The organism is Methylomonas defluvii (assembly GCF_033949435.1).
Lineage (GTDB): Bacteria > Pseudomonadota > Gammaproteobacteria > Methylococcales > Methylomonadaceae > Methylomonas > Methylomonas defluvii.
In genome coordinates, this window is the sequence record NZ_JAXARY010000001.1 from 345,273 (window position 1) to 460,615 (window position 115,343).

Annotated in this window: 96 protein-coding genes and 1 other RNA gene (2 of these 97 cut by a window edge); 68 read left to right on the plus strand and 29 right to left on the minus strand. The window is 53.9% G+C overall.

What is annotated here, in order from left to right; genetic code table 11:
- The 6 genes from QLH52_RS01585 to lhgO all read left to right on the plus strand — a co-directional run.
- Positions 1–241 carry the end of an MBOAT family O-acyltransferase gene (locus QLH52_RS01585; RefSeq protein WP_319960335.1) on the plus strand. 1,157 nt of this gene lie to the left of the window's left edge, so 241 of the gene's 1,398 nt are visible here — the last part of the coding sequence; its start codon lies beyond the left edge, outside the window; its stop codon occupies positions 239–241.
- Between the two features lie 173 nt (positions 242–414).
- On the plus strand, positions 415–1,539 hold the full coding sequence (locus tag QLH52_RS01590; RefSeq protein WP_033155996.1) for a hypothetical protein: 1,125 nt from the start codon (positions 415–417) through the stop codon (positions 1,537–1,539).
- Positions 1,540–1,545: 6 nt separating this feature from the next.
- Entirely contained in the window at positions 1,546–3,909 is a 2,364-nt protein-coding gene (locus QLH52_RS01595) for a hypothetical protein (RefSeq protein ID WP_319960336.1), read from the plus strand.
- 451 nt (positions 3,910–4,360) lie between these two features.
- Positions 4,361–5,242 (plus strand): glycosyltransferase family 2 protein, encoded by an 882-nt coding sequence (locus QLH52_RS01600; protein WP_319960337.1) that lies wholly within the window; start codon positions 4,361–4,363, stop codon positions 5,240–5,242.
- A 15-nt stretch (positions 5,243–5,257) separates the two neighbouring features.
- Positions 5,258–5,839: a D-glycero-alpha-D-manno-heptose-1,7-bisphosphate 7-phosphatase gene (locus tag QLH52_RS01605; protein ID WP_101052035.1), complete on the plus strand. Its 582-nt coding sequence runs from the start codon at positions 5,258–5,260 to the stop codon at positions 5,837–5,839.
- Complete coding sequence (gene lhgO, locus QLH52_RS01610; RefSeq protein WP_319960338.1) at positions 5,823–7,019, plus strand: L-2-hydroxyglutarate oxidase; 1,197 nt, start codon at positions 5,823–5,825, stop codon at positions 7,017–7,019. Before QLH52_RS01605 ends, lhgO begins: the two co-directional genes overlap by 17 nt.
- Positions 7,020–7,080: 61 nt before the next feature.
- On the opposite strand, the gene QLH52_RS01615 is transcribed toward lhgO, so the two are convergent.
- Positions 7,081–7,644 carry a methylated-DNA--[protein]-cysteine S-methyltransferase gene (locus QLH52_RS01615; RefSeq protein WP_319960339.1) on the minus strand — a complete coding sequence of 188 codons (564 nt, stop codon included), beginning with the start codon at positions 7,642–7,644 and terminating at the stop codon, positions 7,081–7,083.
- A 77-nt stretch (positions 7,645–7,721) separates the two neighbouring features.
- On the opposite strand from QLH52_RS01615, the gene QLH52_RS01620 reads away from it, so the two are divergent.
- From QLH52_RS01620 to QLH52_RS01635, 4 genes are all read left to right on the plus strand, one after another.
- Complete coding sequence (locus QLH52_RS01620) at positions 7,722–8,444, plus strand: DUF445 domain-containing protein (RefSeq protein WP_171696617.1); 723 nt, start codon at positions 7,722–7,724, stop codon at positions 8,442–8,444.
- Between the two features lie 11 nt (positions 8,445–8,455).
- Positions 8,456–9,229, plus strand: a complete 774-nt coding sequence (locus QLH52_RS01625) for an alpha/beta fold hydrolase (RefSeq protein WP_319960340.1) — start codon at positions 8,456–8,458, stop codon at positions 9,227–9,229.
- A 112-nt stretch (positions 9,230–9,341) separates the two neighbouring features.
- Positions 9,342–9,716, plus strand: a complete 375-nt coding sequence (locus tag QLH52_RS01630) for a hypothetical protein (RefSeq protein ID WP_101052039.1) — start codon at positions 9,342–9,344, stop codon at positions 9,714–9,716.
- A 70-nt stretch (positions 9,717–9,786) separates the two neighbouring features.
- Positions 9,787–11,016, plus strand: a complete 1,230-nt coding sequence (locus tag QLH52_RS01635) for a pyrophosphate--fructose-6-phosphate 1-phosphotransferase (RefSeq protein WP_319960341.1) — start codon at positions 9,787–9,789, stop codon at positions 11,014–11,016.
- Positions 11,017–11,102: 86 nt separating this feature from the next.
- On the opposite strand, the gene QLH52_RS01640 is transcribed toward QLH52_RS01635, so the two are convergent.
- On the minus strand, positions 11,103–11,570 hold the full coding sequence (locus QLH52_RS01640) for a nuclear transport factor 2 family protein (protein WP_319960342.1): 468 nt from the start codon (positions 11,568–11,570) through the stop codon (positions 11,103–11,105).
- Between the two features lie 96 nt (positions 11,571–11,666).
- Between QLH52_RS01640 and QLH52_RS01645 the strand changes: the two genes are divergently transcribed.
- Entirely contained in the window at positions 11,667–12,290 is a 624-nt protein-coding gene (locus QLH52_RS01645; RefSeq protein ID WP_319960343.1) for a TetR/AcrR family transcriptional regulator, read from the plus strand.
- Here the strand turns inward: QLH52_RS01645 and QLH52_RS01650 are convergent.
- A complete protein-coding gene (locus QLH52_RS01650) occupies positions 12,258–14,951 on the minus strand; it encodes a cation-transporting P-type ATPase (protein WP_319960344.1) in 2,694 nt (897 codons plus the stop codon). The two genes, QLH52_RS01645 and QLH52_RS01650, sit on opposite strands and share 33 nt — an antisense overlap.
- A 190-nt stretch (positions 14,952–15,141) precedes the next feature.
- Here QLH52_RS01650 and QLH52_RS01655 point away from each other — a divergent pair, with 190 nt between their 5' ends.
- Positions 15,142–15,348 carry a hypothetical protein gene (locus QLH52_RS01655; RefSeq protein ID WP_033156006.1) on the plus strand — a complete coding sequence of 69 codons (207 nt, stop codon included), beginning with the start codon at positions 15,142–15,144 and terminating at the stop codon, positions 15,346–15,348.
- A 62-nt stretch (positions 15,349–15,410) separates the two neighbouring features.
- Here the strand turns inward: QLH52_RS01655 and QLH52_RS01660 are convergent, their stop codons facing one another.
- Entirely contained in the window at positions 15,411–16,157 is a 747-nt protein-coding gene (locus QLH52_RS01660) for a HesA/MoeB/ThiF family protein (RefSeq protein WP_319960345.1), read from the minus strand.
- Between the two features lie 207 nt (positions 16,158–16,364).
- On the opposite strand from QLH52_RS01660, the gene groES reads away from it, so the two are divergent.
- The 4 genes from groES (at position 16,365) to zwf (ending at position 20,890) form a co-directional block, all read left to right on the plus strand.
- Positions 16,365–16,652, plus strand: a complete 288-nt coding sequence (gene groES / locus QLH52_RS01665; RefSeq protein WP_020484651.1) for a co-chaperone GroES — start codon at positions 16,365–16,367, stop codon at positions 16,650–16,652.
- Positions 16,653–16,708: 56 nt separating this feature from the next.
- A complete protein-coding gene (groL, locus tag QLH52_RS01670) occupies positions 16,709–18,349 on the plus strand; it encodes a chaperonin GroEL (RefSeq protein ID WP_319960346.1) in 1,641 nt (546 codons plus the stop codon).
- 176 nt (positions 18,350–18,525) lie between these two features.
- Complete coding sequence (locus QLH52_RS01675) at positions 18,526–19,272, plus strand: response regulator (RefSeq protein WP_205453151.1); 747 nt, start codon at positions 18,526–18,528, stop codon at positions 19,270–19,272.
- 127 nt (positions 19,273–19,399) lie between these two features.
- Positions 19,400–20,890, plus strand: coding sequence for a glucose-6-phosphate dehydrogenase (gene zwf / locus QLH52_RS01680; protein WP_205453153.1), 1,491 nt, complete (start codon positions 19,400–19,402; stop codon positions 20,888–20,890).
- Positions 20,891–21,018: 128 nt separating this feature from the next.
- On the opposite strand, the gene QLH52_RS01685 is transcribed toward zwf, so the two are convergent.
- The 6 genes from QLH52_RS01685 to QLH52_RS01710 are packed head-to-tail and all read right to left on the minus strand — an operon-like array spanning position 21,019 to position 29,066.
- Positions 21,019–21,909: a DUF6671 family protein gene (locus tag QLH52_RS01685; protein WP_205453155.1), complete on the minus strand. Its 891-nt coding sequence runs from the start codon at positions 21,907–21,909 to the stop codon at positions 21,019–21,021.
- A 58-nt stretch (positions 21,910–21,967) separates the two neighbouring features.
- Positions 21,968–22,603 carry a MarC family protein gene (locus QLH52_RS01690; RefSeq protein ID WP_205453156.1) on the minus strand — a complete coding sequence of 212 codons (636 nt, stop codon included), beginning with the start codon at positions 22,601–22,603 and terminating at the stop codon, positions 21,968–21,970.
- A 32-nt stretch (positions 22,604–22,635) separates the two neighbouring features.
- On the minus strand, positions 22,636–23,958 hold the full coding sequence (locus tag QLH52_RS01695) for a sulfate adenylyltransferase subunit 1 (RefSeq protein WP_205453157.1): 1,323 nt from the start codon (positions 23,956–23,958) through the stop codon (positions 22,636–22,638).
- Positions 23,958–24,893 carry a sulfate adenylyltransferase subunit CysD gene (cysD, locus tag QLH52_RS01700; protein WP_205453158.1) on the minus strand — a complete coding sequence of 312 codons (936 nt, stop codon included), beginning with the start codon at positions 24,891–24,893 and terminating at the stop codon, positions 23,958–23,960. Before cysD (QLH52_RS01700) ends, QLH52_RS01695 begins: the two co-directional genes overlap by 1 nt.
- A 1-nt stretch (position 24,894) precedes the next feature.
- The gene (locus tag QLH52_RS01705) at positions 24,895–27,477 is read right to left on the minus strand and encodes a YbcC family protein (protein WP_205453159.1); all 2,583 of its coding nucleotides are present in this window, start codon (positions 27,475–27,477) and stop codon (positions 24,895–24,897) included.
- Positions 27,474–29,066, minus strand: a complete 1,593-nt coding sequence (locus tag QLH52_RS01710; protein ID WP_205453160.1) for a proton-conducting transporter transmembrane domain-containing protein — start codon at positions 29,064–29,066, stop codon at positions 27,474–27,476. The genes QLH52_RS01705 and QLH52_RS01710 overlap by 4 nt, the downstream gene beginning before the upstream one ends.
- Before the next feature lie 188 nt (positions 29,067–29,254).
- Here QLH52_RS01710 and QLH52_RS01715 point away from each other — a divergent pair, with 188 nt between their 5' ends.
- The 9 genes from QLH52_RS01715 to QLH52_RS01755 all read left to right on the plus strand — a co-directional run bounded on the left by QLH52_RS01715 (position 29,255) and on the right by QLH52_RS01755 (position 41,309).
- Positions 29,255–30,184 (plus strand): LysR family transcriptional regulator, encoded by a 930-nt coding sequence (locus QLH52_RS01715; RefSeq protein ID WP_205453161.1) that lies wholly within the window; start codon positions 29,255–29,257, stop codon positions 30,182–30,184.
- Positions 30,185–30,584: 400 nt separating this feature from the next.
- Positions 30,585–30,899 carry a hypothetical protein gene (locus QLH52_RS01720; RefSeq protein ID WP_205453163.1) on the plus strand — a complete coding sequence of 105 codons (315 nt, stop codon included), beginning with the start codon at positions 30,585–30,587 and terminating at the stop codon, positions 30,897–30,899.
- A gap of 339 nt (positions 30,900–31,238) precedes the next feature.
- Positions 31,239–31,925 carry a molybdate ABC transporter permease subunit gene (modB, locus tag QLH52_RS01725; protein WP_319960347.1) on the plus strand — a complete coding sequence of 229 codons (687 nt, stop codon included), beginning with the start codon at positions 31,239–31,241 and terminating at the stop codon, positions 31,923–31,925.
- A gap of 11 nt (positions 31,926–31,936) precedes the next feature.
- Complete coding sequence (gene modC, locus QLH52_RS01730; protein ID WP_425256937.1) at positions 31,937–33,013, plus strand: molybdenum ABC transporter ATP-binding protein; 1,077 nt, start codon at positions 31,937–31,939, stop codon at positions 33,011–33,013.
- 361 nt (positions 33,014–33,374) lie between these two features.
- Positions 33,375–35,411 (plus strand): TonB-dependent receptor plug domain-containing protein, encoded by a 2,037-nt coding sequence (locus QLH52_RS01735; RefSeq protein WP_319960349.1) that lies wholly within the window; start codon positions 33,375–33,377, stop codon positions 35,409–35,411.
- A gap of 27 nt (positions 35,412–35,438) precedes the next feature.
- Entirely contained in the window at positions 35,439–36,527 is a 1,089-nt protein-coding gene (locus tag QLH52_RS01740) for a lipocalin family protein (RefSeq protein ID WP_319960350.1), read from the plus strand.
- Positions 36,528–36,680: 153 nt separating this feature from the next.
- Positions 36,681–37,346, plus strand: coding sequence for a YfiR family protein (locus QLH52_RS01745; RefSeq protein WP_319960351.1), 666 nt, complete (start codon positions 36,681–36,683; stop codon positions 37,344–37,346).
- A 4-nt stretch (positions 37,347–37,350) separates the two neighbouring features.
- On the plus strand, positions 37,351–40,383 hold the full coding sequence (locus tag QLH52_RS01750) for a hybrid sensor histidine kinase/response regulator (protein WP_319960352.1): 3,033 nt from the start codon (positions 37,351–37,353) through the stop codon (positions 40,381–40,383).
- 2 nt (positions 40,384–40,385) lie between these two features.
- Positions 40,386–41,309 carry a diguanylate cyclase domain-containing protein gene (locus tag QLH52_RS01755; protein WP_319960353.1) on the plus strand — a complete coding sequence of 308 codons (924 nt, stop codon included), beginning with the start codon at positions 40,386–40,388 and terminating at the stop codon, positions 41,307–41,309.
- Between the two features lie 39 nt (positions 41,310–41,348).
- Here the strand turns inward: QLH52_RS01755 and QLH52_RS01760 are convergent, their stop codons facing one another.
- Together QLH52_RS01760 and QLH52_RS01765 are read right to left on the minus strand one after the other, a co-directional pair.
- The gene (locus QLH52_RS01760; protein ID WP_033156019.1) at positions 41,349–42,203 is read right to left on the minus strand and encodes an SIR2 family protein; all 855 of its coding nucleotides are present in this window, start codon (positions 42,201–42,203) and stop codon (positions 41,349–41,351) included.
- Between the two features lie 196 nt (positions 42,204–42,399).
- Positions 42,400–42,942: a hypothetical protein gene (locus tag QLH52_RS01765; RefSeq protein WP_319960354.1), complete on the minus strand. Its 543-nt coding sequence runs from the start codon at positions 42,940–42,942 to the stop codon at positions 42,400–42,402.
- A 159-nt stretch (positions 42,943–43,101) separates the two neighbouring features.
- Here QLH52_RS01765 and QLH52_RS01770 point away from each other — a divergent pair, with 159 nt between their 5' ends.
- On the plus strand, positions 43,102–43,584 hold the full coding sequence (locus QLH52_RS01770) for a YajQ family cyclic di-GMP-binding protein (RefSeq protein ID WP_319960355.1): 483 nt from the start codon (positions 43,102–43,104) through the stop codon (positions 43,582–43,584).
- Between the two features lie 192 nt (positions 43,585–43,776).
- Positions 43,777–44,433, plus strand: a complete 657-nt coding sequence (locus QLH52_RS01775; RefSeq protein ID WP_319960356.1) for a thioredoxin domain-containing protein — start codon at positions 43,777–43,779, stop codon at positions 44,431–44,433.
- Between the two features lie 201 nt (positions 44,434–44,634).
- Here QLH52_RS01775 and QLH52_RS01780 read toward each other — a convergent pair whose 3' ends face one another.
- Positions 44,635–45,375, minus strand: coding sequence for a hypothetical protein (locus QLH52_RS01780; RefSeq protein WP_319960357.1), 741 nt, complete (start codon positions 45,373–45,375; stop codon positions 44,635–44,637).
- Positions 45,376–45,862: 487 nt separating this feature from the next.
- On the opposite strand from QLH52_RS01780, the gene QLH52_RS01785 reads away from it, so the two are divergent.
- The 7 genes from QLH52_RS01785 (at position 45,863) to QLH52_RS01815 (ending at position 52,487) form a co-directional block, all read left to right on the plus strand.
- Positions 45,863–47,368, plus strand: coding sequence for a helicase HerA-like domain-containing protein (locus tag QLH52_RS01785; RefSeq protein ID WP_319960358.1), 1,506 nt, complete (start codon positions 45,863–45,865; stop codon positions 47,366–47,368).
- An 83-nt stretch (positions 47,369–47,451) separates the two neighbouring features.
- On the plus strand, positions 47,452–47,826 hold the full coding sequence (locus QLH52_RS01790) for a VOC family protein (protein WP_319960359.1): 375 nt from the start codon (positions 47,452–47,454) through the stop codon (positions 47,824–47,826).
- Positions 47,827–47,870: 44 nt separating this feature from the next.
- Positions 47,871–48,557: a helix-turn-helix transcriptional regulator gene (locus QLH52_RS01795; RefSeq protein WP_319960360.1), complete on the plus strand. Its 687-nt coding sequence runs from the start codon at positions 47,871–47,873 to the stop codon at positions 48,555–48,557.
- A 115-nt stretch (positions 48,558–48,672) separates the two neighbouring features.
- Positions 48,673–49,920: an AAA family ATPase gene (locus tag QLH52_RS01800; RefSeq protein WP_319960361.1), complete on the plus strand. Its 1,248-nt coding sequence runs from the start codon at positions 48,673–48,675 to the stop codon at positions 49,918–49,920.
- 1 nt (position 49,921) lies between these two features.
- The gene (locus QLH52_RS01805) at positions 49,922–50,527 is read left to right on the plus strand and encodes an RloB family protein (RefSeq protein WP_319960362.1); all 606 of its coding nucleotides are present in this window, start codon (positions 49,922–49,924) and stop codon (positions 50,525–50,527) included.
- Between the two features lie 22 nt (positions 50,528–50,549).
- Positions 50,550–51,968 (plus strand): phosphomannomutase, encoded by a 1,419-nt coding sequence (locus QLH52_RS01810; RefSeq protein WP_319960363.1) that lies wholly within the window; start codon positions 50,550–50,552, stop codon positions 51,966–51,968.
- Positions 51,969–52,040: 72 nt separating this feature from the next.
- The gene (locus QLH52_RS01815; protein WP_033156030.1) at positions 52,041–52,487 is read left to right on the plus strand and encodes a hypothetical protein; all 447 of its coding nucleotides are present in this window, start codon (positions 52,041–52,043) and stop codon (positions 52,485–52,487) included.
- Between the two features lie 75 nt (positions 52,488–52,562).
- On the opposite strand, the gene cysN is transcribed toward QLH52_RS01815, so the two are convergent.
- Genes cysN through cysD (QLH52_RS01840) form a run of 5 tightly spaced genes read right to left on the minus strand, consistent with a single transcriptional unit; the run spans position 52,563 to position 56,210 of the window.
- Positions 52,563–54,188 (minus strand): sulfate adenylyltransferase subunit CysN, encoded by a 1,626-nt coding sequence (cysN, locus tag QLH52_RS01820; RefSeq protein WP_319960364.1) that lies wholly within the window; start codon positions 54,186–54,188, stop codon positions 52,563–52,565.
- 52 nt (positions 54,189–54,240) lie between these two features.
- Complete coding sequence (locus QLH52_RS01825) at positions 54,241–54,618, minus strand: type II toxin-antitoxin system death-on-curing family toxin (RefSeq protein WP_319960365.1); 378 nt, start codon at positions 54,616–54,618, stop codon at positions 54,241–54,243.
- Between the two features lie 4 nt (positions 54,619–54,622).
- Entirely contained in the window at positions 54,623–54,826 is a 204-nt protein-coding gene (locus tag QLH52_RS01830) for a hypothetical protein (RefSeq protein ID WP_319960366.1), read from the minus strand.
- 19 nt (positions 54,827–54,845) lie between these two features.
- The gene (locus QLH52_RS01835) at positions 54,846–55,265 is read right to left on the minus strand and encodes a DUF4124 domain-containing protein (protein WP_165786272.1); all 420 of its coding nucleotides are present in this window, start codon (positions 55,263–55,265) and stop codon (positions 54,846–54,848) included.
- A 36-nt stretch (positions 55,266–55,301) separates the two neighbouring features.
- Positions 55,302–56,210 (minus strand): sulfate adenylyltransferase subunit CysD, encoded by a 909-nt coding sequence (gene cysD / locus QLH52_RS01840; RefSeq protein ID WP_319960367.1) that lies wholly within the window; start codon positions 56,208–56,210, stop codon positions 55,302–55,304.
- 90 nt (positions 56,211–56,300) lie between these two features.
- Here cysD (QLH52_RS01840) and QLH52_RS01845 point away from each other — a divergent pair, with 90 nt between their 5' ends.
- Positions 56,301–56,723, plus strand: a complete 423-nt coding sequence (locus tag QLH52_RS01845; protein WP_319960368.1) for a hypothetical protein — start codon at positions 56,301–56,303, stop codon at positions 56,721–56,723.
- Positions 56,724–56,764: 41 nt separating this feature from the next.
- Here QLH52_RS01845 and trxC read toward each other — a convergent pair whose 3' ends face one another.
- The 4 genes from trxC to QLH52_RS01865 are packed head-to-tail and all read right to left on the minus strand — an operon-like array spanning position 56,765 to position 59,468.
- Positions 56,765–57,199 carry a thioredoxin TrxC gene (trxC, locus tag QLH52_RS01850; protein WP_319960369.1) on the minus strand — a complete coding sequence of 145 codons (435 nt, stop codon included), beginning with the start codon at positions 57,197–57,199 and terminating at the stop codon, positions 56,765–56,767.
- Positions 57,200–57,255: 56 nt separating this feature from the next.
- Positions 57,256–58,209 carry a zinc metalloprotease HtpX gene (locus QLH52_RS01855; RefSeq protein WP_319960370.1) on the minus strand — a complete coding sequence of 318 codons (954 nt, stop codon included), beginning with the start codon at positions 58,207–58,209 and terminating at the stop codon, positions 57,256–57,258.
- Positions 58,210–58,211: 2 nt separating this feature from the next.
- Positions 58,212–58,520, minus strand: a complete 309-nt coding sequence (locus tag QLH52_RS01860; protein ID WP_319960371.1) for a chaperone modulator CbpM — start codon at positions 58,518–58,520, stop codon at positions 58,212–58,214.
- A gap of 3 nt (positions 58,521–58,523) precedes the next feature.
- On the minus strand, positions 58,524–59,468 hold the full coding sequence (locus tag QLH52_RS01865; RefSeq protein WP_319960372.1) for a DnaJ C-terminal domain-containing protein: 945 nt from the start codon (positions 59,466–59,468) through the stop codon (positions 58,524–58,526).
- 359 nt (positions 59,469–59,827) lie between these two features.
- On the opposite strand from QLH52_RS01865, the gene ssrA reads away from it, so the two are divergent.
- The 12 genes from ssrA (at position 59,828) to QLH52_RS01925 (ending at position 78,414) form a co-directional block, all read left to right on the plus strand.
- Positions 59,828–60,208, plus strand: a transfer-messenger RNA (tmRNA) gene (gene ssrA, locus QLH52_RS01870).
- Positions 60,209–60,434: 226 nt separating this feature from the next.
- Positions 60,435–62,984, plus strand: a complete 2,550-nt coding sequence (locus QLH52_RS01875; protein WP_319960373.1) for a type I restriction-modification system subunit M — start codon at positions 60,435–60,437, stop codon at positions 62,982–62,984.
- Positions 62,985–63,045: 61 nt separating this feature from the next.
- Positions 63,046–63,564 carry an REP-associated tyrosine transposase gene (locus tag QLH52_RS01880; protein WP_033156042.1) on the plus strand — a complete coding sequence of 173 codons (519 nt, stop codon included), beginning with the start codon at positions 63,046–63,048 and terminating at the stop codon, positions 63,562–63,564.
- Between the two features lie 147 nt (positions 63,565–63,711).
- The gene (locus QLH52_RS01885) at positions 63,712–63,918 is read left to right on the plus strand and encodes a hypothetical protein (RefSeq protein ID WP_033156043.1); all 207 of its coding nucleotides are present in this window, start codon (positions 63,712–63,714) and stop codon (positions 63,916–63,918) included.
- Complete coding sequence (locus QLH52_RS01890) at positions 63,915–65,249, plus strand: restriction endonuclease subunit S (protein WP_319960374.1); 1,335 nt, start codon at positions 63,915–63,917, stop codon at positions 65,247–65,249. The genes QLH52_RS01885 and QLH52_RS01890 overlap by 4 nt, the downstream gene beginning before the upstream one ends.
- 39 nt (positions 65,250–65,288) lie before the next feature.
- On the plus strand, positions 65,289–65,525 hold the full coding sequence (locus tag QLH52_RS01895) for a hypothetical protein (RefSeq protein WP_033156044.1): 237 nt from the start codon (positions 65,289–65,291) through the stop codon (positions 65,523–65,525).
- A gap of 117 nt (positions 65,526–65,642) precedes the next feature.
- Entirely contained in the window at positions 65,643–66,584 is a 942-nt protein-coding gene (locus tag QLH52_RS01900; protein ID WP_319960375.1) for a Fic family protein, read from the plus strand.
- Positions 66,584–69,709 (plus strand): type I restriction endonuclease subunit R, encoded by a 3,126-nt coding sequence (locus QLH52_RS01905; protein WP_319960376.1) that lies wholly within the window; start codon positions 66,584–66,586, stop codon positions 69,707–69,709. Before QLH52_RS01900 ends, QLH52_RS01905 begins: the two co-directional genes overlap by 1 nt.
- Entirely contained in the window at positions 69,709–70,425 is a 717-nt protein-coding gene (locus QLH52_RS01910) for a M48 family metallopeptidase (protein WP_033156047.1), read from the plus strand. The genes QLH52_RS01905 and QLH52_RS01910 overlap by 1 nt, the downstream gene beginning before the upstream one ends.
- A 339-nt stretch (positions 70,426–70,764) precedes the next feature.
- Positions 70,765–71,937: a methyl-accepting chemotaxis protein gene (locus QLH52_RS01915; protein ID WP_033156048.1), complete on the plus strand. Its 1,173-nt coding sequence runs from the start codon at positions 70,765–70,767 to the stop codon at positions 71,935–71,937.
- Positions 71,938–71,958: 21 nt separating this feature from the next.
- On the plus strand, positions 71,959–72,939 hold the full coding sequence (locus QLH52_RS01920) for a nitrate- and nitrite sensing domain-containing protein (RefSeq protein ID WP_033156049.1): 981 nt from the start codon (positions 71,959–71,961) through the stop codon (positions 72,937–72,939).
- Positions 72,940–73,251: 312 nt separating this feature from the next.
- Positions 73,252–78,414 carry a RecQ family ATP-dependent DNA helicase gene (locus QLH52_RS01925; RefSeq protein WP_319960377.1) on the plus strand — a complete coding sequence of 1,721 codons (5,163 nt, stop codon included), beginning with the start codon at positions 73,252–73,254 and terminating at the stop codon, positions 78,412–78,414.
- Between the two features lie 148 nt (positions 78,415–78,562).
- Here the strand turns inward: QLH52_RS01925 and gatB are convergent, their stop codons facing one another.
- From gatB to gatC, 4 genes are read right to left on the minus strand one after another with little or no spacing between them, the layout of a single operon-like run.
- Positions 78,563–80,002 (minus strand): Asp-tRNA(Asn)/Glu-tRNA(Gln) amidotransferase subunit GatB, encoded by a 1,440-nt coding sequence (gene gatB / locus QLH52_RS01930; RefSeq protein ID WP_205453279.1) that lies wholly within the window; start codon positions 80,000–80,002, stop codon positions 78,563–78,565.
- An 18-nt stretch (positions 80,003–80,020) separates the two neighbouring features.
- A complete protein-coding gene (locus QLH52_RS01935) occupies positions 80,021–80,623 on the minus strand; it encodes a Uma2 family endonuclease (protein ID WP_033156052.1) in 603 nt (200 codons plus the stop codon).
- Between the two features lie 12 nt (positions 80,624–80,635).
- Positions 80,636–82,087 (minus strand): Asp-tRNA(Asn)/Glu-tRNA(Gln) amidotransferase subunit GatA, encoded by a 1,452-nt coding sequence (gatA, locus tag QLH52_RS01940; protein WP_033156053.1) that lies wholly within the window; start codon positions 82,085–82,087, stop codon positions 80,636–80,638.
- Positions 82,088–82,095: 8 nt separating this feature from the next.
- The gene (gatC, locus tag QLH52_RS01945) at positions 82,096–82,383 is read right to left on the minus strand and encodes an Asp-tRNA(Asn)/Glu-tRNA(Gln) amidotransferase subunit GatC (protein WP_319960378.1); all 288 of its coding nucleotides are present in this window, start codon (positions 82,381–82,383) and stop codon (positions 82,096–82,098) included.
- A 114-nt stretch (positions 82,384–82,497) separates the two neighbouring features.
- On the opposite strand from gatC, the gene QLH52_RS01950 reads away from it, so the two are divergent.
- The 16 genes from QLH52_RS01950 (at position 82,498) to QLH52_RS02025 (ending at position 106,366) form a co-directional block, all read left to right on the plus strand.
- A complete protein-coding gene (locus QLH52_RS01950) occupies positions 82,498–83,541 on the plus strand; it encodes a rod shape-determining protein (RefSeq protein ID WP_020484718.1) in 1,044 nt (347 codons plus the stop codon).
- Positions 83,542–83,721: 180 nt separating this feature from the next.
- Positions 83,722–84,618 (plus strand): rod shape-determining protein MreC, encoded by an 897-nt coding sequence (mreC, locus tag QLH52_RS01955; RefSeq protein WP_319960505.1) that lies wholly within the window; start codon positions 83,722–83,724, stop codon positions 84,616–84,618.
- On the plus strand, positions 84,605–85,093 hold the full coding sequence (gene mreD / locus QLH52_RS01960; RefSeq protein WP_033156055.1) for a rod shape-determining protein MreD: 489 nt from the start codon (positions 84,605–84,607) through the stop codon (positions 85,091–85,093). Before mreC ends, mreD begins: the two co-directional genes overlap by 14 nt.
- 6 nt (positions 85,094–85,099) lie before the next feature.
- Positions 85,100–86,950, plus strand: coding sequence for a penicillin-binding protein 2 (gene mrdA / locus QLH52_RS01965; RefSeq protein ID WP_101052073.1), 1,851 nt, complete (start codon positions 85,100–85,102; stop codon positions 86,948–86,950).
- Positions 86,947–88,077, plus strand: coding sequence for a rod shape-determining protein RodA (rodA, locus tag QLH52_RS01970; RefSeq protein WP_033156057.1), 1,131 nt, complete (start codon positions 86,947–86,949; stop codon positions 88,075–88,077). Before mrdA ends, rodA begins: the two co-directional genes overlap by 4 nt.
- 13 nt (positions 88,078–88,090) lie before the next feature.
- Positions 88,091–89,071, plus strand: coding sequence for a lytic murein transglycosylase B (gene mltB, locus QLH52_RS01975; protein WP_319960379.1), 981 nt, complete (start codon positions 88,091–88,093; stop codon positions 89,069–89,071).
- 119 nt (positions 89,072–89,190) lie between these two features.
- Positions 89,191–90,603: an MBOAT family O-acyltransferase gene (locus QLH52_RS01980; RefSeq protein ID WP_319960380.1), complete on the plus strand. Its 1,413-nt coding sequence runs from the start codon at positions 89,191–89,193 to the stop codon at positions 90,601–90,603.
- Positions 90,578–91,651, plus strand: coding sequence for a hypothetical protein (locus tag QLH52_RS01985; RefSeq protein ID WP_319960381.1), 1,074 nt, complete (start codon positions 90,578–90,580; stop codon positions 91,649–91,651). Before QLH52_RS01980 ends, QLH52_RS01985 begins: the two co-directional genes overlap by 26 nt.
- Positions 91,652–91,823: 172 nt before the next feature.
- Positions 91,824–93,518: an FHA domain-containing protein gene (locus QLH52_RS01990; RefSeq protein WP_319960382.1), complete on the plus strand. Its 1,695-nt coding sequence runs from the start codon at positions 91,824–91,826 to the stop codon at positions 93,516–93,518.
- Between the two features lie 159 nt (positions 93,519–93,677).
- The gene (locus tag QLH52_RS01995; RefSeq protein WP_319960383.1) at positions 93,678–97,361 is read left to right on the plus strand and encodes a hypothetical protein; all 3,684 of its coding nucleotides are present in this window, start codon (positions 93,678–93,680) and stop codon (positions 97,359–97,361) included.
- A gap of 152 nt (positions 97,362–97,513) precedes the next feature.
- Positions 97,514–98,602, plus strand: a complete 1,089-nt coding sequence (gene gcvT, locus QLH52_RS02000) for a glycine cleavage system aminomethyltransferase GcvT (RefSeq protein WP_319960384.1) — start codon at positions 97,514–97,516, stop codon at positions 98,600–98,602.
- Between the two features lie 4 nt (positions 98,603–98,606).
- Positions 98,607–101,528 (plus strand): aminomethyl-transferring glycine dehydrogenase, encoded by a 2,922-nt coding sequence (gcvP, locus tag QLH52_RS02005; protein ID WP_319960385.1) that lies wholly within the window; start codon positions 98,607–98,609, stop codon positions 101,526–101,528.
- Positions 101,512–102,909, plus strand: a complete 1,398-nt coding sequence (locus QLH52_RS02010; protein ID WP_319960386.1) for a 3'-5' exonuclease family protein — start codon at positions 101,512–101,514, stop codon at positions 102,907–102,909. The genes gcvP and QLH52_RS02010 overlap by 17 nt, the downstream gene beginning before the upstream one ends.
- A 109-nt stretch (positions 102,910–103,018) precedes the next feature.
- Positions 103,019–103,369, plus strand: coding sequence for a hypothetical protein (locus QLH52_RS02015; protein WP_319960387.1), 351 nt, complete (start codon positions 103,019–103,021; stop codon positions 103,367–103,369).
- Between the two features lie 168 nt (positions 103,370–103,537).
- Positions 103,538–103,918, plus strand: coding sequence for a DUF2195 family protein (locus QLH52_RS02020; protein ID WP_033156071.1), 381 nt, complete (start codon positions 103,538–103,540; stop codon positions 103,916–103,918).
- Between the two features lie 555 nt (positions 103,919–104,473).
- The gene (locus QLH52_RS02025; RefSeq protein ID WP_319960388.1) at positions 104,474–106,366 is read left to right on the plus strand and encodes a diguanylate cyclase; all 1,893 of its coding nucleotides are present in this window, start codon (positions 104,474–104,476) and stop codon (positions 106,364–106,366) included.
- Between the two features lie 25 nt (positions 106,367–106,391).
- Here the strand turns inward: QLH52_RS02025 and QLH52_RS02030 are convergent, their stop codons facing one another.
- From QLH52_RS02030 to QLH52_RS02040, 3 genes are all read right to left on the minus strand, one after another.
- On the minus strand, positions 106,392–106,640 hold the full coding sequence (locus QLH52_RS02030; RefSeq protein WP_432205845.1) for a phosphopantetheine-binding protein: 249 nt from the start codon (positions 106,638–106,640) through the stop codon (positions 106,392–106,394).
- Positions 106,630–107,424, minus strand: coding sequence for a lysophospholipid acyltransferase family protein (locus tag QLH52_RS02035; RefSeq protein WP_101052081.1), 795 nt, complete (start codon positions 107,422–107,424; stop codon positions 106,630–106,632). The genes QLH52_RS02030 and QLH52_RS02035 overlap by 11 nt, the downstream gene beginning before the upstream one ends.
- Positions 107,425–107,732: 308 nt before the next feature.
- Positions 107,733–108,485, minus strand: a complete 753-nt coding sequence (locus QLH52_RS02040; RefSeq protein WP_033156074.1) for a proteasome-type protease — start codon at positions 108,483–108,485, stop codon at positions 107,733–107,735.
- Positions 108,486–108,651: 166 nt separating this feature from the next.
- On the opposite strand from QLH52_RS02040, the gene QLH52_RS02045 reads away from it, so the two are divergent.
- The 5 genes from QLH52_RS02045 to nifB all read left to right on the plus strand — a co-directional run.
- A complete protein-coding gene (locus QLH52_RS02045) occupies positions 108,652–109,680 on the plus strand; it encodes an HlyD family secretion protein (protein ID WP_319960389.1) in 1,029 nt (342 codons plus the stop codon).
- The gene (locus QLH52_RS02050) at positions 109,677–111,458 is read left to right on the plus strand and encodes an ATP-binding cassette domain-containing protein (RefSeq protein ID WP_319960390.1); all 1,782 of its coding nucleotides are present in this window, start codon (positions 109,677–109,679) and stop codon (positions 111,456–111,458) included. The genes QLH52_RS02045 and QLH52_RS02050 overlap by 4 nt, the downstream gene beginning before the upstream one ends.
- On the plus strand, positions 111,455–112,576 hold the full coding sequence (locus QLH52_RS02055) for an ABC transporter permease (protein WP_319960391.1): 1,122 nt from the start codon (positions 111,455–111,457) through the stop codon (positions 112,574–112,576). The genes QLH52_RS02050 and QLH52_RS02055 overlap by 4 nt, the downstream gene beginning before the upstream one ends.
- Positions 112,577–112,581: 5 nt before the next feature.
- On the plus strand, positions 112,582–113,694 hold the full coding sequence (locus tag QLH52_RS02060) for an ABC transporter permease (protein ID WP_319960392.1): 1,113 nt from the start codon (positions 112,582–112,584) through the stop codon (positions 113,692–113,694).
- Positions 113,695–113,934: 240 nt separating this feature from the next.
- Positions 113,935–115,343: the 5' portion of a nitrogenase cofactor biosynthesis protein NifB gene (gene nifB / locus QLH52_RS02065; RefSeq protein WP_171696544.1), read on the plus strand. The gene runs 88 nt beyond the window's last position; 1,409 of the gene's 1,497 nt are visible here — the first part of the coding sequence; the start codon lies at positions 113,935–113,937; its stop codon lies off the right edge, out of view.

The window sequence follows — 115,343 nt, forward strand, 5'->3', positions numbered from 1 at the left end:
GGCGGCCCCCTTTATCGGTGGTTGGGGCGGGATTGATTCGTTCGCCAACAATAATGTTTTTCCGTTGTTGTTGATCTTAGTGTTCTTCGCGCTACACCGGTTTGACGACATCAGGCGGATCAAAATTGTGGTTCATTACGCTCAGTCTGAATTTATATGGATTGCGCTGGCTTTCTGTTGGCTTGTGGCGATCACAATAAGTCAAGGAAATACTGCGGCTTTTATCTATTTCGATTTCTGACGAATTGCACGAAACAAGGCTTACCCATAAGCCGCCTACGACCCAAAACCGGGTATTCAGCACAGAGACTGGAAACTCCGAATCAACCGATAAGTTTGAGGATGTTGCTTATAGGCATGATTGGAGTCAAGCCCTTTAAAGAACGATAACAAACCTTACAAGAGAACGTGTTGATGGCGGTGAAATTCGACAGAATATCCAATTTGATCATTGTCCTTGTGACTCTTATAGTTACGAGTTATTTAATAGAAATATGTAGTCAGCTCATCATAAAAAAACTACCGGCATATGATTCCCGGTGGGTTTTCAGGGCAAAAAAACCACCGGCATATTCTGATTCGCCTTACTTTAGCGCGGAATTCATGCATGAATCCTCTAACGGAGAAAAAGGAAAATTTGATGATAAAGTCCGTAGATTAGTAAATTTTGAAGGTAAGTATATCAATGTGATTGACGGGCATCGCCGGACGGCGTTTGTCCCGGAAGACGCGAAAAATACTGTATACATTTATGGCGCGTCCACAATATATTCTCAGGAAGTACCGGACGAATACACTATCCCGAGCATAGTGCAGCGCAAGATCAACGAAATTACGACTCAATATAAAGTCGTGAATTACGGTGTCTCATCCATGAACTCCGAGCAGCAACTTTTTTTCTTACACGAAACAACGCTAAAAGAAGGTGATATTGTAATATTTTTCGATGGTGGCTGCGATATTATATATAAAGTATACAACGATTATGAATATGGTCTCAATATAAACACTCTACGGAATTCAGAAAAACCCGGTGTCCTTGAATCACGAATATTGCCGGTTTTAGAGAAATTAAAATTAATACACTTTGCCGAACTTCTCAAATATATCAAACAGCAGTCACCCCCTCTACATACGCGCAATGCCGAAGAGGTAAACGCAAGGGCGATTAAGGCGAGCGAGAATTTTGCCAATAATATTCGCTTAGCGCATCAATACAGCAAAGCGTCGGGCGCTGATTTTTATCATTTTCTTCAACCGTCCATCTTTTCTCTTAAATCTCGCACTAAACACGAGCAATTGCTTATTGATAACTTCTTGTTGACCCCTCCAGGAATGGAGTTTGTGTATACGCATAGCATTGACAAGTTTGCTAACCAGAATGACGCATTGAATGCCGACGGAATTATATCGGTAGATTTGAGAAGTGTTCTTGATAATAAACAAGGCGAGGTGTTTCTGGATTTCGCCCATACGACCGAACGCGCAAATGAAATTATTGCTACAGCTATTTTTTCAATGGTCAGGTGGAAACGGTAGTAAGGCATGACTGAAACTGCTCCTAAATATGTTACAGGCAACTACTTCCCTTCTGACCTAGTCATCATTCTGAGTCTGCATGCCTGTCTATTCTGGACTCTTGCAGCAGCCAATCTGCCATTGGCCCACGACACGATGATTAACTTCCAGATGTTTGGCACGGTCTATCGCGAATTTTTACTCTCGGATGAGTTTCCACTTTGGTTACCATTTACCAGTCAGGGTGTCACGGCGGATTTTGCCTATGCATTCACGTTCACGCCGGCCTTTTATGCTGCCGTTTTTTTGGGAAAACTCTTTTCCGTCACTGACACGCTATTACTGTTTCGGTTCGGACTTTATCTCGAAGAAACTTTGCTGATCTATGGCCTCTACCAGCTGTCCTCACTTTTCCATAGGCACCGCATCAGCCCTATCATCATTGGCATCACTGGTGTGCTGTCGGTTTCTTGGGGGACGCAGATTCATTGGAACTTCCACCTGATTTATCTGTATCCATTGTTGTTGTATCACACCGCCCGGTATCTACGTGGTGAAGGCTTGGAACATTTAGCGTTCGCGCTGATTGTGATGACTCTAGGCGGGCTTTTTTATACGCAGATATTCATTGCGGCCACGCTGGGCGCATTCGTCTGTATCTGGCTGCTTCTATTCCGGCCTCAAATGCCGTCACTTCTACGCTTCGCGATTCCGAATCCAGGAGGGCAGGTAATCGTCTGCGTAGCGCTGGTCATCGCTTTTATGAACGTTCAATTTGCCCGGCATGTAATCGACGGCATGCAAAGCTTCACTTCCCTGCGGCAGGCCAACGGGTCTGTCGGGCTGGATATCTTCTTGACTTATGGGGGATATGTATCACCCGTGAAATTTATGGAGTTCATCTATGCGGCACCGGTTCGTTTTGCTTTTGTTGCCTACAGCGGTCTCTTCACCATACTGTTCGTGACGTTTGCCCTGATACACGCAAGGACAAAGGCCTTTGGGGTGTTCGTGCTTTTAGTGGGGTTGGTGCTGCTATTTTCTCTGGGGGCTTCTGGGGGGGTGGCGGAAATTGCCTATAGGTTTTTCCCCACGATGGATAAATTTCGCCACATCGGATTTGTCACGCCGGTCGCGAAGATTCTGCTTATCGTTGCTTCGGGATTTGGTATTGATCATTATCTGGAAAATAGGTCCGCACGTGGCCGTAACACATTGTTCCTTACCTCGCTCACTATTGCATTGGGTGCGGTTTTTGTCATGGTCGATGCTGAGCATGGATGGCAGTATGCCTACGCAAGCGATTCCAGCCTGGATATACCTTTCGCCTTTCATTATTGGCAGTGGGCTATCGTTGTATTATTTGTCCTGGTGGCATTTGGGCTTGGGACTAAGCTAGTTACGCGCGACATACTGGGTCCCGGTCTTCTGGTTTGCGTTTTGCTGGAAATGATGAGTTATAAGTTCATGCTGGAGTGGCGCGCCCCGGCCATGACGCTAAATTGGTTCAGGCACTGGCAGTCTCTCCGTCACGCCTACGATGTGCGTCCCTTGCTTTATAGCTCGATGCGCCGAAGAGAAATCGAGCAGGACATCATTCACCAGTTATCCCTGATGGAGGTATGGGGGGCCCGCAACAGCTTGGGATACGGAAGCTTGTCGCTCGATCTGTGTTTTCCGGTTCACCGCGTGGATATGATAAGTACGCCATTTGATTCGCTTATTCGGACACGTCTTGCCGTAACGGACGGGCAGTCTCCGCAGGAATATTTCACACTTGGAAGCGTCGTTAACGATACTGCGCTAATGGCTGCAATTGGCTGTGAAACGCCAAAACTCTATTTAGCTCGTACGCCGGTTCTCACAGATAACGACGCCCAGGTGAGACATATCATCAATACTGCGGCGACTCTGTACGAAACGCCGGTCGTTCAGACTAGTCATCCAGGTTGGTCCGACGCGATGCCAACTTCATCATCGGCCATTTCTGCGGACGTAATTACAATTCGCCGTTTCAGTGCCAACCAACTGATAGCCAATATTGAGATACCTGTTGGTTCAAACAGATTCCTGATTTATTTGGATAGCCTACATCCAGGCTGGCAAGCCCAGATCGATGGTCATCCCGCGCCAATTCTTCCGGCCAATATTGCCTTTAAGGCCTTAGAATTGACTCCCGGGTACCATGAGGTGACATTCCGCTTTACCGGAGGCTCCCGATGGACCGCTGCGACGATTTGGATCAATTATCTTTTAACGATTGTTCTACTCTTGACGATTGTAGGCGTCTACGGAAGGTATATGTTGTCAAGGATATCCTCGCTTTTCTTGCGGCCTAATTCAGTCCGTAGCCACAATCCCGAGGGTGCCTCGAAAAAGCCTTCGCAATAAGAGTATCGAAACTGTCGAAACCGATTGCAATCCAACAGGTTGCGTTCCATCAACGGCTTCGCAAAGGCAGGTAGAGTTTTTACAATCTCTCGGTTTTTGATTTGTCCATATTTGACGTTGGGGGATCGATCTGGTTGTTTTTATTGAGTATTGGCTATAAAAAGTGCGATCTGTCTTCAAGTCTGGTCGTGTACAGGATCCAGTTACAATTCGAAATTCCAACTCGTGTTGTCTAACTAAGGCTGTTATGATTCAGTATATGTTGCCGAAGGGCAAATTTTTTTGGTGCCAATATTGTTGCGTGCTAAAACTACCTTAGTTTATGGAAAAGCGGAATATCAAATCTCTAATTCGAGAGCGAGGAATATCTGATCGTCAACTTTAAATTTTGTTTAATGGCTTATTCAAGATCGGCTGGATTTCTTGGAAGTTTAGATGGTATCGAGGCGTTATGAAAAATGCGCTGATTTCCCTCCTATTACCTAGCCGCGGCCGCTTGCAACGCGCCAACGACTTTTTAAAAAGCGTTCTCGAGAATAGCGAGTATCCGGAATATGTGGAAGTTATTGTTTACCTGGACGAGGATGATTTTGCTAGCCACTCGATGGAATGCCCAGGGTTAAGCATTAAACGTATTATAGGGCCTCGGGCAACCATGGGCGCATACAATACCGCCTGTTATGAAATGGCGCGTGGAGATATTATCGTTCTTGCCAACGACGATATGATTATTCGCACTCGTGGTTGGGACAGCATAATACGCCAATTACATGACAGTATTCCGGATCGTATCTATCTGGCCTATGGAAACGATTTATTTAAGAAAGGAAATCTTTGCACATTCCCTATCCTTTCCCGAAAAACTTGCGAGATTTTAAGAGAGCCTTTTCCAATGATTTATAAAGGTGCCTTCATCGATTATCACCTTATGGACATTTTTAAGCGTTTGGAGAAACTGGGCCTAAAACGTATTCGCTATTTACCTGAGCTTATATTCGAGCATATGCATTATCGGGCAGGAAAGGCGCCCATGGATGATACCTACCGGCAGCGAGGAAGGTTTGCAGATGATGGCGATTTCTTGTCGCTAATCACCATGCGGGCAAATCGTGCCAGGGCATTATCTGAAGTGAGTCAGAAGGAAACGGTGCCGGCCGCTTTGGATGATTGTGTTCCGAGTTCAGTGCCTCATGGAATGCTGGGTGTCGCAAGCTATATCACACGTTTTATTTTTTTGGATAAAGGTTTGCCGTTGCGTTGGCGCTTATCGTTATGGATATGGTTTTTGGGCAGGCAACTGGCCGCTCACGGTTTGCTGAAACCGTTTGTTTGACGGGTTAGCCGTTCTATGACGAAAACTTACGCAAAACCTGCATTGTTCCTGGATCGCGACGGCGTTATCAACGTCGAAAAGAATTACGTCCACCGTATCGAAGATTTTGAATTCGTTGACGGCATTTTCGACCTATGCCGTCTGGCAACCCGCTTGGGCTTGGTGTTGGTGGTGGTGACCAATCAGGCCGGCATCGGACGGGGCTTTTATACGGAAGCGCAATTTCACGCGCTTACGGCCTGGATGAGTGAGCGCTTCGCGGCGGAAGGTGCGCCGTTGGCAGCGGTGTATTTTTGTCCGTTTCATCCCGAGCACGGTGTTGGCGACTACAAACGTGAGTCTTTCGAACGCAAACCCAATCCAGGGATGATGTTGCGGGCTCGCGACGAACTTGGTTTGGATCTGTCCCGTTCCCTGCTTTTGGGAGACAAACATTCCGATATCGTTGCCGCAAAAGCGGCGGGGGTTGGCGTGACGCTGTTGCTGGGAGAGGATGCCAACGACGCCCGACCGACTGTGGCTATATATTCGCTTGCCGAGGCTTGCTCAGTTCTCGATCAGCATTATTTGAAGGGGCAACATGACGACGTTTTCTGATTTTTGCATTATCGGCGGGGGTATCGTCGGTTTCGCAACTGCACTGACGCTGCAGGAACGCCATCCAGACGCTCGCATTGTGTTGTTGGAAAAAGAGGAGATTCCCGGTCGACATCAGACCGGTCACAACAGCGGCGTCATACATGCAGGTATTTATTATGAGCCGGGGAGCCTGAAGGCGCGTCTGTGTAGGGAGGGGTTGGTGGCGACCAAGGATTTTTGCCGCGCGCATGGGATTCCCTACGACGAATGCGGCAAGCTTATCGTAGCGACTGACAGCGTGGAGCACGAACGGATCAATACACTGTACGACCGCGCGATTGCTAACGGATTGCAATTGGAACGCCTCGACGGAGCTGAGCTTGCACGCAGTGAGCCAAATATTCATGGAATTGCTGCCTTGTATAGCCGGGAAACGGCGATTGTCGATTACGGCTTGGTATGCCGTAAAATGGCCGAACAAGTGGTGCAAGGCGGTGCGGTGGTGCGTTACGGTTTGCAGGTGGATCGTATTGAGGAGAGTACCCACTACGTTGAGGTCGGGGGCGGCGGAGAGCTCTTTCGCGCAGGCCAATTGATCGTCTGCGGCGGTTTGCAAGCCGACCGGTTGGCCCGCTTGGCAGGCCTGGATGTTGATTTTCGTATCGTGCCCTTCCGCGGCGAATATTTTCAATTGCCGCAAGCCAAAAATGCGGTCGTCAACCACCTCATTTATCCGGCGCCCGACCCGGCGCTGCCGTTCCTGGGTATTCACTTGACCCGTATGATAGACGGGAGCGTGACTGTGGGGCCAAACGCGGTGATTGGTTTCGCCCGCGAAGGCTATCCCAAGTTATCGTTTTCCCGGCGAGATTGCGCAGATTTTTTAGGATTTCCTGGGTTCTGGAAATTGATTTATCGCTACCGCCACCACGCGCGGCAAGAGTTGGTGACGTCGTTGAGCAAACGGGCTTACCTTCGGAAATGCCGCAAATATTGCCCGTCGTTAAGCGTTGAAGATTTATTGCCGTTCCGGGCGGGTATCCGTGCTCAGGTTGTTACCAATGAAGGCCAGGCCGTCCACGATTTTCTGTTTAAGCAGACCGAGCGCATGCTGCACGTCTGCAATGCGCCTTCGCCGGCCGCGACTTCAGCACTTCCCATCGGCAGAATGATTGCGGAACGTTGCCAAGCCATTTAGCGGGCCTTGAATAAATGGGTTTTCATCGGCGCGGGCTGCCAATTTGCGGATTATGGTTTTATCATCCGATTTCGATTATTTGCTTTTTGTAAAGCAACTCCCGGCGTAATAACGCCGCTTTGCGTTCCAGGCCCCAGCGATAACCCGATAATTTTCCGTCAATCCTTAATACCCGGTGGCATGGTATGGCTATGGCCAAAGGATTGGCGGCGCAAGCGCTTGCCACCGCACGCGCCGAATTCGGCGAACCTATGCGCCGAGCAATCTCGCTGTAACTAGCGGTGGCACCGACAGGGATTTCCCGTAATGCCTGCCAAACGCGCTGTTGGAACGGCGTTCCGCCTGTATCCAATGTCAGCGCCAGTCCTTGCTCCGGTATGTCGATAAATTGTCGCAATGCGGCGAAAATGCGTTCGAATTCGAGTGAGCCGTCTATAAACTCCGCTTCAGGATATTTATCCTGGAAGGCTGTGGTTAAATCCTCCGGAGCATCGCCCAAGGCTATTGCGCAAACGCCGGTTGGTTTAACCGCCACTAGCAGCCAGCCCAACGGACACATCCCGGTTGCAAATCGAATTTGGTTGCCGGGTTCACCGTTATGGTTCGGAGAAATAGTATTGTTCATATTTAGTCCCAATTTATGCTGGCCTACGGCAACAGTGTTTGGCAAAATTTGCTGTTAGCATGTTACTTAACAAAATAATGAAAAAATTACTGAATCAAAGCTTTTTAACCAACTTTATCTCCCTGCTGATTATCGCTGTCGGCTATGTCAGCCCGTTTTATCCGGAAACGCTGAAAGCAATTGGTTTTTTTGCATTTTCCGGGGCAATTACCAATTGGTTGGCTATTCATATGCTGTTCGAAAAGGTGCCGTTTTTGTATGGCTCGGGGATTATCCCGGCGCGTTTCGAAGAGTTTAAAGCATCGATCAAGGCCTTGATGATGCAGCAATTTTTCACGGTGGAAAATATCGAACAGTTCATCGAAACGGAAGAGCAGCAGGGCGGCAAGGTGTTGAATTTGCAACCTTTGCTAAATGCTGTCGATTACGACAAGGTTTACGAAGGCTTGGTATCTTCCATTATGGCTTCTTCGTTTGGTGGCATGTTGTTGATGATGGGCGGCGAAGAGGCGTTATTGCCGCTAAAACAACCTTTTACCGAAAAAATGCAGCATACCCTCTCGGAAATGGTGGAGTCAGAACGGTTTAAACACGCTTTACAGCAAGGATTGAATGCGCACAAGATTGGCGAGGATTTGACCGGCAAAATCGAAATGGTGATCGACAGGCGTTTGAGCGAATTAACGCCGCAATTGGTCAAGGAAATGGTGCAATCCATCATCAAGCAACATTTGGGTTGGCTGGTGGTGTGGGGCGGCGTATTCGGTGGGATATTGGGCGCAATCTTCGGTTTTGCTTGAGCGCAGTGACGATGACGACCATCGAACTGGCTTACGATAGTTTCGGCGAACCCGGCGACACGCCATTACTGATTGTGCATGGTTTTCTGGCCGCCTCGCGTAACTGGCGTTCGGTGGCCAAACGCCTAGCGGAGCAGCGGCATGTTTATGTGTTGGATATGCGCAACCACGGCAGTTCGCCGCATGCCGAGGTGTTGGATTACCCCAGCATGGCCGCCGACTTGTTGGCTTTTATGGATAGCCACGCTATTCCCAGCGCGCATCTGCTCGGGCACAGCATGGGTGGCAAGGCGGTGATGTGGTTTGCCTTGCATCATCCGCAGCGGGTGGCTGGTTTAATCGTTGCGGACATCGCGCCGGTCAGTTATCAGCATAGCTTCGACGATCTGGTCGACGCTCTTAGTCGTTTGCCGGTGGATAGCATTGGCAACCGAAAGCAAGCGGAAGAGGCGCTAGCCGAGGCGGTTCCGGATCTGGCCTACCGGCAGTTTTTGCTGCAAAATCTGCTGCTGAAAGACGGCAATTACTACTGGCGGATCAATCTGGATATTATTCAAAAAAATGCCCATCACATAGTCGGCTTTCCAGAAGTCGGCGAACGCCGGTTCGTCCGGTCGGTGTTATTCATCGGTGGCGGCAATTCCAAATATCTGGATGAAGAAGCGATTTATGCAGTGTTTCCGCAAGCAAAGATCGCGAAAATTCCAGATACCGGCCATTGGTTATACGTTGAGGCGCCGGATGCGTTTTGTCGCTTGGTGGAAGATTGGTTGCTGGCCGCTTAGCGCTTAAGTGCTTGATCTAGGCTGGTTTAGAACCTTGGTACACTGGCGATAAATCGCAAGGACGATAAGCTTGCTACTGCAATTTAGCTAGTTCAGTGCGGAGCGGTAACAGATGACAGATAATTCATATCAACACATTCAAGGTATCAAACGAGGCAAACTTGCGGTGCCGCTTGAGGATTTGTTGCTCACACAGGCCGAACACGGGCTCAGCGATTATTTGTCGCTTTCGCTAAGCGATTGCGGTGAATTAACCAAAGTTAGTATCACTACGACCGATGTCGAGCCGCTAACCTACTCCGCTTTTATTCGGGCCTCCGCGCCACTGGATTTTGCTGCGGTAGTGTTTGTGGCGCAGCCGGTTAAGCTGGGTGAGCTGAGCGATCATCGAACGTTGCCTGATAAAAGAAAAGCTTGTGTTAGAATCGCGCGGCTTGCACCGTTTTGGCGAGTGTTGCGGCAAAAAGGATCGCAACGCCGGCGCTGAGACGCGGCGATAGCTGATGGTTGGTACGCCGAGCCATCACTTTTTTCTTAACTTTTTATTTGAAACGCCCATGAACAAACCCAAAAAAGTTGCAATCCTCACGGCCGGCGGTTTGGCGCCTTGCCTGAACTCCGCTATCGGCAGCCTGATTGAACGCTACACAGAAATTGATCCTAGCATCGAAATTATTTGCTACCGTGGCGGCTACAAAGGTCTGCTGCTGGGTGACTCCTATGTTGTGACCGATGAAGTCCGCAAAAAAGCCGGCTTGCTGCAACGTTTCGGCGGTTCAGTGATCGGCAACAGCCGCGTCAAGCTGACCAATATCAAAGACTGCGTGAAACGCGGTTTGGTGAAAGAAGGCGAAGACCCGCAAAAAGTCGCTGCCGACCAGTTAATTAAAGACGGCGTCGATATTCTGCACACTATCGGCGGTGACGATACCAATACTGCGGCGGCCGATTTGGCCGCATTTCTGGCGAAAAACAACTACGGTCTGACCGTGATCGGTTTGCCAAAAACCGTCGATAACGACGTATTCCCGATCAAACAATCCCTGGGTGCCTGGACTGCCGCCGAACAAGGCGCACGTTACTTCATGAACGTGGTGGCCGAGAACAATTCCAACCCACGCATGCTGATCGTCCACGAAGTGATGGGCCGTAACTGTGGCTGGCTGACCGCCGCGACCGCGCAGGAATATCGCAAATTGCTGGATCGCGCCGAGTGGCTGCCTGAGCTGGGCTTGTCTCGTGAATCGTATGAAGTGCATGCGGTATTCGTTCCGGAAATGGCTATCGATCTGGAAGCCGAAGCGGCGCGTTTACGCGCGGTGATGGACAAAGTCGATTGCGTGAATATCTTCGTGTCCGAAGGCGCCGGTGTGGAAGCTATCGTGGCCGAACTGCAAGCTAAAGGCCAAGAAGTGCCGCGTGATGCGTTCGGCCACATCAAGCTGGATGCAGTCAATCCGGGCAAATGGTTTGGCGAGCAATTCGCGCAAATGATCGGTGCGGAAAAAACCCTGGTGCAGAAATCCGGTTATTTCGCCCGCGCCGCAGCAGCCAATGTTGATGATATGCGTCTGATCAAATCTTGCGCTGACCTGGCCGTGGAATGCGCGTTCCGCCGCGAATCCGGCGTGATGGGCCACGACGAAGATAACGGCAACATATTGCGCGCTATCGAGTTTCCACGCATCAAAGGCGGCAAGCCGTTCAATATCGATACCGACTGGTTCACCCAAACGCTGGCGGAAATTGGTCAGAAAAAGGGCGGCAAAGTCGAAGTCAGCCATTAATAAAGTTTTGGCTTGATCATAGGGGCGGATTTATCCGCCCTTTTTTATTTACTGGAAGCGAATAAATTCGCCTCCACCGCCAAGTTTCACAAGCCCAATTCGCTTAAGCCGGCATGATCGTCGGGTCGCCGGCCCAGCGGCCAATGGAATAAACGATCATCGGCCTTAATCAGCAAATCGTTGATGCTGGCAAAGCGACGCTGCATTAATCCGTATTCGTTAAACTCCCAATTTTCGTTGCCGTAGCTGCGAAACCAGTTGCCGGCATCGTCATGCCACTCGTAAGCGAAGCGCACCGCGATACGGTTGTCGGCAAAAGCCCATAATTCTTTGATTAGTCGATAATCCAATTCCTTGGTCCATTTGCGCTGTAAAAACTCACGAATTTGCCCGCGACCTACCGGAAACTCGGCGCGATTGCGCCAGCGGCTGTCTTCGGTATACACCTGCACGACGCGATCCGGATCGCGGCTATTCCAGGCATCTTCTGCCATGCGGACTTTTTGCGTGGCAGTGTCGGCGGTAAAGGGCGGTAAAGGCGGTTTGCTGTCCATCGTTAAGCTCCTGACTAGGGTGAGAAAGTAAGTAGACAGGTTTGTCTACTTGTGGCGATGGTAGCAATTGTAGACAGACTTGTCTACAATCGAAACATGATCTCTGATTCCGCCACCATTCTGTCGGACCGCCCGCCTCGCGAGCGGATATTACTGGCCGCGCATGATTTGTTTTATCGCGACGGCATCCGCGCCACCGGCATCGACAAAGTAATTGCCGAGTCCGGCGTGACGAAGGTGACGTTTTACCGGTATTTCCCCAGCAAGAATGATTTGATTCGGGCGTTTTTGGCTTACCGGCACGACCTGTGGATGGCCTGGTTTAACGATGCCTTACAGCGTCACGGCGGGCAAGCGGGTGCGGGATTGATGCCGCTGGTGGCGACTATGGCAGAATGGTTTCGCAAGCCTATTTATCGCGGCTGCGCGTTTATCAATACCGTCGCCGAATTGGGCGGCGTGTTGCCCGATGTGCTGGAAATTTGCTACCAGCATAAACAAGATATGGTGCGGGTAATTGCCGAACTGTTGCCGGATGGCCCAAACCGGCAGCAGCTGGCGAATGCGGCTGCGGTGGCGATAGACGGCGCGATTGTTAAAGCGCAGCTGGAAGCGCCAGAGGTCGCGGAAAAGCAGTCCCTGAAAAGCTTGGAGACGCTATTAGTTGCACTGAATGCCTTCGCGCAATCAACGCCGGCGGTTAAAGCGCCGGACGACTAGTTTTTCCAGGCCTATCGCTACGTAAATAACTGAGCTAACCCCCAAAATCAACAGCCACTCCTCCCGACCGATTGCCTCGCTGCCGAATAAGGCCTGCATCGTTGGCCAATAGGTAAACAGCAGTTGCAGCAAAATCATGCTGACGACACCAAAAATCAGCCATAAATTGGAAAAAACGCCGACTCGGAACATCGAGTAATTTAGCGAGCGACAGTTGAATAGGTAAAACAATTCGCCAAACACAAACACATTGACGGCGACTGTGCGGGCCTTAGCTAGGGTTGCGTTTTGCGATAGTTCCCATTCAAACAAGCCGAACGCGCCGGCCAGCAACAACAGGCCGACCAGACAGATACGAAACATTAGGCGTTTGGTCAGGATAGCTTGCTTGGGATTGCGTGGCTTATGGAGCATCAGACCCGGTTCCTTGGGTTCGAAAGCCAACATTAAACCCAGCAGTACTGCGGTGGTCATATTGATCCAGAGAATTTGCAGGGGGGTAATCGGCAACGCCACATTGGCGAACACCGCGGCGGTAATCACCAGGCCCTCACCGAGATTGGTCGGTAAGGTCCAGGCGATGAATTTGACCAGATTGTCGAACACGCCGCGGCCTTCTTCGACGGCGGCTTCGATGGTGGCGAAATGATCGTCAGTCAGCACCATGGCCGCCGCTTCTTTGGCGACTTCGGTGCCGCCCATGCCCATCGCCACGCCGATGTTGGCTTGCCGTAGTGCCGGGGCATCGTTGACGCCGTCGCCGGTCATGGCTACCACGTGACCGTTGGCCTGCAAGGCTTGCACCAATTGCAACTTTTGCTCCGGCGCGATGCGGGCAAAGACATCGCAGTCTTTGACGTGTTTGCGATAGTCAGCTTCGCTGTAGTGTTGCAAGTCGGCGCCGCTGATCACACGTTCGGTATGGCGCATGTTGAGCTGCTTAGCGATGGCCAGCGCGGTGACGGGATGGTCGCCAGTGATCATCTTCACCGAGATGCCGGCCTTATAACAGGCGGCAATGGCTCGGGCAGCTTCGGGGCGGGGTGGATCGATCATGGCTTGCAAGCCCAAAAAGGTCAGGCCGCCACCCACTTCGCGATGTTCAACCGCATCGTCATCATGCTCAGCGCGCGCAAAAGCCAGGACTCTCAAGCCTTGTGCGGCAAAGGCTTCGGCTTGTTGGTTAAGCCCGTTTTTATCCAGCGGAACCAATCGCATATCGGCGGAAAAGGCCTTGTCGCAGCGCTGTAACAGGCTTTCCAGCGAGCCTTTTAAATAAATATGCCGGGCGTCTTCGGCCAGGTTGTGATGCAGAGTGGCCATGAATTGGTACGCGGATTCGAACGGAATGGCGTCCAGGCGCGGATGGTCGCCGCTGACGCTGGCTTGATGCAGACCGGCTTTGTGGGCGGCTACCAGCAAGGCGGCCTCGGTAGGGTCGCCTTCGATACGCCAGTTGTCGGTGTCGGCGATTAATCGGGCGTCGTTGCACAGCAGGCCGGCTTTTAAACATTCCAATAGTGCTGGTTTAAGGGACGGGTCGACCGCTTGGTTATGGTTTGTAAATTCACCGTCCGGCGTGTAGCCGCTGCCGCTGACCTCGAATATTTCACTGCCTGCCTGCACGAATTGCACGGTCATTTGGTTTTGCGTCAAGGTGCCGGTCTTGTCGGAGCAAATCACCGTGGTGCTGCCCAGGGTTTCCACCGCCGGCAGTTTGCGGATGATGGCGTTGCGTTTGGCCATACGCGAGACGCCGATAGCCAGCGTAATCGTCAGCGCCGCGGGCAGACCTTCCGGGATGGCGCCGACAGCCAGTGCCACCGAGGCCATGAACATGTCCAACATGGTTTCACCGCGCCAGACGCCGACCGCAAAGGTAATGGCCGCACAGCCGATGATGACCCAGAGCAACAATTGACTGAATTGGCTCATTTTTAGCGTTAGCGGCGTTTCCAGCGGTTCGGCGCTGCCGATCAGCTTGTTGATGCGGCCAATCTCGGTGTTATCGCCGGTACTGACCACCACGGCCAGTGCACTGCCGTAACTGACCAGCGTCGAGGAATACGCCATATTGGCGCGATCAGCCAATAAGGTGGCCGAGGGTAGAGTCTGTGCCTGCTTTTCCACCGGTACCGATTCACCGGTTAGCGCGGATTCGTCGATTTTCAACTCGCGGCTTTGCAAGAGGCGCAGATCGGCAGGCACCTTGTCGCCGGATTGCAGGAATACCAAATCGCCGGGAACTAACTCGGCAGCAGCAATACTTCGGCGCTGGCCGTCACGCAGGACGTTGCTGCTGATATTCAAGGTCTGAGCCAGGGCGTTAATCGCTTTCAGGGCGTTGGCTTCCTGAACGAAGCCGATCACCGCATTGATAATGACCACACCAAAAATTACGCTACTGTCGGTCCATTCCTCCAGGAAAGCGGTGGTGGCCGCGGAAAACAGCAGGATGTAGATCAGGGGCTGATGAAATTGCGCCAATAGCAAAAGCAAAGGGCCTTTGCCGCGGCGAGCGGTCAGGCGGTTGGCGCCGCTAGTCGCTAGACGTTTTTGCGCTTCCTCGCTGCTCAGGCCTTGACCCAGCTCTACGCCGAAATGCGTTAATACGGTTTCCGGCGTTTGGCTGTGCCAGTTGGCTTTAAGGTAATGGTCCATATGCTCAGATTGATAGTTGAAAATGGCGTTGGCGTAGTTGCCCCCAAGGCTAAATTAGCCTGAGGTTAAAACCCTGAGTTGACAAAGAATACTTTGTGCTTGTTCCCTAAAAGGGATGGGGTTATAGTCCATGCCCGAGGTCTATGGCCTCATTCTAAATTAAAATAAAAACAAATAGTTGGAGGTATATATGGGCGGAGTTATCGAATTAGTGGTGTTGATGTTGATTATTGCCATCTTCGCTTTCGCACCGTTGGGGTATTTCATTTACATGTACACCATGAAGAATGGCGAACCGTTCGGCGACATCGAGCCGCACGGCGATAGCGATTCGGCGCTATTGAGAAATGTCAGCAAAGCCATTCTGATGGTTAAAGGCAAACTGGGAAAAAATTAATTACGTCTTATTTGCCAGCAATAGAAAGCCGGGTTTAGCTCGGCTTTTTTATGTGGATTGGCTTATTTCGCGCCGCAGCTTGGGCAGTGTGGGTTTTTCTTCAAGCGCATGCTGTGCCATTCCATACTCAGGCCGTCCAGCAACAGTAAGCGGCCCGTTAATGTGCTGCCGGTGTTGACTATCAGCTTTATCGTCTCCAAGGCCTGTATGCTGCCGACAATGCCGGTGATCGGCGCAATCACGCCGTTGCGGGCGCAATTTTGCAATTCCTCGCCATCGCTTTGATAAAGACAGTTATAGCACGGGCTATCGTTTAACCCAGGGGTAAATACGCTGACTTGACCCTCAAAGCGGATCGCCGCGCCGGATACCAATGGGGTTTGTTGGTCTACGCAAGCCTTATTGATGGCAAAGCGGGTGGTGAAATTATCGCTACAGTCCAGCACTACGTCGGCGTCAGCCACTTCTGCACGTAGCTGTTCGCCGGCTAGTCGCTGTTTGCGAGCCAATACTTTTACGCCCGGATTAATTTTTTCCAAAGTCTGTTGGGTTGAAATAACTTTATCCAACCCTATATCGCTGGTGTAGTGAGCAATCTGGCGTTGCAAATTGGTCAAATCGACTTGGTCGTCGTCGTAGACGGTGATCTGGCCGACGCCCGCTGCAGCCAGGTACATTGAGGCAGGCGAGCCCAAACCGCCGGCACCGACGATTAATACTTTGGCATCGAGCAATTTTTGCTGACCGGCAATATCGATTTGCGGCAGCATGATTTGCCGGCTGTAACGGAGTAATTGTTCGTCGTTCATAGTGTGTATGGCTTGGGTAAGGCGCAGATGATGCCAAAGAGCTTGACAGAGTGCAAAAGCCGGATATTATTAGCACTCGTTGCTAGAGAGTGCTAATAAAACTGAGGCCGCTTAAAAGCTCGCTTCCTCCGTAAGGGGGGTAGCTGTTTTTTAAATTGCTTTACACAGTTTTTAACCTTTAACTTTATCTACATTGAGGAGACATTGATGAAAATTCGTCCGTTACATGACCGTATCGTCGTAAAACGTGTTGAGGAAGAAACCAAAACCGCAGGCGGCATCGTGTTGCCGGGTTCAGCTGCTGAAAAACCTAGCGAAGGCGAAGTGTTGGCAGTAGGTTCAGGTAAACCGTTAGACAACGGCCAAGTACGTGCCCTGGAAGTTAAAGTTGGCGACCGCGTGTTGTTCGGCAAATATTCCGGCACCGAAGTTAAAGTCGATGGCGAGCAATACATCGTCATGCGCGAAGAAGACATCATGGGTGTTTTGGGTTAATCCCAACTCGTTCGACACACTCTTTTTCAATTTAACCAATATCTCAGGAATAAGAAATGGCAGCAAAAGACGTAAAATTTGGTGGCGACGCGCGTGCACTGATGGTGGCAGGCGTTAACGTTCTGGCAAATGCAGTAAAAGTGACTTTGGGTCCTAAAGGCCGCAACGCTGTATTGGATAAAAGCTTCGGCGCACCAACCATTACCAAAGACGGTGTATCGGTAGCCAAAGAAATCGAATTGAAAGACAAATTCGAAAACATGGGCGCGCAAATGGTGAAGGAAGTTGCCTCTAAAACTTCCGACGTAGCCGGCGACGGTACTACCACTGCGACTGTTTTGGCTCAAGCAATCGTTAACGAAGGCTTGAAGTCAGTTGCAGCGGGCATGAACCCAATGGACCTGAAACGCGGTATCGATCTGGCAGTCACTACAGCGGTTGCAGCGATTGAAAAAGCCGCTACACCTTGCAGCGATAGCAAAGCGATCGCGCAAGTAGGTACCATCTCTGCTAACTCCGACGAATCAGTGGGTGCGATCATTGCCGAAGCGATGGAAAAAGTCGGTAAAGAAGGCGTGATTACTGTTGAAGAAGGCACTGGTCTGAACAACGAACTGGACGTTGTCGAAGGTATGCAGTTCGACCGTGGCTACTTGTCGCCGTACTTCATCAACAAACAAGAAAGCATGAGCGTCGAATTGGACGATCCTTTCGTCCTGTTGTACGACAAAAAAATCTCCAACATTCGCGAAATGTTGCCGATTCTGGAAGGCGTGGCTAAATCCGGCCGCTCTTTATTGATCATCGCGGAAGACGTAGAAGGCGAAGCCTTGGCAACTTTGGTTGTCAACAACATGCGCGGTATCGTTAAAGTGGCTGCGGTTAAAGCACCTGGTTTCGGTGACCGTCGTAAAGCCATGCTGGAAGACATCGCAGTTCTGACTGGCGGCGTGGTGATTTCTGAAGAAGTAGGTCTGTCTTTGGAAAAAGCTGACATCAGCCAATTGGGTACTGCAAAACGTGTCCAAATCAACAAAGAAAACACCACTATCATCGATGGTGCTGGCAACGAAGATCAAATCAAAGGCCGCGTCGCGCAAATCCGCGCTCAAGCCGACGAAGCGACCTCCGATTACGATCGTGAAAAATTACAAGAGCGTCTGGCCAAATTGGCTGGCGGTGTAGCGGTCATCAAAGTCGGCGCTGCGACCGAAGTAGAAATGAAAGAGAAGAAAGCTCGCGTTGAAGACGCGCTGCATTCAACTCGCGCCGCGGTTGAAGAAGGCGTAGTTGCCGGCGGCGGGACTGCGCTGATCCGCGCATTGTCTGCTCTGGACGGCCTGAAAGGTATCAACCACGACCAAGACGTAGGTATCAGCATCCTGCGTCGTGCTATGGAAGAGCCTTTGCGTCAAATCGTCAGCAACGCCGGCGATGAAGCGTCTGTAGTTCTGAATGAAGTTAAAAAAGGCACCGGTAACTTCGGTTACAACGCGGCAACCGGCGAATACGGCGACATGATCGCGATGGGTATTCTGGACCCAGCGAAAGTGACCCGTTCCGCGCTGCAAAACGCGGCTTCAGTGGCAGGCTTGATGATCACCACGGAAGTGATGATTGCTGATGCGCCATCCGACAATAAAGCCCCTGCAATGCCTGATATGGGCGGCATGGGTGGCATGGGCGGCATGATGTAATCGCCTTCGGCCTCGGCCTGAAAACCCCGGTTGCCGCAAGGTGCCGGGGTTTTTTATTGTCTGGCGCTTTGGGTGTGGAACGGTTTACGATGGTGTGCAGCACTATAGATTGATTTTTGCCGCGAAACATTCGATAACGGCATCAGCAAATTATTCACAGCTCGAAGCCATTAACTATGACCAACGATTTTTCGATTCTGATCGCTGACGACAATGAAATCAATCTATGGCTGTTACGCGAACAGTTGGAATACTGGACGACCAATATCACCTCGGCAAAAGACGGGCGGGAGGCCTGGCAATTGTTGCAAGAACGCCGCTACGACTTCATCTTTCTGGATGTGAACATGCCGTTTTTGAGTGGTTTCGATGTCGCCGCCAATTTGCGCGGCACCGAAAACTACAATCGGCAAACGCCGGCAGTCGCCGTCACGGCTCACGCGCAAAATCAGCAGCAGGAACGGGCAATCGCCGCCGGGTTCAACGAATGTTTGGTCAAGCCGGTTCGCCTTTACCAGTTGGAGCAATTGCTGGTGCGTTGGCGGCAACATGAGCCGGTGAACGCCGAGTATTATGCCGGGCAACTTTTGCGCAAAGCCCAGCATAACCGGCAGTTGAGCCAAGTCTTGATGGGCAAATTATTTGAGCAGTTGCCGGGATTAATACTCGACATCGAGCGGGCCTTGGACAATCGATTGCTGCAACAGGCGTGGGATTTGAACCATAAACTGCATGGCACCTTTTGTTTTTACGATTTTGCCGATTGCCTGGCGGTCGTCGAGAACTTGCAAAAAGCGTTGGTACAAGCCGACGCAGAGTTGGCGCAACAGCGCTTTAATACAATGAAAATTAAGCTGATTCGGCTGTTGGATAACCAGGATCAAGTTCTGAAGTGTCTCGGTGACGATGACCCCATATTATGATCAAGGTGACACTGGCGTGGCTCTAATTTGGCTGCTTTTATCGGCTGCGGCGCTTTGGCGTTCGACGCGCCCGCGCAAATGATGCAAACTGCACCCTACATTCCAAAGTAAAGACAAGGTGGCTTTTATGAATACAGACCCCTGCACTTACGTCATTTTCGGTGCTACCGGCAATTTGGCGCGCTTGAAGCTGATGCCGGGCTTCTATCATCTGGAATTGGAAAAAAAACTGCCGGAAGGCACACGTATCCTGGCGGTGGGCCGCCGTCCCTGGGATAGAGCAACCTGGCTGGCCGAAGTGAAGGCCTTGCTGCTAGAGCAGGCCAATACGCCGATGGACGAGGCCGTATTCAACCGTTTTGCCGAACGGCTGGATTATCATCGCGGCGATCTCGACCAGCCGGAATGCTATAAATCCCTGGCGGAAACGCTAAATGCTCAACCGCGATTTTCCCGCAATATGGCCTTCTATCTGGCCATAGGTCCCAGTGATTTCGGCAATGTCATCGAGTCCTTGAGCCAGGTGGAGTTGCTGAACGAAGAATACGGCTGGCGACGAGTAGTGATCGAAAAGCCATTTGGTTACGATCTGGAGAGTGCACAGGCCTTGCAAAAACGTCTGAGCCGCTATTTAAGCGAAGACCAGATTTACCGCATCGACCATTATCTGGGTAAGGGCATGGTGCAGAACGTCTTGGTGTTTCGTTTCGCCAACGTGATGCTGGAACCCTTGTGGAATCGCAATTACATCGACCATGTGCAGATCACGCATTCCGAAGAACTGGGCATAGGTAGCCGCGGCGAGTATTACGATAGCGCCGGGGCGATGCGCGACATGCTGCAAAGCCATCTGTTACAGCTGTTAACCTTGGTGGCGATGGAGCCGCCGGTGTCCATGGACGCCGAATCGCTGCGCGACGAAAAAGTCAAAGTGCTGAAGTCCATTCGGCCGATCCCGAAATCGGCTGTGCATGCACATGCCTTTCGCGGCCAATATGCCCGCGGCAATATCGAAGGTCAAAAAGTGGGCGGTTACCTGGAGGAAGCCAATATTCCCGCTGACAGCAGTACCGAAACTTATGCGGCCATGAAATTGTTGATCGACAACTGGCGCTGGCGTGGCGTGCCGTTTTACTTGCGCACCGGCAAGCGCATGGCCAAGGGCCAATCCTCGATTTCGATCTGCTTTCGCCACCCGCCGTTTCAGTTTTTCCGCGATACCCATGTGCAGTGCATGACGCCGAACTGGATATTGCTGGGGATTCAGCCGGAAGAATGCATCCGCATCGAAATGACCGTTAAAGAGCCGGGTCTGGAAATGCGTACCCGCACTACCAGCCTGGATGCCAGCTTCCGCAATCCCGACGAACGCCGCGTGGATGCCTACGAAGATTTGTTATTGGATGTGATGAAGGGCGACCGTTCGCTATTTTTGCGTTTCGACGAAGTGGAATACGCCTGGCGCATCGTCGATCCCATTCTGCAAAATTGGGTGACCGAGCGGGACTATATCGCCACCTATCCGGCTGGTTCCTGGGGGCCGGAAGAAAGCCGCCGCTTGTTCGAGAAGGAAGACCAGTACTGGCGCAGTTCCTTGATGCCGGAGTGTCAGCCGTAATCGGTTTTTGGTTGCGTAACGCTGTTGCCTAGCCGCGTTTCATATATTAAGTACTGATTTGTTTGGAGAAATTGGTGCTTAATATGGATTAGCTTCTCAGGTTTTATTGAGCGGATTGATGATGTGCGTTATGGATTGCAGTAGTCGCAATTGCCCGCCGCAGCAAATTGTTCCTCTCGATCAATCAAAATTTGCTGCGTGCATCGCACACAAGCAATGATATCCGCCTTGGCTTGCTCAGTGGCTTGTCCGCAATCCTCGCAAGGTAAGCCGCGGACTACGCCAGATTTGGCAAAGCCGGGCGCGCCACAAGCGGGACAGAGCGAACTTAATTTTTCCACCAAAGCTGCGGCTGCGCGGCGAATGTTGAGCATACGTGTCGGATTGGCGAATGCGCGCATATCGGTTTCGATGAAAACTTTCCCGGTTAGGGATAAAGATAAAGCCCAATCCACGGCCTCCTGAAAAGCGTCCCAAGTCGACAAGTCCTTACGAAACTGCGGGTGATGTTCATCATCCGGTCGCACGATCAAATGGTGTTCGGGAAACCCCGCAGATTCGGCGAAGTGTTTCGCCTCTTTAAAGTCGGGGACGGTTTTGTGGGAAAAGTTGGTATGCCCGGATGCGGTCGCGATCACTTCTATACCCAAACCGTCGTCAATCCACAGCAACAACTCCAGATTATGCGGCAGCATGAACGAGACCGGGTCCGGCCCAAACGCCCCTTCACTCGCCAAACCTATCGACAGGCGGGAGAGTTGCATACCCATTCTTGCTTTGGCGCGCGCGGCGTCAAGCTGACTGCCAATGCGGGCGATGTCTCGGGTAAAGGTGCCAAACTGGTCAGTATCATAGTCACTGACATGCTGAATCCGGCAGCCCAAACCGGCACCTAGCACTTCGCGCAATGGCGCTTCTTTGCCATGTTGGGTCAGTAAGGCCACGCTTTGCCCCCGATACACCGAAACATTAGCGCTTACTGTTCGGCTTAAATCCTCGTAAAGCTTGGTTGTCGTCATAGGCTTGTGGGGGTAGGTTAGACCAACGCGCTGTAATCGGATTTTCTGTCGGGCTCATTCATCCGCCTGCCAAAATAGGAAATAGCTCAGTCAAGCCGCCGGCGATAAATTCGACGGCGGTCGAGGTCAATAACAAGCCCATGACCCGCGTCACCACGTTCATGCCGGTTTGGCCCATCAAGGCGATGATGCGCGGTGCTAGCAGCAGGATGAGCAGCACGATGACACTGACGGATACGATCACGCCGCTGAACAACAAATAATGCGCCAAGGACAAATCGCGATGGGCGTAGACGATGGTGGTGCTGATGGCGCCAGGCCCCGCCAACAACGGAATCGCCAAGGGCACCACCGCGACCGAGGCCTTTTCGTGCGACTCGGCGTCTTCTTCCGGTGTGTGCCGAGAACGATCATCGCTGACTCGCAGCATCGATATGCCCATCAACAGCAACAACAGACCACCGGCCACCCGAAACGCAGGCAGGCCGATGCCGAAGAAATTCAGGATAGGCTCTCCGGCCAGCAGCGAGGTGAACAACACCATCGCCACCGCAAATGCGGTGGTCATTGCTGTCTGCAGACGTTGCCCAGGTGATTTTGTCGAAGTCAACGACAGAAAAATCGGCATGGCACTGATCGGATTGACTACGGAAATCAAGCCGGCGAGCAATTGCACATATTCGTTCCAATTCATTTGGGGGATTCCTGTTTGTAGACCCTATAGCGTTAGATAATCACGCCGGCCGCTACCGTGTGCAACGATACCGGATCGATGATAATGAAACTGCCGGTGGTGCGGTTATCGACATACGCATCGACTAACAGTGGCTGTTGCAATTTCAGTTTGACCCGCAGGATGTCGTTCATGACCGCCGTTTCCGGGGTGGCCTGGTGGTCCAGCGTATTGACGTCAACCCGGTAACTTAACTCTTCGAAGAAAGCATTAACGGTGCGGGTGGTATGTTTAACCAGGTACTTACCCCGCGCTTGCAGTGGCTGCTCGGACAACCAGCACATATCGGCGGTGAGTGTCTTGACGACCCGCGGAGGCTGAACGGGGCTGGATAGCATATCGCCGCGCGAAATGTCGATTTCACTATCCAGCGCCACTACCACCGCGCGATCTACGCTTGCCACGGCCAATGACTGTTCGGCCACATGCAAGCCCTTGATAAGCGCCCGCTGGCCGGTCGGCCACACCGCTACTTCATCGCCAATGTGCAGCTGTCCCGAAGCCAGTGCGCCTTGATAACCGCGAAATTCCGTATCGCTTGCTCCGTTGGCGGCATTGCCCAGCATCACCCGCACCACACGCTGCACCGGTAGCCTTAGCGGGGCCCGCTCGGCATCGCGCCGGGCCGGGACGGCTTCCAAGTATTCGAGCAAACTGGGACCGTGATACCAAGGAATCGCCTCCGCGCGCGTTGTCACGTTGGTACCGTTTAAAGCCGATAGCGGAATGGCTTGCACGTGATGACGACCCAAGGCGCTGACAAAGGTGTTGAACGCATCCACAATGCCTTGATATACCGCAGGTTGCCAATCCACCAAATCCATTTTGTTCACTGCCAGCACTAACTCGCGGATACCGAGTAAATGTGCCAGATAGGCGTGGCGGCGGGTCTGGGTGGTGACGCCTTTCCTGGCGTCGACCAACAAAATCGCCGAGTCGGCGCTGGAGGCGGCGGTGACCATGTTGCGGGTATATTGCTCGTGGCCGGGCGCATCACCGATGATGAATTTACGCCGCGATGTGGCGAAATAGCGGTAGGCCACATCAATCGTAATGCCTTGTTCCCGCTCAGCGATCAAACCATCGGTCAACAGCGACCAATCGATAGCCGCCAGCCCGCGCTTTTGCGAAGTGGCTTGAATCGCCGCCAATTGATCCGCGGCGACGTTGCCGGTGTCGTACAACAAGCGACCGATCAGCGTGCTCTTGCCGTCATCGACGCTGCCGGCGGTGATAAACCGCAGCAGGCCGGAATTAGCGGGTTGCACGGTCTCGTCAAATTGGCTTTCAAGTGTCACATAGCTAGGTGCGTTCATCAGAAATACCCCTCTTTTTTACGTTGTTCCATCGCCGCATCGGAGGCGCGGTCGTCCAGGCGGGTCGCGCCACGTTCGGTCAGCAGGCATTGGGCGGTTTCGGCGATGATGTCGGCAACGTTACCGGCTGACGATGCCACCGGCGCGGTGCAGGAAATATCGCCGACGGTGCGGAAACGGCAGCTGATGGTTTCCACGGTGTCGCCGGCCTGGGCCGGTGTCAGATGCGTTACCGGCACCAGAATGTCGCCGCGCCGCACCACTTCACGCGGATGGGCGAAGTAAAGCGCCGGCAGTTCGATGTCTTCGCGCTGGATGTATTGCCAGACATCGAGTTCGGTCCAGTTTGAAATCGGGAATACCCGTAGATGGTCGCCCAGTGCCACGCGGGTGTTGTACAAAGACCAGAGCTCAGGGCGCTGATTTTTGGGTTCCCATTGACCGAACTCGTCGCGCACGCTGACGATACGCTCCTTGGCCCGAGCTTTCTCTTCGTCGCGTCGGGCGCCACCCAAACAGGCATCGAAACCAAATTCGGCGATTGCTTCCATCAAAGTCACCGATTGATAGGCATTGCGCGATTCCAACGCATGCCGTAAGCGTACCGAGCCTTTGCGGATCGAGTCTTCGACGCTGCGCACGTGCAACTGGCAAGCGTAGCGTTCCGCCATCCGGTCGCGATAGGCAATTACTTCATCATAGTTATGACCGGTATCGATGTGCAACAGCGCGCAGCCAATGCGCTCGGGATGAAACGCCTTGTAGGCCAGATGTAACAACACCGCCGAATCCTTGCCGCCGGAAAACAACAACACCGGATGGCGACATTCAGCAATCACCTCGCGCAGGATGAACAGCGCCTCGGCTTCCAGTAAGTCCAGGTGGTCCGCCGCTACGTGTGTCTGGTTGACGGGTGTGTTTACTTGCTCGTTCATATTAGCTCTCCTTGCCAGAATCGGTGACGGCTTGCCAGTGCTGCGGCTGTAGATAGCGATAGCAGTGGTTGTCCAACGGATCGATGCGCGTCAGGTGTAACCAGTGGTTGTCTACCAATTGCCGAACCTCGGCGTGGTTTGCCAATACTTGCTCGATCATCTCGGCGGGTGCCTCGATGACCACGGTCAAACGCACCGGCTCGTGGCGCAGGGTTTTGCCGTCATGTAGCGATTGCCAAGGCAAGCCGGTGCGCAAATCGCCGCCGTTGCCTTCGAGAATGCCGATGGTGCCGACCACATTGTGTAACGCTTTGTTACCGCTGCCGAAGCGGCGGTTATCCACGGTCGAGGCGTAGTACTGCAGATTAATCCAGCTGGCCACCACCATTGGCGCGCTCATGATCAGACTCAAAATCGCAGTATCCGAGTCTTGCCGGTAATCGTAGTTGTGTAGAAATACCCGACCGTCGAATTCAAAGTGATACGTACGTTGTCTGGGCGCGGCAATAAAAGCCGTATTCCCCGCCAGACCCCATTCCGGACGAATCTGCGACCAATCGCGGCTGCGTTGAGTAACGGCTTTCATTAGCGCAGCGGCATCGTGGCGGGGTAATCCCAAACCCGGCGCGCGCTCCTGGCGAGTGAGTTGTGAAGCCTGATTCAGCCAGCGCTGTAATAGCAACAGGTCTTCGCCGAAGCAATGCGGGATTTGCTCAAGGTCGAACAGCCGCACCTCGTCCGTGGTCGTATCGTGCAAACCGGCGACAAACCAGGTGTCTTTCGGGATAGTCAGTCCCTGCGCTGCCAGGCCGGCGCGGACCTCGCGATCATTCAACACCGCCGCCGCCACCCTGGCGTTGGCTTCGCCGCTGTGTCCTCCGCATGCGCCGCAATCCAGGCCGGCAGCGTAAGGATTGTTGACGGCGGTGCTGCCGTGGCCGCATAACAACACCAGCCGGGCAAAGCCGTCTGTCAGGCTCATGCCCTGCAGCGCTTTGCGCGCCAGTTCGATGCGATCGCCAAGGGCGATACCGGTTTCGACTACTGGCCCCTTGGCAATCAGACGGCCGCGCTGGCGGGTAATGACCGGTCCGATGCGGTGGACGATGGCTTTGTCCAGACCGGCGATACCCGGTTTCACTACCGGCCGGGTCAAACCCAGGCTGTCGCTTAGCAATTTGCCGGCGAAGCTCAGACCGGAAATTTCCACGTAAGAGAAACACGACACCGCGGAATTTTTAAAGCCCTTCCAAAGTCTATTCAAGCGCTTGCGCAGCCAGCGCTTTTCCAGGATGCCGCGCAGTTCGCCGACATCGGCATCGGTTACACTTTCCCGAATCCGGAATCTAGGCTTCAGCAAAACCGGACATTGCGGCTGACCATGATGGTGCCCAAGAGCGATGTATTCGATGGGGAAACCGAAGAAACCGGCAAAACCAAGGGTTTCGATAGTATGAGATTGCATTTCCAGAGCGCGCCGATAAATTTCGGAACGCACGTCGATACAAAACACTGCCTGCAGGTTTTTACGCTGGGCTTGCCAAGGGCCTGTTGAGGCCAGCGCCGACGCGAGTTTTTCGAACAAGGGGCGTTGCGTTGCCAATTCGTAGGCCGACTGCATAATATGCCGTACTTCAAGCGCTACGCCGGTATCGGTATCTGTCAACGGCGCGTCTTGCCAATGGCCTCGCCATGTCTCGACATCTTGCCGGCTTGCCACCGCCGAAATGAGCGCATAGTCATAGCTGAGCCGTATGGCCAGTAGTTGCCGCAAGGCATCCTGGTTTTTCTCGGGGCTGGTTTGCCAATGTTTGTAACACACCCAAGAACTCCAGCCGGCCACCGTCAGCAACTGCCGATGACAGGCATCATCGAGTCGGGCGCTGGGCAAACCCATTTCAGTGAGTATCTGCGTAATCGCCTCAATGGGCTCTTCAGGCAAGGCGTTTATCGTCTGACGAAACGCCGACAGGCCGGCTAATTCCGGCGTGCGATCAAAGGCCGCAGCGCGGCGCCAGGCCGCATACAGCGGCAGCCCCCGCCAGGGCATGCGCCATGCGGATTGTCCTTGATCGAAGTAGGCCGCGCACCATTTGGATATTTCCTCGGTAATCAATACCGACCACTGGCTGCCACGCATGGCGTCCAGATGCTCCGCCAAGGTCTGCCAGCGCTTGCCGGTCAACCCGAAATCCTGGCCCGACGCTTCATGCAATAGGGACAGGCATTGTTCTAGCGACATACTGCTGCCGGCAAGTTGTAGTGCCTGCCTGACATCGGACTCTTCAATGCGGCCCGAACGATAGTGTTCGGCATAGAAACTCGCCGGCATCAGCATCTCGCCTTGACCCATCCGCGCGCTAAAGGTGCAAGCGTCGCCAAAAGACCGCTCGCTCAGGCCAAGAAAGGGGTTGACCGCCACGAATTGTTGCAACGGCCATACCGGAGCGATGCGGTCGCAGGCACGCTCTATGGCTGCCAGTATGCCTGGGGTCTGCCAGGTATCCCGGCTATCAGCGCGGACGCCTGTCTCGGTGCCGTCGAATGGGTGGGTGGTTTTAAATGACAATACAGCTGAGTTCATTGCGGCATTCCTCCAGAGTGACGATGGCTAAGACTGACGGGCTTGGACCCATACCGATGAATCATGCGGTTGGCCAGAGTACTGATGTAAAAGCCGTTGTAGATATGCACGTAGGCTGCTTGCCAAACCTGGGCAGCCGCCGGGCCGGGGTACTGAATCTGTAACATCAAAATCGTGAAAAAGCCCGCCAGTACGATGATGAGCAATACACTATCGAACAGGCTGTCTATCGGCATCTGGCCAGCAATGTCAGCGCGGAGCACATGCAGGAATCCGGTTTGCAGGGCGAAATATAAAAGGCTAACCCCGGCGGCAATCAGCAGGGCTTTGCCGATTTGCGCTGGACCGGTTTGATGGGCCACGGCATTCCACAACAAATAGGTCAAGGCCATTTGCAAGATGGCACCCAACAGTACAATGCCCGGCTCTTCCCTAAATGTCAGATCGAACAAGCCGGCACTGCCAACGGTCAAGCCCAAGGCGGCAATGAACGCCAGCAACAGTTCGCCTGGATGGCGATTGTCACGAGGCGCCGGCGCCCAGGCAGCCCTGGCAATGTCCACCACACTGCCGCTGGATAAAAAGGCGTGTGCTTTGTACAAGGCGTGGGCGACGATATGCAGCATCGCAGAAGAAAATGCGCCGAGCCCACATTGCAACATCATGAAACCCATCTGGCCGACGGTGGAAAAGGCCAGCGATTTTTTGATACTGGTTTGAGTCAGCATCACCAATGAGCCGAAAAGAGCGGTAATGGTGCCGATGACTGCCACCACGTGCAGTGCGGCGGGCGCCTGCACCAGTATGCGGCTCATGCGTAGCACCAGAAATCCGCCGGCGTTGATGATGCCGGCGTGCATCAGCGCCGATACGGGCGTTGGGGTTTCCATCACCTCCGGCAGCCAACTGTGAAATGGAAACTGCGCCGATTTGATCACAGCCCCAATCACCAGGGCAAAGGCTGCGGCGTTCAACAAGCCGGTGTCCGCAACCGGTTTGTCTGCAAGTGCGAACAATTCCCTGAATTCAAGGGTGCCGAAGACTTGATAAAGCCAAACCCCTGCCAAAATCAGCGCGCAATCGCCTAAGCGGCTGAAGACAAACTTCTTGCGCGCGGCGATGCGAGCCCCCTGGCGTTCCGGATAAAACAACAATAATCTGTGCAAACACAGACTGGTGAGAATCCAGGCCAGCACGAATAATATGAAATGGCCGGCGATGACCAGGGTCATGACTGCCGCGATAGTCCATGCCAGCCACTTAAAAAATCGGCCCTGACCGGGATCGCCATCCAGATAATGACGCGAATAGCGGATGACCACGGCACCTATGAACGCCACCAGCATCAGCATGATGACCGAGAGTCTGTCGATGTATAAGCCGTTATCTGCGACACTAACAGGCGATGAATCCTGGTAGAAAATGCCGATGCCGGAAAGCCCGGCTGTGAGTACCGCCATGATGGATAAAGTGCCGCACAGTTTGCCCATTTGCTGCAGGTGGCGTGTCGCCCAGGCGGAGGACGGAGTGCCGGATAGAAACAACAGCAGCGGAGTCGAAACAGCCAAGTAACTGATCAAGGATGTCATGGCAGCAACTCCTGTTTGATTAACAATGCAGCGTTGCTGTCAGATTGTTCGATGCATAAGATTGCCCAGCGGATAGTGCGGTTCATGAGAATCTCCGAAGTGTTGAGAGTAGGGTCATGCTAGCAACCGGCTATTGATTCATCCAATATATGTATTTAATCTAAACGTTCTTTTTTGTTAATGTGTAAATGGCCTCTCTGAACTATCACCATCTGCGTTATTTCTGGATGATCGCCAACGAAAACAATTTGACGCGGGCTGCTGAACGCTTACATGTGTCACAGTCGGCGCTGAGTATTCAATTGCGTCAGCTAGAAGAATCGTTTGGGCAAAAGTTGTTTGAACGCGAAGGCAAACGCCTGCAATTAACGGAAGCCGGACGAATTGCCTTGGATTATGCCAACGCCATTTTTCGCGCCGGGGATGAATTGATCAGCTTGATGCATGGCCGTTCGGCGGGCGAGCGGCAGTTATTGCGGATTGGTGCAGTCTCGACCCTGTCGCGTAATTTTCAGCTGGAGTTGGTCCGCTCCTTAGTCCTGCGCAGCGATGTCGAACTGGTGTTGCATTCCGGCAGCCTGCGCGAATTGCTGGCGCAAATGCATACACACACCATCGATCTGGTGCTGTCCAACCGGCCGGTTCCGCGAGATGCGCAAACCAATTGGCATTGCCATCTGTTGGACGAACAGCCGGTGAGCTTGGTGGGTAAACCCTGCGCCGACAATCTGCCGTTTCAATTCCCGCAGGATCTGCATGGCAGACCCCTGCTGTTACCGAGCATTGAAAGCGAAATTAGGGCCGCGTTCGACTTCTTGCTGGAACAAGCCGGCGTGAGGCCGTTGGTGGTGGCCGAAGTCGATGACATGGCGATGCTGCGCTTGCTGGCGCGCGAGTCCGGCCATTTGACCCTCGTACCGCCGGTGGTTGTGCTGGATGAATTACGCCAAGGTCTGTTGGTGGAGCGCTACCGTATCGCGGATATTCGCGAGCGCTTTTATGCCATCACGCCGAGCCGGCGTTTCCCGAATGCTTTAGTCAAAGATTTGCTGGCCAGCTCGTCTGAATCAAGGGTTTCTGACGGTGATCATGTTTCAACAGCTGGCAGCAAGGCTTAAGTCAGAATGGGCGTGCGTAGTGGGTTTGCATGCCAATTTGCCGAGGCGGCTTGGCAAGGCCTGAAGTGCGGGAGTAAACCATCAATGCAATAGCGGAATGTGTTGCCTGGGTGCTAAGTCTAGTGACTGGCAAAGGCATCGCTCCCATGAAGACGTCTGCATTTGTATCACTGACAATTTTTCTGAATGTTGCGGTCTTGTCGCATTCCTGTCTCAAAACAATACACTCAAACTGTGACACATCCCTGAAAGTCCTTGTGTTCCGCGGCTTGCGGGCGCTGAGTTCCATGGCATTGATATTGCTGTGGGTCAATTGAAAATCACTGGGATTTTCAAGAGGGCGGCAGGCGCGTGCCAAAGCCGGTCGCCGATTTTTTGGCAATGTCATTAAGGTGATGAGATGAGTGAAGTGATATGGGTCGGTTTGATTATGTTGATTGTGGCTGCCTGTGCATTCGCGCCCTTGGGTTGCATGCTGTCGGCTTACGCAAAGTCCAATAAATCCAGCGGCACTAGTAAAGCAGTAGGCGATGTCGGTGGGTCGGCAGAGGGACTGCCCGAGGATTCGGTCCTCAAACGGCATTTTTTGACGCAATTGCAAAGCGAGATTGAGGCAACCTTGTTTCCGCGGCCAACCGATTCGATGCTGCAACGGCATTACGATGCCTTGGTGGCGGCCAAGCTGGAAAACCGCTTGCAGATTATCGGAAAATAAGCCCTTGTTGTTGATTTAACTGCAATAACTTTAAATCTTTAAGATATACCCTCTTTGAAAAAGAGGGGGAAGCAGCAAGTCGAAGACTACTCCGGCCCTTAAAATCGGCGCTTCCGCCTTTGCAGGCACGACGACGCCTGGGAATTTAAGGGCCGGGCGAATAACTTAATCGGGATAGGCGCTGATAATGTCGCGCCTATTGTGCCGATACTCGTCGTAGCTGCGGGTTTTCTATACGCCATTGCGTATTTTGCTGGCGTTCTACCAGCCCGATTAGCGAAAATAGACCGCAGATGTGTCGCCTTGTCGCGATTCCCCGTCACTTAGACCAAGCCTTGCATGCTAAACGCCGCCGATCTCGACACCTTGTTTTTGACCTTTCGCGTCGCCAGTCTGGCTACCTTACTGTTGCTATTGTTGGGCACGCCGCTGGCCTGGAGGTTGGCGCGCAGCCGCTCGCGCTGGAAAGGCGTCATCAATAGCGTGGTGGCATTGCCGCTGGTATTGCCGCCGACGGTATTGGGCTTTTACTTATTGGTGTTGATGGGGCCGGCTGGGGTGGTAGGGAAATTCACCCAGTGGTTGGGTATCGGCACTTTGCCGTTCAGCTTTGGTGGTTTGGTGGTGGCGTCGGTGTTGTATTCGCTACCGTTCGTGGTGCAGCCTTTGCAGAACGCCTTCGTGGCGATGGGTGATGCGCCGCTGGAAGCGGCCGCGACCTTGGGAGCCGGACCGCTGGATCGGTTTTTCAGCGTGGCGCTGCCTTTGGCGAAGCCGGGATTTTTAACCGCCGGCGTGCTGGGGTTTACCCATACCGTCGGTGAATTCGGCGTGGTATTGATGGTGGGCGGCAATATTCCCGACAAAACCCGCGTGGTATCCGTGCAAATTTACAATCATGTCGAAGCCTTGGAATATGGGCAGGCGCATTGGCTGGCCGGCGGCTTGCTGATCTTCTCTTTCTTGGTGTTACTGCTGCTGTACAACAGCCAACAAACCCAAACCCTGACGCAATCCTTGAAATGACTATGTCCCAAGTGCCAAGCATTCAGGCCCGCTTGCGCCTGGCTTACGACCAATTTGATTTGGATGTGGATTTGCAATTGCCTGCCAGCGGTGTGACGGTGCTGTTCGGTCACTCAGGTTCCGGTAAGACCACCTTGCTGCGTTGTATTGCCGGCTTGGAACGGCCAACGCGGGGCTTTTTGAAAATCGGCGACACCCTTTGGCAAGATAGCGAGCAAGACTTTTTTCTGCCCACCCATAAACGTAATCTGGCGTATGTGTTTCAAGAGGCCAATCTGTTCCCGCATCTGTCGGTGCGCGGCAATCTGGATTATGCAGTGCGACGCTTACGAACCAAGGACCGGGCATTTTCCTTAGAGCAGGCCATTGACTTGCTGGCGATAGGGCCCTTGCTGGACCGCTTGCCTGCCCGGCTATCCGGCGGCGAGCGGCAGCGTGTAGCCATTGCCAGGGCCTTGGCCGCCAGCCCGGATGTGTTGTTGATGGACGAGCCGCTGGCCTCGCTGGACGAGCAACGCAAGCAGGACATCCTGCCTTATTTGACCGGCTTGCATCAGAATCTGCAAATCCCGATTCTGTACGTCACCCACTCCTTGCAGGAGGTCAATCAACTCGCGGACCACCTGCTGGTGATGAAGGCCGGTAAAGCCTTAGCCTGCGGGCCGCTGGCGGAAACCCTGACTCGGCTGGATGGGCCTATGGCTTTGGATCGGCAAGCGGCCAGCGTCTGGCAGGGTAAGTTGATCAGCCACGAAGCCGAGTATCATCTCAGCCATGCCGAATTCGCCGGTGGCAGCCTGAGTTTGCCGTATTTGGATATGCCGGTCGGCAGTCCGGTCCGGATCAGAATTTACGCCCGCGACGTCAGTATTACCCTGCAACCGCCGGAAGCGTCCAGCATCCTGAATATTCTGCCGGCCAGGGTGCTGGCGCTGAGTGCAATGGGCCAGGGCCAAACGGTGGTGCAACTGGCAGTCGGCGACGAGGTGCTACTGGCGCATATCACCCAAAAATCGGCGATGTTGTTAAACGTGCAGCCCGGCATGGCCGTTTATGTGCAAATCAAGGGTACTTCCATCGTTCGGTAGGCATTTCCGCTCACTTTTACGGTTCGGCGTTTCGCAGCGCTGATTTGTTCATCACCGTCGTTCCCGTCCGAACCGGAACCCGGAACATTCAAAGCTCAGGATCTTCGCTTTCGCAGCAATGACGCCGCAATCAGCGCAGCCTTAGCGCGGAGCCGATTACTTGTCGCTGGCGCGCAATTTTGCCGCATGAAATGTGATAGCCCTCAAAAAACGCAATGAATTTTTCGATGTTGGCGCATTGCAGACCCTTTATCGGCATTTAGCGACTATCTTGTAAACTGTTTGCCGGAGAGGGTATCGCTGGATGGATAGCCGACGGCCCCCCGCGTCAAAATAGTTGTCACCTCAAAATAATAAAAAAATGAAAGCAAAGATATGGCTTGATGGCCGGTATCAAATACAAGCGACGAATCGATTAAACCTGTTTCTGTTCGGTATGGCGCTTAACGTCAATCTTCTCGGTAGTGCGGTAGCCGACAACGCGCCGGATATCGAAGCTTTTTCCATCAACGAACTGATGCAAATGGAAGTGTCGTCGGCGTCCAGAAAGTCGCAGACCGTATCCGATACCGCGGCGGCGGCGTTCGTGATCAGTCAGGAAGACATTCGCCGTTCCGGTGCCACCAGTATTCCCGACGCACTTCGCCTGGCGCCCGGCCTTGAGGTAGCGCAAATCAACGCCAGTGTCTGGGCGGTTACCGCGCGCGGCTTCAATAGCCGTTATGCCAATAAATTGCTGGTACTGATGGATGGTCGCAGCGTTTATACGCCGCTGTTTTCCGGGGTATTCTGGGATTTACAGGATACGCTGATGGAAGACATCGAGCGTATCGAAGTAATCCGTGGGCCGGGTGCGGTGATGTGGGGCGCCAACGCGGTAAACGGCGTGATCAATATCATTACGAAGAAGGCCAAGGACACCCAAGGCAATCTGTTTGTGGCGGGCGGCGGCAACCAGGAACGCGGGTTCGCCGGTTACCGGCACGGTGGTCGGATCGGCGACGACGGCAGTTATCGGGTGTATGCCAAAACCTTTGAGCGCGATACCTTTGTTAACGCAAGCGGAGAAAGGTTGCACGACGACTGGCGCTCGGTGCAGGGCGGTTTTCGTATCGACGACCGGATATCCAATGACAGCCGCTACACCGTGCAAGGCGATGTTTACCGCAAGACCATAGGTAATACCGTGGTACCGCAAACCGTGTTGCCGCCGTTTAACCGCGAGTTCAATTTCGACGACCATGCCGATGGCGCCAACCTGCTGGCGCGTTGGGAAGGCAATTTCAGCGACGGTTCTGAATTCATGCTGCAAGGCTATTATGACCGGGTCGCTTTCAGCGCTGCAGCGCTGTCCGACAGTCAAGATATGTTGGATATCGATTTTCAGCATCGCCTGCATCCCAATGCCGACCACGATTTGATGTGGGGCGCCAGTTACCGGTTTATTCACAGTACCACGGTCAATACCTCGGCCATCGCCTTTACGCCCAACAGCTTGGGTTACCACAACGGCAGCGTCTTCGTGCAGGACGACATCACGTTGATAGACAACACCCTGCGCTTGACGCTGGGTACCAAGTTGGAAGAAAGCCACTTTGGTAATACTCAAGTGCAGCCCAACGCCCGTTTAATGTGGACGCCGGACCAAGTGCATTCGGTATGGGCTTCGGTTTCTAGGGCGTCGCGGACACCGGCGCGCGGCGAAGCCCAGGCCAATGTGGGGCTGGGCGGCGTGCCGACCGGTTTGCCGGCGCCTTTCGATCAGATTCAAGTCATCGCTCAGCCCAACCCCAATTTGCGCGCCGAAAAAATCTTCGCCGCCGAAATCGGTTACCGCACTCAGTGGACCGAAAAATTCTCCACCGATATTACCGCCTTCAGCAACCATTACAGCGATTTGGTGCTATTCCGCCGTGGGGAGTTGGTAGGGCTCACCCAGTCCTTGATCTGGAGTAACGCCCAGCAAGATTTCACCACGCGCGGCATCGAGATCGCCAGCGAATGGCATGTGTTGGATTGGATGCGCTTCAGCGGCAATTACAGCCATCTGAAAATGGAAATTCCCCAGGACCCGCTCAATCCGGATATTGCCGGATTGAGCCCACGCCATCGCGGCTCCTTACGCTGGCAGATGGATTTGCCGGAAAAAATCAAGCTCGACTTTACGCTGCGCCACGTTGGCCGCTTGCATTCCACCAGCCAGGCGGTGCCGGCCTACACCACCTTTGATGCCAGACTGGCTTACGAACCCTATAACGGCGTGGAGTTCGCCGTCATCGCCCAAAATCTGTTCTCTCCCAGCCATCCGGAATATAAAGATTCATCCGCGCTGTCCTTGCCCAGTAGTGCTGTGGAAGTGCCGCGCTCGATCTACGGCAAACTCAGCTGGCGCTTTTGATTTTTCAACCCGTAAAGAGTATCGACCATGCGTAAGCTCTGGAAAAAATTGCCCTGGATTATTGCCGGGATTGTGTTGATTGTCGGCCTGCTGAAGCCGCCGTTATTGCCTTGGCTGCTGTTAGTATTGACCGTGCTGGCGTGTTTATTTCTGCCGCGCCGCGGGCTGATCGGTCCGGTCGAATTGCCGGCCGACGATGCCTTTTTACCCAGTGAACAAGTGCAGTGGTGGTATTGGACCGGGCATTTATTCACCGACGACGGCCGCCGCTTTGGCTTTGAAATTGTGTTTTTCTCGTTCGACAGTTTGGTGATTTTTCGCGATCAGCTGGTGCAGGCGGCGGTTACCGATGTGAATGGTCAACGTTTCTCGTTTGAAGAGTTCGTCGAGTTTCATTTGCCCAATCGAACCCCCAACGGTTTCAACCTGACGTCCGGCGCCGACAATAAAGTTACTGCGGTCGGTGGCGATGGCCATGATCGATTGCATGCGCAAGTCGGCGACTATGTGCTGGATTTGGAGCTCAATGCCAGCCAGCCTCCGGCGCTGCATTACGGCGGCGATCCCCACCCTTACCGTTTCGGCGGTTACACTTACTATTACTCGCGGCCGAAAATGGCGACTACCGGCACTATCAGTATCGGCGGCCAGACTTTTCAAGTCACCGGCAACAGCTGGTTCGACAGACAATACGGCGAACTCTATCAAGCCATTCTGCAGGGTTGGCAATGGTTTGCGATTGAACTCGATGACAACCGGCAAATCATGTTGTTCGACTTCAAGGGCAGCGACACGTCGGTCGAAAAATCCGGCTCGATTACCGATGCCCAAGGGCAAACGGTCACGCTGGCGGCACACGAATTTACGGTTACCGTGCTGGGCGAATGGGTCAGTCCGAATACCGGCTGTACCTATCCTTCCGGTTGGGAAGTCGAGGTGCGCGGCGAAAAATTTACCGTGCAGCCTTTGGTGCTGGACCAGGAATTACACGCGCAGCATACTCTTTGGGTGGGGCCGACATACTGGGAAGGTGCGTGTAGCGTAGCCGGTGCCGCCGCCGGAAATGCCTACGTAGAATTGAACGGTTTTTGCCGTTGCCCCGGCAGAGGCGGTTAAACTATTAAATCATTCGACATCAAGCCTAGAAACGCAAGCCGGTCCCCGACAAGACTACTGGGGTTTGCGTTTCTACTTTCACAAACTTGATTGCCGGCTTCCGCCAAACCACATCGTCGTAAAGCTACCCGGACGGTTCTTAACCAAAACCCGATGCAAAAAGGATCTCGCATACATTCCGAAATGGCCGGACAGAAACGTTTAGCTGACGCGATGGGCGTGATGCGGGGTATTGTCAAAAACTATCTGCGCCCGCGTTTTTTCGCGCCGCAATCCAGACGCTATCTGGCGCGCCAATGGGTTTTCGCCTGTCTTTGCCTAGTGGTGCCAGGCTGGCAGGTATTGCCGGCCGCCAGCCTGTCGGAGGCGCAGATCAAAGCCGCCTATCTCTACAATTTTGCCAAATTCGTGGAATGGCCCGCCGACGTATTGCCGCCAGGCGCGGACATTTTGTTGTGTGTGGTCGGCAATAGTGTGCTGGACAGCGAGTTGCAAGCCCTGGACGGACGCAAGGCCGGCGAACGCATTTTGCGGTTTGTCCAACATAACAATACCGATCCCGATTTGACTACTTGCCATCTGTTGTTTCTCGGCAGCTCCGAGAAATCTCACTTTGTGGTGACCTTAAAAGCACTAGGCGATGCGCCGGTGCTGACCCTATCCGACATCGACGACTTTGCCGAAAAAGGCGGCGGTATCAGCTTGCTGTTTCGCGAAAACAAGGTGGTATTTGAAGTGAATCTGGAACCGATTCGTAACGCCCGGCTGCATTTGCCCGGCCAACTGTTGAATATTGCCGCCATTGTTTACGGGAGATAGTGTGATGCGTGTGTTGCCCAATTTTGCCGACTGGTCTCTGCGGCGCAAACTGGTGTCCATCATCATGTTCAGTTGTGCGGTATGCCTGTTCGTCAGTCTATCGGTGATGGTGGTTAGTTCGGTGGTGAGCCGCTATCGCAGCGTATTGCACGAATTGTCCAGTTTGGCGGACGTGTTGGCCGAAAACGGCCAAGCCGCGTTGGTGTTTGCCGATAAATCCGAAGCCAGCCGTTTGCTGGAGTCGTTGAAAGACCGGCCGGAGCTGTATGCGGCCTGGATGGTGTCTGTCGATGGCAGCGTACTCGCTTCATGGAGCCGGGGAACGGCGAATATTGATGTACCCAGTGACTTTCGCCGGCCGTTCCGTGAACTGCGCACCAACTTCTGGAGCCGGCGCGCCGAGCTATTCACGCCGGTGATCAAAAATACCGAGTTGGTCGGTTATGTGTTGTTGCAAGCCGATTTCACCGCGCAATGGAACGATCAACTGGTCGATTTAGGGAAGAGTTTGGGGGCGGCGGGGCTGGCGCTGATATTGGTTTATCTGTTGGCAATCCGCTTGCAGCGCATCATTTCCAGACCGATTGAGGAGTTGGCGACGGCCGCGCGGCTTATCGCCGAGGATAAAAATTACACTTTGCGGGTGGCGCAGCGCGACCGAGACGAGATTGGCGATTTGGTGCAGGCGTTTAATACCATGTTGGGCGAGATCCAATTGCGCGATGAAACCCTTACCGGGCATCGCGACCGCCTGGAAGCCGAAGTGGCGCAGCGTACCGAAGAATTATTGCAAGCCAAAGACGAAGCGGAAGCGGCCTCGCGTTCCAAAGGTATGTTCCTGGCAAATATGAGTCATGAAATCCGCACACCGATGAACGCGATCATCGGTTTGTCGGATTTGGCCTTGAACAGCGATCTGTCGCCCAAGCTGCGCGATTATCTGCGGAAAATTCACACCTCATCGCTGGCCTTGCTGGGGATTACCAACGACATTCTCGATTATTCCAAGGTCGAAGCCGGCCGCATGGAATTGCAGGCCGAAGCGTTTAGTTTGGAGGATGTGCTGGAGAATGTGCTGAATCTGTTCATCGTCCGCGCCGAGGAAAAAGGCTTGGAACTGGTGCTGGAACTGGATTCCGCTTTGCCGCCGCGCTTGATTGGCGATGCGTTGCGCTTGGGGCAAATATTGAACAATCTGGTTGGCAATGCGGTGAAATTTACCGAGGCCGGGGAAATTCATATCAAAGTTTCCCAGTTGGCAAAAACCCACGGCTACTCCACTTTGAGTTTTTCGGTACGTGATACCGGTATCGGCATGTCTGCGGAGCAGCTCGAGCATTTGTTTCATGCCTTTACCCAGGCCGACGGTTCGATTACTCGCCGCTTCGGCGGCACCGGGCTGGGATTGACCATCAGCAAGCGGTTGGTGGAAATGATGGGCGGTAATTTAGCCGTGCAGAGCCAGCTTGGCGAAGGCAGCCTATTCGAGTTTACGCTGCTGCTGCCGTTTCCGTCCGAGCAGAAAGCCCGACAAATTCCCGGCCATCTGCAAAGCATGCGGGTGTTGATCGTCGATGATTTGGACATTTCCCGGCAGATGTTGCGCGATATTTTGCTGGCCTGGGGCTTTCAGGTCGAGGAAGCGGCATCCGGCGCACAAGCCTTGGAAGCGCTGCGCGCGGCCAACGACGCTGATCGGGACTTCGAATTGGTGTTGCTGGATTGGAAAATGCCCGGTCTGGATGGTGTGCAGGTCACCAGGGAGATTCGGGAGATGGTGCGCCGCACCGAAATCCGCAGCGCCCCGGTCGTGATTATGGTGACTGCCTTCAGTCGTGAGAAATTGTTAAGTGCGGCCGGCGATGCAGTACCCGATGATATTTTGGTCAAGCCGGTGATGCCATCCACCTTGCTGGAAGCCTTGACGCGCTTGCAGGGCGGCAACCCCGAGCAAGGCAATGAACAAAGCCGGCCGCTGCTGGCGGGTATGGCCGCTTCGATACGCGGGGCGCGCATTTTGTTGGTGGAGGATAACGAGGTTAACCAGATGGTAGCCCGGGAATATCTGGAAAGCTCCGGCTTGCGCGTCACTGTAGTTAACAACGGCCGGGAAGGGGTGGAGGCGGTCAGGAAAAATCGTTACGACGCGGTGCTGATGGACTTACAAATGCCGGAGATGAGCGGTATCGAAGCGACCCGGCTGATCCGCCAGGATGCGCGGTTTGCCGATTTGCCCATCATCGCCATGACGGCAGCGGTGCAGGAGCGTGAGCGCAACGATTGTTACGCCGCCGGCATGAACGATCATATCGGCAAGCCGGTGTTGCCGCAGACTTTGATGGCGGCCCTGTTGCGCTGGATAAAGCCGTCCGAACGAAGTGTGTCGGTCGAGCCGGTGCTGCCGAAACCGGAGTCTATAGTCTCCGGCTTATCCAGGGAGCTGCCTGGATTCGATATGGGGTATATTCGGATTATGATTGGCGAGGACAGCCATAAATTGCAACTTTTGTTCGAGTGCTTTCGAGATAAATTTGCCGATACCATGCAACGCCTGAGAGCGTTGCATGGCGCCGGAAAAACCGAGCAGGCGGTTGATTTACTGCACAATTTGAAGGGCGCAGCCGGCGTGCTTGGCGCTGTAGAACTGAGCCGGGCCGCGGCGAATCTGGAGGAAGCTTTGCATGTCGGTATGCCGTTTGACGCTTGCCTCGCCGCATGCGAGGCCAGTCTGACGGCCACCCTGAACACGATTGCCGATTTCACCGCTATGGGCGCCGTTGCCGAGCTACAGAATCAAGCCGCCGATTGGTCGGCGGCAGACGAGTTGGCCGGCCAGTTGCGCGACTTATTGGAAGGTAGCGATTTTGTCCCCAATGACTTGATCGAGCAATTGAAAGCCGCGCTACCTTGTCCGGAAACCCGGTTACTGATAAAAAAAATAGAAAAACAGGTCGGCAATATCGATTACGGTCAGGCTAAAGTGACCTTGGCGGAGTTGCTGGCCTTGATAGCGTCACAGCGACAAAACAGAGGATAGTCATGACTGCCGAAATCTCCAAACCCTTGATTTTGATCGTAGACGATACACCGACCAACATTCAGGTGTTGGCGGAAAATTTGATCGACGAGTATCGCATCAAGGTGGCGGTCAGCGGCGAGGCAGCCCTGGAGGCCATCGACCGGCAAGGTCCGCCCGATTTGATCCTGTTGGATGTGATGATACCGGGCATGGACGGTTATGAAGTCTGCCGGCGTCTGAAAAGCGACCCGCAAACTGCGGCAATCCCGGTGATATTTGTGACGGCTATGAACGCGGCGACCAACGAAGAATACGGGCTGAATTTGGGGGCGATGGACTACATTACCAAGCCGTTTTATTTGCCGGTGGTTAAGGCGCGGATCCGCAATCATATCCGCCTGAAACGGATGACGGACATGTTGGAAGCGATGGCCTGGATGGATGGCCTCACTGGTATACCCAATCGGCGGCGCTTCGATCAGGTCTTGGAAAACGAATGGAAGCGTGCGCAGCGCAATCAGTTGCCCTTGGCTTTAGTGATGGTGGATGTCGATTATTTTAAAGCCTATAACGATTGCCACGGCCACGGCGCGGGCGACATTTGTCTGCGGCAGGTGGCCACCATATTGGCGGCTTCGGTGAGTCGCTCCGGCGATTTGGTGGCGCGTTACGGCGGGGAGGAGTTTGTGATGCTGATGCCGGAAACCGACATTGAAGGCGCGCAGCGCGTATCCGAATTGCTGTGCCGGCGTGTTGAAGCGCAGCATATTTCACATACCCGCTCCAGCGTTTCGCCTTGGGTGACGATTAGCGCCGGTTTTGCGGTGGTGGTGCCGGCGCTGCAACAATTGCCGTCCGAATTACTGGACGAGGCTGATCGGCAGTTGTATTTGGCTAAAGAAAACGGTCGAAACGGCGCCCGCGGAAGCTATTCGACCGTTTAGCTCGGCCGCTTGTTCGCTGGCCGAGCTGCGGGATTTGTTTTAAGCGGCCACAGCCGAAGCTTGCACCGATTGCAGGAAATCCTGGCAGTCGGCGTTAATCAGTTCAAAGCCCATTTTCGCGCTAAAGCGTTTTTCCTTGTCGGTAGGGTTTTTTCTTAAAAACCAGCCTCTATGTTCGTCGGCGCCATAGGTGATGTCGCTCATCACCATCCGCTCGGAATCGCGATTGAGCGGCAAACCCAACAACAGGTATTTTTTGCCTTTGCGGTACTCCTTTAAAAAGTCCGGAATCGCGAAACCGCCCATCAGCTCGGTGATGTAATCCACATAGTCGGCATCGGAGGCGATGTAATTGGCTTCGGGTTTTGGCGTGCCCATCGGTTTAAACAAAATCGGCAGATTTCTATCGACTTGTTCCTGCGGAATCTCGAAATATTGGCTGCCGTCGTAATGATAAATTTTGAAGCGAAAGGCGGTAGCGACGATGCGGGCTACGCCGACAATCAAGGTGTGTTCTTCGTCGGCATAACTGTCTTGCAATTGGGTATCCCGATTAATGTCGATCACATATTTGGGCCGCCATTCTTTCAGCCAGTCGTGCATCGATGCGCGGGTGTATTGAATTTGTCCGTAGGTTTTGTCAAGAAACTGCGATACATAGTTGCGGCCGCGCTTCAGTTCCTGGTTCATCGCTGCGCGCGGAAACTCGTACATCAGTTTCGGCGCCATCGGTTTGCCGCCGTTCATCGCCAAAATCAGGCTGTCGCTGTCGGCGGGCATCGGCTCTTGCGTCAGTTTGCTTTTGGCGTCGAACACCGCTCCCGGCCCCAGATAGGGAATGACTTGGTTATCGTACAAACCGCTTAGAATTTCGGAAAATACCGTATTTGACATGGTTGGCCCCAACTAAAAATGAAAAGTAATGCTTAGCCGAAGCAAAATTCAATCCACTTTAGCAGGATGGGTCACCAAGCCCCGATGTGGCTGAGATGTGGCCCGAGTGGTCAGTCGGAGATTAAGGTAACAACCGTACGAATTGGCGGTGATTTGTCGTAAGCCCGACAATTGCCGCTGTTGCCGGGGTAGTGCGCTAATGCCAGCCGCCATACTGGGTGGTAGGATCGCCGCGAAAACCGGCTGTGGTTTTGTTGGCATCCGGCACATGGGCGGTACTTTCCGCGGCTTGCACCATATTGTTATGGGTATAACCGCCCATGGCCTTGGCGTGTTTGGCAATGGCTGTGGTCGTGGGGTTGATGTCGTATTTGCTGGCGTCGGGATGGATCACCACGCTGATTAATTGCGCGTCTTTCGGCGCGTTGGGGGCAGGCGTGTAACTGAGAACGACCGGAAGCTCGGTGCCGGCGGGTACTTGAATTTCATAGCGCTGGCTATTGTTGAGCTCGGTACTGGCAAGCGTTTTTCCGTTTTCGGACAGTAAGCTGACGGTGCCGGTTTTGAGCGGTCCGGCGTTGTCGCTGACTGCACCGAGCAATGATGTGGTTCGCAGGGTTTGTTTGACCGCGGCCTTGCCTGAAGTGCTTGATTTTGCTTGGTCCTGGCCGCAACCGGACATTATCGGCAGGCTGAGGCAGGCGATCAGGGTAAGTGTGAGTGTGGTCGGGTTTTTCATCGGTATCTCCGTCGGCTTTAGTTAAAGATACCCGCTAAACCGACCACCGACAAGTGGGCTTTACGCGCCATCAATCGACATTGGGCGCTCATATAGCAGTTGAATAAAGCCGCTAAGGCCGTTATAGTTGCCCCACTTTTATACTTGTAAATCAATGCTATGCCATCATTCGACATCGTTTCAGAACTCGACAGCCACGAAGTAACCAACGCAGTGGACCAAGCCAATAAAGAAGTCTCCACCCGGTTTGATTTCAAAGGCTCCAATGCCTGTTTCGAGCAGCAGGAAGACAGCATCCTGATGAAAGCCGAATCGACCTTTCAACTGCAACAAATGTTGCCGATTTTGTATGCCAAAATGGGTAAACGCGGTATCGATATTTCCAGTTTGGAAAGCGGCAAGATTCAGGATACCGGCAAAACCGCTCAGCAATCCATCACCTTGAAGCAGGGTGTGGGTAGCGATCTGGCGAAAAAAATCGTCAAGTTGATCAAGGATAAAAAGCTCAAAGTGCAGGCCGCGATCAATGGCGATAAGGTGCGCGTGACCGGTAAAAAACGCGACGATTTGCAGGAAGTCATTCAAATGTTGCGCATGGAAGATCTGGAGCAGCCTTTGCAATTCAATAACTTTCGGGATTAGTCCTCACCATTACGCCGACGAGCTTATCCGGCGTTGCGGCTATGGTGCCGCGGGTGTGGATTCCTCAGGGAGTTTTCAGTTAAATTCTCTCGGTTGGCACAAGGCGTCCGGTAAGCTAATGATGTTGGTTGACGGACGCTGAGCAACATAAATTTGGTCGGGACTTGGTTAAAGCTATCGGGGGCGCGCGATATGAAAACGGTAATGATTGGTCAAAAAGTACCGCCCCTATCGGTTTCCGACTGGGTGCAGGGACAGCCTGTCAATTTCGAACAATTGCTTGGACAAGTCGTGTTGGTGGCGGTGTTTCAAGTCAACTGTCCCGGCTGTTTCTTGTCATGTCTGCCGCAGGTGTTGGCGTTAAAACAACGTTATGCCGAGCGCGGTTTGACCGTACTGGGGCTGGCCACCGCCTTTGAAGACTTCGATAAAAATAATCTGCAAAATCTAAAACGTTTGGTTGAGACCGGTGAGGTGATCGGCGAAACCTTGCGGGTCTTAACGGAGCGAGGTCTGCTGCAGGACGGCAAGTTGCCGTATCGTATTGATTTTCCGGTAGCCATGGATAGATTGACCAAGCGCGAATTCGGCAGTATCGAAAGCGAAATTGACGCTTTTATCAGCCAACGCTTGAGCGATTTGGAACAAGACATCGGCTTACGCCAACCGCATGTGCGAGCGCAGGTAAAACAATATTTACAAACCCTGGATTATCATGCCGAAACCTTCGAGTTTTTCCAGTTACAGGGTACCCCGTCTTATATTCTGGTTGATAGAGCAGGCTTGCTGGTTCAATGCAGGTTTGGTGCGTATCCCGATCTGGAAACCGATATTCTCAAGCTGTTGTAGTTCCCGTTCCGGCTCCGTAGGACCGTACTACCGGCGAATGCCGCACCCGCTCTTTCGTAAGGTGCTTTAGACGAAGCAGTTACAAATTTGGCGACTGCTTGTGACGAAATCTTAAGGCGACATCCGTGTCTTGTTAACGTTTTTTAGCTAGCCTGACACGCCGTTTTAGGCAGCGTTAAGCTGGGGTGTAGCAATACTGTATTAAGCGATTGTTTTGCGACGCAAACCCATCAGGCCAGCCAATGCCGAGCCGAATAACCAAACCGCACCGGGAACAGGCACTGCGGTAGTTCCGCCTTCAATAAACGGTGTAAATACCAGACTTTGTGATGACTGTTTTTTCTCGATCAATGCAGAATCACCCACATTGAAAGCTTCGGCGGTCAAGTCGTTTTGAATCCTGACGCGCACATCCGCGTTACCCCATGCGATAGGGGTATCCAGTGTTGCGGTAGCCGACCAAGTGCTTAGCGGGCAGCCGGACGATGTGGCGCATGAGTCTGTCAGCGGGCCGGCGGAAAAGTTGGTCGCGATATGATCCACACCATTCCACAGATTGGTTAAACGCAATTGACCGGATGCATCGACCGAAGGTGCCAGGGTGACGCTACCGGAGCGATTGACCAGGCGGTAATCACCGTTTTCCACCAGGCTTACGCTGCTTAAACTTTGATCCGCATCGGGTCTAATATCGAACTGCACATTGCTGTTGGCGAAGACCGTGCCCTGAGTACCGGTTGCTTGGGCTTTAAAATTTAACGGCGAGAATAAAACGCTCTTGCCGTCGCCCGATAAAGTCGGCGCGCCAAACAAGCCCAGATTCGTATCGTCATAGATGGCCGTAAAGCCGTTGCCGTCCAACGAAATTAATGCCGCCGAGGCATGCCCGCTTAACATTGAAATAACCCCGGCGCTTGCCAGGAACAAAGTCTTGATTTTCATAGGATCTCTAAATAATTCATGAATAGACAAGGTAACGAGCCGCCACAATAGCTTTACCTATTGGCTTATCGAAGCGGGTTAAAGTTTGCTGGCCGCATTATGTTTGGAGTTTGTCTAATGCGTTGCCGCGTCCATTGCCAGCTACCTGCTACCCGTCTTTGGTCGAGATAAGCTCGAATAAAAACAAAGTCATAGGCGTCTTCCTGGGAATTCTGTTTTAGCGACCTAGCAGAGTTCCGGTCGGTGCGCAATCGTACGAATTGTCTAAGTCAAAACAGTTACCGGTCCGTGAAGGTTTGAAGAAATGTATTACAAAGGTATTCTGCCCATTGATGGATGGCGGTACTGAAAGCCTGAGGCTGGCCTTTGTTTCACTGATACCAAACTGCTTCAGCGACGGAACATAATGCCAACCTATACCTAACAATTCAGGTCATGGTATGGTTGCGCGACCTTTTTATCCTTGTCGCTTTTTCAGGAAACGCCCATGACCGAACCCTTGCTGATTGCCAAATCCCAGACTGCCGAACTGTGTCTGCTGCCGAGCATGGCTAACCGCCACGGCTTGATCGCCGGCGCCACCGGCACCGGCAAAACCATCACCTTGCAAACCTTGGCCGAGGCGTTTTCGCAAATCGGCGTGCCGGTATTCATGGCCGACGTGAAGGGCGATTTATCCGGCATCAGCAGGACGGGGGGCGGCAATGCCAAAGTCGAGGCGCGGCTGGCTGAGTTGGGGTTAGCCGCCGACTATGCGGCGATGCCGACGTTGTTTTGGGATGTGTTGGGTAAAAAAGGCCATCCCTTGCGCTCGACGGTGTCGGAAATGGGGCCGCTGTTGCTGGCGCGGATGCTGGATTTGAACGAGGTGCAGAGCGGCGTCCTCACCGCGGCTTTCAAAATCGCCGACGACAACGGCTGGTTGCTACTGGACTTGAAGGATCTGCGGGCCTTACTACAATACGCTTCCGAGAATGCTTCTGAGTTGTCCGGTGAATACGGCAGCATTTCGGCGGCCAGCGTCGGCGCTATTCAGCGCGGCTTGTTGCAACTGGAACACGAAGGCGGCGAGAATCTGTTTGGCGAGCCTGCGTTGGATTTTAACGACTTTCTGCAAACCGACGGCGGCCGGGGCGTGATCAATATTCTGGCGGCCGACACGCTTTATAACTCGCCGCGCGTCTACGCCACCTTGCTGTTGTGGTTGTTGTCCGAGTTATTCGAGAATCTGCCGGAGGCTGGGGATCTGGACAAGCCTAAATTGGTATTTTTCTTCGACGAAGCGCATTTGCTGTTCAACGACGCCCCGGCCGCGTTGCTGCAAAAAATCGAACAAGTGGTGCGTTTGATTCGTTCCAAGGGCGTGGGCGTGTATTTTGTCAGTCAAAACCCGCTGGATATTCCGGACGTGATTCTCGGTCAACTTGGCAACCGTGTGCAACACGCCTTGCGGGCGTTTACCCCGCGCGATCAAAAAGCCGTGAAAGCGGCGGCGGAAACCTTTAGAGCCAATCCGGACGTGGATGTCGAAACGGCTATCACCGAACTGGGTGTGGGCGAAGCCTTGGTATCCTTTCTGGATGAAAAAGGTACGCCTTTGCCGGTACAACGAGCCATGATTAAGCCGCCAAGCTCCCATGTCGGTGCGGTCAGCGAGGCCGAGCGGCAGGAATCGATCAATACTTCCGTCATCGCCGGCCATTACGAAAAACAGGTAGATCGCGAATCGGCCTACGAAATTCTGAAAGGCCGCGCGGAAAAAGTCGCGCCGCCCGAATCTGCCAGCGAAAGCGGCGATTCCGGATCCGGCTTCAATTGGGGCGAAGTGTTATTGGGCGGCGTCGGTGCCGCCACTAAATCCCGGCGCGGCCGCAGCAGCGGGCAAAGCGTGCTGGAAGCGGCCGCGAAAAGTGCCGCGCGCAGCATCGGCCAGGAAGTAGGCAAGCAAATCATTCGCGGGGTGTTGGGCTCGCTGTTGGGCGGCCAGCGCTAAGGCCCAAAACATTGCTGACATAACGCTGTCAGGAGGGCTGTTTTAGGATGACGGCTCTTTTAACCACAACGAGGAAACGCATCATGATGAACAATGTAGCAACTTGGTTTGAATTGCCGGTGACCGACATGCGCCGAGCCCAGGACTTTTACCGTAGTGTATTCGACGTCTCATTCAAGGAAGAAGAAATGGGGGCCTATCAATTGGCAATCTTTGAAGCCGAGGAAGGCGCGGTCAGCGGTATGCTGGTGCTGGGCGAGCATTACCAGCCCAGCGCGACCGGGGCGGTGGTGTACTTCAACGGTGGCGCCGACTTGAACGAGCCGCTGGCTAAAGTCGAGTCGAACAGCGGTAGCGTATTGATGCCAAAAACGCCGATTCACGACGGCGAATGCGGTTATTTCGCGATGTTTCTCGATAGCGAGGGCAACCGCGTCGGCGTTTATTCCAAAGCTTAATCCCCTCCAGGACGGCGGCCAAGCGCTTGGCCGCCCTCTAGCCCATGCGTCGAGCCGATCGCCTGTTTCAAATCGTCCAAATCCTGCGTAACCGGAGGTTGGTTACCGCCAAGGCGCTCGCCGAGCGTCTGGAGGTTTCCGAGCGCACTATCTATCGAGACATCCAGGTGTTAAGCCTGTCCGGTATTCCTATCGAAGGCGAGGCCGGTGTCGGCTACATGCTGCGCCATAGTCTGGATATTCCGCCCATCATGTTCAGCGCCGCCGAACTGGAAGCCTTGGTCATCGGCGCGCGGATGGTGAAAACCTGGGCCGGCAAGGAGCTGGGCCATTCCGCGCAGTCGGTGCTGGACAAGGTGACGGCAGTGGTGCCGGCGGAGTTGCGCGAGCAATTGGAGCGCAGCAAATTGTTCGCTCTACGTTTTTCGCAGCGTGAAGATTTGGATGTGACCATGGATATTTGCCGCAAGGCGCTGGACGGTAAGCGTTTGCTGTCCATGGATTATCGCCGTGCCGACGGCACGTTCAGCCAGCGGCGGATCAAGCCGCTGGGCTTATATTTTTGGGGCAATGTCTGGACCTTGGTGGGCTGGTGCGAACTGCGCGGCGATTTTCGTAATTTCCGGCTGGATCGCATCCTGCGGGCGCTGGTGCTGGACGAAGTGTTTACCGACGACGCCGGCCAAACCCTACAGGATTTTATTCGGCGGATGCATTGCTCTCCGCAGTGATTCTAATCGGTCGTTAGATCTGGAATATTAGAGCTAAAATGCAGTTTATCTGCAGAAAGCCTTGTGATTGGCTATAGTATTGGGCAATAACGCTATCTAATTGCGAGTTTTCTGCATGCTAATCGAATTTTCCGTTACTAACTTTCGCTCCTTCCGCGAGAAACAGACTTTTTCGATGGTCGCGGCACCCAGATTGCGGAAACGTGAAAATGTGTTCAAACCTGCCGTCAAGGGTGAAAAACTGCCGGATTTACTCAAAGTGGCTGCGATTTATGGGCCGAATGCATCGGGTAAGAGCAATTTGATTAAAGCGTTGGATGTGGTTCGCGAGGTGGCGTCACGGCAACCCAGCGCAAATCCAACGCCTCTTCCAGTGGCACCATTTCGTTTCGATTCAGAATTGATAGGTGAGCCTAGCCGGGTTGAGATGCATTTTATTTGCATGGAACAACGTTATCAATTTGACTTGGCCTTGACTTCAGAGCGTGTTATGGAGGAACGCCTATGGGCGTTTATAGATGGGAAAGAATCGTTGCTCTATGAACGTCGTTACTTGAATTTTGCCGAAGAATACACTTTTGGAAAGCAATTGCAGGGAGAGAAGGAGCTACACAATTTATGGCGTAAAGCAACTGGACCACAGATGTTGTTCATAGTCCAGGCGGTAGCAAACAGTAGTGAAGAGTTTAGTCAATTACGGAGGCCGTTGCAGTGGCTGCGCCAGCCTAATTTAGTAGACTGCAGAAACATGGAAGCCTTGATAACTACCAGTCAAAATCTTGCAAATTTGGCTCCTGGGTACGCGGATGATCTTTCCATTTTTCTCAATGAAGTCGATGTGCCGGTGACAAATATTCGATTCGAACAATCAGAGTTAAGTGAACTGGAAAGTGTTTTTGGTATAGGGCCGGGAGGTAGGTCTAAACGTAAAATGGTGTTGACACATGAAACTGCGTTGGGAACAGCAGAATTTGATTTTCACGACGAATCGGATGGCACCAAAAATTTAGTCGGATTTTGGTTGCCCTGGCATCTAAATATGCCACCAAATTTAAATCAATTAGGCGTCCCTTTGGTAGTTGATGAATTTGATAGCAGTCTGCATCCTGAGCTCGTTGCTTCACTAGTTGCAAAATGCATTCATGCTGAATCGCCTATACAGCTTATCTTCACCACCCACGACACCCACCTAATGGATACAAAAATATTACGCCGCGACCAATTCTGGCTAACCGAGCGCGATGCCAACGGCGCAACCCAACTCCGTTCCATTCACGATTTTGAAGGCCGAGAAGGTGAGGATCTCGAAAAGCGTTATTACGAAGGTCGTTACCGTGCTTTGCCGATAATTCGCCGAAGTTAAAATGTCTCGTAACGCCGCGTCTTTTAATCGGAGCAAGCCGCGTTTCAAACCGCAACCGACTGTCTTGGTGATTTGCGAAGACAGCAAGTCCGGTAAGCGTTACTTGGAAGATGCCTGTGGGTATTTTCGGGTAAAGGTGCAAGTCGAAATCTGTCACTGCGGTAAAACCGACCCGTTGAATATTGTCAATGAAGCGATTGGCAGAAAAGGCAAGTGCGACCGGGTGTTTTGCGTGATAGACCGCGATACCCACGCCAACTTCGAAAAAGCGTTGGACGTAGCGAAAAATCAAGCAAAGATTGACGCGATTGTTTCCTATCCCTGTTTTGAGTTTTGGTTGTTGCTGCATTTTGGATACAGCCGAAAGCCGCATTCGCCTGACTCATTGCTCAAGGATTTATGCGCTTATCCTGATTTCGTGGGCTATGACAAAGGCAGTGATCGAAATATTTTCCGGAGCCTGGAAAGCCGGCTTCCTGATGCTAGACACTTCGCGCCAAAAGTCTTAACCGAAGCACACGATAGCGGCGAAATGAATCCGAGCACTCGCCTGCATGAATTGCTGGCGTATTTCGAAGAATTATCTCAACCGCAAAAAATTCGTTAAATTCAACTTATCTCAATATCCCATGACAACAATCAACATCCAACAAATGATGGCCGATAGCGGCGTGGCGTTCGGCACCAGCGGCGCGCGCGGCCTGGTTAGTCAAATGACCGGCGAAGTCTGCGCCGCTTATACGCTGGCGTTTATCCAAGGTTTAAATCTGGCGCGGCCCGGCCAAAAAATTGTTTTGGGTATGGACCTCAGGCCATCCAGCCCGGAAATCGCCCAAGCTTGCGTGGCCGGCATCCGCCAAGCCGGTTGCGACGTGGATTTTTGCGGGGTGTTGCCGACGCCGGCGCTGGCTTTGTATGCGTTAATCAACGGTCTGCCGGCGATCATGGTCACCGGCAGTCATATTCCATTCGACCGCAACGGCATCAAGTTTTATCGGGCCGATGGTGAAATCAGTAAGGCCGACGAAGCGGCAATGACCGGTGCGACGGTGAATGTGCAAGACGTGACGGCTGAACTGCCCGCTGTTAATCCGGCGGCGCTGACGCAATTTCGGCAACGCTACACCAGTTTGTTCGCTGATGATTTGTTAAACGGCTGGCGGGTTGGCGTCTACGAGCATTCCAGCGCCGCCCGCGATGTGTTGAAGGAAGTTTTGGCCGAGTTGGGCGCCGAGGTAATTGGCCTGGAACGCACCGATACTTTCGTGCCTATCGACACCGAAGCAGTCGGCGAGGCGGATCGGCAGCGCGGCCGCAACTGGGCCGCCGAATATAAGCTGGATGCCTTGATCTCTACCGACGGCGACGGCGACCGGCCCTTGATCGGCGACGAAACCGGCGAATGGCTGCGCGGCGATATTGTGGGTTTGCTGTGCGCGAAATTTTTGGGAGCCGATACGGTAGTGACGCCGGTGAGCTGCAATACTGCCATCGAAGCATCCGGCTGGTTCAAGCAAGTGGTTCGCACGCGGATTGGCTCGCCATACGTGATTGCCGGTATGGAGCAAGTGCCAAGCGGCGGCGTAGCCGGCTTCGAGGCTAACGGCGGTTTCCTGGCCGGCAACGGTTTGTCGGTAAACGGCAAAACCTTGGCGCCATTGCCGACTCGCGATTCATTGCTGCCGGCCCTGGCTTTATTGGCGATGGCGAGCACTCAAGGGGTGAAATTATCGGGGCTTCTGCAAGGTTTGCCGCAACGTTACACTGCCAGCGACCGCATCCAGGCGTTTCCGGTCGCCAATAGCCGGGCCTTGCTGGAACGATTGCAAGCCGATGAGACCGCTTATCGCGGGCTATGGGGCGACACGCTCGGGGCTCCGGTTAACCGCGATACGACGGACGGCCTGCGCTTGACCTTCGCCAACGGCGAGATCGTGCATCTGCGTCCCTCCGGCAATGCGCCGGAATTGCGTTGCTACGCCGAGGCCGACGCTATGGCGCGCGCGGAAGAGTTGGTGGCTTTGACGTTAAAACGGATTGCCGGCTAGCGGTTAATCCGCCGTTAAGTTTCCTTGTAGTATTGTCTAATCTCGATAATAACTAAGTACGAGGGTAACACCATGCAACATAAAGCAATTTTATTCAGCTCTTTAGTATTGGTTTCCGGCGCCGCGTTTGCACAATCGGCTGTGCTGAAAGGTGTGGCCAAACAAGCGGCCAAGGATACCGCGACTGCCGTCGCGCCCGGAGCGGTGCAACGAGCAGAACAGGCTAACGAAGCCTTGCAGCGTGCCCAAGAAGTGAAGCAAGGTGTGGAAAATGCGCCGGGGCAATTGAAGAATCAGGCCCAGGAAGCGGTTAAAGACGCCGCTCAGCAAAAACTGGAACAAGCCGTGCCAGCCGAAGTGAAGCAAGGTGCCGAAACCCTGAAGGCTGGTAAGGAAACGGCAAAACAGTTGAAAGGTAAAGTCGACGCGGCGCCCAAATCAACCGGCGAAGCGGTCAAAGCTGTGAAAGGCAAAGCCAAACAAAAAGCCGCGGCAAAAGCGCTGGATTTGTTGAACTAATCGGCTGGAAAAAGGGCGGCGACTTTCGCCGTCCTTTCTAAATTTCGCCAAGACCAGCGCTTGGCGAATACATCATTAACGAATCACTTCCCGATTTTTCAATGCAACGTAGATGTCATCGACGCTGTATTGATCGCAATCAAAGCTCAAATCGGCTGCGGCCGGTTTTCCATCAAGGCACAGGCACAACAAACCGGCATTTTTGATCGCGGTAGCCAGCGCATCGTTCGCTTGTTCCAATACCGTCGTAGCATGGCCGGTATCGAACAGTTTGCGTTCCAATTGGTAAGCCACTTGCTGGGCAGTGACACCGCTCAAGGCGATGATGCTGGCGGTTTGGCTAAAGCGAATTGCCCGCTCTGCGGCGGACACCGGCGACCAGTCTTCCGCGCTGGCGTCGCCCGTAATCATGCCGGCACCGACAGTGACGTTGGTTAGTCGGTCTATGACGATGAACGAACCAGTGGTTTTATTGCGTTTGTATGGGTCGAATACCACCGGCGCATTGACTGCCACGGTGCAAGAACCGATTTCGTTCAGTTTCAACTCATTGGCATCGTGGTGTTCCAGCGTGTTGACGTCGATGCGGTGATGAATCATCGATACCGAGCCGGACACGCTGCGCGTTGCCAGCTTAATCACATACTGCCGTCCAGGCACCATGGCTTGCTCGGTCATCCAGACGATAGTGGCTTTGAATTTGTCGGCGATGCTGGGCGCGGCTTGTTGCTGGCCCAGGATGATGTCGCCGCGGCTGACGTCTATTTCATCTTCAAGTGTCAACGTGACCGCCATCGCCGCAAACGCTTCGTCCAACTCGCCATCGAAGGTGACGATGGATTTGATCTTGCTGGTTTTGCCGGACGGCAGCGCGGTAATGGCATCACCTTTATGAAATATGCCGGATGCGACGGTGCCGCAGAAACCGCGAAAATCCAGGTTGGGGCGGTTGACGTATTGCACCGGGAAACGGGCGTCGGCGAAGTTGTGGTCACTGGCAATTTCGATGCTGTTCAACAATTCCATCATCGGCATGCCGGTAAACCAGGGCATATTGGCGCTGGGGTTGACCACGTTATCGCCGTCCAATGCAGACATCGGGATGAAATGCACATCGTGTAGATCCAGTGATTTGATGAACGCCAGATAATCGTCCTGAATCTTGCGGAAGGTTTCTTCGCTGTAACCGACCAAATCCATTTTATTGATCGCGACGATGATGTGCTTGATGCCCAGCAAGGAAGCAATGAAACTGTGGCGCTTGGTTTGGGTTTGCACACCGTAACGGGCGTCGATCAAGATCACTGCCAAGTCGCAGGTCGAGGCGCCGGTGGCCATGTTGCGGGTGTATTGCTCGTGGCCCGGGGTGTCGGCGATGATGAATTTGCGCGTCGAAGTGGAGAAATAGCGGTAGGCCACGTCGATGGTGATGCCTTGCTCGCGTTCCGCTTGCAAGCCGTCGACCAGCAAGGCCAAGTCGATCTTGCCGGCGCCGGTGGTGCCGGATTTGACGCTGTCGGCCTGCACGGCGGCCAACTGGTCTTCGTAAATCATTTTCGAGTCGTGCAGCAAGCGGCCGATCAAAGTGCTTTTGCCGTCGTCGACGTTACCGCAGGTTAAAAAACGCAGTAATTCCTTGCGTTCATGTTGCGCCAGATAGGCGTTGATGTCAGTGCTGATTAGGTCGGATTGGTGGGACATGGGGTTCCTAAATGCCTTATTTGTAATAAAAGGTGCCGCGCTGTTAAAGCGCTTACTTGCAATGTTGTTTTAATAATTCGGCTAGTTCGTCGCGACTCAATTGCCGGGTTGCTACACTGATCACCCACTCGTAGAGCTGGGGATTGTCCATGGCCGGCTGCTTGCGATTGGCCGCCAGAAAAACCAGCATACAGGCCGCAGCGACTCGCTTGTTACCGTCCAGAAACGGATGGTTATTGGCGAGCGAATAGCAGTATTGAGCGGCGGTTTGAAAAATGTCGCCGCTGTAGTGCCAGGTTTGCCGGGCTGCGCCGAGCGCCGATTCCAGCAAGGCTTCATCTCTGACGCCCTGTGTGCCGCCGAAGCGTTCTATCTGTTGCCGATGTATCGTCAATGCCAAGGTTTTCGAGATAAAAAACAACTCGGGCATGCTGTTACTGCGCTAATTTAGCAAAGGCGTCGGCATATTGATTCATCAATTGCTCGTGAATCTTTAAGGCCTCTTCATCGTTAATTACGCTATCGGGTAAGGATTGCTGTTGTTTTTGTTCCAAAAACAAGACGAAATCCAATACCTCGGCCTGCAGATGCGGTTCCAGTCTCACAAGGTGTTCTTGTATTTCTTCATGTAATTGCATGAGTCACCTGTAAAAAGACTTATCGACACCACTGCTTTTCGCAGGGAACACCGTCATTGTTGCCATCCATTTTAGTGTCAGGGCAGTTATTGATGAAGTATGTCGCCTCTTCGCACGATCTCATTTGCGAACAATAAACGCGGCCGTCGCAAACGAAGTTCTCAGTATTACGCTCCGTGGAGCTGGCCGTTGCATTGTTAGGCTCTGATTTCGGGGCGCTTTCGAAAAGGCCTTTAACTTTGTCGGTTAGTTTTGAGGAAAGGGGCTGTTCTGCTTTCACTTCCGCAAGCGGTTTTAAATCCGGTGTCTTGCGATCAGCTTTTTGATCGCAAGCGGTATCCGAATAGACTACATGACCCTTTGCATCGGTACATTTATAAACACCGGCCAAGCTATCCGCGGAGTAAAACAGGATAAACAAGCACAAGAATTTCTTCACTATTCGTGTTTCCTCATTCGCTAACGGTACAAGCGTTCAGAAGTAACCTTCGCGTTTCTTTTGTTCCATGGAGCCAGCCTGATCGTGGTCGATCAAACGGCCTTGGCGTTCAGAGGTGGTAGTCAGCAGCATTTCCTGGATGATTTCCGGCAACGTGGTTGCAGTCGATTCAACCGCGCCGGTCAAGGGGTAGCAACCCAGGGTGCGGAAACGTACCATTTTCATTTCCACCTTGTCGTCCGGGCCAATCGGCATGCGCTCGTCGTCGACCATAATCAACATGCCGTCTTTTTCGACCACTGGCCGCTCTTTGGCAAAATACAAAGGCACGATAGGAATGTTTTCCAGGTGGATGTATTGCCAGATGTCCAGCTCGGTCCAGTTGGATAGCGGGAACACGCGGATGGACTCACCTTTATCGACTTTGCCGTTATAAATGTTCCAGAGTTCCGGGCGTTGGTTTTTCGGGTCCCAGCGGTGGTTTTTGTCGCGGAATGAATACACCCGTTCCTTGGCGCGGGATTTTTCCTCGTCGCGGCGGGCGCCGCCGAAGGCCGCGTCGAACTGGTATTTGTTCAAGGCTTGTTTCAGCGCATCGGTTTTCATCACGTCAGTATGTTTTTTACTGCCGTGCGTGAACGGGCCTATGCCCTGAGCGACGCCTTCTTCGTTGATGTGCACGATAAGATCCCAACCAAGATCCTTAGCCATCGTGTTACGAAACTCGATCATTTCCCGAAATTTCCAGGTGGTATCGACGTGCAACAACGGAAACGGCGGTTTGCCGGGGAAGAATGCCTTGCGAGTTAGATGCAGCATCACAGCGGAATCCTTGCCTATCGAATACAGCATGACAGGCTTTTCAAATTCCGCCGCCACTTCGCGAATGATATGGATGCTTTCTGCTTCGAGCTGTTTCAGATGGGTTAATTTATAATCGGTCATCAATTATCCGGGGCGCACGGCCATGTTTGCTGTGGAGTGTAAGCCCGCTATTTTAAAGGCAAACCCCCATCGACGCTATCGGCAAAGCTTATGAGACAGATACACGGACTGGAAAAACTGGCCGGGCAGCAGTCCGGTCGGCTGAATGCGCCAAAACTGGCCGACCTGTTACTGATGGATTTGCGCCAGTGCCTTTGCAGTATTTACGGCACTATCGGCGATGACGACAAGGTGTTGTTGGCGGAGCTGGCGCTGTTGCCGGACAGCCTTGAATACGAAATGTTCGATCAGCGCATTGATTTCATCGTCGCCGGGCCGATACTGCGCAACGATTGCGTGCCGTTAATTTATCGCCTGCAGGGCGAGCAATTCGCGCTCAGCGGCCGCTGCTCGATGATCGCTCGGGTGTGCGGTGTGGATTTGTATCTACAGCGCAGTTATACCGGCGTAATTGGTGATGTCGCCAGGCAAAAGTTCTCCCTATCGTTACCGCCGTTACTGAAAATGCTGTAGTGCTTTCTTGGGCATTGACTGACCCAGCACATCCGAAACATTTATAGCCGGCTATTCACCCAGCGCACGATGTCCTGCGCGCTCAAAGCGCCGGACTGTCTGGCTAACTCCCGGCTGCCCTTAAATAAAATCAGCGTTGGAATACTGCGAATGTTGTAACGGGCGCTGAGCTGTTGCTCGGCTTCGGTGTCGACTTTGCCCAAACGCACGCGCGGTTCCAAAACTTGCGCGGCTTGCGCAAAAGCCGGTGCCATCATTTTGCAGGGGCCGCACCAATCCGCCCAAAAATCCACCAGCAGCGGAATGTCGTTACGGGTCAAATGTGTTTCAAAGCTTTTCGCTGTCAGCGCCAAGGGATGGCTGCTGAATAAGGCTTGATGGCATTGTCCGCATTTTGGGTTTTGCGACAAACGGTTTGCCGGTAAGCGGTTCACGGCTAGGCAATCTGGGCAGACTAAATGTAGGGATTCACTCATATGGAGTTCTCGAATAAAGGTTTCGGCGAATCTATTCGCCACTCAAAATTAACCAACTATCGCCACAAGCCGCCGATGCGCCAACGCGCCGGCCTGACAATCACCCGGCTGCCGTAACCCGGCGCGATGAATGGTTCGTGCCAAAGCGTTTGCGGCCGGCTGGGGCTCAAGGCTTGCAGGCGGCGTACCCGTTCAGCGGTGGGCGGATGAGTGCGCAGCCAAGAAGGCTCCGGATTGCCCCAGCCCGGTAGCAGTATCGACTTCCAGCCGCCACTGACTTGTTCGATATGCGCCAAGGCTGTCGCCAAACCCAAGGGGTCGCCGGTTAGCGCCGCCGCATTCAGGTCGGCATCGTATTCGCGGATGCGTGATAAGCCCAGTTGCATCAATAAGGCAAAATGCGGCGAGAACAACAGCAGCAACAAACCCGGCCAATTGATTTGAAAGCTGATCTCGCCGAACAGCAGCAAGGGGATAGACAGCAACAAAAACAACTGTCCGGTGGCGGCGAATAAAGCGGTAATTCGGCTAATCGCATCGGCCAAGCCCATCACCCGCAAATCGTTATTGGCGATATGCGCCATTTCATGCGCCAACACGCCGGCCAGTTCCCGCGAGTTAAGCTGTTTGAACAAGCCGTCGGTCAACGCAATCGCCGATTGTTGGCGGCTGCCGACCGCAAAGGCATTGATGAGCGGGCTGGGAATGTAATACGGCGCCGGAACGCTAGACAGTTCGGCGCGCTCGGCCAGCACCTGCAACATTTGCCACAGAGCCGGCGCTTCTTGCGGATGGATAGGCCGCGCCCGGTAAAGACTTAGCGTCAAGCGCCAGGCCGCAGCGGGTTCGAAGATCAGCGCAAATACGCCGGTCGCCAACGCAATCCAGATGCCTTCTTCGCCAAACAACAGGCTGCCGGCCAAGGTGCAGATTGCCAGTAGCGCCAACATTAAAAACAGTGTTTGCAGCCGGTTGAGCCAGCTGTGGCGGTGCCATTCGATACTTTGCATGCTTACTCCAATCCGGCCCGGCGCAAGCGGCGGCGTAAGTCGTCGATTTCTTCTTGCATGTCCGCGACCAGTGCGGCCAGCTCGGGCAGGGCTTCAAAATTACGTTCCAGGCTAACGATACGCCGCACCCGCAGCAGATGCGCGCTGGAAAAACGCCATTCGCTTTGCTGCTGCGGCAGCGGATTGAGCCAGCCTTCTTCTATATGCCGGGTTATCCATTCCGGCTCTACTGCGCAGATGGCCGCCAGTTGCTGCAAAGTCAGGCCGCTGTCTTCCAGAACGGCGTCGATCAAGTTCTCGGCTGATGACATGCTTTAGCTCCTGTGGTTCGTGCGCGGGTCGAAAGCCAGTTCGCGCGCCATGGTTTCGTAAAGTGCTTTGGCTTTGGCCGTGTTGGCCGGCGGCAATACCACCTGAATATCCAACAGCAAGTCGCCGGGCGTCGCGCTTGGGATGCCCTTGCCGCGCAGCCGCAGTTGCTGGCCGCTTTGCGTGCCTTCCGGGATACGCACTTTCAGGCCGGTATCGAATAAATTCACCGGCACCATCGCCCCCAGCGCCGCTTCCCAAGGCGTGACCGGTAAGCTCATATGCAGATTGCTGCCGTCCACCCGTAAACGCGGATGCGGATTGAAATGCACCTCCAGCAGCAAGTCGCCGGGCTTGCCGCTGCCCATGCCCGGCGCGCCCTGGCCGGCCAAACGGATGATCTGGCCCTCGTACACACCCTTGGGGATTTTTACGTTCAAGGTGCGGGTATCCAACACCACATGGCCACTGGCGTCCATGCGCGGCACTCTTAAGCTGATTTGCCGGGCCGCGCCGTTAAAAGCGTCGACTATATCCAGCAGCACTTTGGCGTGATGATCCTCGCCTTGGGCGTGGAAGCCTGTCTGGCTTTCGAACGGTCCGCCGCGCCCCCTGCCAGCGCCCATCTTGCCGAATAATTGACTGAAAAAGTCGCCGAAATCGGCGGTGTCGGTGCTGGAAAACTCGAAGCCGGCATCCCAATTGGGTGGGGGATGAAACTCCTGGCCGGGCCGATAGCCACGTCCCAACTGATCGTAAGCCGCGCGCTTTTCCGTATCAGAGAGCACCGCGTAGGCTTCGTTGATCTCTTTCATGTGCGACTCGGCATCCGCTTCCTTGGAAATGTCCGGATGATATTTGCGCGCCAGTTTGCGGTAGGCTTTTTTGATGTCAGCAAGCACCGCGTCGCGATTGACGCCGAGAATTTGATAATAGTCTTTGTATTGCACGTCATGCCTCCTGTGACCGACGTTGACCAAGCTAAATCTAACTGCCGCCCGGCTCTAATTTACCGCAGACATAGTGTTCTGGCGGAACTTGTCGAAGCCCACGGTTGAGCGTTTTCCGACGAACTCTAGGCGAACGCAGCTCAAGGCCCGTGTTAATAACGGTTTTATAGCGGATTGCCTGGAGTGCGACAATCTTAACTAAAACCTATCAATTGAAGATGCCTGAAAAAATGGAGGTGCGCTGGTCTAAAAACAAGAGGCTTTGCCCGACGGTTATTTTTCGGAAGAACTTGAAATCGTTGATTTCAAACCCATCTTACTGACAATTATTTTATCGATTTGATAAGATATAACTTCTTGGGGGTGACATGGCTTCGACGTGGGTAGCAAAACCTCAGGTGCATGCCGAGCACAGTACAGCTCGTAAAACCTACTGAAAACAAGTATTCGCAAACGACGAAAACTACTCAGTGGCCTTAGCAGCTTAAAACCTGCACCACTTCTCTGACCAGATGTACTTATGCGTCTGGAGTCTCTTTCGGGAGGCGCTCAGGGATCATATTACATAAGATCGCGCCAGGGCTTAGTTCGGAGCCTGAATCGCTAAATCCAATCGAAATCGCTGTTGATCCTCTTGGCCCGACGGGTAGTCAACAGTTAAATTAAAAGCGCGGGATAAGCATGTAGAGCTTGTGGCGGAGTGCTTGCGGACGGGGGTTCAATTCCCCCCACCTCCACCACCTAAGATTAAGAACGGGGCTAAGGCCCCGTTTTTTATGGGTTAAAGAAATTTTTATCTTGCTGGATTTTTCTAATCCAATATTGAGGTCACTAACAGAGCCACATGGTCGAGCAAGCAAGCTTGAGACAAGTAGCTTATTTATGGAAAAACAATCGTGCTTCCTAAATCTTGGTGCAATGCTTTGAAGCTAACGAGCAAACCATAGTAGTTATAAATACTCATCAATGGCCATCAAAAAATCCGACCTCTATTCCTCCCTATGGGCCTCGTGCGATCAACTGCGTGGCGGCATGGACGCCAGTCAGTACAAGGACTACGTGCTGTTCATGCTGTTCATCAAATACATCACCGACAAATACGCCGACAGCGACGACTTCGCGCCGCCGGTGGTGATTCCGCCCGGCGCCAGCTTCAAGGACATGATCGCCCTCAAAGGCAAGAGTGACATCGGCGACAAGATCAACACCCAGATTATCGGCCCCTTGGTCAACGCCAACGCCCGCTTGTCGAAAAGCGACTTTCCCGACTTCAACGATCCCAACAAACTCGGCGAAGGCAAGGACATGGTGGAGAAGCTCTCCAACCTGATCAGTATCTTCCAGAAGCCCGAGCTGGATTTCTCCAAAAACCGCGCCGAGCACGACGACATTCTCGGCGACGCCTACGAATACCTGATGCGCCACTTCGCCACCGAAAGCGGCAAAAGCAAGGGCCAGTTTTATACACCATCGGAAGTCAGTCGCGTCATCGCCAAAGTGATCGGCATCTCGCCCGACAACGCCAAAGGCTCCACGACCGCTTACGACCCGACCTGCGGTTCCGGCTCGTTACTATTAAAAGTCGCCGCCGAAGCCGGCAAACACATCACCCTGGAAGGCCAGGAAAAAGACGTCACCACCGCCGGTCTGGCGCGGATGAACATGATCCTGCACGACTTCCCGACCGCCAACATCCTGTCCGGCAACACACTGGCCGCACCCAAGTTCAAGGACGGCGAGCAACTGCGCACCTACGATTACGTGGTCGCCAATCCGCCGTTTTCCGACAAGACCTGGAGCACCGGCCTGACGCCGGGCGATGATGCTTACCAACGTTTCACTTGGGGTGAACCGCCCGCCAAACAAGGCGACTACGCCTATCTACTGCACATCATCCGCAGCCTGAAAGCCAACGGCAAAGCCGCCTGTATTTTGCCGCACGGCGTGTTGTTTCGCGGCAATGCCGAAGCGGTGATCCGTCAGCAACTGGTGCGCTCCGGCTATCTGAAAGGCATTATCGGCCTGTCCGCCAACCTGTTTTACGGCACCGGCATTCCGGCCTGTATTTTGGTGATAGACAAGGAAAACGCAACTGCCCGCAAAGGCGTGTTCATGCTCGACGCCGCCAAGGGCTTTATCAAAGACGGCAACAAAAACCGGCTGCGCGAGCAGGACATCCACAAGATCGTCGACACCTTCAGCAAGCAAGCCGACGTGCCGCGCTATGCCCGGATGGTGCCGTTCGATGAAATCGCCGATCCCAAAAACGACTTCAACCTGAATTTGCCGCGCTACATCGACAGCAGCGAGCCGGAAGACATTCAGGACATCAACGGCCACCTCAACGGTGGCATCCCCGAACGCGACCTGGACGCGCTGGCCGACTACTGGCGAGTGCTGCCCGGCGTGCGCGCCGCTCTTTTCTCCCCTCGCCTTGAGGAAAGCGCCGCCAAACAAAGTAACCAACCCTCTCCCTTCGGGAGAGGGCAGGGTGAGGGGACAGAAATCAATGTCTTACTTTATTCTGATTCTCCTCACCCCAACCCTCTCCAGCAGGAGAGGGAGCGACCCGGTTACGCGCAATTAACGTTGCCGCTGGCCGAAGTCAAACCCGCCATCTTCGGCCACGCCGAATTCACCGCCTTCAACGCCCAAGCGACTGAACGCTTTCAAGGCTGGCGCCACGCCACCACGCCGCTGCTGACCGGCTTCGGCAAAGACAGCCACCCCAAGGCCTTGATCGAAACCATCGCCGAAGACTTGCTGAACACCTTCAAGCCCGCGCCGCTGCTGGATGCTTACGACATCTACCAGCACCTGATGGATTACTGGGCCGAGACCATGCAGGACGATTGCTACCTGATCTCCGCCGACGGCTGGGTCGCCCAGCCGACCCGCATCGTCGAAACCGACAAGAAAGGCAAAACCAAGGACAAGGGTTGGGTCTGCGATTTGATCCCCAAGCCCTATATCGTCGCTCGCTACTTTGCCGAGGAGCAGGCCGCGATAGAGGCCAAACAGGCCGAACTGGAAACGGCGACCGCTAGCCAAACCGAATTGGAAGAAGAGCACAACGGCGAAGACGCCATCTTTTCCGGTTACGACAACATCAATGCCGCCGCCGTTAAAGATCGGATCAAAGAGCTAGGCAAAGACCCGGATGGCGCCGACGAATTAAAAGTATTGAAACAGTGGCTGGAACTGGGCAACCAGATCAGCGGGTTAAAAAAACAGATCAAGGAAGCCGAAGCCGTGCTCGACCAAAAGGCCTATGAAAAATACCCGACGCTGAGCGAAGCCGAAATCAAAACGCTGGTGATCGACGACAAGTGGATGGCGCACCTGTCCGCAGCCGTGCAGGGCGAACTGGATAGAGTCTCGCAAACCTTGACCGGCCGCATCCGGCAATTGGCCGAACGCTACGCCACACCGCTGCCTCAACTGGAAGACGAGGCGGCGGCCCTGGCCGTTCGCGTGGCAGAACACCTCAAAAAAATGGGCGTGGTATGGCCATGAATGAGCATGCCGTAGGGTGGATAAGCGCTAGCGCATCCGCCGATATTCCTACACCGGCAACATGAGCGATTACCAACGCATCCGGATTCCGGGCGCTTGTTATTTCTTTACCGTCGTCACTTGGCGGCGCAAGCCGGTTTTTATCGATGATGCGCGGGTTTCGCTGTTTCGAGAGGCCTTGCGTAAAGTCAAGGCAAGCCGCCCGTTTCAAATCGACGCAATGGTCATTTTACCGGATCACCTGCATTGTATTTGGCGGTTGCCGGATGACGACGCGGATTATTCCGGTCGTTGGCGCGAAATCAAAAAAGCCTTTTCCCGCCAAATCGATACCACCACCAATGCCAGAAACGAGCGATTGGTCTGGCAACGGCGGTTTTGGGAGCATACGATTCGCGATGCGGACGATTGGCGGCGCCACGTGGATTACATTCATTACAACCCGGTCAAACACGGATTAGCGCAGCGCCCCAGCGATTGGCCGTGGTCATCGTTTGCCGGTGCCGTCAAAAAAGGTTGGTACGATGCCGATTGGGGTGCCACGCCGCCAAACCACATCAGCGACATGGAGCACGAATGACCGCAAAAGCACCCAACGTAGGGTGGATAAGCGCCAGCGCATCCACCATTATTTGCCGAGGTCCGGTGGATGCGCTGGCGCTTATCCACCCTACTACTACTTGCCCAAGGTTCAACGGTTCAACGATGCCGTGGAAAATGCAACCCAATGAGTAATCAACCAACAAACCATGCCGAGGCGGTCAACGAAGCTAGCGCGGCTTATGGCTTGCGGATCGACAAGGAAGCGCGGTATGACGAATCCTCCCGTAGGGTGGATAAGCAAAGCGCATCCACCGAGTCATTGAAGCCTCCGGTGGATGCGCGTTCGCTTATCCACCCTACTACTGAGCTTGCGGGAGGCGGAAGCCGATGAGTAAACAACATGGTTGTTCCGATAACTCGCAATCGGCGGTCAACGAAGCCAGCGCGGCATATCGCTTGCAAGCTGGTAAGGCGGCTTTGATTAAGCCGGGTTACAAGATGACGGAGGTGGGGGTTATTCCGGTGGATTGGGATATCAAGCATGTCGGTGATTTCGCGGATGTTGGTTCCGGTGGAACACCCAGTCGCGAGAAACCAGCGTATTGGGGTGGCTCAATTCCATGGGTCACCACATCTCAAATCGATTTCGGCGTCATCACAGAGGCCGATCAATTCATTACTGAAGAAGGCCTCAAGAACTCGGCTGCGAAGTTGCTTCCCACCGGTACATTGTTGATGGCTCTTTACGGTCAAGGCAAAACTCGTGGAAAAGTTGGTGTTCTAGGTATTCCGGCAGCGACAAACCAAGCATGTGCCTCAATCGCGCTTCATGCTGGTGTTTTGCCGGAGTTTGTGCTCCATTTCTTAACAAGCCGGTATGAGGCCATCCGTAATTCCAGCAATACCGGCGGCCAAGAAAATTTAAACGGGAACATCGTCAAAGGAACATCTGTCGCGTTTCCACCTCTCCCCGAACAACGCGCCATCGCGGCGGCGTTGAGCGATGTGGATGCGCTGCTGGACGGGCTAGAGCGGCTGATCGCCAAGAAGCGCGACCTCAAACATGCCGCCATGCAACAACTCCTCACCGGCCAAACCCGCTTGCCGGGGTTTAGTGGGGAGTGGTCAAAGATTAATGTGGCGAAGCATGCAAAGTTGAATGCACGTATTGGATGGCAAGCGCTTACTACTGAGGAGTATCTTAAAAATGGCACTCATTTCTTGGTTACTGGGACTGATTTCGTTGATGGACGTGTAAACTGGGTTACTTGTCATTATGTTGATGAATGGCGTTATAACCAAGACCGTAATATTCAATTGAAGAATTGTGATGTTCTTTTAACCAAGGACGGCACGATAGGAAAAGTTGGCTATGTTGATGGCCTACCTGGGCCTGCTACCTTGAATAGTGGTGTTTTTGTAATCAGGCCAGTGCAAGAGGCGTTCGTGCCATTGTTTCTTTTCTATGTTCTGGCTTCCCAAATATTTGATGACTTTCTTGCGATGATTACGGCGGGTTCCACCATCGTCCATCTTTACCAGAAGGACTTTGTCGGATTCGAGTTTCTTGCTCCGGACACGGAAGAACAAACCGCCATCGCCGCCGTACTCTCCGACATGGACGCCGAACTCGCCGCATTGGAAGCCCGCCGCGACAAAACCCGCGCCCTCAAACAGGGCATGATGCAGGAACTGCTCACCGGCAAGACCAGGCTGCTATGATCATGCCTGCTAAATCCTTTTTTACCCATGGAGCTCTCGATGAACGTACTTGACGAAGACAGCTTGCGGTTTCAGGAAGTCTTTATTCCGGAATTGGCCGAGGGCGCCATCAAACAGGCTTATTACCAGACACTGGCCGCCGGTTGTTCGGTGCTGGAAGCGGTGGATGGACAATTGATCGAATCCTCGCCGGATGGCTCGCGCCGGGTAGTGAAGTCATTGCCCAAGCCCATTCCCGTCAAGCCCGGCCAGCGCTTGCGGCGTCTGCAAAAATGACTTCGGCAACGCCGCGGCTAAGGATGTTCGCCGGGCCGAATGGGTCAGGTAGCCGCAGGCCGATATACTACCGTTAGTATGAGTAGCTATCAGCCTCCGTTCCAGCTCAGTCATACCATGCTTGCCAAAGTGGCGGAGATCGCCGAGTTACTGGGGCGCTGGAAACAGGCAGGCCGGGACACGTTGGCGCCGCAACTGCGGCGGGGGAACCGTATTCGCACCATTCAAGCATCGCTGGCTATAGAACAGAACACACTGTCGGTGGAACAGGTGACGGCCGTGCTGGCCGGTAAAGCCGTGCTGGGATTGCCGCGAGAAATTCAGGAGGTGAAGAATGCCTTTGCCGCCTATGAGGCGCTTCCCGATTGGCGCCCGGATAGGCTGGATGATCTGTTAGCCGCCCATGGCTTGTTGTTGCGAGGCTTGGCCGACGACGCAGGCTGTTTGCGTGAAGGTGGAGTCGGCATTTATCAAGGTCAGCGACTGGTGCATATGGCGCCGCCACCCAGTCAGTTAACCCGCCTGATGAATGATCTACTGGATTGGCTGGCTCACAGCGATGCCCATCCGCTGATTGCTTCGTCCGCTTTGCATTATGAACTGGAATTTATTCATCCTTTTAGCGACGGTAATGGACGCATGGGCCGCTTGTGGCAAACGCTGATACTGAGCCGTTGGCAATCGATTTTGGCTTATTTGCCGGTCGAGACGGTGATTAAAAGCCGGCAGGATGATTACTACCGTGTGCTGGGCGAGGCCGATCAAGCCACCGATTGCAGTGCTTTCATCCTGTTTATGCTTGATGCGATCGGCGAAGCTCTGCAACAAGCGATCACCAGCGAAACGCCGGTTAAAACGCTGGTTAAAACGCCGGTGAAAACTCCAGAACAGATTTTAGCCCTGCTGCGGGAGCAGCCGACTTTAACCCTGGCGGAGGTTGCTGTTCGTTTGGGTAAATCGACCAGCGCTGTGGAACGCGCCGCTCGCAAACTTCGAGAGCAAGAGCGTTTGCGCTATGTGGGCCCGCAAAAAGGTGGGCATTGGGAGATAAAGGAATAATGGATCAAAACACCCGCTCCGAACGTAACACTCAAAACCGAATCGTCAGTCTGTTCACCGATCCGTCACCGCTCAATTGCCTGGGTTACCGCTATCTTGGCGAATGGAGTAAACGCCAGAACAATCGCCCTATCGAAACCGCACTGCTTCGCGATAACCTGATGGCACGCGGCTATTCCGCCGCCCACATCAGTGCTGCTTTGCAAAAACTGGACACTGCTGCCGACGTCAGCGGCATCACGCTTTATCAAGCCAATCTTCGCACCTATCAGTTATTGCGCTACGGCATTCCGGTGCAAATCGCCGCCGGTCAGGCGCACGAGACGGTGCATTTGATCGATTGGGAGCGTCCCGAGCGAAACGACTTTGCGCTGGCCGAGGAAGTGACGCTGAAAGGCGGTTATGAGCGGCGGCCGGACATTGTGCTGTATATCAACGGTATCGCCATCGCGGTGATCGAGTTAAAGCGCAGTTCGGTGGATGTGGCGGACGGCATACGCCAGCTCATCACCAATCAGGATGCCATTTTCAATCAAGGCTTTTTCAGCACGGTGCAGATAGTCTTGGCCGGCAGCGATGCGCAAGGGCTGCGTTATGGCACCACCGGCACACCCGAACAATTCTTCGTGGAGTGGAAGGATCAAACGCCTGCCGAAGCGGGCACCGCGCCGCTTGCCGGCGCATTGCTGGATCGACCTCTGGCGCAGTTGTGCGGCAAGGCCAGGCTGCTGGATTTGCTTCGCAACTTCATCATCTTCGACGCCGGCCAAAAAAAGGTGCCGCGCCAGCACCAGTTTTTCGGCGTCAAGGCAGCGCAGGAGCGCATCGCCAAGCGCGAGGGCGGCGTCATCTGGCATACCCAGGGTAGCGGCAAGAGCATTTTGATGGTGCTGATCGCCAAGTGGTTGCTGGAACACGATCCCGAGGCGCGGATATTGGTGGTCACCGACCGCGACGAGCTGGACAAGCAGATTGTCGGCGTGATGCGCAATGCCGGGGTGATTGGCGAAAACTCAGCGTCGCCGCGCATCACCTCGCGGGCCGATTTCGTCAATAAGCTGGCCGAGACTACGCCACGTTTGCTGTGCGCGTTGATCCATAAGTTCGACGTGTCCGATCTGAAAGGCGCGCCGCCGAAGGTGGTAGGGCGCTTTTATGTGTTTGTGGACGAATGCCACCGCACTCAGGGCGGCGACATGAACAAGCAGATGAAGCGCTGGCTGGAAAGCGCGATCTTCATCGGCTTCACCGGTACGCCGCTGCTGCGCAAGGACAAGCAGATGACGCACGATGTATTCGGCACCTACATCCATACCTACAAGTTCCATCAGGCGGTGGCCGACAGAGTAGTGCTGGATTTGAAATACGAGGCCCGCGACGTGCCCGAAAGGCTGACCTCGCAGAAAAAAATCGACGAATGGTTCGAGCGGAAAACCCAAAATCTCAACAACTTTCAGAAGGCGGCGTTGCGTAAACGCTGGGCGACGATGGAAGAATTGATGAGCGCCGAGGGTCGTAAACGCGAGGTGGTCGCCGAAATCATCTCCGATTTCGCCCTCAAACCGCGTTTGAACAACGACCGCGGCACCGCTATTTTGGTGGCCGCCTCCATTTACGATGCTTGTCATTATTTCAGGCTGTTCAGAAATACCCACTTCGGCCCCTACTGCGGCATCATTACGTCGTACGAACCGAATGCCAATGCCATCTCGAAAGAACCCGCCAACAGCGATGAACGCTATAAGTTTGATACCTATAGTCAGTTGGTATTGAAGGATTTTCCGACCACCGAGAAATACGAAACGGAGATGAAGCGCCGCTTCATCGACGAGCCGGCCAATCTTAAATTGCTGATCGTGGTTAGCAAGCTGCTGACCGGCTTCGATGCACCCAGCTGCACCTACATCTATCTCGACAACGAATTGCGCGACCACAACCTATTCCAGGCGATCTGCCGCACCAATCGGCTGGATGGCGACGACAAGGACTACGGCCACATCGTCGACTTCAAAAAACTCTTTGGTGACGTGCAACAAGCCATCGCGGTGTACAGTTCCGACGAACTGGACATCGACCAGGGCAGTAGCGAGGCCGAAAACAACGTGCGCCTGAAAAACTGGCTGGAAGAAGGCAAGAGGCAACTGGACGATGCCCGTCAAGCACTGCACTACCTGTGCGAACCGGTACTGCCGCCGCGAGAAGTCGAACAGTACCTGCATTATTTCTGCGGCGATGCCGCCAACCCCGACGCGCTAAGCGAAACCGAAGCATTGCGAGTGACGTTCTACAAGGCGGTGGCGATCTTTGCCCGTGCCTACGCCGACATCGCCCAGGAACTGACCGAGGCGGGTTATTCCGAGGCTGAGGCCGAGGCATTGAAAAAGGCAGTAGAGTTCTACGCCGAGATTCGGGCCGCCATCAAGAAGCACTCGGGTGAAGAGCTGGACATTAAGCCTTACGAGGCTGACATGCGCCACCTGATCAACACTTACATCCAGGCCGACCCGGCGGCGGAATTAGGGGAACTGGGTGAAATGTCGCTGACCGAGCTGATCATCGAGACCGGTATCCACGACGCCATTGCCCGCAAGCTGAACCAGAAAGGCAAGCTGTCGAAGAACGCTATCGCCGAGGGGATTATCAACAACGTTCGCAAGACCATCATTCGCGACCAGCTCACCGACCCCAGGTTCTACGCGCAGATGTCCAAGCTGCTAGACGATCTGATCAAGCAAAGTCAGGCGGATACTGCCGCTTATGAGGCGTTTTTGCGCAAGGCTGAGGAGTTGGTCAATCGCTTGGCGGCCAAACAACCCGAGGCCGGCATTCCCGCCATTTTGCATGGCAAGCACGAGGCCATCGTCATCTACAACAATCTGGCCGATTTGATGCCCGAAGCCACGCCGACGTCACAGGTGCATGAACCCACGACCGACTATAGCGATGAGCGTGCGCAACTGGCGCTAAAAATTGATCATGCCATGCGCGAACAAGCGCCGGCGGGCTGGAAAGGAGACCAAGCTAAGGAAAGTGTGATTTTGAATTTTTTGTTTCTGTTGCTGAACAAGAATAAGGAAGCCACTTTGGCCTTGTTCGAGATCATTAAGAATCAGCCAGGCTACTGATGACTGAAACCATCGAACTGGGTGAGATTGTTATCGAGGTGACTCGAAAGGCCATCAAGAACGTGCATTTGTCTGTGCATCCGCCGGAAGGCCGCGTCACCTTGGCCGCGCCGCTGGAAACCCGTTTGGAAGTGGCCAGAGCCTATGCCATCTCAAAGTTGGGTTGGATACGCGATCAGCAGGCCAAACTGCGTAATCAGGCCAGGGAGATGCCCAGGCAGTTTGTCGAGCGCGAGACCCACTATCTTTGGGGACGGCGGCATTTGTTGACCATCATCGAACGTGGCGGCAAGCCGTTTGTGAAGGTCGATCATCGGCGGATTACGCTGTACCTACCGGCAGACAGTGCATTAGAAAATCGTGCAGAGCTGATTCACGAATGGCACAAGGTATTGTTGCATCAAGCCATCCCCCCATTGATTGCCAAATGGCAAGTAAAGCTGGGGGTCGAAGTGGCGCACTATTTTTTGCAACGTATGAAAACTAAATGGGGCAGTTGCAATCCGCGAGCGCGTAATATCCGTTTAAACACCGAATTGGTCAAAAAGCCTAAGCACTTGTTGGATTATGTTGTTTTGCACGAAATGGTGCATTTATTGGAGCCTACCCATAATGAGCGCTTCCTAACCATTTTGAGTGGTTATTACCCTAATTGGCAGGAAGCGCGAGCCGAGTTGAATGAATTACCGTTGTCTGCTGAAAATTGGAAAGAGTAATAGTAATCTTCAATATTGGGGGGCATGAAGAAATGCGGTTCTTATAATTTTTATGTAAAACAATGCCTGCAGAGCTTAATAAAATAGTCCCCACCCACCAAATTATCAAAGCCCAACTGGTCTCAGTTGGGCTTTTTTATTGCCTGTTGGTTTCTGCATCGGGTACTAATTAATTCGCTCTTGGGTTTGAGTCAACTTGGTGCGTATTTTTGTGAACTCCAACGGGAAGTTCGTCCTTTTGGTGCGTCGCACCCTTATTTGGCTTAGGAAGTATCGGACAATTTTGCTGGCGAGAAAATTGCTGGTAGATCGGCATGTCTAAACTGAAGGCGCATCAAAATGTCCGTATTGCTGGTTAACTCGTTTCTCGGTCGCTTCAAGCTAAAAAATAAATTTGCTCTGATATTGACGCTAATTGTGTTGGCCAGTGTGCTGCCCTTGGCTATGTTCGTCGATGCGGGCGTGTCAATTTCCGGGCCGCAATGGTTGGTGATTGTATCCGCTAATCTGGCTTGGATACTGGTGTTGTCAGCATTATATTCGTCCCTATCGGGTGCGATTGCGGCATTGATCGGCGCACATAGGCAGTTAGAGCTTGGCAACTTTAATATGCGACTACAGCTTACCGGTCAGGACGAGCTGTCACAGTTATATAGCGGTTTTAACGAAGCCGCCAAAGCCTTGGGCCGGCGCATAGGCGATGTACATGCGTCTATTCAAGAAGTGACTTATGCCGCCGACCAACTCAACCAGGGTGCCGGTTTCGTCGCCGAAAAACTCGATAACCAACGCGAAAGAACCACGATGATGGCGGCGGCCATCGAACAAATGTCGGCCAGTATCATGGGCGTGGCGGGGCAATGCCGGGATGCCGAAAAAATATCGTCGACCACTCAGCAACTTTCCCAGAAAGGCCATCGGGCCATCGAAAGCTTTATCGCCGATATGAACGCGCTGTTTGGCGAAATTCAGGACCTGGCTCAATTGATGCAGAATCTGGAATTGCATTCCCAACAGGTTGCCAGTATCTCGGAAGTAATTAAGGCCATTTCCGATCAGACCAACCTCCTGGCTCTGAATGCGGCGATAGAAGCGGCGCGAGCCGGAGAATACGGTCGCGGCTTTGCCGTGGTAGCCGACGAAGTACGCTCGCTGGCAAAACGGGTGCGACAGTCTGCCGAGGAAATAACCGGTACCACTGAAGCCGTCCGGGAAAAAATTCATCTAGCCGTTCAATCCATCGCTGCTACTCGCGATCAAACGGAACAAGGCATTAACAAAGCGTTTGAGGTAGAAAAATCGCTGGCCGGGATTAGACAGTATGCGGATCAAGCCTTAAATAACGTAACGATGATAGCAACCAGCGCTGAACAGCAAACCCAGGTAAGCCAGGAAATCGGCCGCAACATCGAGACGATTGCGCATAGCGTTGAACAAAACAGCAATGCGGCCCAGGAATCAGCTGAAATAGCCAGGCATCTGGCTAAATTGGCGCAAATCGTTGCTCATTAACCAATAAAAGGGGAATTAGACGTGCCCGATTATGTTTGTGTATTGTTTTTGTTGGCGGCGGTGATCGCCAGTGCTGCTGCATTTATGTGCTACAAAAATCGCCGGACGCGCCTTGAGCATCTACGTGGGCAACTGCATTACCTGGAAATGACCGGCGCTTTGAAAAACCTATTGACGCAGATACAACAACATCGCGGCATGGTGAGCGCTTATTTGAACGGCGATCTGAGCTTTAAATACAAAATCACGGTCTTGCAATCCGACATTGATCGGCAGCTCGAGCAACTCTCCGGGCAGTTTAAGCAGTCGCCGGAATCGTTGCAGTCGTTCGTTGGTATCCGCGAAGCCTGGAAACAACTACACCCTTCCGTACTGCATCTGACCAAGGAAGCAAGTTTTGAACGACACTGTTTATTGGCCGGCACTATTCTCAATTTGATTCGAGATATAGCGGAGCATAGCCAATTACACCAGGAAAGTATTTGTCCGTTCAGCTTTATAGAAATTCTGTGGCATCTCTTGCCGGATACCGCGGAGGCAATAGGTCAGGCGCGGGCTATCGGCACCGGTATCGCTGCGGCCGGCCGCTGCCGGATCACCGATAGGATTAAGCTGGGTTTTCTGATTACCCGCATCCGTCAGGCCATCGAACGGGTTGAAGCCGGCATGGGTAACGCTAACATGTCCATGGTTGCCGACAGCAGTTTCCAGCAGGCTTCGGCTGCGGTTCATGTGCACATCACCGGTTTTATTGGTCATATCGAGCAAAAATTGCTGACCGCGGATAAGCCGGCGATTGATCCGGCGGCTTTCTTTGACACCGCCACGGGGACATTGAACAGTATTTTTGCGCTTTACGATCAGGGCGAAGTGATTACAAATCATGCCCTGCAAAACCAGCTTGCAAGTGCCAGACGCAGTAGCAATCAGTCTTTCGCCATCGTGTTGGTGAGCTTGGTATTTTTGATGGCTTCCCTGGTGTTGCAGCACGGAGTCGTTTAACCGGCGAGACCAAGAGCCACGCTTTCGATGGCGGCAAACTACTTTTAGGGAGGCTGTAGTACAAAATAAGAGGTGTCATTTCGAATTTGTCTGGTTAAAGTAAGCCGTCTATACCTTCTTTATTGGGAAAAAATCCTGGAAAAGGCAGGATGTCAGTGCGCTTGGTCAAGCTAACCTAGGCAAGACCCGTTTGTTGCGCTATGGTTAAGCCCCATTTCCCCGGCCCCTGTAGCTTCGCGTATAGCGGGTCGGCCGAATAGCACAAAGCGTCGCTAACCTAAACATCCACGTTCATCCCCATTCCCCGACACAATGGCTCAACCATCCGATAGAATCCGAGCCAAGTGCCTGTGCATCGACATTGAAACCGCCCGGCAGGATAGCCTAAAGCTGCGGGAGATTGGCGCGTATCGACCGGACACCGATGCCCGTTTGCGTTTATCCGGCAAGGCTGCCGATCTGACACAAAAGCTGGATCACATCAGCGAAGGCGCGGCGTTTGTGTTGGGGCATAACGTGATTGCCTTCGATCAGCCAGCTTTATCCGTGTTGCATCCCGATCTTGCTTTGCACCGCTTGCCTTTGGTCGATACGCTGGAGCTGTCGCCGGTGGCCTTTCCGCAGAATCCTTATCACCGCCTGGTGAAGGACTACAAGCTTTGCACCACCACCCGCAACGATCCGGTTCGCGACGCGGAATTGGCTTATGAGCTGTTTCTGGATCAGGCCGAGGCCTTGCGGCAGCGGGTGGCGGAGTATCCGGACGAGGCGCTTTGCCTGCATTTTTTATTGGCGCCGGAAAACGGCAAGGGCGTAGCGAATTTCTTCGCGACCTTGCGCGCGGCGCTAAGGCCGTCGTTAATCGATGCGCAAGCGGCTTGGCGGCGGGCTACCGACGGGAAGGTGTGCCGGGCCGGGCAGCAACACATCGTCAATGACTATTTGCCGGAGCCGGATTGGCACAAACCGTTGGCTTATGTGTTGGCTTGGCTGCGGGTGTCGGGCGGTAACTCCGTGCTGCCGCCTTGGGTAAGTTTGTCGTTTCCGAAAACCCGAGAACTTATCGCCACCTTGCGCGATGTGCCGTGCGGTGACGCCGGATGTGATTGGTGCAGTGAACAACACGATCTGTCGCAACTGCTGCCGCGCTATTTTCCGGGCATCACGCAGTTTAGGCCGACGCCGACTACCGAGGATGGCAAGTCCCTGCAACAAACCATCGTCGAACACGGCTTTGCTGGCACGCCGACCCTGGCGATTCTGCCGACCGGCGGCGGCAAATCGCTGTGTTACCAATTGCCGGCGCTGGCGCGCTTTTACCGCAACGGTAGTTTGACCGTGATTATTTCGCCGCTGCAATCCTTGATGAAGGATCAGGTCGATAACCTTGAAGCGCGCGGCATCACCTGCGCCGGTTACATCAACAGCTTGCTCAACCCCATGGAGCGACAGGTGATGCTGGATAAGTTGCGCTTGGGCGATTTGGGTTTGATCTTTGTCGCGCCGGAACAATTTCGCAGCAGCGCATTTGCCAAGGCTTTGCAACATCGGGAAGTCGGCGCCTGGGTGTTCGACGAGGCGCATTGCCTGTCCAAATGGGGTCATGATTTCCGCCCGGATTATTTGTACGTGTCGCGCTTTATCAAGGCCAGGCAAAAGGACAAGCCGTCGCCGGTGTTTTGTTTTACCGCTACCGCCAAACCGGATGTGGTGCAAGACATCGTTGAGCATTTTCGCAAGCGCCTAGGCATTTCGCTGGCCTGCTTGACCGGCGGTGTCAGTCGGGAAAACCTGCTGTATGAAGTGCATGCGGTGCCGGCCCAAGCCAAATATCCGGAAGTGCTGCGTTTGCTGGAGCAAAGCTTGCGCGATGAGGGCGGCGCCATTGTGTTTTGCGCCCGGCAGAAGACCGTGGAAGAAATGGCCGAGTTTTTGAAACAGGCCGGCCTGGATTGCGGTTATTTCCATGGCGGCATGCAGCCCGAGCAAAAGCGCCAAGTGCAGGAAGCCTTTATCGCCGGCGAGCTGCGCGTCATCGCCGCCACCAATGCCTTTGGCATGGGTGTGGATAAGGCCGATGTGCGTCTGGTGATTCATTTGGATACGCCGGGCTCCTTGGAAAATTATCTCCAGGAAGCGGGCCGGGCGGGCCGCGATCAAGACTTAGCGCGCTGTGTGTTGTTGTACGACGATGCCGATCTGGATGTGCAGTTCCGGCTGTTGCGCAATTCCAGGCTGACGCAACATGATATTGCTTCCATTCTAAAAGCCTTGCGCGGGATCGAGCGCAAGGATCGCAGCGAAGGTTCGGTGGTGGTCACCAGCGGCGAAATTTTGTTGGAAATTCCGGACAAGCATGGCATCGATCCCGACGCCGCCGATGCCGATACCAAGGTCCGCATCGCGGTGGCCTGGCTGGAAGAAGCGCGTCTGCTGGAACGCCAGGAAAACCATACCCGGGTGTTTCCGGGCAGCTTGCAGGTGGCCAGTATCGATGAAGCCCGAGTCTTGCTGCAGAAAAAACTGGGGCCGAACGCCGACATCGAGCCGTACATCGTGCTGCTGTCGCAATTGTTTTATAGCGAAGATGACGACGGCATCAGCACCGACGATTTGATGCTGGCCACGGGACGCAATTCCCACGAAGTGCAGAGCATGTTGCGGGACTTGGATCGTTTTAAACTGGTATCCAACGATACCGAAATCGGCGTGACCTTGTACCGCGCCCCCGATACCGCCGACAGGCTGGAAGACTTGCGCAAGCTGGAAGACGCCTTGATTGCCAGTCTGCGGGAGACCGCGCCGGATGCTGATCGCGAGCAATGGCAGATTTTGAATGTGCGCCGGCTATGTGACAGCTTACGCCGCGAGGCTGGAGTGGAACTCACGCCGGACAAATTGACCCGTTTGATGAAGTCGTTCGCCGAAGCCTTTGGCGATGGTACCGGCCTGCGCGGTTTTTTCGCGTTGCGTCCGGCCGGTCAGGATAACCGCTATCTTAAATTGCTTCGCAGTTGGCAGAAGATTGATGACATCCGCAGCAAGCGTATGCGGCTGGCTCAGGCGTTGCTGAATTACTTTCTAGCAAAGCGCCAGGGCAATAATCTGCTGGTCACTTGCAAGCAGGGCGATTTGGAAGCGGCTTTGCAAGCCGATCTGACTTTGCAGGATCTGGATGTGCGGGATTGGCAGGTGGCCTTGGCGGCGGCGCTGATTTATCTGGACAGCAACGAAGTTTTGCATCTGGCGCGCGGCAAGGCGGTGTTCCGCGCGGCGATGAGCATTCAGCTGAATGCCGAAGCCCGGCGCCGGCAGTTTAAAAAGTCCGACTACGCCGAACTGGCTTTGCATTACAAGGACAAGATTATCCAGGTGCATGTGATGGCCGAATACGCCCGGCTGGCGCTGGGTAAGATTCAGGCGGCGATGGCGTTTATCGTCGATTACTTTGGCATGGATAGACACGAATTCGTGCGCCGCTATTTCGCCGGCCGCCAGGATATTCTGGAAATGGCGACCACTGAAGCCGCGCATAGGCGCATCCTCACCGACTTGCAAAACCCCGAGCAACAGGCCATCGTCGCCGCGCCGCCGGAAGGCAGTCAATTGGTATTGGCCGGCCCCGGCTCCGGCAAGACCAAGGTGATTGTGCATCGGGTGGCCTGGCTGCTGCGCGAATGCATGGTGTTGCCGGAAGACATTATGGTGTTGAGTTATAACCGCTCGGCGGCCGTCGAAATCCGCAAGCGTTTGTGGGCATTAATCGGCGCCGATGCCGCCGGGGTGACCGTGCAAACCCTACACAGTCTGGCGATGCGGCTGACCGGCACCAGTTATGCGGTAGCCGCCGAGCATGGCGAACAAGTCGACTTTAAGGCGGTATTTAAATCCGCCACGGCTTTATTGCAGCAAGCGGAGCAGGGCGACGAGTTGGGGCCGGGCATCCAACGCGACCGCTTGCTATCCGGTTTGCGCTATTTGCTGGTGGATGAATATCAGGACATCAACGCCGAGCATTACGCGTTGATCAGCGCGCTGGCCGGCAGAGCCATCAACAGCGAGGAAGACAAACTATCGCTATTGGCAGTGGGTGACGATGACCAAAATATTTACGCATTTGACGGGGCCAATGTACGCTTCATCAAGCAATTTGCCACGGACTATCAAGCCAAAACCTACTATCTGATTGAAAACTATCGCTCCACCGCGCAGATCATCCATTGTGCAAACCGGGTGATTGCGCCGGCTCGCGAGCGGATGAAAACGCAGCACGCCATCCAAATCAATTACGCGCGTCGGGATGGGGAGGATGGTGGCGAATTTGCCGAACTGGATAGTTTGACGCAAGGCCGGGTACATATCCTGGAAACGCCATCACCACTCCACGGTGAAGTCGAAGTGGCGCTGGCCGAGTTGGTGCGGCTGAATCATTTGGCAAACGCGGGCCAAGTCAGCCATTGGGGCCGGTTTGCGGTGATTGCCAGACATTGGGAAACATTGGAGCCTCTGGCCGAATTATGTCGCCTGCAAGGGGTTCCGGTGAGGCTGCTGCGTGACAGTGCTTTGCTGAATTTGCACGGCACAAGGGAAGGCCATAGCTTGCTGGCTTTGTTGAACAAGCCGCGGCGCAAGTCCGGTAAATCCAGAGTATTGCTGCGCTACGGAACCTTGTCGCGCTGGTTTAAGCGCCGCTACCGGCAATCTGTCGATGAGCTGATCGAACATCCTTATCGCGCCATGCTGGCGCAATTCATCATTGCCTCCGAGGCGGTTGCTCCGGGTTGCCAGCATGTGGTCAGCAATCTTGTCGAAGCGCTTTACGAATTCGGTTCCGGTAGCCAGTCCGGCGCAGACGACAGTCGGCACGCGCCGCTGCTGTTATTGACGGCGCATCGAGCCAAGGGTTTGGAGTTTGACCATGTGCTGATTCTGGACGGCGGCGGCTGGCAGCAAAGCAGCGATGAAGAACGGCGGCTGTTTTATGTGGCGATGACCCGCGCTCGCAAAACCCTGACTTTGTGCGCCAAACAGGGTGGGCGGCATGCTTTTATCCGGGACTGCGAAGCGCTTTGCGTTAAAACCCAGCCGCAATTCGGTCGAGAATTGCCAGCGCTCGGGCAACGTACTTGGGTGGCGGATTTGGAGCAAGTTGTGCTGTCATGGCCGGGATATTTCGCGCCGGATAAGCCTATTCATCGGGCGATTGCGGCATTGGAGGTCGGCAGCGAGTTGATATTGCGCGCCAGAAGCGATGGGCAATGCGGTTGGGAACTGGCGGATTTAAACGGAGTGGCGGTCACGCGGATGGCCAAGGCTTTTGCGCCGCCAACAGGCAGGATAGTGGCGGTGCGGGTTGCCGCCATTTCGGTTTGGCATAAAACCGCCGGCAATACCGAAAGTCTGCGTTGCGAGCATTGGGAATTGGTATTGCCGGAAATTTTGTATCTGCCCGCCGATAGGGTTCCAAGGTCGTGATTTAACAATTTCGGCTGTCCGGTAGGCTGTTCCGGAAGCCCTGCCTTCTGTCGTCAAGCCGTTCGTGCTGAGTCTGTCGAAGCATGATCGGCTTGAACGCGGGAGACCGAAATTTTTCCGGCCACCCTTGAGGCAATACCTTGAGTCCTTAGCTTTTCAGCTTGGCAATCAACATCTTGTTCACTTCACCCGGGTTGGCCTTGCCTTGGGTTTCTTTCATGATCTGCCCGACCAAAGCCATCAACGCTTTGTCCTTGCCGGCCCGATATTGCTCGACTGGCACCGGGTTGGCGGCTATCACTTTATCGACGATGGCTTCTATCGCACCGCTGTCGGTGATCTGCTTCAAGCCTTCTTTTTCGATGATTTCGTCGGCGCTGTCGGTGCTGTTCCAGAGCTTATCGAATACCTGTTTGGCGGTTTTGCCGGAAATGGTGTTGTCGGCAATGCGTTTGAGCAGGCCGGCCAGGCGCTCGGCATTGACCGGGCAATCGCCGATTTCCAATCCGGCTTTGTTCAATGCGCCCAACACGTCGCCGGTCAGCCAGTTGCCCGCCAGCTTCGCTTCGCCGCCGGAGGCTTTGACGACTGTTTCGTAAAAGTCGGCCAATTCGCGCGACGACGTCAAGGTAGTAGCGCTTTCGTTATCCAGGGCGTATTGCTCGATGAAACGCTGTTTCTTGGCATCCGGCAGTTCCGGTAGCGTGGCACGAATCTCATTTTTCAACGATTCTTCAATCAATACCGGCAACAGGTCGGGATCGGGGAAGTAGCGGTAGTCGTTGGCTTCTTCCTTGCTGCGCATGGAGCGGGTTTCGTCTTTGTTGGCGTCGTACAGGCGAGTTTCCTGAACCACTTTGCCGCCGCCTTCGATGACATCGATTTGCCGCTCGATTTCGTGATTGATGGCTTTTTCGACGAATTTGAAGGAGTTGATGTTCTTGATTTCGGCGCGGGTGCCGAATTCAGCTTGGCCTTTCGGGCGCACCGAGACGTTGGCGTCGCAGCGGAACGAACCTTCCTGCATATTGCCGTCGCAGATTTCCAGGTAGCGCACCAGTTCGTGCAGCTTGCGCATGTAAGCGACCGCTTCCTTAGCCGAACGCATATCCGGTTCGGAAACGATTTCCAGCAGGGGTGTGCCGGCGCGGTTCAAGTCGATGCCGGTCAGGCCGTGGAAGTCTTCGTGCAAGGATTTGCCGGCGTCTTCTTCAAGATGGGCGCGGGTGATGCCGATGCGTTTGCTGACACCATCGACTTCGATGTCCAGATGGCCATTGCCGACGATAGGCAGTTCGAACTGGCTGATTTGGTAGCCTTTCGGTAAGTCCGGATAAAAATAGTTTTTGCGGGCGAACACCGAATGCGGGGCAATCTCGGCGTCGATGGCCAAACCGAAGGTTACAGCTTTGCGCACGGCGTCTTTATTCAATACGGGCAAAACTCCCGGCAAGCCCAAATCGACCGCGCAGGCCTGGGTATTGGGTTCCGCACCATAGGCAGTGGCGGCGCCGGAGAAGATTTTCGATTTTGTAGACAGTTGGGTGTGGATTTCCAGGCCGATGACGGCTTCCCATTGTGAGTTCATTCGTGGTTCCTTTAAAGCTTATTCGGCAAAAACGTCGTTCAGGTCGATTTGCAGGTCGGGGAATAAATGCGGAGCGGCGATTTCGTTGCCCGGATATAAGCCGCGCAATTGATATTTATCCTGCTCGTCCAGCACGAATTGCTGCACGATTTGTTCGTAGGGAAATACCAGCCAGTATTCTCTTACGCCGCTTTCTTCGTATAAGTCGTATTTCAGGCGCACTTCTTTGCGGCTGTTACCGGGCGACAAGACTTCAATGATCCAGTCCGGCGCGCCGTCGCAGCCTTGTTCGGTGAGTTTGTCTTTGTCGCAAATCACGCATAGGTCGGGTTGGACGACGCTGAAGGCTTCGCCATTTTTGAGTAGCGATTTACGGCGGTCGTAAAGCTTTACGTCAAATGGTGCGACAAACACTTCGCAGGGTTTGCGCTTGAAATAGTTTCCCAAATACAGGAACAAGTTGCCGGAGATGCACTGATGCTTGCGGTTGGGCGCGGGCGACATCGCCATGATCTTGCCTTTAATCAGCTCGACGGATTCTTCAAGCCGCCAAGTCAAATAATCGGCATAGCTGTATGTGCCATCCATATCCAACTGCGACAATTCGGTGATCTTAGCCATGACTAATCTCCGTTATTCAAAACCCTTTGGTGCTTGCAGGTGCCAATCGGTGACTTGCTGGTAGCGGTGGCCGACATTCAGCAACTTGGCTTCGCTGAAATAATTGCCTATCACGTGTAAGCCCACAGGTTTGCCGTCCATGAATCCGGCCGGAATCGACATCGCCGGCAAACCCGCCAAGTTGATGGCAATGGTGTAAATATCTTCCAGATACATCTGAATCGGATCGCTGGTTTTTTCGCCGATTTTGAATGCCGTGCTTGGCGTGACCGGGCCCATTAGTACGTCGACTTCGCTCAAAGCGCGTTTGAAGTCGTCGCTGATCAGGCGGCGCACATGCTGGGCTTTTAAGTAATAAGCATCGTAATAACCGGCCGACAGCGCATAGGTGCCCATCAAAATCCGCCGCTTGACTTCGGCACCGAAGGCTTCTCCACGCGAGCGAGTGTAAAGGTCGGTCAAGTCGGCGGGATTTTGGCAACGGTAACCGAAGCGCACGCCGTCGTAGCGCGATAGGTTGGACGAGCATTCGGCGGAAGCGATCACGTAATAAGCAGGGATTGCCAACTGCAGATTCGGCATGTCCACTTCTTTGACTTCCGCGCCCAGTTTTTGATATTCGGCAACCGCGGCGTGGATGGCGGCGGCCATTTGGCTATTCAGCCCTGTGCTGAAAAACTGTTTCGGCAGACCGATTTTCAGGCCTTGTAAACTATCGTTCAGGCTGGCGCTATAGTCAGGTACGGGTTGATCGACGCTGGTCGAATCTTTGGGATCGAAGCCGGCCATCACCTGCAAAAGTAAAGCCGCGTCTTCGGCGCTACGCGCCATCGGGCCGCCTTGATCCAGGCTGGAAGCGTAGGCGATCATGCCGTAACGCGACACGCGGCCGTAAGTCGGTTTCAATCCGGTGATACCGCACAGCGCTGCCGGCTGGCGAATCGAGCCGCCGGTGTCTGTGCCGGTCACCGCAGGCGCCAGACGCGCCGCGACTGCCGCCGCCGAGCCGCCGGACGAACCGCCGGGGACGCAATCGGTCGCCCAAGGGTTGCGCACCGGGCCGTAGAAACTGTTTTCGTTGGACGAGCCCATCGCAAACTCGTCCATGTTCAATTTGCCTAGCATCACCGCGCCGGCCCTGTTGAAGTGTTCAACCACCGTGGCATCGTAAGGGGCGATGAAGTTATCCAGCATTTTCGAGCCGCAGCTGGTTTTAGTGCCTAGCGTGCAGAAAATATCTTTTTGGGCGATGGGGATGCCGGCCAATGGTCCAGCATTGCCGCTAGCCAGTAACTGATCGGCCGCCTGGGCCTGTTGCAAGGCGCTGTCGGCGCTGACGGTAATAAATGCGTTCAAGTTCTGGTGCTGGTGGGTGCGGTCCAGAAAATGTTGAGTCAGTTCTAAGCTGGAGAATGCTTTGCTGCGCAGCCCGGCTGCCAGTTCGGTGAGGGTAAGTTTGTGCATAATCGTCCTTAATCGATGACTTTGGGGACCAGGTACAATCCGGCTTCGGTTTGCGGGGCGATGGTTTGGAAATGGTCGCGGTGATCGCTCTCGGTCACAGCATCTTCGCGCAGGCGCTGCATTTGATCCAGCGGGTGCGCCATGGGTGTCACGCCGGTCGTGTCTAATTGGCCCATTTGCGTCATTAATGCCAGTACCCCGGATAGGTCTTTTGCATAGTGTTCAACATCTTGTTCAGCAATGCCCAGCCTCGCCAGGTGAGCGATTTTTTTAACGTCATTCGCCGTTAACGACATTCTTGTAACTCCAGGTTTTCTTAGTAAAACTATGATACTTTATATCTTGCTCAAATACCTGCTTGATTGTTAAAGTAGCGGGATTTTCCGTGTGCGCTTAGGGTACTGCATAAAATGTTTAAAAGAATTCGTGGCCTGTTTTCCAATGATTTGTCGATCGATTTGGGTACGGCAAATACGCTGATTTATGTTCCGGGCCAGGGAATCGTACTCAACGAGCCTTCCGTGGTGGCGATTAAAGAAGACAAAATTCGCGGCCAAAAAACCATCGCGGCTATCGGTGCCGACGCCAAAAGCATGTTGGGCCGTACGCCCGGCAATATTACCGCTATTCGGCCGTTGAAAGACGGCGTGATTGCCGACTTTGCGGTCACCGAGCGCATGCTGCGGTTTTTTATCAAAAAAGTCCACGAAAACAAACTGTTGCGGCCCAGTCCGCGTATTCTGATCTGCGTGCCTTGCGGCTCTACGCAAGTGGAACGGCGGGCAATTCGTGAATCGGCGGCCATGGCGGGTGCTAGAGAAGTATATTTGATTGAAGAGCCGATGTCGGCTGCAGTCGGTGCCGGATTGCCGGTGGATACTGCACACGGTTCGATGGTGCTGGATATTGGCGGCGGCACTTCAGAGGTGGCGGTGATTTCCTTGAATGGTATCGTTTATTCGGCGTCGGTCCGAATCGGCGGCGACCGCTTCGACGACGCCATCATCAGCTATGTGCGCCGTAATTACGGCACTTTGATTGGCGAAGCGACTGCCGAAAAAATCAAACATCAAATCGGTGCCGCCTATCCTGGTAGCGAAGTGCGGGAAATGCAGGTCACCGGCCGTAATCTGGCCGAGGGCGTGCCGCGCAGCTTTTCATTGAACAGCAATGAAATTCTGGAAGCCTTGCAAGAACCACTATCCGGCATAGTCAGCGCCGTTAAAGTGGCGTTGGAACAAACCCCGCCGGAACTGGGTGCCGACGTGGCCAGCCGGGGAATCGTGTTGACTGGCGGTGGCGCATTGTTAAAAGATATTGATCGTTTGATTTCCGAGGAAACCGGCCTGCCGGTGTATATCGCCGACGACCCCTTGACTTGCGTAGCCCGCGGCGGTGGCATGGTGTTGGAAATGTTGGACTCTAAAGGTGCTTCAGCGTTCTCTTTGGAATAACGCTGTACCGAAATATCTCTGAAAGGCCGCTGTGACCGCGTAAAGCGGCTACAGTGGCCTTTTCTACGAATTTATGCCGCTCGGCACATGAACTGCCCATGAGCGGAGCTTGATTGTTCTTGCTGTCGCGTCGATGGGTGCCGGTCTTGCCCGTCGCGTTTTGATTGTTAGAGGTTTGCCATAAAACTCTTATTTGCCAAAGGCCCTTCACTTAATACCCGCTTACTGGTGGCATTGCTGGTATCAATTTCGATGTTAGTGATTGATTATCGCAGTGAACGCCTGGACCGGTTGCGCTCCTTGTTATCGCTGTTCACCTATCCCTTACAATCGCTGGCCAGTCTACCTGTCGATTTTTATCAGACCGTGTCCGGAACGGTGATTTCTTTTGTGGAGCTGCAAAAGGAAAACCGCCGCTTGAAAGAGGCTCAGTTCGTCAACGATGCGAAATTGTTGAAATTCGCAGCCTTGGAAAAGGAAAACACCCGGCTGCGAATGTTGCTGGAAAACTCCTTTCAGCTGGGCGAACAGGTACTGGTAGCGGAGCTGGTGTCGGTAAAACTGGCGCCTTACGAACACACGGTGGTGGTCAACAAAGGCTCGCGTTTTGGCGTGCATCCGGAACAGCCTGTTTTGGATGCCAACGGCATCGTCGGCCAAGTGGTGCGAGCATTACCGTCCAGCTCGGAAGTGATGCTGATCACCGATCCCGACCATGCCGTCCCGGTACAGGTTAACCGCAACGGTTTGCGTACCATTGCTTTCGGTACCGGCCAGCCCAATCGACTGCATTTACCGTTTCTTGCCAATAACGCCGACATCGTGCCGGGTGATTTGCTGGTTACCTCCGGGCTGGGCGGGGTATTTCCGGCCGGTTATCCGGTCGCGGTAGTGGATAAATTCGAAGCCAGGCCGGACAAATCCTTTGCCAATATTTACGCCACGCCCAAGGCGGAATTGGATAAAAGCCGCGAGTTTTTGATCGTCTGGAGTCATTCCACGCCGGTGGTTTTAGGCGAGCAGGGTAAAGCGCCAGCCGAGCCGGAAGCCAAGGAAGCCGAGCATGTCGCGCCTTGATTTTGCCGCCACCGTTTACTTCATCGTTACCATAGGCGCGGCAATGGTGCTGCGGGTAATGTCACTGTTTCCCAGCATGGATGTATTCAATCCGGACTGGATCGTATTGGTGTTGATTTACTGGTCCATTGCCTTGCCGGAACGGTTTGGCGTATTCAGCGCTTGGTCGATAGGCCTGTTGACTGACGTATTAACCGGCCGTTTGTTGGGGCAGTATGCCTTGATTTATGCGCTGATTTGCTATTTCAGTATCAACGAGCATCGGCGTTTGCGGCAATTTCCGATGGTGCAGCAATGCTTGTTTGTGTTTTTGTGTTTGTTTGCGTCGCAGAGCATAATTTTCGGCACCGAAAGCATGCAAGCCGGCAACCGCCTATCCCTGGCGTTTTGGTATCCGGTGTTATCCGGCACCTTGGTGTGGCCGCTGGTGTTTGTGGTGCTGCGCTATATCCGGGTGATGGCGCGTATCGTTTAACGGGGCATGGATAGAAAATTCGCCATTAAAGATCCGCTCGCCGAAAGTCGCTTATTTTTAAGCCGCATCGTCGCGGCGTTTATCTTGATCCTGTTTTTGATCGCCGGTTTGGTTACCCGTTTGGTGTATTTGCAGGTGGTCGGTCACGAGCATTACGCAACGCTATCAAAGGATAACCGCATCAAGATTTCGCCCTTGCCACCTACTCGCGGGGTGATTTACGACCGCAAGGGGCGGATGCTCGCCGAAAACGTGCCAACCTACAGCTTGGAATTGATTCCGGAGCAGATCGAAAATCTCGACGACACCCTAGTCAGGCTACAGAAGCTGCTGGACATTTCCGAAGAAAAAATCGATTTGTTTCAAAAACAGCGCAAGCGCAATAAATCTTTTACCAGTACGCCGTTACTGCAAAATCTGAGTGACGAAGAAGTCGCTAAATTTGCCGTGGTCCGGCCGTATTTTCCCGGTGTCGATGTCTACGCCCGCTTGGTGCGGCATTATCCTTACGGCGATTTGGCTTCCCATGTGGTTGGCTACGTCGGTCGGATTAACGAGAAGGAAATGCAAACTTTGCCGCTGGCCAAATATCGCGGCACCAACCACATCGGCAAAACCGGCATCGAAAAAACCTATGAAGAGCATTTGCTGGGCACCGCCGGTTACGAGGAAATAGAAACCAATGCGCAGGCCAGAGCGGTCAACACCGTGGCGACGGTGGAGCCGGTGGCCGGTTCCAATATCTACCTGACGCTGGACATCGATTTGCAAAAAATCGCCTACGATGCCTTGTCGGAATACAACGGCGCGGCGGTGGCGATAGAAATCAAGACCGGCGGGGTGCTGGTGTTCGCCAGCCGGCCCGGTTTCGATCCCAATCCGTTTGTTTCCGGGATTTCCGGCAAGGAATACAAGGCTTTGCAGGACTCGCCGGATCAACCTTTATACAACCGAGCCTTGCGCGGCCAGTATCCGCCGGGTTCCACCGTCAAGCCGTTTCTAGGCTTGGCCGGTCTGGAATATGGCGTCACCGACTTTAACCACCGTTTGTTCTGTCCGGGTTATTACAAGCTGCCGAATGTCGATCACAAATATCGCGACTGGAAAAAGTGGGGGCACGGCATGGTGGATATGAACGAGGCTATTACCCAGTCTTGCGACGTGTATTTTTACGACCTCGCCTTAGCATTGGGTATCGATAAGATGCACGACTTTATGGACAAATTCAGTTTCGGCCGGAAAACCGGGATCGATTTGGTCGGCGAGGTCGATGGATTGATGCCGTCCAAAGAATGGAAAAAACATTACCGTAGCCAGGCCTGGTTTCCGGGCGAAACGCTGATTACCGGGATCGGCCAGGGTTACACGCAAGCCACGCCGCTGCAGTTGGCTCACGCTACTGCTACGCTGGCTAACTACGGCAAAGTGATCACACCGCATTTGGTGCACAGTATCATCAGCGCTGATTACGCGGACATGATAGGCGGTAAAGCCGATGCGCTAATTCCGCTGAAAACCCAAAACGTCGATAACATCATCAAAGGCATGACCAATGTGGTACACGGAGCTAGAGGGACAGCCGGCCGCTTGGCTAAGGCCATTACCTATCAAATTGCCGGCAAGACCGGTACCGCGCAGGTGTTTACCATCAAGCAGGAGGAGAAATACAACGAGGACGCCATCGATTTTAAAATGCGCGACCATGCTTTGTTCATCGCCTTTGCGCCAGTCCACGACCCGCAAATTGCGGTGGCGATTATCGCCGAGCACGGCGGCCACGGCGGCTCGGTAGCGGCGCCGATTGCCGGCGAAATTATCGATGCCTATCTGAATCAAAAAAAGGAGCCGCAGCCATGAGAACCGAAATGCGCAATGAGCAGTTTCAGCCGCCATCGCTGCTGGGTAATTTACTCAGAAAGCTGCATATCGACATCCCATTGTTTATCGGATTGTTGCTGATTTGCGCGACCAGTTTTGTGATCTTATACAGCGCCGGCGGGCAAGAAGTGCCCTTGTTGATTCGGCATGCCACCCGCATGGGTTTCGCCATTTTGTTGATGATCGTATTGGCGCACATCAATCCTCGCCGCTTCCAGAGTTTTTCAGTGGCCTTGTTCTCGATTTGCGTGTTGTTGTTACTGGCGGTGGCGGTGATGGGACAGATCAGTATGGGGGCGCAGCGTTGGTTGGATCTGGGTTTCTTTCGTTTTCAACCGTCCGAATTTACCAAAATTAGTGCGCCGATGATGGTGGCCTGGTATCTGTCGGAACGGGCCTTGCCGCCCAAGCCCAAGCATGTGTTGGGCGCGGCGACGCTATTGATAGTGCCGGTTTTACTGATTGCAAAACAGCCGGATTTGGGGACCTCCTTGCTGGTTGCCAGCTCCGGGGCGGCGGTGTTGTTCTTCGCCGGCTTGTCGTGGTGGTTCATGCTAGGTATTGTAGCTTTACTGGCGTCCTTGACCCCGGTGTTGTGGCATTTCATGCGCGACTATCAGCGCAACCGCGTATTGACGTTTATGAATCCGGAAGCGGACCCCATGGGCGCCGGTTACCATATCATTCAATCCAAGATTGCCATCGGTTCCGGTGGCATCAATGGCAAGGGCTGGTTGGGCAGTAGTCAGGCGGAACTGGATTTTTTACCGGAAAGCTCCACGGACTTTATCTTTGCGGTGTTTGCCGAGGAGTTTGGCTTGTTCGGCTGCGTCGGGTTGCTGGTTTTGTATCTGCTGGTCATCAGTCGGTGTTTCTACATTGCCGTGCAAGCCCAGGATACCTACTCGCGCCTGTTGGCCGGCAGTTTGGCCTTTACTTTTTTTGTCTACGTTTTTGTGAATATCGGCATGGTGATCGGCGTGCTGCCGGTGGTCGGCGTGCCGCTACCATTGATTAGCTACGGCGGCACCTCGATGGTGACGCTGATGGCCGGCTTCGGTATTCTGATGTCCATCCATACCCACCGTAAATTACTACCTGTTTAATTGGCTTATGAATATGCACACGAAACTATCCGCTTGGCTTTTAGCTGCTACGCTACTGGGTCCGGTTTCCGCCTCCGCTGAAGTTGCCGAAACAGACAGCTTCAAACAGTTTATCCACAACATGGTCAAACAGCAGCATTTCAACGAAGCTGAATTGCGGAATTTGTTCAAGGCCGTGCAAATCCAGCAGCCGATTTTGGATGCGATGTCCAAACCGGCGGAGGGCAAGCCCTGGTTTCAGTATCGCGAGATATTCATGACCGAGGCGCGTATTGCGGGCGGTGTGCAGTTTTGGAAAGACAACGAGGCAACCCTAAAAGCTGTGGAAAGCCAATACGGCGTGCCGGCGGAAATCATTATCGCCATCATCGGCGTGGAAACCAAATACGGCGCGCATACCGGCAAATACCGGGTGATCGATGCGCTGGCTACCCTGGGTTTTGCCTATCCGCCGCGTAGCGAGTTTTTTCTGAAGGAATTGGAGCAATTTCTGGTGCTGGCCCGCGAAGAGCACATGGACCCTCTGCAACCCATGGGGTCTTACGCCGGGGCGATGGGGCTGCCGCAATTCATGCCCAGCAGTTTTCGCGGCTACGCCAAGGATTTTGATCTGGACGGCAAACGGAATATCTGGACTAACAGCTCAGATGCGATTGCCAGTGTGGCTAATTATTTCGTGCGCAACCAGTGGCAACCGGGCGGGGCTGTCGCTTACCCGGTTAGTGCCCGTGGTGAAGCCTATCGGCAAGCATTGAGCAAGGGCGTCAAGCCGGATACGAATGTCGGCGAATTGCGTCGTTTAGGCGTGGATATTCCTACGCAATTAGCCGCCAGTGAAACCGTCAAACTGTTGGCTTACCAGCAACAGGTTGGCGAAGATTTATGGGTGGGCCTGCATAACTTTTATGTCATCACCCGCTATAACCACAGCCCGCTTTACGCTATGGCGGTGTATCAACTCAGCCAGGCCATTGCCGCCCGCAAGGCTTCGTAAGCGTGATTGCCATTGTTGGACTATTCTTGTCCGGCACTGGCAAATACAAGCTTGCCAGCGCGTCCATCTGACTTTACACGGCCGATTCTGTCGGCCCTGTTTCAACTGGCAGCCGGCCTATGCAATTTGATTCGTTTTTATTTCTGATTTTTTGGCTAGTCGTTTTAGCCCTGCATTATTCGATACGTAATTGGCGAGCTCAGAAAATCGTTCTATTGATCGCCAGTTATTTGTTCTACGCCGCCTGGAATCCGCCATTCGTGGTGCTGTTATGGATTTCCACCACCGTAGACTTTTTTTTGGCCAAAACCATGGCGGCGGCAAAAAGCCAGGAACGGCGCAAAGGTTTGCTGACGATTAGTTTGTTGGTGAATCTTGGTTTTCTGGGTTTTTTCAAATACGCGGATTTCTTGAATCAAAGCTTTGCCGGCCTGCTCGGACTGGCTGGAATCAACTATCAACCGCTGCCTTTGGGCATTGTGTTGCCGATAGGTATTTCTTTTTATACCTTTCAAACCTTGTCCTACACGCTGGACGTTTATCAACGCAAAACGCCCGCCGAAACCAGCTTTCTGGATTTTTCCTTGTTTGTGACCTTTTTTCCGCAACTGGTGGCCGGGCCAATTGTCCGCGCACCCCAGTTTTTGCCCCAGTGTAAAGCCCCGCAAAAAGCCACCAGTCAGCAATTCATTTGGGGGCTGACGCTATTTTTATTCGGAATTTTCGCCAAAGCCATTTTGGCCGACACTGCCTTAGCGCCGGTAGTCGATCAGATTTACGCTACGCCCAGTGCGTTTGCCGCGCAGGATGTTTGGCTGGGTGTGTTGGCGTTTTCCGGGCAAATCTTTTTCGACTTTGCCGGCTACTCCTTATGCGCCATCGGTGCTGCGCTGACTTTGGGTTTTAGCCTGCCCGATAATTTTCATTGTCCTTATGGCGCGCTGGGCTTTTCGGATTTCTGGAAGCGCTGGCATATCTCGCTGTCCAGCTGGTTACGGGATTACCTGTATTTTAGTCTCGGCGGCAGCAGAGGTAAGCCCGTTAGGACCGTCTTTAATCTGGTATTGGTAATGATCTTGGGTGGACTATGGCATGGTGCGGCCTGGACTTTTGCGGTATGGGGATGTTTGCACGGCTTGTTTTTAGTGGTCGAACACGGCATCAAGCAAGTCACGTCTTATCGTCCGCTTGGGCTTGCGCCAAAACTGGTGCTGATTGTGCTGACCTTTTTGCTGGTGTCGCTGACCTGGATTCCGTTTCGTGCGCAAGGCTTCGACAACTTAGCGGCAATATTAGGGGCACTGACCAATACCACGGGCAGTAGTGAATTGGGGATGCTCAGCCGGATTGTCGTCGTGACCGTCATGGCAACAACGTTGATTTGGCATATCGCCAGCCGGGACATCAGGCTTGAACAACGATTCGACAGTTTTTCGCCCATGGTCAAAACCAGCCTCGTCGCCTTGTTGATGGTTTGTGTGGGTATTTTTTCTACGGGTGATAGTCGTGCATTCATATACTTCCAATTCTAGTGATCGTTTGCCCCAGCAAGCCCTTAAACGCAGCGTTCTGGCGGGGATGGCGATTGCCGTGCTGCTGTTGACGGTTGTCGAGCTGAGGTTACGGCAAATCGGCTTTCAGCCCACTGTGCAGGACAGCAAGGAGTTATGGGCCACCGAACGCACTAAAGCCGCGTTGCTGGGTAAGCAGGCCCTGATCCTGGTCGGCGACTCGCGCATGCAACTGGATATGGATCTGGATGTATTGGCCGCCGCAACCGGCTTAACCCCAGTGCAACTGGCGATAGACGGTTCGGAGTTTTTGCCGGTGTTGGCTGATTTGGCCGCCGATGACAGTATTACCGGCACCGTACTGGTGTCCGGCGATGTCTGGAAATTGGTGGAAAAATCGCACACCGATCGCGCCAACGAATGGATCAGCTTTTACCACAAAGAATACAAAGACCTGGTGGCGCCCAAGCTGGAAACGCTACTGAAAAGTCGGGTGCAACAATGGTCTGCGTTATACGCCAGCGGCATGTCGGCCAGCGATTTGTTGATACGGTTGATTACGCCGGGCAAAGTCAGGCCGCTTTATCTCAGCACAAAGCCCAATCGGCAACGCGATGCCGATTATCAATTGGTCGACCAGCCGATGTTTTATATTCAGCGGGTGTTGCGTAACCTTGGGCAAACGGTCGATCTTGCTAAAGTAGCTTCGCAAGCCGATTTCGAACGTCTGGTGATTGACGCTTTGCAACAATCGGCACCGACCCATTACGCGCCGGAGCAGTTTTTCTACGTCAATCGCCTGACAGACCGGATTTTGGAGCGGGGCGGCAAAATCGCCTTTATCAATTTCCCGATGGCAGGATTGATTTTCGCCATTGATGAGCATAGAAGCCCACGTGAATTTGGTTGGGATGTATTTGCCGCTCATAGCCGAGCAATAACTTTTAATTCGCAGGATTATCCGGCGTTAAACTTTGCATTGCCGGACGGCTCGCATTTGGATATGCGAGATAAACAGGCATTTACCACACAGCTGGTTTCGGGATTAAAAGCTAAAGCGGTTTTTTGAAATCGCCTATACATAAGAGCGATTACTAACCCCGTCCTTAAATTCTTTGCGGCCGGCATTCCCAAAGCGGGAATCTATTGCCGCGATTGAAATTCCACTTGCGCGGGAGTGACGAGATTTAAGGGCCGGATAGCAAGCTTTGGCGCAGGCAATGTAACGATGAGGCAAATTGATGGAAGACGATAAAACCGTTTTCATGGGTGTCGGTCCGTTTAAAGCACCGGAAGCGGATGCTGATCGCACCGTATTGGTCAAGCCGGAAACGCTACTGGTCGATTTGCTGAATATCAGCGGACAAGTGATCGCCAACTATGCTTTTGAAAACAGTTTTAGTGTCGGCCGCTCCGCAGAGAACTCGGTGGTCGTCAACGATCAATCCATCAGCCGGCATCATTTGCAAATCAAGCGCGAAGCGGACGGCTGGTGGCTTTATGACTTAAATAGCACGCACGGCGTGTATCTGGATAAGCAAAGACTGGCCGCCAAAACCAAGTTGCAGTTGCCGGTATCGTTGGGTTTGGGCGTTTCACCGTTTGAACTAAAAATCGCCTCGGCAAATGCAAAACCCGTTTTGCCCACGCCTAAAGACGACGCCACTTTATTTGCCGCCGCGCAAACGCCGGTTTTAAATCAGCCCATAGCCCCACCACCCAAGACACAGCCGAATTTATCTGCCGACGCCATCAAAAACCGCCTGTTGTCCGAAGAAGAATCGGCGGATATGGGCGATTACACGCGCATGGTGCGGCGGGTGATCCGCGAGGATAGAACCGTCAGAACCAAAAACTATAAAAAACTGATTTGGTCTTTGGGAATCTTGTTTGTAATAGCCGCCGGCTTGGTCACTTACCAATACCTGGCGCTGGACAATGCCCGTAAGCTGGCGATCAACATGTTTTACGACGTCAAAACCCTGGAAGTCAGTTTGTCGCAAGCCGATATTCGCTTGGCGGAAAATATCGAATCTCTGGGTAAGGCTCTGGAGGAGTTAAAGGACGAAAAACTAAAGGTCTCGCAGGAGCGCATCAAAGCCGAGCAGGCGAAAATTCTGGAAGAAAAAAAACGCCTGGCCGAGGAACGGCAGAAGCTGAAGCTGATGAAAGCCAAGTATCAGGAATACCTGAAAGAAATCGATTTTCTACGCCTGAGCTTTCCGACCGACGAACAGTATGAACGTGAGTTAATCACTCGTGTGGTCAGAGGCTTTGGCGAAAGCGAATTGGAACTGCCTGAAGAATTTGTCACGCAAGTGCGGCAATACATCAAAAACTGGCAAGATACCGGCAGATTGCGCCTGGCTATTAAAAACATGCAAGACAACCATTACGGCCCGATGGTACTGGAGGCCTTGGATAAGGAAGGTCTGCCCGCTTATTTTATCTATTTGCCGTTGCAGGAAAGCAATTACGACACGAAAGCGATAGGGCCGGAAACGCGCTTTGGCATTGCCAAGGGGGCCTGGCAATTTTTAGCGACCACCGGACAGGAATACGGGCTGCCGCCCGGACCGCTGGCGAATGTTAGGGAGTACGACGAGCAGGACGCGCGCTTTGACTTTGCGCAGGCCACTCAAGCCGGCGCTAAATACCTGAAATACATCTACAGCAAGCAAGCTCAAGCATCGGGCTTGTTGGTAATGGCCAGCTACAACTACGGCCACAATAAGGTACGCGGGATGGTGGAAAAAATGCCGGATAACCCGCGCGACCGCAATTTCTGGAAATTCATCCAGCAATACGAAATTCCAGTAGAAACCTACGATTACGTGTTTTACATCGTCTCGGCGGCGGTGATAGGCGAAGACCCTAAGCATTTCGGTTTCGACTTCAGCCCGCCACTTCTACAGCTAACTCAGGCCGTCAATTGAGTTTCTGTTTTTGTTCCAGCGCAACGCCCAATGATTTGCATCGGCTAATGAACGGGCACTAAAGCGGAAATTTTTGCCAAGCTGTTTTATCATGGTGTCGACAAGGATGTGTCTGCTCCCGGGCTGGGCTCGGGTGTTTATAACTGACAAGGATTTTCGATGCCTCCCCGCACTATATCCCTTCGGCTGTTTTCGGTTTCCGCGCGCTGCATTTTTACCTGTCTGCTGGCAATTGCCGCTCCTGGTGCGAGCCAGGCCGGATTAAATGACGCAACTCATAATCTTCCCATTAATCCGACGCCGCAGCACCCGGCCTTCTTGCTTGAGTTGGGCAGTGCGCCTTCTGCACTATCTCATACCCTGCCCGGTGTCCAGATCGTGCAAGGCCAAGCGCTGCCGGAACCGCAAGCCGGCGTCAGTTGGCAAGTCGAACCTGATGCTGTCAACGTGTTGCATGCCGGCTTTGGCGCATGGCCGGCGGCTTTTCGGTTCAACTTAACCCAGCCTGCGGCGGGTGATTTTAAATTTTGGGCGCGCTGGCGGCAGGGCGGCGATCCAAATGTTTGCGTACAGACTTTTGAAATCTGGGCGGGACCGGATACCGGTCAGTTGGCGTTGCGCGGCAGCTTTGCGCTGAAACCCAGCGGCTGGGAATACGCCTGGATGACCGGTGATAAGCCGGTGCCGCTGAAAGCCGGTGATACGGTGATCGAAATTCGCAACAGCGGCAATGGTCACGATGCCAAAGTGTTCGATGCGTTTTTGTTGGCTCCGCCGTGGGCGGCGTTGCCCTGGGAGGGTCGTGCGGATCAACCGGCAGTGCTCTTGGAATTAGGCAAGGCGCCAATCTTGGCGGCGTTGCCCAAGCCGCGCTATCTCGACGTTGTTACTGGTAGCGCCACGGCAGGCCACAATACCGGCGCACTGGCCATCGAGCAGGATGAAGCATTATTGTTTCATCAAGGGTTTGGCGATTGGGGCGGTAGTTTTCGTTTTGCATTGCCGACAGCCCTTAAGCCCGGGGAATATCGATTGCTGGCCCGCTATAAAAGCGGCGGCGAAGTGTCTCAGGTCAAACAACGCTTCATCGTCAAGGCCGGTGCAAAACCTGAAGAACTGGCGACTCGCACCGAGTTTGCCCTGACTAACAACACCCCGTGGGAATACCAATGGTTGCCGGCATCCGCCGGTGTGACATTGTTGCCTGGCGACCGTTGGCTGGACATCGAAAATAGCGGCAAGGCCGACGGGGCCAAAGTTTTCGACGCATTTTTATTAATACTTGATAAGCCGGTCGGCGATTGGATGTCCGCCGAGCAAGCGCAGGCCAGAAATCGCTTTTTGGCGTTGACCAAACCTGCCGCCGCAGGCCCGCGACGCCTCTATCTGTTGGATGGCAAGGGCGAACATGCCGAGAGGTTATTTCGCGGTTTGGCTGCGGATGCGGCGCGACCGGTCTATGAAAATTTGCCGGTCACTTATTTGCTCGGCCCCGCAGCCGAAGCGATGGCCGGGCAGTTAAATATTAAGACTCTGCCCGCCGCAGTAATCGCCGACGACCATTTCACCGTGCTCGGCGTCTTGACTCAACCGGCCGCAGCAGCGGAGGTGCTCAAGTTTCTGACTGAACCCGGCAAATTCGGCACTATGCCGATACCCGCCCAAGTGAATCCCCTGCCGCCGACACCGTTGCAAAACGGTGTGCCAATGGCTTGGCTGGTCGGAGGTTTGCAAGACGGCCAAGCCGGCGTATCGGTGTTTGGCCTGGATACGGAAACTATCTTACGGCCCAACCCTCAGCAAGCCTATCTGAGCCTGGAAATGATGGGTGGCAAAATGCGCGATTGGCGCATCGCAGCAACCCAGGCCAACGGTGACGCCGACATAGAAGCCAGCACGGCACATGCTTATGGTTGGTCGCGCGGTACCGGCTATGCGCAACTTTACATCCACGCTCGGCAAGCAACGCCAACGCTGTTGCATCTAAGGCAATCCGGTATCAAATCAGCCGGCTGGCTGGATGGTCAATCTATTACGTTTACCGATGATCCAAACCCACCAGCCGGCTTTGCCAAATCCATGGGTGCTCAAGCCAAAACGCTATTGCATGGCTTGACCACCGAAGGCTTGCCGGCAACTGCATCAGCGGAGCGTAGGCTGTCCCCGCAAGTGGCGACGCTAAACTTGACGCCCGGCTGGCATAGCCTGCTGCTGAAACTGGTAATGCAACATGAGCAAGGACAGCGCTTTTATTTCTCCGGGGCATTCACCGATCCAGCCGGACAGACATCGGCAGGCTTGACAACCCAAGTTAGCGATCCCGATGCGGATCTGGCTTTACAACAGATTGCCACAAAGTTACGGCCTATCGTGTTCGTTGATGCGCCGGCCAACCTGCTGCATCCGGGGGATGCGCTGAGGTTAAAAGTGGATTTACGCTGGCAGCCGATTTTGGAAGAAACTACTTTATCGGCGCCGTTACTGCGCTTTCCGGCAAAATGCCGTCTGCGCCTGGTCGATTACAGCGGTAAACAAATCGCCGAACGGGAAGTCAGCGATACCTTTCCCGGTCAGATTGAAGCCGATTTTGGCAAGCTTCTTGAGCCGGGTTATTACGCGGTCTATCCGTCCTTGTATACGACCGACGGCCGCTTGATCATGCATTATCCAGCCGACGGTTTTAGTCTGGTCGGCGGCAATGCCGCCCAAAAGCAAAGGCTGGCGCAAAAGAAACTCTGGAACAACGACTACTACGCGCTGGCCGACGGGGACAAAAGTTTCAGGCAGTCTGGCGGCTATTTTGCTTGGCTGGAACGGATGGGGATTTTCAGAAGCTACGGTAGCTATCCGGGATTTGCTCCCGACTATCAGCCGCTGTGGGAACAAGCCAAGCAGCGCGGCTTGCAGCTATTTGCCGATTCCTCAGGCGACAGCAATTGGTTGAACGACAAGCCTGTTGACGGCCAAAGCTTTATCCAATCTGCGGCGGCTTACACTCGCTATTTTAAAGCCACAAACGAAATAGACATTCGCCATGAAGCCGATTGGCAAACGCTGCGCGAGCCGGCGCATTGGGTCGAACGAGCGAAATGGGAATATCAACAAGCTCATCAAGCCCGCAGCGACGCGCATTATGTCGGCGGCAGCTTGGTCAGACCAGGCGAGGGCGATTGGTTTAAACAGGTATTGCAATTGGGTTTGGACAACTACCAAGATGCTTGGGATGTGCATGCCTATCCGCAGCAGCCGCCGCGTTTCGGCGGGCCGATTGGTAATGGCTCCACAGAAGATGAGCGGGGCGTGCTGGCCGCTTATGCCGATTTAGGCAAAGCCAACAAATTGCCGTTCTGGCTTGGCGAAACCGGTGCCAAGGCCATGCACGGTTTCAGCGGCCGGCGCTGGCAGGCCGAGCAGGTAGCGAAAATCATCGCCTGGGTCAACAGCCGTCAGGATTATCTGGGTGTAGCGTTTTGTATTGCCCACGAATATGACCTGGCTTACGGCCGAATCTGGGACTATTCCTTAGGCCATAAGCCCGGCGAAGCGGCCATGTATACCGCCGGCGCGCTGATCGACGGCTGGCCTTATCGAGCCGTCGATACCCACGACGATAAGGTCCAGGCTGCCTATTTCGGCGAGACTTTGATGATCTGGCGGACGGATGATGCCCGCAGTGACTGGCCAATACGGCTGGACCCGAGCAAAGCCTGGGTGGCGGTGGATGTCGTCGGGCAAGCGCGGGAACTGGCCGTCGATAACGTGGGCCAGGCCATCGTCTCAATTTCCTCCAGCCCCGTGTATGTATTATCGCGGGCGCATTATCTCCAGGCGATTGCCGATTGACGGACTGCGGAATGGCCGTGTTGGTGGAACGCAAAACTGTTTTTTCGAAAATTGCCAAACGATATTGCGTGCGGCATTAATGCTAAATACCTTGGTTTGGCCGCACTGCGCGGCTAGACTTGCACCATTACTAATCCACACGGGATGGCCAGGTGAATAGTTCAAAGCAAACTCCCTTATACGATTTACATCGGCAACTAGGTGCCAAGATGACCACGTTTGCCGGTTACCAGATGCCGGTGCAATACAACAACGGCATCATTCACGAGCATTTGCACTGCCGCAGCCAGGCCGGTTTCTTCGATATTTCGCACATGGGCCAGTGTAGGGTAACTGGCGAACACGCGGCGGAGGCGTTGGAAAAACTCACGCCCGGCGGCATTGTCGATTTAAAGTGCGGCGCGCAGAAATATACCGTCTTGACCAACGCCGACGGCGGCGTTATCGACGACATCATCGTCACCCGCATCGAATCCGGCTTATCCCTCATCGTCAATGCCGGTTGCAAGGACAAGGATTTTGCTTATCTGCGCAGCCAATTACCGGCCGATTGCGTATTCGAAGCGTTAGCTGAGCTAGCCTTGTTTGCCTTACAAGGGCCGGCTGCGGCAGCGGTGCTGGCCAAGTTTGCGCCGCAGACTGGCGAGCTGAAATTTATGCAAGCGTGCGCCACCGAGATTGCCGGAACCCTATGCCACATCAGCCGTAGCGGCTACACTGGCGAAGACGGCTTTGAAATATCCTTGCCGCAAGCCGACGCGGAGCGCATCGCCCGTTTGCTGTTGGCGGAACAGGGCGTTGAACCGATTGGCCTGGGGGCTCGCGATACGCTGCGCTTGGAAGCCGGTTTGTGCCTGTATGGTCACGAGCTTAACGAATCGATTACACCTATCGAAGCGGGTTTGCAGTGGATATTCAAAAAAGGCCACAGCGATTTTCCCGGCGCGGAAAAAATTCTGCAGCAACGGCAGGATGGCGCGGAGCGAGTGCGCGTCGGCCTAACGGTGGATGGCCGTATTCCGGTGCGGGACGGCTGTGAGATTGTGCATCAAGACCAGCCAATCGGCACGGTGACCAGCGGCAGTTTCTCGCCGAGTCTAAATCGGCCGGTGGCGATGGCGCTGTTGGCTCGCCGATTTGCCGAGCCGGGTACCGGATTAACCGCGCTGGTGCGGAACTCTGCTATTTCGGTGACGGTCACTTCGCTACCTTTCGTTCCGCACCGTTACCGGAGAACATAAAGCCATGTCTGCAAAAAACGCCCGTCTCGACCAACTGGAAATGCGCGGTAATTTCATTCAACGCCACATCGGTCCCAATGCTCAACAGACTCAGGAGATGCTGGCCGAGCTGGGCTTGAGCGATCTGGAACAGATTGTCGGCCAAGTGATTCCGGCCAATATTTTGAATCACGAACCGCTGAAACTTACCAATACCATCAGCGAGCGGGCGGTGATCAAATACTTGCGCAAAATGCGCGAGCGCAACAAGGTGTTGGTATCGATGATAGGCATGGGTTACTACGACACCATCATGCCGGCGGTGATCAAGCGCAACGTCCTGGAAAACCCCGGCTGGTACACCGCCTACACGCCGTATCAAGCCGAAGTCGGGCAGGGCCGGCTGGAAGCTTTATTGAATTTTCAGCAAATGATCATCGATTTGACCGGTATGGATATCGCCAACGCCTCGCTGCTGGACGAAGCGACTGCGGCGGCGGAAGCCATGACCATGTCGCGGCGGCTAGCAAAAAGCCCGTCCAACACCGTGTTGATCGACAAAGATTGCCATCCGCAGACCATTGCGGTGGTGCAGACCCGAGCCGGTTCCTTGGGCTACGAAGTGGTGGTCGCCGATCCGTTCGACAATCTGGCGCAACACGATTTCTTTGCCTTGATTCTGCAATATCCGGGCTCCAGCGGCGAAATCCGCGATCTGACCGAAGCGACCGCGATTGCCCACGGCAAACAAGCATTGGTCACGGTAGCGGCTGATTTACTGAGTTTGGTCTTGCTTAAGCCGCCAGCGGCTTTCGATGCCGACATCGCGGTAGGCAGCGCTCAGCGCTTTGGCGTGCCTATGGGCTATGGCGGCCCGCACGCGGCGTTTTTTGCTACCCGCGACGAATTCAAACGCTCGATGCCTGGGCGTTTGATTGGTGTGTCCAAAGACAGTCACGGCCAGATCGCTTTGCGAATGGCCCTGCAAACCCGCGAGCAACACATCCGCCGCGATAAGGCCACCAGTAATATCTGTACATCCCAGGTGTTATTGGCGGTGATCGCCGGGTTTTATGCGGTTTATCACGGCGCGGAAGGGCTGGGCCTAATCGCCGGCCGGGTGCATCGCTATGCGCAGATTCTGGCAGCGGGTTTGGTGCAAGGCGGCCATCAAGTACTGAGCCAATGTTATTTCGATACCGTGGTGGTCAGCGTGCCGAATCGCGCCCGCCGCATCGCCGCACAGGCGGCTGATGTGAATATCAATCTGCGGGTTATCGATGCCGATACGCTGGGTATTGCTCTGGACGAAACCACCAACCGCGAGCATTTACGCACCTTATGGCAGGTGTTCGCTTCGCCGATTGCCGAATTGCCGGACATCGCCGCGTTGGATGCGACGCTGGGCGAATGCATCCCGGATACGCTATTGCGTGACGACGCAATTCTGAGCCATCCAGTGTTCAGTCTGTACCATTCGGAAACCGAGATGATGCGCTACATGCGCCGGCTGGCGCGCCGCGATATTGCCTTGGACCGGGCGATGATCCCGCTGGGTTCGTGCACGATGAAACTCAATGCCGCTACCGAAATGCAGGCGATTTCGTTCTACGAATTCAATGCCATGCATCCGTTTGCGCCGCTGTATCAAGCCCAAGGGTATCAGCAATTATTCGCCGAGCTGGAGGACATGCTCTGCGATTTAACCGGCTTTGATGCCTTCTCGTTGCAACCCAATGCCGGCTCGCAAGGCGAATACACCGGCCTGCTGGTGATCCGCAAATACCACCAGGTCAACGGCCAGGGCCAACGTAACATCTGCCTGATTCCGGCCTCGGCGCACGGCACTAATCCGGCCAGCGCTACTTTGGCCGGGTTGCAGGTCGTGGTCGTGGCCTGCGATGACCACGGCAATGTCGATGTCGCCGATCTGCGCGCCAAGGCCGAGCAGTTTAAGGATACGCTGGCGGCCTTGATGATTACCTATCCGTCCACCCACGGCGTTTACGAACAAGCGTTTCGGGAAATCTGCGACATCGTTCATCAACACGGTGGCCAAGTGTATATGGATGGCGCTAATTTCAACGCCTTGGTCGGTCTATGTCGGCCCGGCAAGATTGGCGCGGACGTGGCGCATTTGAATTTGCACAAGACGTTTTGCATCCCGCACGGCGGCGGCGGTCCCGGCGTGGGGCCTATCGGTGTGGGTGCGCATCTGGCGCCGTACTTGCCGGATCACCCACTCGTGGAAGGCGTCAATCCCGCCAAGGGCGAACACGGCACGGTGGGTACCGTATCGGCGGCGCCGTGGGGCTCTGCGAGCATTCTCACCATTTCCTGGGCCTACATCGCGATGATGGGCGCCACCGGCCTGCGCCGAGCAACTTTGACCGCAATCATGAATGCCAATTACATCGCCCGCCGCCTGGCGCCGCATTACCCGATTCTGTACACCGACGCCAACGGCTGGGTCGCGCACGAATGCATCATCGATTGCCACGCCTTTAAAAAAACCGCCAACGTCACGGTCGAGGACATCGCCAAGCGTCTGATCGATTACGGTTTTCATGCCCCGACCGTATCGTTTCCGGTGCCGGATACCTTGATGATCGAACCCACCGAAAGCGAAAACAAAACCGAGATCGACCGCTTTTGCGCGGCGATGATCGCGATCCGCGACGAAATCCGCGAGATCGAGACTGGCACAGCCGACCCGCAGCACAACGTGTTGCACAACGCACCGCATACCCACCGCCTGTTGCTGGAGGACTGGCATTTGCCGTATTCCCGGCAAAAAGCCTTCTTCCCGGACTGCCACCAGCACGACGACAAATACTGGCCGCCGGTCGGCCGCATCGACAGCGTCTACGGCGACCGCCACGTATTTTGCAGTTGTCCGCTGGACTGGGCGCAAGCCGCGACGGAGTGCGATGTCGAAACTCGTTAACCAGCCGCTGGCCTTCGTCGACCTGGAAACTACCGGCGCGACTGCCACCAAGGATCGCATCACCGAAATCGGTATCGTGCTGGTCGATGAAGACGGCGTGCGGGAATGGAACCAACTGGTCAACCCGCAAACCCGGATTCCGTTGTTCATCGAACAAATGACCGGCATCAGCAATGAAATGGTGGCGCAGATGCCCAGTTTTGCGCAAGTGGCCGGCGAGGTGGCGGAATTGCTGGAAGGGCGCTTGTTCATTGCTCACAACGCCCGTTTTGACTACGGGTTTTTGAAGAACGAATTCAGCCGGTTGGACATGAGCTTTCGGCCGCAAGTGTTATGTACCGTCAAACTGTCGCGGGCTTTGTATCCGCAGTACCACAGGCATAATCTGGACAGCCTGATCGAACGGCATGGTTTGCAAGCCAAAGACCGGCACCGGGCCTTGGCCGATGCCCAATTGATTCACCAATTCTGGACTCAAGCCTGCGAGCAGTTCTCGGAGGCGGTGGTCGACCAAGCCGCCCAGCGTTTGGTCGGCCGCTCCAGTCTGCCGTCCAACATCGACCCAAACTTAATCCACGATTTGCCGGAAACCCCTGGCGTTTACCTGTTTTACGGCGAGAACGACCTGCCGCTGTACATCGGTAAAAGCGTCAACATCCGCAACCGGGTGTTGGCGCATTTCGGTGCCGACCACAAGAACAGCAAAGAGATGAGTCTGGCCCAACAACTGAGACGCATCGACTGGATCGAAACCGCAGGTGAGTTGGGCGCGCTGTTGCTGGAAGCGCGCCTGATTAAGGAAAAAACCCCGGTGCACAATCAGCGTCTGCGCCGCAAAAACGCCTTGTGCGCCTGGCAATTGCAACAACAGGGAGAACAGCTCAAGCCGGTATTGAGTTGGGCCGGCGAATTGGATTTCGGCGCCCAGGATAATTTGTACGGCCTGTACCACAGTCTGCGCGACGCCCAAAAAGCCTTGCGCGGCGTCGCCGAGCAGCACGGCCTGTGTTTAAGCGTACTGGGCCTGGAGAAAACCGCCGCCGGCCGGCCCTGCTTTGGCCACCAGATCAAAAAATGCCGCGGCGCCTGCGTCGGTTTGGAAGCACCGTTGGCGCACGCGGCGCGGCTGTTGATCGCCATGCAAAAACTCAAACTCGCGGTCTGGCCGTATCCGGGCGCGATTGGCGTGCGCGAAGGCGCGGAACTGCATGTGATTGATCGCTGGTGTTATCTGGGGACTGCGAAAAACGAAGCGGACATCGCGGAGCTGTTGCAGAGCGGTCGGCCGGCTTTTGATCGGGATACTTATATGTTGCTGAGCAAGTCGTTGAAAAAGGCGGAGGTTGTTGGGTTGTCAAAGGCGTTTAGAGTGGTTGGTTGAACCGCGTTCGTTCGGTTACGCCTTTCTAATTGGTATCTACGACCTTTTTATATTTTATTCTAGCTTTCTAGGCTGCGCCTGGTTAGCCCTTTGCAAGGAGCCGGTTTCTATGATGATCGCAATTTTTGTTATATCTGGATTGCTTATTTGTATTGCTGTACCAGTCTTCATGGTTAAAACAAAGGATGCCAGAAGGAGACTTCAAACGATGTATATTGGTTTATACATCTCTGGTCTTTCTTTAGTTACCACAATCGTATTGACATATCTCTGTTTAATTGAAGGTGTAATCTCGTTCGGCACTCGAACGCAGAGTGTAACTTTGCTTCAAAGCGAAGCCCCAGTGTTGTATTTGCTGTTGGCCCCTTTTTCAATTGCTCTGCCTAGCTGTTTTATTTTGTTTGGCTGGCGTGTATTCCAAAGCGCCCGACTTGGGAAACCATTGTCGTTAAAACTGTAATTGCAACCTCTAAGAGGAATGTCCTAAAAGCCCGGTAGGGTACGCACCGCGTACCTCCCTGGCTTTTGCTATCACGATAGCATTTTGATGGTACTACAACTTATTATAAAACAACCCAAAAGAGCGCATTGATTATCAAGGTGTCTTATGTTGATGGGAGACCTACTAATGGTGGCACGAAAGATTAGTGTTTTAGGCGTTTTTTTTATCGTTTCGTGTGCGATAGCCAATGAACCAGAATCCATACAACTTAATAATCAGTTGTCTGCCTGCATCGCTGTTAATGACATACAAACGTCCATCGAGAATGGGATTCCTGTCCTCTCGTTTGATGCCAAAATAATTAAATCAATTGCTGAGTGCGGTTGTAAATCAGCTCTGGGATCGTATTCGGTAATGGCCAAAATGGCAGAATATCAATCGTATATAATCGTTGGAAAGGTGGCTTTTACAAAATCCGAACATAAGTATTGGCCATTGTCGGCGGAGCAAGGTTTGATTGACAAAAGAAAATTGGAGATTGTCTTATCCTGTGCTCAACCAGACTAAATATTTTTCTCGTTCCCACGTGCTGCGTGGGGATGTCGGGCTTGGCCGCGCTGCGGCGTGTGCGTGACCGCAGTGCGGAACATTGTGGTTCCCACGCTGCGCGTGGGAACCAGATAACAATGAAAAACCAGATATTGACCGCATTGAGTAACTCTACAGGTACGCCTTCTAACATCAGCCATCAGATTTAGCGCAAATGGGGAGCCAAGAAAAATTGACTAAGCTGTAACCGTTCATCGGGAGGCCGTTTGTCCGTTGAACGGAGGATAGGGCTTTGCGCATCCGCCCAATGATGCTTTCTTGAATTTCTTGTTCGGATCGTTGCGAGAGAAATTCCGGCTGGACCGTGCTTTGCCCGTTGGCGAACGGCCAAGCTTGGGCGCCATAGCATGCTTGCTAAGCATTCTTTCGCGTCAATGCCATGCCTGTAAAGCTTGCCGGGTATTTATCGCTAGCCAAAATCCAGTGTTTTTCAGTTCCGCTTCACGGGAATGCTGCTATTATCAAGCTCACACGACAGACTGTTAACTTCACTGCTCGATTCCACACCAGCTGATGTCCGAAAACACCATCAAATACGCCCAACTTGTCGATCTTGCCAGTCTGCAAACGCTGATGGACGATTTGTACCGGGTGATCGGCATACCTAACGCCATTATCGATACCGACGGCGTTGTTATCACCAACGCCGGCTGGCAAGATGCCTGTGTAAAATTTCATCGGGTCAACCACAACACCTGCAGTAACTGCATAGAAAGCGATACGGCATTGGTTGAAAGCATGTTGAAGGGAGAGCGATTTGCAATCTACAAATGTCTGAACGGGTTGGTAGATTCGGCTATGCCGATTATCGTCGAGGGCCAGCACGTCGCCAATATTTTTACCGGTCAATGTTTTATTGATCCTCCGGATCTGGAATTCTTCCGCAGTCAGGCCAGGCGATATGGGTTCGAGGAAGCTAGTTATCTGCAAAGCATCAGCAAGGTCCCGGTCATTGCCAGGCAGCGGCTGGAAACTATCACGGAAATGTACGCGCACCTCGCGCAAGCCTTTGCCAAACACGGTGCGGACCGGTTGCAGCAAAAACTGGCGGCGGCGGAATTGGCGGAGCTTAATAACGAACTGAATCGGCGCGTCGAAGAAAGAACCGAGCAACTGTTTCAAAACAATCAGCAGTTGCTGCTGGAAAAACGCGCCCTGGCTGCCAGCGAAGCACGCTTATCGGCATTATTCAAACACATGAGTAGCGGCGTGGCGGTATACCGAGCCAGCGAGGACGGCCGGGATTTCATTATCATCGGTTTCAACAAAGCCGCCGAGCAGATCGAAAAAATCACCCGCAAAGAATTGATCGGTAAAAAACTTACCGAAATGTTTCCGGGGGTATTCGAATTCGGCTTATTCGAAGTCTTGCATCGAGTGGCCAAAACCGGAACGCCGGAAGCTTTTCCGCCAGCGTTTTACCGCGACGAGCGTATTCAGGGTTGGCGGGAAAATTATGTGTATAAATTGCCTGGCGGCGAAATTGTCTCGATTTACAACGATGTCACGGAGCGCAAACTGGCGGAAAAAGCCTTGCATTTGACGCAGTTTTCGGTGGATAGAGCCACTGAATGTTTGTACTGGATAACCGCCGACGCCAGATTCCAATTTGTAAACAACACCGCCTGCCAAGTATTGGGTTATAGCCGCGAGGAGTTGCTGACATTTTCGGTAATGGATATAGACAAGGATTTAACGGCGGAAAATTGGCCCGCGCATTGGCAGGAAGTCAAACAAAAAGGCGCATTGAAAACCGAAGCCATCCATCGCTGTAAAGACGGTCGGGAAATTCCGGTGGAAGTGGCCGCGAATTATCTGGTCTTCGAAGGCCTGGAGTATAACTGCGCGTTCGTGCGCGACATCAGCGAGCGCAAAGCCCTGCAAGCGGAGCTGGAGCGCCAGGCGCGCATCGATTATCTGACCGGGATTGCCAATCGCCGTTATTTCATGGAGCAGGGCGAAGCGGAGTTGGCGCGCAGTGATCGTTACGGCAACCCGTTGTCGGTATTGATGCTGGACATCGACTATTTTAAAGCCGTCAACGACAACTACGGCCATGCGGCCGGCGATCAGGCCTTGCAAAAACTGGGCTGCATTTTGGTGGAAGTTTTGCGGGAAATCGACATTCCCGGCCGCATGGGAGGCGAAGAATTTGCGATCTTATTACCGGAAACCGGCTTGCTTAAAGCCCTTGAGGTGGCGGAGCGACTCCGAAGCGTGGTGGCCGGCAGCGTGATTCCGGTTGAATCGGGGTTTGAATTGCAATTTACCGTATCGATTGGCGTGGCTACCCTGACGGATAAAAACAGCAGTATCGGCGATTTACTGAATTTGGCTGATAAGGGTTTGTATCAAGCTAAACACAGCGGCCGGAATAAGGTCTGTAGTTTTTCGCTGCAACATTAGAATTGCATCGCTCGTCAAAACCCTCTTAACTCCGCGCCGCCTCGATAAATTGCGCCAAGGCCGCCACGGAACCGAAGATTTTCACCACATCGTCGCGTTCGGCATCAATTTTTACCTGATACTTTTTACGTATCGCCAATCCCAGTTCCAGTGCGTCTATAGAGTCCAGGCCCAGGCCGTCGTTGAACAGCGCGGCGTGGCTGTCGATGTCCGCCGCATCGACATCTTCCAGCGCCAGCGTGTCGATAATCAGGTGTTTTAATTCAGTTTCCATCTCGCTCATGGCGTTCTCGTTGTTGAGTAAAATAATCCTGTAAATACTGCGTTAAACGCCGCACCGCTATCGAGCGCGGTTGCAGTTCCCGGAAAGGCTGCAATTCCACATCCTCGCCGACGATCATTTGCAAATGAAAACGCCGCTGCGGGATTTGGTACCAGGCTTGAGTTTTGGTGAGGGTGCTGGGTTTACAGGTCAGCGTTACCGGCGTGATTATACTATCGGCTTGTAAAGCAATGGCTGCGGCACCGCGTTGAAAACGATAAGGCCGGCCCGGCACCGAGCGGGTGCCTTCCGGAAAAATGATCATGGTGCCGCCGTTTTGCAGCCAAGCGGCGCAATCGTTGACCATCGTTTCAGAATCGGCGTTGCTGATATAGCCGGCATTTAAGATTGGGCCGCGCATCGCCGGGTTGTGCCACAGGCTGGCCTTGACGATGCAGTTGGCTTGTTTGATTCGGCTGATTAAAAACACCACATCCACCAGCGTCGGGTGGTTGGCGACAATCAGCTGGCGGGGACGGTTGAGTTTTTCCAGTCCTATCACTTCATAGCTCATGACGCCCAGTCTGTGCATCAAGCCTATAAACATATAAAAACTCAGATGCACCGTGTATTGGCCGCGGCCGGCTTTTTCGGCGCGGCTGCCCGGCCATATTGCCAAGAGCGGAAACACCAGCAGCCACAGCATCACGCCACCGATCCCGAAGCTGGTAAAGCTGATCGCAGTGGCCAGTAAACGCCAGCCGTAATCGATTTTTTGAATTAGAGTTTGTGCCATCGCCAGCTGCGGTTCTGATCGCCGAACTGCAACATGGCTGGGTCGGCGGGCAGGAATTGGATTAGGGTCGGCAATTGTAGCGGTTACTGGCTATTGTGACGAGTTATCGACGATAAACCTGAAAATCCGTTGCGGCGGTTGTAAACCGTGCATGGATGCGATAGGTAGAGCACTCAGGCGTAGTTCCTGAGCAGAACCCCACCCACCCTGCCTCAGGGCGAACGGGATTGGCTATGCCCAGCATAAATGAAACCGCTTGGAACTATGATCTGTGTGCCATAGCCCCAAGTTAGGATGAAGCGTGGACGTTATATGCAGCCCGGCAGCGGACGGGAATCCTCTTTGCTGAACTGCGGCAAGGTGGCGAAGGCTTCTTTGAGTTTTTCGTGCCACATCTTGCGGATTTTGCTTAAGTATTCGTTGTCTTCCTGGAAGCAATAGTACTCGTCCAGCGTCAGCGTATCCCGGTGATAAATCAACAGCTCCACCGGCGCGCCGACGCTGGCATTACTGCGCATCGTTGAGTCCATCGAAATTAAGCAGCAACGCCCGGCTTCGTGCAGTGCGGTATCGATTTTTAAAAACCGGTCCAGCACCGGTTTGCCGTATTTGTTTTCGCCGATTTGCAGATAAGGGGTTTGCCTGGATGTGGTGATGCAATTGCCTTCCGGATAAATCAAATAAGCGCCGTGCGGCTCCTGGCCGATTTGCCCCGCCAAAATAAAAGTGGCGGACGGATTGAAGCTGCTTTGTCCGGCATCCACATGACGGCGCTGCTTTTCGACGCTGATCCGCCCCAGATAGGCGGCGGCTTCCGACAGATAGTTGACCGTGTCCAGATTCACTTCGGTCTCTTCTTTCATATCGCGCTTTAACTGGTCGATCACGGCCTGCGTGGTAGCCAGATTGCCGGCACTGAGCAGCACGATTTTCCGATCAGATGCGGTACAAAACGGGTGCATTTTGCCGTAAATGCTGACATTGTCGATGCCGGCGTTGGTTCTGGAATCCGACGTTAATACCAGTCCGTCTTTTAGAGAGACAGCAATACAATAAGTCATACGCTCTGCGCCTGAAAAATAAGGTTGCCCGCAGTGTACTAAAGAAGCTGCGTAAAGGCCAAGGACAGTATCGATTAACTGGCGGGGTAAGTTGTTAGATGCATCTCAGGCTCGGCTTTCAGTATACTGAGCCGACACGTTTAAATCAGCGGCGGGTAATTCATAGATGATTAGTAAACCAGGCCTGTATCTCGTTGGGGGAGTAGCTGCCGTTGTGCTGGTCGCCAGCGGTTTTTATCTCAAGGATGGCAGCCGGCGGAGCGATGCCTTGATCCTATACGGCAACATGGATATTCGCCAGGTGGAACTGAGTTTTCACGATCCGGAGCGCGTCGAGCAGATCCTGGTTCAGGAAGGCGAGCGGGTCAAACGCGGTCAATTGCTGGCGACGCAGGCTTTGGAGCGCTTTCAATATAGCCGCGATCAGGCCGCAGCCAAAGTGGATGTGCAACAACATCAGCTGGATAAACTGTTGCACGGTTCGCGGCCGCAAGAAATCGGTAAGGCCGGCAACGATGTCAAAGCGGCGGAAGCGGCGGTGGTACTGGCTAAGAAAGAGTTGGTCCGTTTTCAGGCGCTGGTCAAACGCAAACTAAGCTCCGCCGAGTCCCTGGATCGGGCGCAAGCCCAATACGACGCGGCCAGGGAGAATCTGCAAGCCTTGAAACAGCAATATGCGCTGACTGAAATCGGCCCGCGCCGGGAAGATATTCAAGCGGCGCAAGCACAACTGAAAGCTGATCAGGCCGCGTTACAGCTGGCTGATAAAGTCTTAGCCGATGCGCGCTTGTACGCGCCGCAGGATGGGGTGGTCCAGAACCGCATCCTGGAGCCCGGCGACATGGCCAATGCCCAAAAGCCGGTATTGACGTTGGCCTTGCGCGAGCCGTTGTGGGCTAGAACTTATGTGGCGGAAGCTGATTTGGGACGACTGCGTTATGGTCTGCCGGCTAGTTTGGCCAGCGACAGCTTTCCGGATAAAAGCTATCGGGGTTGGGTAGGGTACATGTCGCCGACGGCCGAATTTACGCCTAAAACGGTGGAAACCACCGAACTGCGCACCAGCCTAGTCTATCAAGTACGGATATACACCTGCGACCCGGACGATCAATTACGGCTGGGTATGCCGGTCACGGTAACGATAGACACCCAGCAAGCACCGATGGCACAACCGAGCTGCGAACCCGCGCCGTGATTGCCATCGCGGCCGATGCCGCACAGGCGCCATTGACCTTCAGGTCGGTAAGCAAACGCTTTACCGCCGGTGACCGGGTCGTACCGGCCTTGCGGGATGTTTCCTTGCGGCTGTCGCTCGGCCAAGTCACGGCCTTGGTTGGCCCGGACGGTGCCGGTAAAACTACCTTATTACGCTTGGCGGCCGGCTTGTTGTTGCCCGACAGCGGCAGCATAGCCAGTTTTGGTTTGGATACGGCTGCCGCCGGTGCCCAATTGCACCAATTAATCGGCTATATGCCCCAGCGTTTTGGTCTTTATGAGGACTTGAGCGTGCTGGAAAACCTCAATCTTTACGCCGATCTTTACGGCATATCGCTGCAGGACAGGCGGCAGCGCTTCGCCGAGCTGATGCGCATGACCAATCTGCAAAAATTCAATCAGCGTCTGGCCGGCCAGCTATCCGGCGGTATGAAACAAAAACTGGGTTTGGCCTGCACCTTGTTGAATCGGCCAAAATTATTGCTGCTGGACGAGCCGTCGGTCGGCGTCGATCCCTTGTCGCGCCGCGAATTGTGGCAAATTATCGAGTCGCTGGTGGCGGAGTTCGGCACCACCGTTTTACTTAGCACGGCGTACATGGATGAAGCCGAGCGTTGCCAGCAGGTGGTATTGCTGGATAGTGGCGAAATTCTGCATCAGGATGCGCCGGCCGGTTTTCATCGCTTGGCCGAGGCTTGCAGTTACCAGTTGTCCAGCCCGGTGCTGGGTAAACGCATGCTGCAACAACGTTTGCAGATGCATGCCGATCTAATCGACTCGGTGGTACAGGGGGACGCGGTGCGGGCCGTGGCGCGTCCTGCTTGCCCGCCGGATTGGACGGCGATATTCGATACTGCCGAGCAAGTGCGAATTACCCCGGTGCCACCGCGTCTGGAAGATGCCTTTATCATGTTGCTGCTGGCGCGGCACGAGGAAAAGTCGCCAGTGGAAACCGTCTGTTTTGTACCCGGCAATGGTTCGCGGTTTTTGGCGACTGAGCAACCGGCAGTGATTGAAGTCGAGCAAGTTGATCGCTGGTTCGGCAATTTTCAGGCGGTTAAGAAACTGTCTTTCGAGGTGAGGCACGGCGAGATTTTCGGCTTGCTCGGTGCCAACGGTGCCGGTAAGACCACGACATTCAGAATGTTATGCGGCTTGCTGCCGGCCAGCAATGGCCGCTTGCGGGTGGCCGGTCTGGATTTGCGCAATGCGGCAGCCCAGGCCAGGGCCAGACTGGGCTATATGTCGCAAAAGTTTTCCTTATATGGACAATTGTCGGTCAGACAAAATCTACAGTTTTTCAGCCATGCCTACGGTTTACGCCATAAGTGGCGAACAGAGCGCATAGCCTGGGCGCTTCAAGAGTTTGACCTCACTGAGTTTGCCGACACCAATAGCGTCGATCTGCCGCTGGGTTACAAACAACGGCTGGCGCTGGCTTGCGCGTTGATGCACGAGCCCGAGATTCTGTTTCTCGACGAACCGACTTCCGGCATCGATCCGCTGGCGCGCCGCGAGTTTTGGAATCGCATCAATAGCCTGGCGGCGCAAGGCGTGACGATATTGGTCACTACGCATTTCATGGAAGAAGCCGAATATTGCGACCGGCTGTTAATCATGCGCGAGGGCGACATCCTGGCCGCCGGCACGCCGGCCGAGATTCGTAGCCGTAGTCAAACCGCCGAACAAGCGCCGGCCGAGACGATGGAAGAAGCTTTCATTCGCTTGCTGGAACTCACAGGAGCGTCGGCCGGATGAGTGCCGCCAGCCAGCGCCTGTTGGGCTTGATTCGCAAGGAGTTTTTACAAGTGCTGCGCGACCCCAGCAGCCTGGCGATTGCGTTTGCGATGCCGGTGTTCTTGCTGTTGTTGTTCGGTTACGGGGTGTCGCTGGATGCGCGCCGCGTGCCGATAGGTCTGGTCGTCGAGCAGGTCTCGCCGGAATCGCGCAGTTTTAGCGCCGGCTTCGATTATTCGGACTATTTTCAGGCGCATTACTTCCGCGACCTGCGTGAGGCCCGGCAGGCCTTATTGACCCGACAAATCAATGCCATCGTGCATTTGCAGGCCGATTTCGACAAACGGCTAACCGGTAGCGAAACGGCGCCGATTCAGGTTATCGTCAATGGCGTCGATGCCAATACTGCCCGCCTGACCAGCGGTTATGTGCAAGGCGTTTTTGAAACCTGGCTCAATGCTCGCGCTGCTTGGCAGGGACAGGAAGCGCCGCAGCCGGTGCAATTGGCGACCCGGGTTTGGTACAACAGCGCCTTGCGTAGCCGCAATTTCCTGGTGCCGGGCTTGATCGCCGTGATTATGACCTTGATCGGCGCGTTGCTGACCGCTTTGGTGATGGCCCGCGAATGGGAGCGCGGCACCATGGAAGCGTTGATTTCGACGCCGGTCAGCGTCCGCGAAGTGCTGCTCGGTAAACTGATTCCCTATTACTTGCTGGGCATGGGTGGCATGTTGCTGTCGATAGGCATGGCGGTATTTTTGTTTCAGGTGCCCTTGGTCGGTTCTTTGTGGGTGTTGCTGGTGGCGGGCACATTATTTTTGCTGGCGGCGCTAGGCATGGGTTTGCTGATTTCCATAGCCGCCAAAAATCAGTTTGTCGCCGGGCAGATTGCCATTGTGGTGACTTTTCTGCCGGCCTTTATCCTGTCCGGATTTATTTTCAATATTGATAGCATGCCGTGGGCGGTGCAGCTGTTTACCCATCTGGTGGCGGCTCGTTATTTTGTGGCGATTTTGCAGACCGTATTTCTGGCCGGCGATATTTGGGAAGTGATTTTACCGAACGCTTTGGCTTTGTTACTGATGGCCTCGGCCTTCCTGGCATTGGCCCTGTGGCGAGCGCCGCGCCGTCTGGAGTGACGAATATGTGGTGGCGTATTCAGGCTTTATTGATCAAGGAATTCCTCAGCCTGCTGAAGGATAAAAAAAGCCGCTTTGTCTTGATCGTGCCGCCGCTGGTGCAGTTATTTTTGCTCAGCTATGCCGCTACTTACGATGTAAACCAACTGCCGATCGCGATATACAATGAAGACCGCGGCAGCGCCGCCCGCGATTTGATCGCCCGCTTCAACGGTGCGCCGGCGTTTCGCGAAGTGTTGCGCATCGAGCGCCAGGAGCAAATCGTCGCAGCGCTGGATAGCAAGCAGGTGTTGATGGTGTTGCATATCGGCCAACCATTCAGCCGCGATTTGCTGGGCGGCCGGCAATCGGCGCCAGTGCAGATATTACTGGACGGCCGCGATTCCAATACGGCCCAGATTGCCTTGGGCTATGCCCGTAACGTGATCAGCCAGTTCAACAGCGATTGGGCGCACCAGCACAACCAAACAGGGCCGCCGGCGGAATTGCGCATCAGGGCCTGGTTTAATCCCAATCTGGAAAGCCGCTGGTTTATTGTGCCCGGTATCGTCGGCTTGCTGACTTTGGTAGTGACGATGACGGTGGCCGCATTATCGGTGGCGCGCGAACGCGAGCAGGGCACGTTCGACCAACTGCTGGTGACACCATTCACCCCGGCGGAAATTCTGATCGGCAAAGCCATTCCCGGCTTGATCATCGGCGTAGCCGAAGCCTCTTTCAGTATCTTCATGGTGGTCTTCTGGTTTCAGGTGCCGTTGTTGGGCAGCTTGGCCGCGCTGTATATTGGCATCGTGTTGTATGTGTTTTCGGTGATCGGTGCCGGTTTGATGATTTCCTCGCTATCGGTCACCCAACAACAGGGCCTGCTGGGTGGATTTCTGGTCATCGTGCCGGGTGTAATCCTGTCCGGCTACGCTACGCCCATCGAGAATATGCCGGAACTGGTGCAACAGCTGACCTTCGTCAATCCGCTACGTTATTTTTTGATCATTATCCGCGGCGTATTTCTGGAAGGCTTGGGGATCGCCGATTTAGCCGACCAATACTGGCCGCTGGCGCTGATCGGTTTGTGCTGTTTGAGTTGCGCCGGCTGGCTATTTCGCAAGCGTATGTACTGAACGATGCCTGGCGTCTGAGTTGCCTCTGAAATTGCCTGCTTTCAGGCCTTTGGCGCTTTGTCCAAATCCTGACAATCGGCTGGCGGGGATTGTGCCGTTACAAACATTAGGCGGCCGTATATTGGGGTGTTTGGTAGTTTATCTTAAAAAAGAATTTATATATCAGTAAGTTAAATTGATTTCATAACTGGCATGGCCTGTGCTTTCTCACTGCATAACCAATCAAGTGAGGTGAAGAATATGGAACTGCCAGTAATCAACGAAACTCCAGCAGCCAGCGCAGGCGGCTGCTCCTCCCATTCTTGCGGTACAAGTGACGATCAACTCGGGCATTTGTCCGACGAGATTCGCTCCAAGGTAGAAAATCATCCTTGTTACTCGGAAGACGCGCACCACTATTTTGCCCGCATGCACGTGGCAGTAGCGCCGGCTTGTAACATCCAATGCCACTATTGCAACCGCAAATACGATTGCTCCAACGAGTCGCGTCCCGGTGTGGTGTCCGAGTTGCTGACGCCTGATCAAGCCGTGAAAAAAACCATGGCGGTGGCGGCCAACATTCCGCAAATGACCGTGCTGGGTATCGCCGGCCCTGGTGATCCATTGGCCAATCCGGAGCGTACTTTCGAAACCTTCCGCCGTTTGAGCGCAGAAGCGCCGGACATCAAGCTCTGCGTTTCCACCAACGGTCTGGCTTTGCCGGAATCGGTCGAGGAACTGGCCAAGCACAACATCGATCACGTCACGATCACGATCAACTGTGTTGATCCGGAAATCGGTGCGCAAATTTATCCGTGGATTTTCTGGGAAAACAAACGCATCAAAGGCGTGAAAGGCGCGAAGATCCTGATCGAACAGCAACAAAAAGGCCTGGAAATGCTGACTGCCAGAGGCATTTTGGTCAAGGTCAACTCGGTGATGATTCCCGGCGTCAACGACAAGCATTTGGCGGAAGTCAGCAAAATCGTCAAAGCCAAGGGGGCTTTCCTGCACAATGTGATGCCGTTGATCGCCGAAGCCGAGCACGGCACCTTCTATGGCGTGATGGGTCAACGCGGTCCGACTCAGGACGAGTTGATGGATCTGCAAGACTCGTGCTCCGGCGACATGAATATGATGCGTCACTGCCGGCAGTGCCGGGCCGACGCGGTTGGCCTATTGGGCGAAGACCGTGGCGACGAGTTCACCATGGACAAAATCGAGGCGATGGAAATCGATTACCAATCGGCGATGGAAAAACGCAAAGTGATCCACGAAGCGATTGCCGAGGAAATGCACAGCAAGCGCGCCGCGAAAGCCGAAAAAGCTGCCGGCCACGCCGACGAGCCCAAGCTGAATACCCGTCCCGTGTTGATGGCCATCGCCACCAGCGGTCAAGGTGTCATCAATATGCACTTCGGACATGCCAAAGAGTTTCTTATCTACGAAGCCTCCCCGAACGGCGTGCGTTTCATGAGTCATCGCAAGACAGACTTGTATTGCGGCGGCGACGATACCTGCGGCGACGGCGAGAGCGTGTTGCAACAAACCATTCGCTCTCTGGCCGGCTGTGAAGCGGTACTGTGCTCCAAAATCGGCTATGAGCCTTGGGACTTGCTGGAAAAAGCCGGCATCGTACCCAACGGCGAGCATGCGATGGAGCCTATCGA

Excerpts from the sequence above, each read along its gene's own strand:
- QLH52_RS01590 (WP_033155996.1), top strand. The coding sequence starts at position 415 with ATGGCGGTGAAATTCGACAGAATATCCAATTTGATCATTGTCCTTGTG.
- QLH52_RS01595 (WP_319960336.1), top strand. The coding sequence starts at position 1,546 with ATGACTGAAACTGCTCCTAAATATGTTACAGGCAACTACTTCCCTTCT.
- QLH52_RS01600 (WP_319960337.1), top strand. The coding sequence starts at position 4,361 with ATGAAAAATGCGCTGATTTCCCTCCTATTACCTAGCCGCGGCCGCTTG.
- QLH52_RS01605 (WP_101052035.1), top strand. The coding sequence starts at position 5,258 with ATGACGAAAACTTACGCAAAACCTGCATTGTTCCTGGATCGCGACGGC.
- lhgO (WP_319960338.1), top strand. The coding sequence starts at position 5,823 with ATGACGACGTTTTCTGATTTTTGCATTATCGGCGGGGGTATCGTCGGT.
- QLH52_RS01615 (WP_319960339.1), bottom strand. The coding sequence starts at position 7,644 with ATGAACAATACTATTTCTCCGAACCATAACGGTGAACCCGGCAACCAA.
- QLH52_RS01620 (WP_171696617.1), top strand. The coding sequence starts at position 7,722 with ATGAAAAAATTACTGAATCAAAGCTTTTTAACCAACTTTATCTCCCTG.
- QLH52_RS01625 (WP_319960340.1), top strand. The coding sequence starts at position 8,456 with ATGACGACCATCGAACTGGCTTACGATAGTTTCGGCGAACCCGGCGAC.
- QLH52_RS01630 (WP_101052039.1), top strand. The coding sequence starts at position 9,342 with ATGACAGATAATTCATATCAACACATTCAAGGTATCAAACGAGGCAAA.
- QLH52_RS01635 (WP_319960341.1), top strand. The coding sequence starts at position 9,787 with ATGAACAAACCCAAAAAAGTTGCAATCCTCACGGCCGGCGGTTTGGCG.
- QLH52_RS01640 (WP_319960342.1), bottom strand. The coding sequence starts at position 11,570 with ATGGACAGCAAACCGCCTTTACCGCCCTTTACCGCCGACACTGCCACG.
- QLH52_RS01645 (WP_319960343.1), top strand. The coding sequence starts at position 11,667 with ATGATCTCTGATTCCGCCACCATTCTGTCGGACCGCCCGCCTCGCGAG.
- QLH52_RS01650 (WP_319960344.1), bottom strand. The coding sequence starts at position 14,951 with ATGGACCATTACCTTAAAGCCAACTGGCACAGCCAAACGCCGGAAACC.
- QLH52_RS01655 (WP_033156006.1), top strand. The coding sequence starts at position 15,142 with ATGGGCGGAGTTATCGAATTAGTGGTGTTGATGTTGATTATTGCCATC.
- QLH52_RS01660 (WP_319960345.1), bottom strand. The coding sequence starts at position 16,157 with ATGAACGACGAACAATTACTCCGTTACAGCCGGCAAATCATGCTGCCG.
- groES (WP_020484651.1), top strand. The coding sequence starts at position 16,365 with ATGAAAATTCGTCCGTTACATGACCGTATCGTCGTAAAACGTGTTGAG.
- groL (WP_319960346.1), top strand. The coding sequence starts at position 16,709 with ATGGCAGCAAAAGACGTAAAATTTGGTGGCGACGCGCGTGCACTGATG.
- QLH52_RS01675 (WP_205453151.1), top strand. The coding sequence starts at position 18,526 with ATGACCAACGATTTTTCGATTCTGATCGCTGACGACAATGAAATCAAT.
- zwf (WP_205453153.1), top strand. The coding sequence starts at position 19,400 with ATGAATACAGACCCCTGCACTTACGTCATTTTCGGTGCTACCGGCAAT.
- QLH52_RS01685 (WP_205453155.1), bottom strand. The coding sequence starts at position 21,909 with ATGACGACAACCAAGCTTTACGAGGATTTAAGCCGAACAGTAAGCGCT.
- QLH52_RS01690 (WP_205453156.1), bottom strand. The coding sequence starts at position 22,603 with ATGAATTGGAACGAATATGTGCAATTGCTCGCCGGCTTGATTTCCGTA.
- QLH52_RS01695 (WP_205453157.1), bottom strand. The coding sequence starts at position 23,958 with ATGAACGCACCTAGCTATGTGACACTTGAAAGCCAATTTGACGAGACC.
- cysD (WP_205453158.1), bottom strand. The coding sequence starts at position 24,893 with ATGAACGAGCAAGTAAACACACCCGTCAACCAGACACACGTAGCGGCG.
- QLH52_RS01705 (WP_205453159.1), bottom strand. The coding sequence starts at position 27,477 with ATGAACTCAGCTGTATTGTCATTTAAAACCACCCACCCATTCGACGGC.
- QLH52_RS01710 (WP_205453160.1), bottom strand. The coding sequence starts at position 29,066 with ATGACATCCTTGATCAGTTACTTGGCTGTTTCGACTCCGCTGCTGTTG.
- QLH52_RS01715 (WP_205453161.1), top strand. The coding sequence starts at position 29,255 with ATGGCCTCTCTGAACTATCACCATCTGCGTTATTTCTGGATGATCGCC.
- QLH52_RS01720 (WP_205453163.1), top strand. The coding sequence starts at position 30,585 with ATGAGTGAAGTGATATGGGTCGGTTTGATTATGTTGATTGTGGCTGCC.
- modB (WP_319960347.1), top strand. The coding sequence starts at position 31,239 with ATGCTAAACGCCGCCGATCTCGACACCTTGTTTTTGACCTTTCGCGTC.
- QLH52_RS01735 (WP_319960349.1), top strand. The coding sequence starts at position 33,375 with ATGAAAGCAAAGATATGGCTTGATGGCCGGTATCAAATACAAGCGACG.
- QLH52_RS01740 (WP_319960350.1), top strand. The coding sequence starts at position 35,439 with ATGCGTAAGCTCTGGAAAAAATTGCCCTGGATTATTGCCGGGATTGTG.
- QLH52_RS01745 (WP_319960351.1), top strand. The coding sequence starts at position 36,681 with ATGCAAAAAGGATCTCGCATACATTCCGAAATGGCCGGACAGAAACGT.
- QLH52_RS01750 (WP_319960352.1), top strand. The coding sequence starts at position 37,351 with ATGCGTGTGTTGCCCAATTTTGCCGACTGGTCTCTGCGGCGCAAACTG.
- QLH52_RS01755 (WP_319960353.1), top strand. The coding sequence starts at position 40,386 with ATGACTGCCGAAATCTCCAAACCCTTGATTTTGATCGTAGACGATACA.
- QLH52_RS01760 (WP_033156019.1), bottom strand. The coding sequence starts at position 42,203 with ATGTCAAATACGGTATTTTCCGAAATTCTAAGCGGTTTGTACGATAAC.
- QLH52_RS01765 (WP_319960354.1), bottom strand. The coding sequence starts at position 42,942 with ATGAAAAACCCGACCACACTCACACTTACCCTGATCGCCTGCCTCAGC.
- QLH52_RS01770 (WP_319960355.1), top strand. The coding sequence starts at position 43,102 with ATGCCATCATTCGACATCGTTTCAGAACTCGACAGCCACGAAGTAACC.
- QLH52_RS01775 (WP_319960356.1), top strand. The coding sequence starts at position 43,777 with ATGAAAACGGTAATGATTGGTCAAAAAGTACCGCCCCTATCGGTTTCC.
- QLH52_RS01780 (WP_319960357.1), bottom strand. The coding sequence starts at position 45,375 with ATGAAAATCAAGACTTTGTTCCTGGCAAGCGCCGGGGTTATTTCAATG.
- QLH52_RS01785 (WP_319960358.1), top strand. The coding sequence starts at position 45,863 with ATGACCGAACCCTTGCTGATTGCCAAATCCCAGACTGCCGAACTGTGT.
- QLH52_RS01790 (WP_319960359.1), top strand. The coding sequence starts at position 47,452 with ATGATGAACAATGTAGCAACTTGGTTTGAATTGCCGGTGACCGACATG.
- QLH52_RS01795 (WP_319960360.1), top strand. The coding sequence starts at position 47,871 with ATGCGTCGAGCCGATCGCCTGTTTCAAATCGTCCAAATCCTGCGTAAC.
- QLH52_RS01800 (WP_319960361.1), top strand. The coding sequence starts at position 48,673 with ATGCTAATCGAATTTTCCGTTACTAACTTTCGCTCCTTCCGCGAGAAA.
- QLH52_RS01805 (WP_319960362.1), top strand. The coding sequence starts at position 49,922 with ATGTCTCGTAACGCCGCGTCTTTTAATCGGAGCAAGCCGCGTTTCAAA.
- QLH52_RS01810 (WP_319960363.1), top strand. The coding sequence starts at position 50,550 with ATGACAACAATCAACATCCAACAAATGATGGCCGATAGCGGCGTGGCG.
- QLH52_RS01815 (WP_033156030.1), top strand. The coding sequence starts at position 52,041 with ATGCAACATAAAGCAATTTTATTCAGCTCTTTAGTATTGGTTTCCGGC.
- cysN (WP_319960364.1), bottom strand. The coding sequence starts at position 54,188 with ATGTCCCACCAATCCGACCTAATCAGCACTGACATCAACGCCTATCTG.
- QLH52_RS01825 (WP_319960365.1), bottom strand. The coding sequence starts at position 54,618 with ATGCCCGAGTTGTTTTTTATCTCGAAAACCTTGGCATTGACGATACAT.
- QLH52_RS01830 (WP_319960366.1), bottom strand. The coding sequence starts at position 54,826 with ATGCAATTACATGAAGAAATACAAGAACACCTTGTGAGACTGGAACCG.
- cysD (WP_319960367.1), bottom strand. The coding sequence starts at position 56,210 with ATGACCGATTATAAATTAACCCATCTGAAACAGCTCGAAGCAGAAAGC.
- QLH52_RS01845 (WP_319960368.1), top strand. The coding sequence starts at position 56,301 with ATGAGACAGATACACGGACTGGAAAAACTGGCCGGGCAGCAGTCCGGT.
- trxC (WP_319960369.1), bottom strand. The coding sequence starts at position 57,199 with ATGAGTGAATCCCTACATTTAGTCTGCCCAGATTGCCTAGCCGTGAAC.
- QLH52_RS01855 (WP_319960370.1), bottom strand. The coding sequence starts at position 58,209 with ATGCAAAGTATCGAATGGCACCGCCACAGCTGGCTCAACCGGCTGCAA.
- QLH52_RS01860 (WP_319960371.1), bottom strand. The coding sequence starts at position 58,520 with ATGTCATCAGCCGAGAACTTGATCGACGCCGTTCTGGAAGACAGCGGC.
- QLH52_RS01875 (WP_319960373.1), top strand. The coding sequence starts at position 60,435 with ATGGCCATCAAAAAATCCGACCTCTATTCCTCCCTATGGGCCTCGTGC.
- QLH52_RS01880 (WP_033156042.1), top strand. The coding sequence starts at position 63,046 with ATGAGCGATTACCAACGCATCCGGATTCCGGGCGCTTGTTATTTCTTT.
- QLH52_RS01885 (WP_033156043.1), top strand. The coding sequence starts at position 63,712 with ATGAGTAATCAACCAACAAACCATGCCGAGGCGGTCAACGAAGCTAGC.
- QLH52_RS01890 (WP_319960374.1), top strand. The coding sequence starts at position 63,915 with ATGAGTAAACAACATGGTTGTTCCGATAACTCGCAATCGGCGGTCAAC.
- QLH52_RS01895 (WP_033156044.1), top strand. The coding sequence starts at position 65,289 with ATGAACGTACTTGACGAAGACAGCTTGCGGTTTCAGGAAGTCTTTATT.
- QLH52_RS01900 (WP_319960375.1), top strand. The coding sequence starts at position 65,643 with ATGCTTGCCAAAGTGGCGGAGATCGCCGAGTTACTGGGGCGCTGGAAA.
- QLH52_RS01905 (WP_319960376.1), top strand. The coding sequence starts at position 66,584 with ATGGATCAAAACACCCGCTCCGAACGTAACACTCAAAACCGAATCGTC.
- QLH52_RS01910 (WP_033156047.1), top strand. The coding sequence starts at position 69,709 with ATGACTGAAACCATCGAACTGGGTGAGATTGTTATCGAGGTGACTCGA.
- QLH52_RS01915 (WP_033156048.1), top strand. The coding sequence starts at position 70,765 with ATGTCCGTATTGCTGGTTAACTCGTTTCTCGGTCGCTTCAAGCTAAAA.
- QLH52_RS01925 (WP_319960377.1), top strand. The coding sequence starts at position 73,252 with ATGGCTCAACCATCCGATAGAATCCGAGCCAAGTGCCTGTGCATCGAC.
- gatB (WP_205453279.1), bottom strand. The coding sequence starts at position 80,002 with ATGAACTCACAATGGGAAGCCGTCATCGGCCTGGAAATCCACACCCAA.
- QLH52_RS01935 (WP_033156052.1), bottom strand. The coding sequence starts at position 80,623 with ATGGCTAAGATCACCGAATTGTCGCAGTTGGATATGGATGGCACATAC.
- gatA (WP_033156053.1), bottom strand. The coding sequence starts at position 82,087 with ATGCACAAACTTACCCTCACCGAACTGGCAGCCGGGCTGCGCAGCAAA.
- gatC (WP_319960378.1), bottom strand. The coding sequence starts at position 82,383 with ATGTCGTTAACGGCGAATGACGTTAAAAAAATCGCTCACCTGGCGAGG.
- QLH52_RS01950 (WP_020484718.1), top strand. The coding sequence starts at position 82,498 with ATGTTTAAAAGAATTCGTGGCCTGTTTTCCAATGATTTGTCGATCGAT.
- mreD (WP_033156055.1), top strand. The coding sequence starts at position 84,605 with ATGTCGCGCCTTGATTTTGCCGCCACCGTTTACTTCATCGTTACCATA.
- mrdA (WP_101052073.1), top strand. The coding sequence starts at position 85,100 with ATGGATAGAAAATTCGCCATTAAAGATCCGCTCGCCGAAAGTCGCTTA.
- rodA (WP_033156057.1), top strand. The coding sequence starts at position 86,947 with ATGAGAACCGAAATGCGCAATGAGCAGTTTCAGCCGCCATCGCTGCTG.
- mltB (WP_319960379.1), top strand. The coding sequence starts at position 88,091 with ATGCACACGAAACTATCCGCTTGGCTTTTAGCTGCTACGCTACTGGGT.
- QLH52_RS01980 (WP_319960380.1), top strand. The coding sequence starts at position 89,191 with ATGCAATTTGATTCGTTTTTATTTCTGATTTTTTGGCTAGTCGTTTTA.
- QLH52_RS01990 (WP_319960382.1), top strand. The coding sequence starts at position 91,824 with ATGGAAGACGATAAAACCGTTTTCATGGGTGTCGGTCCGTTTAAAGCA.
- QLH52_RS01995 (WP_319960383.1), top strand. The coding sequence starts at position 93,678 with ATGCCTCCCCGCACTATATCCCTTCGGCTGTTTTCGGTTTCCGCGCGC.
- gcvP (WP_319960385.1), top strand. The coding sequence starts at position 98,607 with ATGTCTGCAAAAAACGCCCGTCTCGACCAACTGGAAATGCGCGGTAAT.
- QLH52_RS02010 (WP_319960386.1), top strand. The coding sequence starts at position 101,512 with ATGTCGAAACTCGTTAACCAGCCGCTGGCCTTCGTCGACCTGGAAACT.
- QLH52_RS02015 (WP_319960387.1), top strand. The coding sequence starts at position 103,019 with ATGATGATCGCAATTTTTGTTATATCTGGATTGCTTATTTGTATTGCT.
- QLH52_RS02020 (WP_033156071.1), top strand. The coding sequence starts at position 103,538 with ATGGTGGCACGAAAGATTAGTGTTTTAGGCGTTTTTTTTATCGTTTCG.
- QLH52_RS02025 (WP_319960388.1), top strand. The coding sequence starts at position 104,474 with ATGTCCGAAAACACCATCAAATACGCCCAACTTGTCGATCTTGCCAGT.
- QLH52_RS02030 (WP_432205845.1), bottom strand. The coding sequence starts at position 106,640 with ATGGAAACTGAATTAAAACACCTGATTATCGACACGCTGGCGCTGGAA.
- QLH52_RS02035 (WP_101052081.1), bottom strand. The coding sequence starts at position 107,424 with ATGGCACAAACTCTAATTCAAAAAATCGATTACGGCTGGCGTTTACTG.
- QLH52_RS02040 (WP_033156074.1), bottom strand. The coding sequence starts at position 108,485 with ATGACTTATTGTATTGCTGTCTCTCTAAAAGACGGACTGGTATTAACG.
- QLH52_RS02045 (WP_319960389.1), top strand. The coding sequence starts at position 108,652 with ATGATTAGTAAACCAGGCCTGTATCTCGTTGGGGGAGTAGCTGCCGTT.
- QLH52_RS02055 (WP_319960391.1), top strand. The coding sequence starts at position 111,455 with ATGAGTGCCGCCAGCCAGCGCCTGTTGGGCTTGATTCGCAAGGAGTTT.
- QLH52_RS02060 (WP_319960392.1), top strand. The coding sequence starts at position 112,582 with ATGTGGTGGCGTATTCAGGCTTTATTGATCAAGGAATTCCTCAGCCTG.